This window comes from Curtobacterium sp. MCLR17_042, assembly GCF_003234695.1.
In the GTDB taxonomy this organism is placed as follows: domain Bacteria; phylum Actinomycetota; class Actinomycetes; order Actinomycetales; family Microbacteriaceae; genus Curtobacterium; species Curtobacterium flaccumfaciens.
On the sequence record NZ_QKTD01000007.1, the window covers coordinates 1 to 111,341 of the forward strand.

The window sequence follows — 111,341 nt, forward strand, 5'->3', positions numbered from 1 at the left end:
CGAGAGGGAAACGCCCGGTCACATTCCGAACCCGGAAGCTAAGCCTCTCAGCGCCGATGGTACTGCAAGGGGGACCTTGTGGGAGAGTAGGACGCCGCCGGACTTAACGTATGAAAGATGTGGCCATCGGCCCTCCATCGAGAATTCGCAGGGGAAACCCTCGTTCTCGGTCGGGGCCGGTGGCCATTTCTGTTTCTGCCGCCGTTCACTCGACGCCGGCTCCGGTTCGTGATGGACTGGAAGCCGACGTCGGGAAACTGACGCGGCACCCAACACAACGACACAGCGGACGAACGCCCGAGGCACTGCACCGGGCACGCGATGAGGAGCAACGGTGGCGAACGACGACGATCAGCGGCGGAACGACGGGGAGCGCGGAGATCGACCCCGACGGGACGGCGACCGGTTCCCCCGTCGCGACGGCGCTCCGCGTCGGGACGGCCAGAGCGATGGTCGTTGGTCGTCCGGTCCTCGTGAGTTCGAGCGGCGCGAAGGCGACCGTCGTGATCGTCCGCAGGGTGGAGACCGTCCGTTCCGAGACGGCGCACCCCGCCGGGACAGTGCTCCGCGTCGCGATGGCGATCGTCCGTTCCGGTCCGGCGACCGGAACGACCGTCCGTCGTGGCAGGGTGACCGCGGTGATTCCGGCCGGCCGCCGCGCGGCGATGGTCCGCGCGGTGCCGATCGTCCGCGGCGCGATGGCGATCGTCCGTTCCGTGGTGGCTCGGACCGCCCGGCTCGTGACGGTGATCGTCCGTTCCGTGGTGGGAGCTCGGACCGTCCGCGTCGTGACGGTGACCGTCCGTTCCAGGGTGGTTCAGATCGTCCGCGTCGTGATGGCGACCGGCCGTACCGTGGCGGATCGTCAGACCGTCCGGCTCGTGATGGCGATCGCCCGTACCGCGGTGGATCGTCCGACCGTCCCGCTCGTGATGGCGATCGCCCGTACCGTGGCGGGTCGTCGGACCGGCCGCGCCGTGACGGGGACCGACCCTTCCAGGGCGGCTCTGACCGTCCGCGTCGTGATGGGGACCGCCCGTACCGCGGGGGCTCCGACCGCCCTGCTCGCGACGGGGACCGCCCGTACCGCGGCGGATCCTCGGACCGTCCCGCTCGAGACGGAGACCGCCCGTACCGCGGTGGTTCGTCCGACCGCCCGTACCGCGGTGGTTCGTCCGACCGTCCGGCCCGTGGCGGTTCGTCCGACCGTCCGTTCCGCGGCGGTTCGTCGGACCGCCCGGCTCGCGACGGCGGTGAGGACCGTCGTCGTTTCGGTGACGGCAGCCGTCACGCCGGCGCCCGTTTCGGTGAGGCCGCGCGCGACGACTGGGAGGACCGCGACCCCTACGGCACCAAGTCGATCCGTCCGCGCCACGACGACCCGGAGATCCCCGAGGAGATCCAGGCGCGCGACCTCGACCCCGCCGCCCGGATGGAGTTGAAGACCCTCAGCAAGGACAACGCCGACTGGGTTGCCCGTCACCTCGTGGCCGCCGCACTCTTCGTCGACGACGACCCCGAGACGGCCAACCAGCACGCCCTGAGCGCTGCTCGTCGTGCCGGTCGTGTCGGTGTCGTCCGCGAGACGGCCGCGATCACCGCGTACCGCCTCGGCGACTTCGCCACCGCGCTCCGGGAGCTCCGCACCTACCGTCGGATCTCCGGTCGCAACGACCAGCTCCCGATGATGGTGGACTGCGAGCGTGGCCTGGGCCGTCCGGAGCGGGCACTCGAGCTCGGTCGTTCGGTCGAGCGCTCGGCCCTCGAGACCCCGGTGCAGGTCGAGCTCGCGATCGCCATGTCCGGCGCTCGTCTCGACCTCGGGAATCCCACAGCCGCCCTCGGCGAGCTGGAGATTCCACAGCTCGACCCGTCCACCGCGTACACGTGGTCCCCGGCGCTCTACAGTGCTTACGCGGCCACGCTCGAGGAGCTCGGTCGACAGGACGAGGCCGACGAGTGGTGGGCCCGTGTGGACCGCGCGGCAGCGGCCCTCGCCGAAATCGCGGACGACAACGCTTGGGAGACAGTTGATGTGGTCGAGGAAACGCTCGAAGTCGAAGAACACGGAGACGCCGGAGACGACGCCGCCGATGACCTCGGAGCCGACGACGTCGCGACCGACGAGCTCGACGGCGACGACGAATCCGCCGACGACATCGACGACGACCTCGATGACGAACCCGCCCTCGACGACCTCGACGACGACACCTCCGCAGCCGACGAGCCCGGCGAGATCGACGACGACAACCCCCGCGACGTCGACGGCTCCGCAGCCGGCTGAGCACTCGGCGGCCTTGACCGACGGCGTCGACGTGGTCCTCACCGACCTCGACGGCGTCGTCTACCGGGGGCGCAACGCCATCCCGCACGCGGTCGAAGCCCTGACCCGGGCATCGCTCACGGCGCGGGTCGGCTACATCACGAACAACGCATCGCGCCGGCCGATCGACGTCGCCGAGCACCTCGAGCGCTACGGGCTCGAGGTGTCCGAGGGCGACGTCGTCACCTCGTCACAGGCCGGCGTCCAGCTGCTCGCGACCCTGGTGCCGGCCGGAGCGACCGTCCTGGTCACCGGCGGGCTCGGGCTGTCCAGCATCGTCGAGGAAGCCGGGTTCACCGTCACCTCGAGTGCAGAGGACTCCCCGGCCGCCGTCATCCAGGGCTTCTCACCGGACCTCGGTTGGAAGGAACTGGCCGAGGCCTCCTTCGCCCTGGCCGACCCGGACGTGCCGTGGGTGGCCACGAACATGGACTGGTCGATCCCGGTCGAGCGGGGCATCGCGCCCGGCAACGGCACGCTCGTGTCCGCCGTGCACCAGGCGGTCGGCCGGATGCCCGTCGTCGCCGGCAAGCCCGAGCGGCCGATCTTCGACACGGCGGTCGAGCGCTTCGGCGGCGGTCGGACGCTGTTCATCGGGGACCGGTTGGACACCGACATCAAGGGCGCGAACGACGTCGGGATCCCGAGCGTGCTCGTGCTCACCGGCATCGACAAGGCGAAGCAGGTGCTCGCGGCCGACCAGCGCTCGCGTCCCACCTACGTGCTCGAAGACCTCCGAGGGCTGTCCCAGCCGTACCCGGAGACGGTGCGGCGCGAGGACGAGGACGGCACCCGGTACGTGACCGTCGGTACTGCGACGGTGGCGATGCGCGGGCACGTCGTCCGGGTGCTCGACGCCGGGACGGACATCGACCGGCTCCGTGCCGGCTCGACGCTCATCTGGGAGTCCGGGTTGGCCATCTACGGCCTCGACGTGGACCCGCAGCTGTACGGCGGCGAGTAGCGTGTCGGACGTGCCGAACCCCGAGCAGCCGTCCGCCGAACCCGAGCAGCAGGACGCCTTCGCCGCGCGCACCGCCGAGGCCGAGGCCCTGCCGCTCGCCGAGCGCGCCGACGCCTTCTCCGCCCTGCACGACGAGCTGCGGACGCGGCTCGAGAGCGGCGGCTCCGCGAGTGCCTGAGCCGGACGGAGCCGTGCACGACGCGACCCCGGTCCGCCTCGACGCCCTCCTCGCTGCACGCGGGCTCGCACGGTCGCGCACCGTCGCCAGCAAGCTGATCCAGGACGGCCGGGTGCTCGTGGGCGGCCGTGCCGTCCTGAAACCGTCGACGCCGACCGCATCCGACGCGGACATCGAGGTCGACGCCGCGGACGAGTGGGTCTCGCGCGCGGCCCGGAAGCTCGTCGGTGCACTCGACGCGTTCGACGTCGACCCTTCCGGTCGGGTCGTGCTCGACGTGGGCGCGAGTACCGGTGGGTTCACCCAGGTGCTGCTCGCACGCGGCGCCCGCCGTGTCATCGCGCTCGACGTGGGGCACGGACAGCTGCACCCGACCATCGCGCTCGACGAACGCGTCGCCGTGGTCGAGGGGACGAACGCGCGGAACCTCACGCGCGCCGACTACCTGGCGCTCGACGGCGCCGCCGCCGAGACGAGCCTGGTGGTGGGGGACCTGTCCTTCATCTCGCTCCGACTCGTGCTGCCGGCGCTGGCCGAAGCCGTCCCCGCGGACGAGTTCGTGCTCCTGGTGAAGCCCCAGTTCGAAGTGGGTCGTGGCGGTGTGCGTGAGGGCATCGTGCACGACGCCGGGCTCCGGAACGACGCGCTCATGAACGTGCTGTGGGCGGCGTGGGACCTGGGCCTCGGCACCAGTGGGCTCGCCGCGTCCCCGATCGTCGGGACACACGGCAACCACGAGTACCTGGCCCGCTTCCAGCGCGGTGTCGGGGGCAATCCGACAGAATGGAGAGTCCGGGCGACCGAACTCACGGAAGGGTCTTCATGAGTGACGAACGGCACATCCTGCTCGTGTCCCACACGGGTCGCCGTGACTCGATCGACGCTGCGGTCGAGGTCTGCGACCTCCTGCACGCGGCCGGTCTCACGCCCGTCATGCCCTTCGACGAGTACGCCGACATCCGTCGTGCCGAAGCGTCGGTCGGCAAGGTCGACATCCTCGGCGTCGATGTCCAGCCGAACCAGCTCGAGATCGTCATCGTGCTCGGTGGCGACGGCACGATCCTCCGCGCGGCGGAACTCGTGCGGAACACCGGCGCTCCGCTGATCGGGGTGAACCTCGGGCACGTCGGGTTCCTGGCCGAGAGCGAGCGCGACGGTCTGTCCGAGACGGTCGAGCGTGCGCTGTCCGGCGAGTACAACGTCGAGGAACGGGTCACCCTGCAGGTCGACGTGGTCGTGGGCAACCAGATCGTCTACTCGAGCTGGGCGCTGAACGAGGCCACGATCGAGAAGGCCTCCCGAGAACGGATGCTCGAGGTCGTGACCGAGGTCGACGGCCGCCCGCTGTCGTCCTTCGGCTGCGACGGCGTGGTCGTGTCGACCCCGACCGGCTCCACGGCGTACTCGTTCTCCGGCGGTGGCCCCATCGTGTGGCCGGACGTCGACGCGCTGCTCATGGTGCCGCTGAGTGCCCACGCCCTGTTCGCCCGTCCGATCGTCGTCGGGCCGGACTGCACGCTCGCGATCGAGGTCCTGCGGCGCACGAGCGGCGTCGGTGTCCTGTGGTGCGACGGCCGACGGACCCACGACCTGCCGCCGGGCGCCCGTGTCGAGGTCCGGCGTTCGCCCGATCCGGTGCGGGTCGCCCGCCTCAAGGACGCTCCGTTCACCGACCGCCTGGTCGCGAAGTTCCAGCTGCCCGTCGCCGGGTGGCGCGGTCCCCAGAGCGACGAGGACGACCGATGATCGAGGAGATCGCGATCCGCGACCTCGGTGTCATCGGTGAGACCACGCTCGAACTCGGGCCGGGCTTCACCGTCGTCACCGGGGAGACCGGCGCGGGCAAGACCATGATCGTCACCGCGCTCGGGCTGCTGCTCGGTGCGCGGGCCGATGCCGGCTCGGTGCGCCGCGGTGCGTCGAGCGCTGTCGTCGAAGGCCGCTGGCACGTCCCCGAGCAAGACGCCGTCGCCGAACGCGTCGAGGACGCCGGCGGCACCGTCGAGGACGGCGAACTCATCCTCACCCGCACGGTCTCCGCCGAGGGGCGCAGCCGCGCCACGGTGGGCGGTCGGAGTGCGCCCGTGGCGGTGCTCGGCGAGCTCGCCGACCAGCTCGTCACCGTGCACGGGCAGTCGGACCAGATCCGCCTCACCTCGGCCACGGCGCAGCGGGCGGCCCTCGACGGGTTCGGGGGAGCCTCGCTCGAGAAGGCCCTCGCCCGGTACGTCGCCGCGTACGACGCCTGGCAGCAGCACGCCGGTGACCTCGAGGTCCTGGTCCGCGACCGGGACGACCGGGTGGCCGAAGCCGAGCGGATCCGCGCGGCCTCCGACGAGATCGAGGCCGCCGACCCGCAGCCCGGCGAGGACGTCGAACTGGCCGAACGCGCCGAACGGTTGGGCAACCTCGAGGAGCTCCGGTTGTCCGCGGCCCTGGCGCACGAGGCGTTGTCCAGCGAGTCCCTCGACGGCGTCTCCGACGTCGTCGGCCTGGTCGAGTCCGCACGCCGTGCCGTGGAGCGCGTCGCGTCGTCGGACAGTGCCCTGCAGCCGGTGCTCGAGCAGCTCACGGAGCTCGGGATCCAGGCGGCCGAGGCCTCGGCGAGCATCTCGAGCTACCTCGGTTCCCTGGAACCCGAGGCCGGGCACGACCTCGAACTCATCAACGAACGCCGAGCCCTGCTGGCCGGCCTCACCCGCAAGTACGGCGAGACGGTGGACGACGTCATCGCCTACGGACAGCGCGCGAGCGATCGGCTGCTCGAACTCGACGGCGACGACGACCGGATCGCGGCGTTGCAGCAGTCGGTCGAGCAGGACGAGCAGGCGCTCGAGTCCGCCGCCGCCGCGCTCACGGCGGCGCGCGCCAAGGCGGCCACCGACCTGGCGAAGCGCGTGACCGCTGAGCTGAAGACCCTCGCGATGGGCGGTGCGACGCTGGTGGTCGAGGTCACCGACGCCGGCGAGTACCGCCGCCACGGCCGTGACCAGGTCACGATCCTGCTCCAGCCGCACTCCGGCACCGACCCCCGGCCGATCGGCAAGGGGGCGTCCGGCGGTGAGCTGTCGCGCGTGATGCTCGCGATCGAGGTCGTCATGGCCGGCAGCACCACGGTGCCGACGTTCGTCTTCGACGAGGTCGACGCCGGTGTCGGCGGGGCGGCGGCGATCGAGATCGGCCGACGGCTGGCGAAGCTCGCCGAGCGCACGCAGGTCATCGTCGTCACGCACCTGGCCCAGGTCGCGGCCTTCGCGAACAACCACCTCAACGTCGTGAAGGACGCCAGCGGTGCCGTCACGTCGTCGAGCGTGCGCCGGCTCGAGGGCGAGGACCGGCTGCAGGAGATGGCACGGCTGCTCTCCGGACTCGGTGACAGCGCCAGCGGGATCGAGCACGCCCGCGAGCTGCTCGACGTGGCCGGCCAGCGAGCCTGACGACCAAGCAGGCGGGTGCCGCCCGCCGACCCGGCCACGGCCCGAGGACCCGGCCACCCACCCGCGCAACGCCCACGGCGAACCGAGGTCGCGCCTCCCGGCAGTTCTGACGTACGATGGAATCCCGTGGCGGACACTCTCAGCGGCGGTACCAATTCTTCGAACTCGACCCCGAAGGTGACGAAGCAGATCTTCGTGACCGGCGGGGTCGTCTCGTCTCTCGGCAAGGGCCTGACGGCGGCCAGCCTCGGCAACCTGCTCACGGCTCGCGGCCTCAAGGTCGTCATGCAGAAGCTCGACCCGTACCTCAACGTGGACCCGGGCACCATGAACCCGTTCCAGCACGGCGAGGTCTTCGTGACCGACGACGGTGCGGAGACGGACCTCGACATCGGGCACTACGAGCGCTTCCTCGACATCAACCTGTCGCAGGCCGCGAACGTCACGACCGGTCAGGTGTACTCGACGGTGATCGCCAAGGAGCGTCGCGGCGAGTACCTCGGCGACACGGTGCAGGTCATCCCGCACATCACCGACGAGATCAAGCGCCGGATGCGCGAGCAGGCGCAGAACGACCCGCAGCCCGACGTCATCATCACCGAGGTCGGTGGCACCGTCGGCGACATCGAGTCGCAGCCGTTCATCGAGTCCGCCCGACAGGTGCGGCACGAGCTCGGCCGCAACAACGTGTTCTTCGTGCACGTCTCGCTGGTGCCGTTCATGAACGCCTCGGGTGAGCAGAAGACCAAGCCGACGCAGCACTCCGTCGCCGCTCTGCGCTCGATCGGCATCCAGCCCGACGCGCTCGTGCTGCGCAGCGACCGCCCGGTGTCGGAGTCGAACAAGCGCAAGATCGCGCTGATGTGCGACGTCGACGAGGACGCCGTGGTGAACGCCGTGGACGTCCCCTCGATCTACGACCTGCCGACGCTGCTGAACAACCAGGGCCTCGACCAGGTCATCGTCGAGGCGCTCAAGCTCGACGCCGGTCCGGTTGACTGGACCGCGTGGACCCCGGTGCTGAAGGCCGTGCACGAGCCGAAGAAGGCCGTCACGATCGCCCTGGTCGGCAAGTACATCGACCTGCCGGACGCCTACCTGTCCGTCACCGAGGCGCTGCGTGCCGGCGGCTTCGCGCACGACGCCAAGGTGACGCTGAAGTGGGTCGTGTCCGACGACTGCACCACGCCCGAGGGCGCGGCGAAGCAGCTCGGCGACGTCGACGGCATCTGCATCCCCGGTGGGTTCGGCGTGCGCGGCATCGAGGGCAAGCTCGGCGCGCTGAAGTTCGCGCGTGAGCAGGGCATCCCGACGCTCGGCCTGTGCCTCGGCCTGCAGTGCATGGTCATCGAGTACGCCCGCCACGAGGTCGGTCTGACCGACGCGTCGAGCACCGAGTTCGACCCGGAGACCTCCACCCCGGTCATCGCGACGATGGCGGAGCAGGTCGACATCATCGCCGGCGGCGACCTGGGCGGCACGATGCGCCTGGGCCTGTACCCGGCGTCGTTCACGCAAGGGTCGCTGGCGGCGGAGCTGTACGGAGCGCCCGAGGCCTCCGAGCGCCACCGTCACCGCTACGAGGTGAACAACAAGTACCGCGAGCAGATCGCGGACGCCGGCCTCGTCTTCTCGGGCACCTCGCCCGACGGCACGCTGGTGGAGTACGTCGAGCTCCCGCGCGACGTGCACCCGTTCTACATCGCCACCCAGGCGCACCCGGAGCTCCGCTCGCGTCCGACCGATGCGCACCCGCTGTTCGCGGGGCTCGTCGCGGCCGCGATCGAGCGCCACGAGGCGTCCAGCCTGTTCGACCCGCAGACCGAGGAGCAGGTCGCGTAAGCGCCGGGTCGCCACGATCGGACGGGAGGCGCGGTGCCAGCTGGCACCGCGCCTCCCGTCCGTCCGGGGCGCGTCCACGGCACCTGGTTCCGGACACGGAACCGCGGAACGACGCGGTGCTGTGTCCGGAACCTGGTTCCGACGGGGGCACCCGGCGCACGCGTGCTTGGATGGGGACGTGACAGACGCACCGATCGCTGACGAGTCCGCCTCCTTCGAGGTCACCGAATCCACCGTCGTGTACGAGGGCGCCGTCTGGGACGTGCGCCGCGACACCGTCGCGTACAACGGCGACTCGATGGTCCGCGAGTACATCGACCACACGGGTGCCGTCGCCGTGTACGCGGAGGACGACGAGGGCCGCGTCCTGGTCATCCAGCAGTACCGGCACCCGGTGCGGCTGCGCGACTGGGAGCTGCCCGCCGGCCTGCTCGACATGGAGGGCGAGGACCACCTGACGGCTGCGAAGCGCGAGCTGGGCGAGGAGGCCGACCTCGAGGCCGACACGTGGGAGCCCCTGGTCCGCTACAACACGTCCTCGGGTGGCAGTGACGAGTTCATCCAGATCTACCGGGCGCGCGGTGTGCGATCGACCGAGTCCGCGTTCGAGCGCGAGGCCGAAGAGGCCGACATCGTGACCCGTTGGGTCCCCCGGGCAGAGCTGCTCGAGGGGATCCTGGGCGGTCGGCTCAACAACTCGGCCCTCGTCGTCGCGACGCTCGCCGTCGAGGCCATCGAACAGCGCCGCAAGTGAGCGGGCTCGCGGGCGACGGTCTGCGCGAGCTGGTCGCCACCGGGACGTGGACGCACGAGCCGGAGGCCGCCGGGTTCGACGGCGACGTGTTCCGCGTCACCGCGGTCGAGGGCAGTGACGCCTGGCGGACGACCTCGTACGGGTTCGTGCACGACTCCGAGCACGCGCTGCTGCAGCCGACGGACGGGCCGTTGTCGGTCGAGGCGTCGTTCGTGCTCGACTACACCGAGCAGTTCGACCAGGCCGGGGTGTTCCTGCGCGTCGACGAACAGACCTGGATCAAGGCCGGCGTGGAGTTCTCGGACGGAGCGCCGCAGCTCGGCGCCGTGGTGACGCGTGGGTTCTCGGACTGGTCGGTGTCGCCCGTGCCGGAGTGGGCGGGCCGGGTGGTGACCGTCCGCGCGAGCCGCGATGGCGACGCCGTGACGATCCGGGCGTGGGCCGAGGGTGAGGAGCCCCGACTCGTCCGGGTCGCGTACCTCGACCCGGACGCCGTCGTGTCCGCTGGGCTGCTGTGCGCCGGGCCGACGCGGGCCGGGCTGACCGTGACGTTCACCGGGTTCCGCGTGGGCACGCCGGACGAGGCGTTGCACTGACGGCGGGTGGCCCCGCGCCGGTTAGCCTGCTGAGGTGATGCCCCTCGACCGTGCCGCGGAGACGTACCTGCGGCACGTCGCGATCGAGCGGGGACTCTCGCAGCACACGTTGTCGGCGTACCGGCGGGACCTCGCCGTGTTCACGTCGTGGTTGGCGGCCGCTCCGGTCGTCGAGTCGGACGGTGCGGACCGGGCCGGGGGATCCTCGGCGCTGCAGGACGTGGCACGGTTGGCGCGGGCGGACGTCTCGGGGTTTGTCGAGCACCTCGCCACGCGACCATCGGGACCGTTGGCGCCACGGTCGATCGCGCGGATGCTCAGTTCGGTCCGTTCGTTCACCGCCTTCGCCGCGGGAGAGGGCTGGTTGCCGCTCGACCCCGGCACCGCCGTCCGGCCGCCGAAGGCTCCGATGCGGCTCCCGAAGGCGATCCCCGTCGAGGACATGGAACGGCTGCTCGGGGCGGTGTCCGTCGACGCCGACGACCCCGTCCAGCTGCGGGACAAGGCCCTGCTCGAGCTGCTCTACGCCACCGGTGCGCGGATCTCCGAGGCGGTGGGGCTGTCGGTCGACGACGTGACGACGCTGTCGGACGGCGACGGCGAGCTCTCCGTCGTGAAGGTCACGGGCAAGGGCAACAAGCAGCGCATCGTGCCGCTCGGCAGCTTCGCCCGTGCAGCGATCGACGCGTACCTGGTGCGGGCACGGCCGGTGTTCGCGGCACGAGGGCCGTCGACGCCGGCACTGTTCCTCGGTGCCCGTGGAGCGCGGTTGTCGCGGCAGAGTGCCTGGCTCGTGATCCAGGCCGCCGCTGCTGCCGCCGACCTGGAGGCGCACGTGTCACCGCACACGTTCCGGCACTCGTTCGCGACGCACCTGCTCGAGGGCGGTGCCGATGTGCGCGTGGTGCAGGAGTTGCTCGGGCACGCGAGTGTCGCCACGACGCAGATCTACACGATGGTCACGGCAGACATGCTGCGCGACGTCTACCAGACGGCGCACCCTCGGGCGCGGCGGTAGGCGCCTGCGCGCTCAGAACAGGTCGAACTGGGCCGACGCGGCGATGACGGTGGTCGTCACCGCGACGACGAGGGCGCTCGCCGAAGCGCTCCGCGCCAGGACCGCCCAGGCACCGACGGCCCCGGGACGGACGATGCCGATGACCCCGCACGCCACGGCGAGCAGCCCCGCCAGGCCCCAGGGGTTCGCGACGACCGAGACCACGGCGAGCAGCACCGCGAGCACCGTGAACACGCAGAGCCGACGGTCGCCGGCGGTGCCCGATGCCCATGCGTCCGTCCGGATCGCCGCGGTCTGCACCGAGAACGACGGCCCCACCGGCGCGACGACGATCGGCGTGACCGGGTCAGCAGCAGCCGCGGGGACCCGTGTGGCCGCTCCCCAGGTGCGACCGTCCCACCACCGCAGACGACGGGCGTCCTGCGGGTCCGGGAACCAGCCTGCGGCCGGCAGCGTCACGGTTGCTCCTCGAGGTGCGGGGTGGATCGACGCTCCCGAGCCTAGGAGCGCGGTCGGCCCCGCCCCAGTCCCCAGCCGGGTGTCAGCACAAGGGGGGACCGGACCGGTGCACTACGGTCGGGGCGTGCCCTCGACGCTCGACGACTTCTGGACCGTGCGACGCAGCGAGCGTCCGAGCCTTCCGACGGAGGTGCCGGAGGCGTGGTCCTTCGGCGCGACCCCGGAGCAGGCGGACGCGCTCCTGCAGCTCGTGCTCGACGGGGTCAAGGTCGGCACGGCGTCGTCGCTCTGGGACTACGAGGCGACCGGTGACCCGCTGCCGACGGTCGACGAGGTGAGCATCGTGACCGACGGCTCGCGTGCGCCCCGTGCCGTCGTCGAGACGACGGCGGTCCGGGTGGTTCCGTTCGACCAGGTCGACGCGGACCACGCCCGGGCCGAGGGGGAAGGCGACCGGACGCTCGAACACTGGCGGACCGTGCACGAGGCGTTCTGGCGCGCACACTCGGAGAACCCGCGGGGGTTCGCGCCGGACATGCCGGTCGTGTGCGAGCGGTTCCGGCTGCTCTGGCCGAGCAGCTGAGATCGAGATCGAGACCGAGACCGATCCCGAGACCGAGACCGATCTCGAACCGAGCCCGATCCCGGGTCAGGCGGGGACCGGCTCCGCGTCGACCTCGGTGAACACGTCCTTCACGGCGGCGAGCAGCCGGGCGTTGAAGTCCACGCCGAGCTGGTTCGGCACGGTGACGAGCACGGTGTCGGCAGCCCGGACGGCCTGGTCGGCCGCGAGTTCCGCGACGAGCTGCTCGGGCTCACCGATGTAGGACCGGCCGAACCGGGCCAGCCCGCCGTCGAGGTGCCCGACCTGGTCCTGCCCCTCGACCTGCGCGCGGACGCCGAAGTAGTGGCGCGACTCGTCGTCGATGATCGGGATGATGCTCCGCGAGACCGAGACGCGCGGTTCGCGGTCCCAGCCCGACTCGGACCACACCCGGCGGAAGCGCTCGATCTGCTCGGCCTGCAGCTGGTCGAAGGGCACGCCGGTGTCCTCGGTCAGCAGGGTCGAGGACATCAGGTTCATGCCCTGCTCGGCGGTCCACTCAGCGGTGGCACGGGTGCCGGCACCCCACCAGATCCGGTCGCCGAGCGAGTCGGACAGCGGGGAGATCGGCAGGGACCCGACCGACCCGGTCATCTGCGGGTTGGCGTCGGCCATCGGCTCGCCGGCGATCGCGCGGCGGAACACGTTCGTGTGCGCACGGGCCATGTCGCCGCCGTTCTCGTCGGAGGCGTCGGGCACGTAGCCGAACTGCTGGTAGCCGGCGAGGGCGGTCTCGGGTGATCCCCGCGAGACACCGAGCTGCAGTCGGCCGCCGGAGATCAGGTCGGTGGCGGCAGCCTCTTCCGCCATGTAGAGCGGGTTCTCGTAACGCATGTCGATGACGCCGGTGCCGATCTCGATCCGGCTGGTCTTCGCGGCGATGGCGGAGAGCAGCGGGAACGGTGCGGCCTGCTGCGGTGCGAAGTGGTGGACGCGGAAGTAGGCGCCGTCGACGCCGGCTTCCTCGGCTGCGACCGCGAGGTCGATCGCCTGCACCAGGGCCTCCCGCCCGCTGCGCACCTTCGACCCCGGCACGTCACGCCAGTGTCCGAACGACAGGAACCCGATCTTCGTCATGTCCATGCGAACGCATCCGGAGGCGGGGCCATTCCGCCGCGACTACCGTGTCCGGGATGGATGACCCCCGCCCCGCGCTCGAGGCCGAACGCGTCCGCAACGTCCGGCTGCTCGCCGAGGTCGAGCGGAGCATGCGCGACGTCAGCGACGCCCGGCAGGATGCGAACTCCGACGACGAACACGACCCAGAGGGCGCGACCCTGGCCTGGGAACGCGGCTCGCTCGGTGCGGTCCGCGACGGTGCCCAGCTGCGGATCCGCCAAGTGGACGCAGCGCTCGTACGACTCGACGACGGCACCTACGGTCGCTGCACGGTCGGCGGCGAGCCGATCCCGGAGGCACGGCTGGCCGCCGTCCCGTGGGCGGCGACGTGCGTCGCGCACGCGTGAGGGGCACGCGATCGGTGCCGCCTGACGGCCTGGAGGCGCGGGCTGTCCCCGCCACGCGCCTCCCGGCATGCGCACCCCGCGTCCACCCCGTGCGCCGCTGATTCCCAGCCGCGCGCCCTACGTTTTCGGCATGGACGGCGACCCGAACGACCGACCCGGCGAAGCCCGGGCCGACGGCGCGCCGCGCCAGCGCTTCCAGTGGTTCCACCGCCTGCGCACCTGGATCCACGCGCGGCCGCACGTGCACCTGCTCTACAAGGTGCTGGTCGGTCTGGTGGGCGGGCTGGTCGTCATCATCGGGCTGATCCTGGTGCCGCTGCCGGGGCCGGGGTGGCTCGTGGTGTTCATCGGCCTGACGGTGCTGGCGAGCGAGTTCCACTTCTTCCACAAGATCATCACGTGGCTCAAGGCGCAGCTGCACCGCTTCTGGGACTGGGCCAAGCGGCACGGGCCGAAGCGTCTGCGCGATGCTGCGGACCGGGGCAAGGCCGACGTCGATGCTGCGCACACCGGTGCGGCGCGGACCGTCGGGGTGCGTGCGCGCGCTCGCGGGACGAACTCGGCGCGACCGGGCCACTAGTCGGGCCGCTGCGGTCGGGCGCTGGTGCGGTCGGCACTGTGCGGTGCTGTTCACCGCGTGCGAGGTTGATGGCTCCGTGCGGCGCTGCAGACCCGCACTGAGCGGTCAACCTCGCACCGAATGGGCATCGCCGCACCGTGCGAGCGCGTCCAACCGTGCCGGACGGTTCGCTACTCGGCCGCGACCCGGATCGAGCCGGTGGCGGTGCGCTCGATGACCTCGGCCGCGCGCTCCTCGACCTCGGCGGCGTCCTTCGACGACAGTTGCAGCACGAGGGCGACGACCGCGGCGAGCACGATGAAGCCGCCGTACCCGGCGATGACCGGGACGAGACCGACCGAGGGTTCGAGCAGGCCTCCGATGACCGAGGGCACCCCGAACGCCAGGTAGCTGACGACGTAGATCGTGGAGAGCAGTCCGGCACGGTGGGTCGGGGCGGCGGTGGCGAGCAGCATCCGCAGCGGCGCCTGGAACCCGGCACCGAAGCCGACACCGGCGATCGCGCTGCCGACGACCATGCCCGGCAGGGAGTGCGCGAACACGAACGACACGGTGACTATCGGGCCGAGCACGAGGGCCACGAGTCCGAGCAGGACCGCGCGACGGGTGTCCATCCGCTGGATCGCCAGGCCGGTCAGGGCACCGACGCCGGTGACCACGGCGATGAGCGCACCGGCGGCGAAGTGGTTCGTGATGCCGAACACCGTGCCGAGCGCCGAGGGCACGAGCGACAGGAACATGCCGCCGAGCGCCCAGCTGGCGACGAGCGACCCGGCGACGCCGCGGAACAGCCGGCGTGAGGACCGCGGCACGCTGATCGTCGGGCGCAGGGAGCGGAGCGCGCCGGGGCGACGCTGCACCTGCTCGGGGACGACGAACAGCGCGAGCACCAGGAGCACGAGGAGTGCGCCGAACAGCAGGTAGACGAGCTGCTCCGGCGCCGGACCCCACTGCACGAGCGCGCCGCTCGACATCGCGCCGGTGGCCAGGGCGATCGGCGGGATGACGCCGTTCAGCACGCCGGCCATGGTCGGGTGGCGTTCGAGGGAGTTGTCGATGAGGGCCGCGCCGAGGGCCCCGATGAGCAGCCCGACCGAGACACCCTGCACGATCCGGTCGACGATGAGCGCGACGACCCCGTCCGCCATCGCGAACAGGCCGAGCGACAGTGCGACGCCCAGGCCGCCGACGACCAGCACGGGCTTGCGACCGACGTGGTCGGACAGGCGACCCGCGACGAGCAGGCTCGCGAGCAGGCCGGCGACGTAGATGGCGAAGACCCCGGTGAGCATGAGCGGGGTGAGGTGCCACTCGGCTGCGTAGACCGGGTAGATCGGCGACGGCACGGCCGACGACGCGACCGAGACCAGGAGCATCGCCGCCAGGATCCAGAACCCGGCGACCGAACGAGCTGACTGGTGCATGCGCACCCCTTTCCATCTCCGTGCAGTACGACTGCATTCGTACCGCACTCGAACAGTACGACGCAAGTCGTACAGCAAGCCGAACGGTGGTAGCGTCCCGTCCATGCCCGCGCACGTCGATGCTCCTGAACGGCTGCCGCAGCCGTCCGTGGCCGAGATGGACCTCCCGGTCGTGATGGACGCCCTGAGCGACCCGATCCGGCTCGCGATCCTGCACCGCTACCTGGTCGACGCGGCCGGGGGTGAGCGCAGCTGCGGCTGGGTCGGCATCGACCGGCCCAAGTCCACGCTGACCCACCACTTCCGGGTCCTGCGCGAGGCCGGTCTGCTCGAGCAGCACCTGGAGGGCCTGACCCGCGTCAGCCGCGTCCGCGTCGAGGACGTGCAGCAGCGGTTCCCCGGGCTCCTCGACCTGGTGCTCGACTGGCAGGTCCCCGCGGCCCTGCTGCGCGAGGGGATCGCATCGTGAGCGCCGGCGGGAGCGCGGGCGTGGACACTGTGCACACGCTGCCGTCGATCGTCGCGGACCCCGCCGTCACCACGGCGCTCGCCGCGGACCTGACGGCCGCCGGCTTCACCGTCGACCGGCTCGACTCCCTGTGGGGTACCGAGGCTGCTGCGTCGCTGCACCGCGGATCGCGGGTCGCCGCGCTCCGTGCGCTCGCCGCCCGCGAGGCCACGCCGCTCGGCACCCTGGCGACACTGTTCGTGCTCGGCCTGCCGGTGACGCGGGCCGAGGCCGGTGTGGCGTTCCCGACCGCGGGGCTCGACGCCGTCATCGCCGCGGGCCTGCTGCGCAGCGACGGCGACAGTGCCGACGCGCTCGTGCACCCCACCGTCGACCTGCGTCCCTACGCCTTCGTCGACGACCTCGGCGCCGGCAGCTGGTGGATCGTCTCCGACCTCGGCGAGCTCGCCCTCGGGCACGCGATCAGCGAGGAACACGTGCTCGGCATCGGCGGCGCCACCACCACGCTGAGCGGCCTGCAGCTGCCCGTGCCGGTCGAGCGGGTGCTCGACCTCGGCACCGGCTGTGGCATCCAGGCCATGCACGCACGGCGGTTCGCCGACCACGTGGTCGCCACCGACATCTCCCGCCGTGCCCTCGACATCGCCCGGTTCAACGCCCAGTTGAACGGCATCGACGGCATCGACTTCCGGTTCGGCTCACTGTTCGAGCCGGTTGCGGGGGAGCGTTTCGACCGGATCGTCTCGAACCCGCCCTTCGTCATCACACCCCGTCGCGAGGGTGTCCCGTCCTACGAGTACCGCGACGGTGGCATGGTCGGCGACGCCCTGGTCGAGACGGTGCTCCGCGGCCTGTCCGACCACCTGGATCCCGGTGGGACCGCCCAGCTCCTCGGCAACTGGGAGTACCACTGGGGCGTCGACGGTCTGGACCGCGTGCGCGCCTGGTTCGCCGACACCGACCTCGACGTGTGGGTGATCGAGCGCGAGCGGCAGGACCCGACGTCCTACGCGGAGACCTGGATCCGCGACGGCGGGACGAAGCCCGGCACGGCCGAGTTCGACACCCTGATGGGCGCCTGGCTCGATGACTTCGCGGACCGTCGCGTCACCGGCGTCGGCTTCGGCTACGTCGTGGTGCGTCGACCCCTGCCTGGAGGCACGTCCGGCCTCCGCCGGTTCGAGCGGGTCCCCGAGACGCTCGGCTCCAACCCCGCGGGCCTCGGCGCGACGGTCGCCCGCGTCCTCGACGCGGCCGCCTGGCTCGCCGCGCACGACGATGCTGCGCTCGCCACCGCCCACCTGTCGGTGGCCGGTGACGTCACCGAGGAGCGGTTCTACTGGCCGGGCAACGACGACCCCACCGTGATGACCCTGGTGCAGGGTGGCGGGCTCGGGCGCCGGGTGGACGCGGACACCGCACTCGCGGCGTTCGTTGGTGCGTGCGACGGCGACCTGTCCGTCGCCGCGATCATCGGCGCGCTCGCGCAGATCACCGGCGTGGACGAGCAGGCGCTCGCCGCCGACCTGCTGCCGGCGGCGCGCGACCTGGTGCTCGACGGGCTGCTCGTCCCCGCTGCCTGACGATCAGGCGCGGTGGTCGCGCCAGCTGTGCTCGGGCGTGTAGCCGAGGAGTTCGCGGGCCTTCTCCGACGACAGCAGCGAGCTGACGCCGTCGATGTCCGCACGGCGCTCGATGTCCGGCACGAAGCGCTCGACGAGCTCGATGGTCGGGGTGTCCATGACCGTGTCGGGGCTCGCGATGACGAACGCCTCGAACCCGGTGAGGTCGGCCTCGAGTGCCCGGCGGACGGCCTGGGCCCCGTCGCGGGAGTCGATGTACGACCACAGGTTGAACGTCTTCGCCTCGGGGGTGGCGTCCCACGGGAACGCCGGGTAGTCGGTCTCGTCCATCACGTTCGAGAAGCGCAGGCCGATCATCTTCAGCTCCGGGTCCCAGCGCGTGAAGTGGCGGGCCATCTCCTCTTCCACCGCCTTGCCGAGCGAGTACGACGACTGCGGGCGGACGGCGAACTCCTCGTCGACCGGCAGGTAGGGCGGGTGGTGCTCGCCCATCGGGATGCCGAGCAGGGTCTCGCTCGACGCCCACACGACGTTCTTGATCTTCGCGGCACGGGCTGCGTGGAAGACGTTGATCGACGAGGTCACGTTGTTCGTGATGAGGGCCACGTCGGGGACCTGCCCCGGAGCCGGCACCGCCGCGAGGTGCACGACGGCGTCGACGTGGTCGTACCGGTCGTCGATGCCGAGCAGGGCGTTCAGGACCTGGCCGTGGTCGGTCAGGTCGATCCGCACGAACGGGACTCGCTCGGGCTTGTCGGGGGAGGGGGCGCGGTCGAGCAGGACCACGTCGTACCCGTGCGCATCGAGGTCGCGCACCACCGCTCGTCCGAGCTTGCCGCTGCCACCGGTCACCACTACACGCGTCATCGCGTCACTCCACATCGTCGTCGGAACACACCCTGGCGGGCATCGACCATCCTGCCCCGCCGCACCTGACGCGACCAGGCCCTGTCCGTACCCCGGAGCTGACACAATCCGTCATTGCAAATGTCAACGCTCATATGCCAGTGTGGGCATCGTGATTCGGCGAGGAACGATCGTTGCGGCGGTCGTGCTGTCATCGAGCCTTGCCGGCTGTTCGTCCGACCCGATGTGGGCACCGGCGGGTGAAGCCAGCGAGCGGACCATCGCGATCGTGGACGGCGGGATGACGCCATCCCTCGGGCGAACGGGTGCAGCACACACTTGGATCGCGCCGAACCTTCCGGACGAGTCGCCTGATGGCCATGCTGACCTGCTCGCGGCGGCACTTCTCGCCGAGTTCGGTGAGGGAACCCCATCACTTCTCGACGTACGAGTGGCGACGCCGAATCACCCCGCCGCTCCGGACTCAATCGCCCAAGGCGTGGAATGGGCCGTCGGCAGTGGAGCCGACATCGTGTTGATCGCTCTGAGCAGTCGCTTCGACTCGGCCGCGCTTCGGGCTGCCTTGCGGAACGCGGATCGCAACGACGTCCTCGTGGTGAGCAGCATGCGAAACGAATTGATCGGTGCGAGGTCCTTCCCTGCTGATCACGAATCCGTGCTCTCGGTGTCCAGTGTGGATCACTCCGGGGCACGGGCGTCGACGTCGCCACGTGACGGCGACGTCAGCGCACTCGGTGTTGACGTCGACCTCGGCTCTGGCGGTGAGGTCTCCGGGACGAGCATCGCAGCCGCATCGGCCGTCTCCGCGGTGATCCGTTGTGCCGGGTGGCCTGTGTCCCGCGATGACTTGCTCCGCGACGCGCAGCGTCGTGGCGTCAAAGACGACCGCGGCGTTCCAGTGCTGCGGTGTACCGAAAGGAAGAACCAATGAAGCTCTCCAAGTGGACACCGCCCGTCGGCGTGTTGGTGACGGCAGTGATGGTGTTCAGCCTTGTCGCGCCCGCGTCTGCCGAACCCGTGGACCGTGATCCTGATGCGGCGGCCGTCGACATCTCCGTGGTGACGGAAGGGAATCCTGCTGGTGAGGCGTCCGTCTCCACCCAGATCGAGTCGGAACTCGGGATGGACGGTGAGGCTGTCGTCGCGATCGACGGCAACGTGATCGACACGGTGAGCGTTGAGACTGCCCAAGAGGGGGATGCGCTCGAGGACACGTACTCGATCAGCGACCTCACGATCGTCGACGCCGAGAACTTCTCCGCGCTCCTCACCTCGGACTCGACAGGTGAGACGCACTTCATCGACACGGCAGCCACCGAAGCGCAGGTTCTGCCGCTGATCCTGGTGGTGCTTGCTCGTGTGGGTATCCAGATGGCCATCCGCCAGTTCTCGAAGGCCGCGATCCAGAGCGCCGCGAAGAAGTACGCGCTGTCCCTCACAACGTCGAAGTGGACTCATATCATGGCGCGGAAGCACAACTGGCGGTACGTGGGTGGTACGACACGTGCAAAGGTCGCAGACCTCATGAGCAAGGCTGTCGCGAACGGACGTTCAGCGAAGGCGCGTGACCACATCGACTACACGTGGCGATACAGCGGGCGGACGATCACCGTTCGGACGTCGACCGGCGGTCACATCAGCAATGGATGGGTGAAATGAGCGAGATAGCGAGCCTCGTCGACGGGGGAAGGATCGGTGATGCCGTCCGAGCCGCCCGAGGGCTCACCCCTCAGCGGGTCCGTGAACTCCTCTTTGCTTCTGGTGGGTTCATGCAGGACTCTGGCCCGTACGACGAGTTCTTCCGCCGCTGGTACGCCACGCTCGAGAGCCCGTACCTGCGGGCCGAAGCAGCGGATTGGTTCTGCCAGGCGTACCTGACCGAACTGGCCGACGTTCCTGGTGCGGAGCACTACGGAGCGGCCTTGTCGACGGATTCGAAGCGAGCGGTGCGTGACCACCTCGCGCGGGAGATGCGGGGCCGGAACATCTCAGATTGGTCGATGTCTCCGGAGGAACCCCTCTCGAAGACGCAGGTCCGCGCGTGGAGCACCGCGGCGGACGAACTCGCTGCCGTGCGCTTGCCCTGACCACTTCGCCGGCGGGAGGCTCGGTGCGGACGTGCGGTGCGCCTCCCGTCAGGCGGTGGGGGCGACCTGGGCGATCGCGAGGCGGGCGACGAGCTCGACGTGCTCGGCCATGTCGCGGGTGGGGTCGAAGAGCCACTGGATCTGCATGCCGTCGGACACCGCGAGCAGGACGCTGGTGAGCTCGTCGGGGTCGATGTCGGTACGCAGTCGACCGTCCTGCTGCATGGTCCGGAAGTCGGCGGACAGCACGCGGCGGCTGCGTTCGTAGCGCTCGCGGAAGTACTCGTGCGCCGGGTGCTCGGCGTCGGTGGCAGCGGCGGCGGACAGGTTGACGAACATCTGCACCAGGCCCGGGACCTCGGCGTTGTGCCGCACGATCGCGGCGAGCAGGGCTGCCGGGTCCGCGGCCTGCCAGTCGTGCGCGAGGTCGAGTTCGTCGCGGCGGCGGAGGATCTCGACCCAGAGCTCGTCCTTCGAGTCGAAGTAGTGCAGCAGGCCGGCCTGGGTCAGTTCCACGGCGTCGGCGATGTCCTTGATGCTCGTCCGCCGGAAGCCCTGCGACGCCACGAGGTCCAGCGCGACCGTGAGGATTTCCTCGCGCTTCGCGATGCCCTTTGCGTACGAACCCCGTCGTGCCATGGCCAGACTGTACCGCCCACAGGAGACCCAGAAAACCAAGCAACGGTTGGTTTTCGGTGGTACGGTGCAGGAGCTGCCAGCGCGGGCGGCGAACCCGGTGGATGGTGGGTGTGGGCGACGAGGCCCCGGCCGTCCAGGCGGCGCCCCGCGGCCCTGAACGAGAGGACCGACCACCGTGACCACCGTGAACGACGCGAGCACCGCCTCCAGTCCGTCGACGCCGCTGACCGAGCGCATCGATGCGCTCCTCGGCCAGCTGACCACCGACGAGAAGGTGCAGCTGCTCACCGGACGTGACTTCTGGACCACCTGGCCCATCGAGAAGATCGGGCTGCGCCGGATCCTGATGTCCGACGGCCCGTCGGGCGTGCGCGGCGAGGTGTGGGACGAGCGTGACCCGTCCCTGAACCTGCCGTCGGCGACCGCGCTGAGTGCGTCGTGGGACCGCGCGATCGCGAAGCGCTACGGTGCCGCCGCCGCGGTGGAGGCCCGCCGCAAGGGCGTCGACGTCGTGCTCGGCCCGACCATCAACCTGCACCGGTCCCCGCTCGGCGGCCGGCACTTCGAGGCGTTCAGCGAGGACCCGGTGCTCACCGGCGATCTGGCCGCGTCGTACGTCGACGGCGTGCAGGAGAACGGTGTCGCCGCCACCCCGAAGCACTACATCGCGAACGACTACGAGACCGACCGCTTCACCGCGTCGACCGAGGTGTCGGACCGCGCGCTGCGCGAGCTGTACCTGCTGGCGTTCGAGAAGGCCGTGACCGAGGCGCACGCCTGGGCGATCATGTCGTCGTACAACGCGATCAACGGCGTGACGGCGTCGGAGAGCGACCTGCTCGAGACCCCGCTCAACTCGGAGTGGGGCTTCGACGGCATCGTCGTGTCCGACTGGACCGGGGTGCGTTCCGTGGACTCGGCGAAGGCGTCGCAGGACGTCGCGATGCCCGGGCCGAACCCGTGGTGGAGCGAGGGCCCGCTGCTCGCCGCCGTGCAGTCCGGCGAGGTGCCGATGGCGGCGATCGACCGCAAGGTCCGCCGGATCCTGACCCTGGCCGCACGCGTCGGCGCGCTCGAGGGCTTCGAGCCCGTCGCCGCGTCGCCCGTGCACGTCGAGGACGGCATCGCGTTCGTGCGCGAGGCAGAGGCCGAGGGCACGGTCCTGGTCCGCAACTCCGGTGTCCTGCCGCTCGACGCCCCCGCCGTGTCGCGCATCGCGGTGATCGGGCACAACGCTGACCAGGCCCGCACGCAGGGCGGTGGCTCGGCTACGGTCGTGCCGTCGCAGGTCGTGTCGCCGCTGGACGGCATCCGCTCGGCGTTCCCGGGCGCGAGCGTGGACTACGCGATCGGCGCCGTCGTGCAGGAGGGCATCGCGGAGTTCCCGCTGTCCACCATCACGAACCCCGGCACCGGGGAGCCCGGAGCCCGGGTCGCCTTCGTCAAGGACGGCGAGGAGCTGTTCGTCGAGGACCGCCGCGCGACGGCACTGTTCTGGTTCGGCGGCGACGCCCCGACCCGCGAAGCCGACCGGCTCGACATCACCACCACCTACACGGCCGAGTCGACCGGGACCGTGCGGTTCGGCATCGGCGCGGCCGGACGGTCACGCATGTGGATCGACGGCGAGCTGCTGCTCGACGAGGACGTGCCGTTCGAGGGCGACCAGCTCGGTGCCGCGTTCCTGAACCCGCCGGCGCGGTCGGTGCCGGTCGAGGTGACCACCGGCCAGCAGGTCGCGATCCGCATCGAGTACGACATCGTGCAGGACGAGACGCTCGGCGGGGTGCTGGCGTACCAGTTCGGCACCGAGCCGTCGGACGACGACCCCGCCGTGCTGATCGAGGCCGCGGTGGACGCCGCCCGTGGTGCGGACGTCGCCGTCGTCGTGGTCGGGACGAACTCCAAGGTCGAGTCCGAGGGCTACGACCGATCCTCGCTGGCACTCCCCGGTCACCAGGACGACCTGGTGCGCGCGGTCGCCGCGGCGAACCCGAACACGGTCGTCGTCGTGAACGCCGGGTCGCCGGTCGAGATGCCGTGGCGGAACGACGTCGCCGCGGTGCTGCTGACCTGGTTCGGCGGGCAGGAGTACGGCAACGCCCTGGCCGATGTACTGACCGGGGCGCAGGAGCCCGGCGGCCGCCTGCCCACCACGTGGCCGGTCGCGATGGCCGACGTCCCGGTGCTCGACGTCACCCCGGTGGACGGGAAGGTCGCCTACGACGAGGGCGTCCACGTCGGTTACCGGGCCTGGCTCCGCGCCGGCACCGAGCCGGCGTACCCGTTCGGGCACGGCCTGGGCTACACCACGTGGTCGATCGAGGGCGTCTCCGCGACCCCGACCGTGCGCGAGGGCGACGCCGTCATCGTCACGGCGACCGTCGCGAACACGGGTGACCGCGCCGGCAAGCACGTCGTGCAGGTCTACGCGTCCCGTGCGGAGTCGGCGGTGGACCGCCCGGTGCGCTGGCTGGTCGGGTTCGCCCCGGTCCGGCTCGCGGCAGGCGCCTCGACGGAGGTCTCGATCGAGGTCCCGGCGCGTGCCTTCGCCCACTGGGACGGCTCGTGGCAGTACGAGTCGGGGACCTTCACGCTGCACGTCGGCGCCTCGGTCGTCGACGACGCCGGAACCACGTCCCTCGAACTGGAGTGACGAAGTCGTCCGGTTTCCGCGCAGCTCGCAACTCCATTCAGTAGCATCTATGTGCGCGAGTCGGCTGGTTACCGTCCGCGCACGCACCGACTACGGGGTCGCTGGGTGAGCGACTCGGTCTCCTGATCCGGCCGTTGTTGCCCTGGCCTCCCCGGTGCGTCCCAGAATGCGTCCCCGCGTCCGCGCGGGGACGCATTCGTCGTTCCGGCCCCGATGAGCACCGGTGAACCGGCGCGGCAACCAGGTTCCGGACACAACACCACGGGATCGCGCGGTGCTGTGTCCGGAACCTGGTTCCGTGGCTCGTTCCGGCCCCGATGCGCACCGGTGAACCGGTTGCCGCACTTCGTCCCGGTTCGGAAAAACGAGTGACACTTGGTCAACTTCATACGTCCCAGGTGCGCGGAACGGTGTGACAAACCGCTCGGTAGGTGGAACGATGGGTGCACCATCTCGTGCGGATCAGGGACGAGATGGTCATCCGGCCGGGCTCTCGGGCCTCACCAACCCGATCAGAGCCCTGCCGGATGCCCTTGACTCTCGATGGTGGTGCGGCGGCGGGGCCGCAGGTGGTCGGGCCCGCGGCGCCGGCGCTCTAGCCCGCGGCACCGGCCCTCAGGCCCGCAGCGCCGGGGCGATCTCCTCGGCCACGATGCGCAGGATCCGCTCGTGCGCCGCACGGTCGCCGTTCGCTGGCAGGGTGATGACCAGTTCGTCGGTGGCGGTGACCGCCGGGTCGGCGAGCAGGCTGTCGACGATGGCCGCCGGTTCGCCGGACACGACCTTGCTGAACCGGAACGGCGGGGTGCCCGAGAGCGGTCGACCCTCGTCGTCCATCCCGGAGGCGTACCCGGTCAGGAACTCCTCGTGCACGGCGCGGTCGTGGTCGTCGAGGAGCGGCACCACGATCCGGCCCACGGCGACCTTGGACTCGCGCTGCGGGTGCAACTCGGCGAACCGCTCGCGGTAGGCGGCGATCTGGTCGGCCTGCGCCTGGGCGAACGGGGCTCCGGTGTCCTCGGTGTTCAGGGTCGAGCAGTGCAGCAGGAGGCCCTTCTCGGCCGTGCGGACCGCCGTGCCCATGCTGCCGCCGCCCCACCACACGCGGTCGCGCAGGCCCGGGCTGAGCGGCTGCAGGGTCAGGTCGGCCCCGGCGGGGATGCTCTCGTAGCCCTTGCCGGCGCTGCCGAGGGGCTCGCCCTGCAGCACCTCGAGCAGCCGTGCGGCGCGGGCCTCGGCCTCGTCGCGGAAGCTACGGTCGACCGTGCCGAACACCGGGTCGAGGATCGGACCGTACCCGGCGATGCCCGTGCTGATGCCGAGCTGCACCCGGCCGCCGCTGAGCAGGTCGACGGTGCTGGCGTCCTCGGCCAGGCGCACGGGGTCCTCGTAGCGCATGCCGAGCACGGCGGTGCCGAACGCGATGGTGCTGGTGCGCTGCGCGGCTGCCGCGAAGAAGGTCATCGGGCTCGTCAGGTACGGCTCGAAGTGCCGTCCGCGCACCCAGCCCGTCCCGTAGCCGAGCGACTCGGCGGTCTCGAACAGGCGCAGGCCGTCCTCCAGGGCGCCGGCGGCGCCGTCGGTGCCGCCGTGGTTCGGGACGAAGGAGAGGAAGCCGAGTTTGCGCATGGCGCGAGTCTATGCGCACGTATCGAAGTGTGCCTGAGTCGGCGACGGGGCGGACGGGAGGCCCGTGGCGGCGCCGCCACGGGCCTCCCGTCCGGCACATGCGCACCTGGGAGGATGGGCGCATGACCGACGTCACCGCCCTGCCCCCGCTCGTCGCCGCGATCCCGGCGGCGGTGGACGGCGTCGTCGACCCCGACGAGGTCTACGAGGCCTTCGCGGCCTGGGCCGCCGAGGGCGGCCGACCGCTGTACCCGGCGCAGGACGAAGCCGTCATCGAGCTCGTCTCCGGCGCGAACGTCGTGCTGAGCACGCCGACCGGCACCGGGAAGTCGCTCGTCGCGGCCGGCGCGCACTTCGCTGCGCTCGCCGAGGGCAAGCGGAGCTACTACACGGCACCGATCAAGGCGCTGGTGTCCGAGAAGTTCTTCCAGCTCGTCGAGCTGTTCGGAGCACAGAACGTCGGCATGGTCACCGGCGACTCGAGCGTCAACGCCGACGCCCCGATCGTCTGCTGCACCGCCGAGATCCTGGCGAACCTGGCGCTGCGGCAGGGACCGGACGCGGACGTCGACGTCGTCGTGATGGACGAGTTCCACTTCTACGGCGACCCCGACCGAGGCTGGGCGTGGCAGGTGCCGCTGCTCGTGCTCGAGCGTGCGCAGTTCCTGCTCATGTCGGCGACCCTCGGCGACGTCACGACCATCGCCGACGACCTGTCCCGCCGGACCGGTCGGCCCACCGCCCGCGTGACCGGTGTCTCGCGACCCGTGCCGCTCGAGTACCAGTACGTGATGACGCCCGTGCAGGAGACGGTCGAGCGGCTCCTCGAGGAGGGCAAGGCGCCGATCTACATCGTGCACTTCGCCCAGGCCGCCGCACTCGAGCGGGCACAGTCGCTGATGTCGGCGAAGGTCGCCTCGCGGGAACGCCGTGACCAGATCGCCGACGCCATCGCCGGCTTCCGGTTCAGCGCCGGGTTCGGACAGACCCTGTCGCGCCTGATCCGGGCCGGCATCGGCGTGCACCACGCCGGCATGCTGCCGAAGTACCGACGACTCGTCGAGCAGCTCGCCCAGCGCGGCCTGCTGCCCGTCATCTGCGGCACCGACACCCTGGGCGTCGGGATCAACGTGCCGATCCGGTCCGTGCTGTTCACCGGGCTGACGAAGTTCGACGGCACGAAGATGCGCCAGCTGTCCGCGCGGGAGTTCCACCAGATCGCCGGCCGTGCCGGACGTGCCGGGTACGACACCGAGGGCGACGTCGTCGCCGAGGCACCCGAGCACGACATCGAGAACGCCCGCGCCGTCGCCAAGGCCGGCGACGACCCGAAGAAGAAGAACAAGATCAAGCGGAAGAAGGCGCCCGAGGGCTTCGTGTCCTGGGGGCAGGCGTCGTTTGAACGGCTGATCGCGGCCGAGCCGGAGCCGATGGTCTCGCGCATGCGGATCACGCACGCGATGGTGCTGTCCGTCGTCGCCCGCGGCGGGGACGCCTTCGCGGAGGTCCGGTCGCTGGTCTACGACAACCACGAACCGCGCTCGCGGCAGCTCGCGATGGCCCGGCGGGCACTCGTCATCGCCCGGACCCTCATCAACGCGCGGGTGATCGAGAAGGTCGACGGCGCCTACCGCCTCACCGTCGACATCGCGCCGAACTTCGCGCTCAACCAGCCGCTGTCACCGTTCGCGCTCGCCGCGTTCGAGTTGCTCGACCCGGAGTCGCCCACCTACGCACTGGACATGGTCTCGGTCGTCGAGGCCACCCTCGACGACCCGCGGGCGATCCTGTCACAGCAGCAGTTCAAGGAGCGCGGCGAGGCCGTCGCCCGGATGAAGCAGGAGGGGATCGAGTACGAGGAGCGGATGGAGCTGCTCGAAGAGGTCACCTGGCCGAAGCCGCTCGACGAGCTGCTGACCGCCGCGTACGAGGCCTACGCCGCCGAACAGCCCTGGGTGCTCGACTTCCAGCTGTCCCCGAAGGCCGTCGTCCGCGACATGTACGAACGCGCGATGACCTTCGGCGACTTCGTGCGCTTCTACCAGCTCACCCGCTCCGAGGGCCTCGTGCTCCGCTACCTGTCCGACGCGTACCGGACCATGCGCCAGACCATCACCGAGGAACAGCGGACCCAGGAGCTCGACGACCTGATCGAGTGGCTGGGCGAGGTCGTGCGGCAGACCGACTCCTCGCTCGTCGACGAGTGGGAGGCGCTGCTCAACGGCGACGTCCTGCTGGCGTCCGAGGAGCACGAGGAGATCGCGCCGCCGCAGCCCGCACGGCTCACCGGCAACCCGCGGGCGTTCCGGGTGCTCGTGCGCAACGCCCTGTTCCAGCGCGTACTGCTCGCCGCGGCCGACGACATCGACGGGCTCGGGGAACTCGACGCGACCGCGGGCTTCGACCGGGCCGCGTGGGACAACGTGCTCGAGGAGTACTACGAGGAGCACGACACCATCGGCACCGATGCCGACGCGCGCTCGATGCAGTACCTGGTGCTCGACGAGAGCGGCGCCACCGCATCACCCCGGGTCTGGAAGGCGCGGCAGATCTTCGCCGACCCCGAGGGCGACAAGGACTTCGGGTTCTCAGCGACGATCGACCTGGACGCCTCGGACGAGGTCGGCGAGGCCGTCGTGCGGGTCACCGAGATCGGGCGGTTCGACGGGTGGGCTGAAGTCGACGTCGACTGATCGGCGCTGGGGTTGTCGGACGTGTACCGTCTCCGGCACCACCCCCACCCGAGAGGACTGCGTCATGCGCATCGGATCCAGCATCGCCCTGATCGTCATCGGCGCGATCGTCGCCTTCGCGCTGAACATCCAGCTCGCCGGTATCGACCTCCGCCTGATCGGCTACATCCTGATGGCAGCCGGTGTCGTGCTGCTCATCATCAGCCTCGCCGTGGCCTTCGGCGGTCGCCGCACCACGACCACCACGCGCTCGGGCGTCGACCCGGCGTCGGGGGAGCAGATCACCCGCCAGGATCGGCGCGACGGGACCTACTGACCCGCGCGAAGGGTCAGAAGAGGGTCGCGGGCGGGGTCGCGTCGGGCAGCGCGGACGGCTCGGGCACCTCGGCGCCGGGCCAGCCGGGACCGTGCGGCACGTCGGTGCCGTTCTGGAACGCGGTGGCGGCGCCGCGGGCACGCACGTCGGCGGCCTCGTTCATCTCGTGACCGACGTGGCCGCGGACCCACTCGAACGTGACCTTGCGGCCCTGCAGTTCCGCGTCGAGTTCCTTGATGATCTCGACGTTGAGGACCGGCTTGCCGTCGGCCTTCCGCCAGCCCTTGCGCTTCCAGCCGGCGAGCCACTCGGTGCAGGCCTTGATGGCGTACTGGCTGTCGCACAGGATGTGCAGCGGCTCGCCGGTGTCCTTCGTGGCGCGGAGCAGCTGCAGGACGGCGGTGAGCTCGCCGATGTTGTTCGTCGCGCGGGGCCAGCCGCCGGCCGCCCACCGGTCGTCGTCGACGTACCAGGCCCAGCCGGCGGGGCCGGGGTTGCCGAGGGCTGAGCCGTCTGCGGCGGCGACGATCGTCACGATGGGACCTCCTGGTGGTGCCGAGTGCTCGCGAGTGCTGGTCAACCGTAACCGACCGTACGGACGGGCTCCGCGCGGCGGGGCGGCGACCGGATCAGCGCGCTGCGGGATCCAGGTTGAGATCGGGGTCCGTGATGAGCTGGTCGCCCGCGCCGGTCTGCAGCGACGGGTTCAGCCAGCGGAGTTGCGCGACGGTGATGCCCAAGCGTTCGGCGACCGTCACCTGCGCGTCGTCGCTCGACACCTGGTACGACACCGGCACACCGTGACGTTCGTGCACCCAACCGTTCGCCCCGGGCCGCGCTGCGCCCACGTCGACCTGCAGGTGCGGGTACGGGTCGGGGATCGTCCAGTGCAACGGAGCGACTGCGAGCACGGAGCCGATGCCGGTGCGTCCGGAATCGTCCCCGTCATCAGACGGCGCCGGCACGAGCGCGACGCTGTGCAGGAAGTCCGGAGTGGACCCAGCCTCGGACAGTCCGACCGAGTCCGGTGCACCGGTCTCCGGGTCCCAGATGACGACTCCGGCGCGGTACCCGCTGGCGTCGCCGGCACCGTCAGCGTCACCACCGCGGAACTCCAAGCTCATCCACTGCGGGTTCGTCGTGCGGTAGCCGGACAACTCGGCGTCGAAGGTGCCGGTCTCGTTCGCGACGACCCGCACGTGGATCCGGGTGTCACCGCTCGCCGAGACGACATCGGTCTCGGCGGCGACCGTGCCGGGCGCCAGGACCTGCGGCGTGCTGACCTGTTGTGCGGCGGGAGTCGGGTCGGCTCCCGGGCTCCGGCTCGTTCCGTCGAGTGATGCCTGTCGCGTCGGCACCGGGATCGCGTCGTCGCCGCCGGACGCCGTGCACCCGGCGAGCAGCAGCCCCACCAGCGCCGAGCCGAACACCGCGGTCGTCGCGGTCCGTGTTCGTCCCATCGTTCCCCCTCGTCGGCAGCGTAGCGGGGCCAGGGACGTCATCGAGTGCGGGGAGCGGACCGAGCCAGACTCGTTACACGGGGCCGAGGACTACCGTCCGCTGCAGGAGGAAACACCATGAGCGACAGCATCCCGAACGCCCCCGGCCCCGAGCCGTCGGACGACCGCGCACGCAACGACGCGCTCCGCGACGCTGCGCACAGCGACGACGTCGACGGGGTCAGCGGACGCGAGCAGCGAGCAGCGGACACGTCGTACAGCCCGTCGAGCGAGCGCGAGATGGACGCGTCCCAGACGAAGCAGCGCGACGACGCCGACCTGCGTGCGGACGGCATCGACCCGTCCAAGGTCATCGCGGCTCCCGGGACGGGCGGCGCGGACGATGCCGGCGACGTCGAGCCCGAACCGGGCGACCTGCACCTGCCGTGGCAGTCCGAGGAGGACCGCTGGGGCTGATCCGGCTAGCGGGTCGCAAGCTCCAGCGAGCGCACGAGTTCCTCGCCGTCGCGGACGTCCCAGAACGCCACGAGCTGCGGACCGAAGAATCCATCGAGTCCGGTGTTCGCGTAGATCTGCGTCTGCAGACCGCGGGTCACGCCAGCGAACGGACCGAACTGCTCCTGCCACTCGACCGTGCAGTGCTGTCGGTCCGCTGACCAGCGCGTCATGCGGTCCGATCGGCCGACCGGGACGTCACGGGTCCCACGCGCCGTGATGACCAGGGCGCGGCGGTCGGTCACGGCGTAGACCGTCGTCCGCTTCCGGTGGAGCTTCACGAGGAACCGGCCGAGCAGCATGTGGAGGCCGATCAAGAGGAAGATCGGGAAGATGACGAGCTCTGGCCCTGCTGCGCCGTCTCGGAGGACGCTGACGGTGCCGAAGCCGACGAATCCGCACCAGAGCAGCGAGAACGGGATGAGGAACCCGTCGCGGCCCGAGAGGAGCCTGGCCGGATCGCTCGTGCCGGCCCAGTACAGGTGCTCATCGGGGCGCAGGTGTTCACGGGCGGTCTGTTGAGGATCGATCACCCCTCGACAGTACGGCCCGCCACTCGCTGTTGCTGAACAGTGCGTACCCCACCCGGCTACGACACCGAGTCCGGGTGGGAGCCCGTCCGCTGCCCGGACTCGAGCGTCGCGATCGCTGCGAGCTCGTCGTCGGTCAGCACGAAGCCGTCGACGTCGAGGTTCGAGCGGATCCGGGACGGCGTGACCGACTTCGGCAGCACGACCACGCCCTGCTGCACGTTCCACCGCACGAGCACCTGCGCCACGCTCACACCGTGCGCGTCCGCGATGTCGGTCAGTACCGGCTCGTCGATCAGTCGCCCGCGGCCGAGCGGCGACCACGCTCCGGTCACGATGTCGTGCTGCTCGTGGAACGCGATGAGTTCGCGCTGTGGCAGCCACGGGTGCCGTTCGACCTGGTTCAGCGCCGGTACCTCGCCGGTCTCGTAGATGAGCCGCTGCAGGTGCGGCACCTGGAAGTTCGAGACACCGATGCTCCGCGCCCGCCCTGACTCACGCAGTTCCTCCAGCGCCCGCCAGGTCTCGACGTAGCGGTCGTTCGCGGCGGCCGGCCAGTGGATCAGGTAGAGGTCGACGGCGTCGAGCCCCAGCCGCTCGAGGCTGCCGTCGAAGGCCCGCAGGGTCGCGTCGCGCCCCTGGTGGTCGTTCCACACCTTGGTCGTCACGAAGACGTCGTCACGGTCCAGCCCGGAGGCCCGGATCGCCTTGCCGACGCCGGTCTCGTTGCCGTACATCTCGGCTGTGTCGACGTGCCGGTAGCCGGCGTCCAGCGCGAGGCCGACCGCCGTCTCTGCCTGGGTGTCGTCGACCTTGTAGACGCCGAAGCCGATCGCGGGGATCGAGCGGCCGTCGCGCAGGGGAATTGAGGTGACCATGCACCCATCCTGCCGGTGCCTGGCGGGCGTGCGCCGGGCCTCCAGGCCATCTGTGGAGAACGCGACCCGTACGCCGGGCGCACGTTCCTTCCCATACCGGCCGCGATGGCGAGTGGAAACGGGCGTACCTGGTCAGAACTTCCGACCAGGTACGCCCGTTTCGACCAGGTACGCCCGAAACCGCACGCCGCCCGCCCGCCGCCCGACTCCCGCCGCCGCCCGCCGCCCGCCGCTCAAGTCGGCAGGTGCACCGGCTCGGTGTCGGGGAGGGGGCTGGCGTCACGGCCGCGCAGGTCGGGCAGCCAGCTGCGCATCGCCAGGGGGAGCAGCACGCCCAGGCCGGCCATCACGGCGCCGACGGTGAAGCCGCCGACGGGGCCGCTGCCGTCGATCAGGAAGCCGGCGATCGCCGAACCGCCGGCGGCACCGATCAGCTGGCCGGTGCCCATCCAGCCGTAGGCCTCGGCGGTGTCGGAGAACTTGACGGTGGCGGAGACCGAACCGAACATCACCGCGAGGGCCGGCGCGATGCCCACACCCGCGATGACCAGGGCGAGGCAGAGCCACCAGAAGCCCGTGCCGCCGAGGGCCAGGGTGAGGCCGACGAAGACGACGGCCATGCGCGTCCACAGGGTGTTGCGGGAGATCGGGCGGTGGCCGAACGCCAGGCCGCCGGCGAGCGAACCGACCGCGAACACCGCGAGGACGATGCCGGCGTTCGGGCTGCCCTCGCCGAAGACGCTCGTGACGCTCGCCTCGACCGCGGCGCACGCCCCGATCAGGAGCAGACCGGTCAGGGTGGCGACGACGACCGCGGGGCGCTTCAGCACGACACCGAAGGCGCGCTTCGAACGGGGGATGCGGACGCGGCCGAGCTCGGGCGAGGCGATGAACCACGCGCCGCCGACGACCAGGAACACCATCGCGACGACGATCGCCTCGACCGTGCCGACCTGGGTGGCGACGAAGGTGGTGATGACCGGGCCGGCGACCCAGATGAGCTCCTGCGCGCTGGCGTCGAGCGAGAAGAGGGGTGTGAGCTGCGCCGACGTCACCATCTTCGGGTAGATGGTGCGCACCGCCGGCTGCACGGGCGGGACCGCCAGGCCGCCGAGGAACCCGACCACCACGTAGCCCCAGAGCGGCATGACCACGAACGCGATGACCACCATGCTGATGAGCGCGACGATGCTCGTCAGGATGAGGACGGGGCGCATGCCCCAGCTGCCCATCCACCGGCTCGTCAGCGGGCCGGCCAGTGCCTGCCCGATGCTCGTCGTCGCGAGCACCAGCCCGGCCGCGCCGTAGGAGTCGAACACGTGCTCGACGTGCAACAGGTAGGCCAGCGACAGCATGCCGAACGGGAACCGCGCGGTGAGCTGTGCGGCGATGACACGACCCACGCCAGGGGTCTTCAGGAGGGGCCCGTACGTACTCACGAGACGAGTGTACGGACCGGCCGGACGGGGGTGTCCCCCGTCCTGGGGAGGGGCGGTTCGCGACACGCCGACACGTCGATTCCACATCTGTGGATCGGGACTGTCCACGGGTGTGGGGAAGTGTCGGTGGTCGGCCGCAGACTGGCGGAAACTCGGGCCTCCCGGGAATCCACAGACTGTGGAGGGCGTTGTGGAGAACTACACGGCTGTAACACTTCCTCTTGTGGTCGGTGCTGCGGCTAGCCACTAGATGTAGTGTGGAGGCATCGCAGCGGCCCCTCCCGGACACGACTGCGGACAGACATCAGCACCACCTCCACAGCACAGCAGAAACCAGTAGGAACCAGGGGAGAACATGGCCGTCACCGTCTACACCAAGCCGTCCTGCGTCCAGTGCACCGCGACGTACCGGGCCCTCGACAACAAGGGCATCGAGTACGAAGTGCACGACGTCTCCACGGACGAAGCAGCGCTCGAGCACGTCAAGAGCCTGGGCTACATGCAGGCCCCCGTCGTCGTCACGGACGACGACCACTGGTCGGGCTTCCGCCCCGACAAGATCGCGACCCTCAGCGCCGAACTGGCGTAGTCGTCTCCCGTCCTGCGGACGGTCACCCCGGTCCCGTTCAGGAGGCCCGGCGATCGCCCGCAGGACACCCTCCGGTCCGCCTGTTCCGCACCTTCTCCAGAGGAGCGCACCATGAGCCGATTGGTCTACTTCTCGAGCGTGTCCGGGTACACCGCGCGCTTCGTCGAGAAGCTCGGCCGCGACGCGGACCGGATCCCGCTCTACCCGAGCGAACCGTTCCTGCACGTCGACGAGCCCTACGTCCTGGTCCTGCCCACCTACGGTGGCGGCAACGGCGAGGGTGCAGTCCCCAAGCAGGTCATCAAGTTCCTCAACGACGCCCACAACCGCTCGCTCATCCGCGGCGTGGTGGTGGGTGGCAACACGAACTTCGGCGAGGCGTACGGCCTCGCAGGGGACGTCATCGCGCAGAAGTGCAACGTCCCCCTTCTCTACAGATTCGAACTCTTCGGGACCCCTGACGACGTGTCGGCGGTCAACTCAGGATTGGATGCATTTTGGACGCAGCAGTTGCAGACGTCGATCTGACGTCGCCGCAGACGGGGATGGACTACCACTCCCTCAACGCGATGCTCAACCTCTACGACGCGGACGGGAACATCCAGTTCGACAAGGATCGTGAGGCCGCCAAGCAGTTCTTCCTGCAGCACGTCAACCAGAACACCGTCTTCTTCCACAACCTGAAGGAGCGGCTCGACTACCTGGTCGAGAACGAGTACTACGAAAAAGCCACGATCGACATGTACTCGCTGGACTTCATCCAGCGACTCAACGACCTGGCGTACTCGAAGAAGTTCCGGTTCCAGACGTTCCTCGGCGCGTTCAAGTACTACACGAGCTACACGCTCAAGACGTTCGACGGCAAGCGGTACCTGGAGCGCTTCGAGGACCGCGTCGTCATGACCGCCCTCGGCCTGGCCCAGGGCAACGAGCAGCTCGCCATCGACCTGGTCGAAGAGATCGTCGCCGGCCGCTTCCAGCCCGCGACCCCCACGTTCCTCAACACGGCGAAGGCACAGCGCGGCGAGCTCGTCTCCTGCTTCCTGCTCCGCATCGAGGACAACATGGAGTCGATCTCGCGCGGCATCAACTCCTCGCTGCAGCTCTCGAAGCGCGGCGGCGGCGTGGCCCTGCTCCTCTCCAACATCCGCGAGGCCGGCGCCCCGATCAAGCAGATCGAGAACCAGTCCTCGGGCATCATCCCCGTGATGAAGCTGCTGGAAGACTCCTTCTCCTACGCGAACCAGCTCGGTGCGCGTCAGGGTGCCGGCGCGGTCTACCTCAGCGCCCACCACCCGGACATCATGAAGTTCCTCGACACCAAGCGCGAGAACGCCGACGAGAAGATCCGCATCAAGACGCTGTCCCTCGGCGTCGTCGTGCCGGACATCACGTTCGAGCTCGCGAAGAACAACGAGGACATGTACCTGTTCTCGCCGTACGACGTCGAGAAGGTCTACGGCGTCCCCTTCGGCGACGTCCCGATCTCCGAGAACTACCGCGCGATGGTCGACGACTCGCGCATCAAGAAGACGAAGATCAAGGCGCGTGACTTCTTCACGACCATCGCCGAGATCCAGTTCGAGTCGGGCTACCCGTACATCGTGTTCGAGGACACGGTGAACAAGGCCAACCCGATCAAGGGTCGGATCAACATGTCCAACCTGTGCTCGGAGATCCTGCAGGTCAACACCCCGACGACCTTCAACGAGGACCTGTCCTACAAGGAGATCGGCAAGGACATCTCCTGCAACCTCGGCTCGCTGAACATCGCGCTGACGATGGACTCGCCCGACTTCGGCAAGACCATCGAGACCGCCATCCGCGGCCTGACCTCGGTCTCGCAGATGTCGCACATCACCTCGGTGCGTTCCGTCGAGGACGGCAACGACAAGTCGCACGCCATCGGCCTCGGCCAGATGAACCTGCATGGCTACCTCGCTCGTGAGCGCGTCTACTACGGCTCCGAAGAGGGCATCGACTTCACGAACATCTACTTCTACACGGTGCTGTTCCACGCCCTTCGTGCGTCGAACAAGATCGCGATCGAGACCGGCGAGACCTTCGACGGCTTCCGCGACTCGAAGTACGCGTCGGGTGAGTTCTTCGACAAGTACACCGACCAGACGTGGACCCCCGCGACCGCTCGTGTTGCCTCGCTGTTCGACAACGCGAACATCACGATCCCGACGCAGGACGACTGGAAGGCGCTGAAGGCGTCCGTCCAGGAGCACGGCATCTACAACCAGAACCTGCAGGCCGTCCCGCCCACCGGTTCGATCTCGTACATCAACCACTCGACGTCGTCGATCCACCCGATCGCGTCGAAGATCGAGATCCGCAAGGAAGGCAAGCTCGGCCGCGTCTACTACCCGGCGCCGTTCATGACGAACGACAACCTGGACTACTACCAGGACGCGTACGAGATCGGTGCCGAGAAGATCATCGACACGTACGCCGCGGCGACGCAGCACGTGGACCAGGGCCTGTCCCTGACGCTGTTCTTCAAGGACACCGCCACCACGCGTGACATCAACAAGGCGCAGATCTACGCATGGCGCAAGGGCATCAAGACGATCTACTACATCCGTCTCCGCCAGCTCGCGCTGGAGGGCACGGAGGTCGAGGGCTGCGTCAGCTGCATGCTGTAGAGCTGTCGCTCTGCTCCCTGGAGGCGCGGTGCCAACCCGCACCGCGCCTCCAGTCCGTCACTTAGTCACCATCTCTGTAAGGAACACACGTTGGTCGAGAAGCTGAAGCTCATTGATCGGGTCCAGGCCATCAACTGGAACCGCATCCAGGACGACAAGGACGTCGAGGTCTGGAACCGTCTCGTCAACAACTTCTGGCTGCCCGAGAAGGTGCCGCTGTCGAACGACGTGCAGTCGTGGAACACGCTGACGCCGGCCGAGCAGACCCTGACCATGCGTGTGTTCACCGGTCTGACCCTGCTCGACACCATCCAGGGCACCGTCGGCGCCGTGTCGCTCATCCCCGACGCGATCACCCCGCACGAGGAAGCCGTCTACACGAACATCGCGTTCATGGAGTCGGTGCACGCCAAGTCCTACTCGTCGATCTTCTCGACCCTCGCGTCGACGCGTGAGATCGACGAGGCCTTCCGCTGGTCCGAGGAGAACCCGAACCTGCAGAAGAAGGCGTCCATCGTGATGGACTACTACCAGGGCGACAACCCGCTGAAGCGCAAGGTCGCCTCGACGCTGCTCGAGTCGTTCCTGTTCTACTCGGGCTTCTACCTGCCGATGCACTGGTCGTCGCGCGCCAAGCTCACGAACACCGCCGACCTGATCCGCCTGATCATCCGTGACGAAGCCGTCCACGGGTACTACATCGGGTACAAGTACCAGAAGGGCCTCGAGACCCTCACGCAGGCCGAGCGCGACGAGCTCAAGGACTACACGTTCTCGCTGCTGTTCGAGATGTACGAGAACGAGGTGCAGTACACGCAGGACCTCTACGACGAGGTCGGTCTGACCGAGGACGTCAAGAAGTTCCTGCACTACAACGCCAACAAGGCGCTGATGAACCTGGGCTACGAGCCGATGTTCCCGAAGAACATCACGGACGTGAACCCGGCCATCCTCTCCGCCCTGTCGCCGAACGCGGACGAGAACCACGACTTCTTCTCGGGGTCCGGCTCGTCGTACGTCATCGGCAAGGCCGTGAACACTGAGGACGAGGACTGGGACTTCTGATCCTGGTCTGATTCTTGGGGACGCCCCGCTGGCTTCGGCTGGCGGGGCGTTCTCAGTTGACGGGCACCGTCGCCGGTGCGGCCGACTTGCGGTTGGGAACGCATCAAGATCACCTCGGTCAACTACCAACGAGTGAAGTAGCGCATGATCATCCAAGAGACCAACAGCAGCATCAGCAGCATCCTGCGGGACACCTTCCGGCCGATGCCTGACCAGGTCCGCCGCATGCTGGGACTCCTCGACAACGACGAGCACTTCGCGTGGAGGCTCTGGTGGTGTCCCGACGACGCCGACTGGATGTTCAACCCCGACAAGACTGAGGAGCAGTACGGAAACTCCTACCTGCAGGCCGGTGGCACCGCCGAGAAGATGAGCGTGGAGCTGCGCCGCCGCGAGGACGACGGTGAGTACCGCTTCTACATCGTCGGCCGTAACCACGACCTCACCGAACCGCTCACGGAGACCGTCGACGTGCAGGCGGCGCACGAGCCCCGGCATCCTGCCGAGCTGTTCACGGCCGACCAGGCTGCGCCGGTGTTCATGCACTACGTCGAACACCAGACGGTCCCCGACGGCTACACGCTCCGTCTCATCGACGACATGTAGAAGGTGGCGACGCCACCGTCGCGTGTCCGCGACCGTGTGCCGGACAGGAGGCGCGGTGCCAGCTGGCACCGCGCCTCCTGTCCGTTGCTGCTCACGCGACCACGTGCAGTCACGCAGCCAACCGCGTCCGGCCAGCCCTGGGCTGGGGATGGTGCTGGGTCGGAATCACCCGAGGGCGCCGCCCCAGAAGTCGTGACCGCCGAAGACGACCGTCACCGGGACGGCCTGCGCTCGGTCGGTCACGTACCGGTACACGCCTCCCGGACGTCCGAGCCACAGCACCTGCGCGGTCGATGCGGTCGTCGCCGCGGTACGAAGTTCCACCACGTACTGCCCGGAGGGGATCTGGAACTGCGCCGTCTGCTCGCTGTCGAGCAGCGTCGAGAACCGGGTCGAGAACGACGCACCGGTCGTCGCGTTCGTCACCGTGACGGTCGCGCCGCTCAGTTGCGCCGACGGGCTGCGGGACGCCGAGGCCGCGTAGACGATCAGGTCGTAGTCGCTGTGTGCGTAGTGCCGTGACAAGGTGACTCGGGACGCCGGGAGCGTTCCTCGCTGCTGGTACACCCGGGTCTTCCAGACGGCGGGCGACGCCGTTCCGCTGGCGTAGGCCTCGATGCGGTACTTCCCCGTGCTCAACCCGACGAACCGGTACTGGCCCGCGCTGTCCGAGGTCGTCCGGAACACCTGCGAGGTGTCCTCGTTCCAGGCGTACATCAGGCGACCGGCGGCGGGTCCCGTGGGGCCGACCACACCGCCCTGCACGGTTGCGCCGATCACGAGCGGCACGGTGACCGCGACTGTCGAGCCGCCGCGGACGGCGATGCCCGAGCGGAGTCCAGGGGCGTAGGTCTCGGTTCCGTGCGGCGGGAGTTGCCACGTCGTCACCGTGACGGTGTCCGGTGCGGGGATGCCGGTGAACGTCGCGGTGCCGTCATCGTCGGTGGTGGCGTTCCCGACGACGACGTCGGTGCCGATCGCTGCGAGTTCGACGTCCGCCAGCCCGATCGCGGTGCCGTCCGGCGTTGCGAGCTGCACGGTGATCGTTCCGGATCCGGCCGCAGTCGCTGGTGGCGCGAGGCCGATCAGCGCGCCTGCTGCCAGCGCAACGGCCAGGGTCATCCCCGTGAGCAGTCGCATCGCGTTCCCCGATCGTTGGCCAGCCGCGCGTTGCCAGGGACTGTACGCGCACGGCGGGCGGGCGGGCGGGCGGTGGGGCAGGCACATCGCAGCAGCGGTCACGCGGAAGCCGTCTCGGCTTCGACAGGCGTCACGAGGTCCGGGTCGCACCGATCGCCCAGACGCGGGGCGGTTCGGCACCGTTGACCGCATGGTCACCGATGATCCGCGCCTTGAACACCCACGGGTTGTGGCTGCCGGCGGTGCGAGCGTTCCGCCAGTGCCGGTCGAGGTTCTTCGTCGTGCTCACCCCGGACGCCGCGAGCGCGTCGAACAGGTGCGAGGTCGCCGTCGTCGCCAGGGTGGTCAGCGCGACCTGGGCCTGCGCGGTCGCGAGTTCGGCGCGGTCGTTGCGGCGCTCGTCCTCGGCTGTGTCGAGCCCGGCTCCCTCGTACGCACCCTGCAGGGCCGCGGCGGCCCGGTCGACGATGGCGGTGGCGGCGAACCCGGCCGCCGACACCTCGCCGACGACCTGCAGGATCTGCGGGTCCGCCGCGAACGTGTCGGCGTTGCCGTGGGAGAAGACGCGGGTGCGGTTGTGGACCTCGCGCGCGATCTCCCGTTCGGCTGCGAGGACGGACCCGGCAAGGACGCTCAACAGCACGCCCTGGTAGAACGCAGTCTGGTACTTGAACCGTTCGTCGAAGGGGATCACCGCGTCGGCCTGCACGACGGCGTCGTCGAAGGTGCTGGTGCCGGAGCCGGTGGTGCGCTGCCCGAACCCGTCCCAGTCGTCGGTGTGCGTGACCCCGGGCTGGTGCGCGTCGACGATCGCGATGACCCGCTCGCCGGTGTCCGTGCGCTCGGCGTAGGTGTCGATCCAGTCGGCGAAGATGCTGCCGGTCGAGTAGTACTTCTGCCCGGTGATCCGGAACGTCCCGTCCGGCTGCGGGGTCACCTTCGTGATCACGTCGCCGACCTGCACCGACCCGACCTCGGTCCACGAGTTGCCGGCGATCTCACCGCGGCCGAAGCGGTCCAGCCACCCCTCACGTTCCCCGGACCGGGCGACCAGCCGGTCCTCCACCAGTGCGAAGTGCCCGCGGAGCGCCTGGGGGATGTTGCTGTCAGCGGCGGCGAGTTCGGTCAGCAGGCGGAACAGCTGGGGCAGGGTCGCCCCGGCTCCGCCGTGGGCGACGGGAACGCGGACGGCGCCGAATCCTGCGGCGGCGAGTTCGCGGATCTCCTCGAACGGGAGGCGGTGGTCGCGTTCGCGCTCGGAGGCGCCGGCAGCGATGCGGTCGAAGATCGGACGGAAACGGGCGAGGAGCTCGTCGTCGGCGCCCTCGTCGATCGTGCTGTCGGCGGTCTGGTTGCTGATGGTCAAAAGGACTCCTTCGTGCTCTGGGTTGCTACCTGTCGCGTGGTGTGGCGCCGTCTGGTGTCGATTCGTCCGGTGTGGGCGGACAGCCCGACCAGATGTGCGCCATCGCGAGACTGTGGCATCGCCGAACGCCCGCGAGGAGGGTTGTGTCGATGTGTGTCGGAGGGTGACTTCCCATGACGCGTGACCGCGCTGCGACGAGGTGGGGGTTCGCAGCAGCGCCTTCGCGGTGCTGCGCGTGTACGACGGCCGCGGAGCCCGTCCGACGAAGAGGGGCATGCTCTTCCGAGAAGCCCGCGTATGCCGCGCTCACAGAAGCGCGCGTCAATGAGGGAGCACGCACCCGCCAGAGGACCGGCCACTGCCTGGCTGGGTGTGGGCGAGAGCCTCGGGTTCGGCGTCGTTCACTCCGTTGAGGTTCAGGCCGGCGGTGTCGTCCCTGCGCCCTCGGTGTCGTCTGCGCCGGCAATACCTGTTCCGGCCTGGTCGAGGTTCTCGTGGGGGTCGCCCATGTCCCCGGTTGCAGCGCCGGTGCGGGACAGCCCGAAGTGTTTGCGGACGGCGTTCACCTCGGCGGGGGACAGGGTACGTCCGGCTCCGAGGGACGGCGCGTCCTTGATCGCGTCCTTCGTGTACCCGACGTGCACGTCCGTGCCGTCGAACGTGGCGTCGTCGGCGGGGACGAGCGCCTGGTGTCGCCCGAGCAGGCCGGTTGCGACACAGACGTAGGCCGCACTGCCGTCCTCGTCGGAGGGGAACACCTGCACGACCTTGCCGACTGCTACGCCGTTGCGATCCCGGACAGTCGCACTCTCGACTTGGTGGATGACGCCCTTGGTGATCATGAACGTAGTCAACGCCCTCGAGTCTGACGCTTCGCAGACGCAGTCGTTCGACGCCGACGGAGCGCCGGGTCTTAACCCCGTACGCGACCATGGAGTCCATACCTGGTAGGGCGGCGGTTACCTCGACGAGGACACGCAGTCGCTCCAGAACGTGGGCTCTGCCACGACCGGCCAGCCCGAACGGCTCACGAGATGATTGTGCGAACGTCGCAAACACAGCGCGATCTGAGTGGAGTTCCCAGATGAAAGTACCTCGACGGAAAGCCGTCATCGTCCTCCCGTCTGTAGGAGCGGCACTGCTCGCGGTCGCCGTCCTCGCCGGCTGCAGCTCCGGGCTCGGGAAGACCCCGGAGCGGGCGAAGCAGTCGATCGTCACGTTCGTCGAGGGTTCGACGGACGTTGTCGGTGACGGTTGGGAACCGAACGACGGTCCACGGCTTGGGAAGTGCGGACTCGGCCTCGGGACGGGCGGCGTCCAGTACGTCTACGCCATGGTCCGCTCCGCGAGCGCTGACCCGAAGGCCGACGTCAAGGCGGTGGAACAGCACTGGAAGGAGCTCGGCGTCACGACCGAGCGGTACCAGACCGGCGGCGAGGACCCCATCCTCGGCGTCCGGGGCAGGGGTGGCCCGGTGAGCTCCTCCGACTTCCGCGCGGATCCCCGCGGGTACACGATCGACGGCAGCTCGCAGTGCGTTGCGGGGGACTTCGAGAAGATGAGCCTCGACAGTCAGGAGTGACGACCGCGACCTGACCACCGGAACCGAGCCGCGCCTCCAGTCCGGCCCGGGATCAGGGCGCCGCCTGCCGGACGCGACACGAAGGACGGCCCGCCCCGTTGTCGAGGCGAGCCCTCCTGTGCAGCCGAGCCGCTAGCGCGATACCGGCACGGCGACGCTGGCGAGCTCAGCACGCACGATGTCCGCCCCTGCGGACAGCGCACCGAGCTTGTCCAGCGCGGCACCCCGCGCCAGGGGCGCCATCCCGCAGTTGGAACTCGGGATGAGCTTGTCGGCATCGACGAACTCGAGCGCCCGACGCAGCACCTCCGCGACCTCCTCCGGCGTCTCCACGGTCTCGGTCGCGACGTCGATCGCCCCGAGCATGACCTTCTTGCCGCGGATCAGCTCGACGAGCTCGAGGGGAACGTGGGAGTGGATGCACTCGAGCGAGACGATGTCGATCGACGACTGCTGCAGCAGCGGGAAGGACTGCTCGTACTGCCGCCACTCCGCGCCGAGCGTCTCCTTCCACTTGTTGTTCGCTTCGATGCCGTAGCCGTAACAGATGTGCACGGCGGTCTCGACGCGCAGGCCCTCGGCTGCGCGCTCGAGCGCGGCCACGCCCCAGTCCTGCACCTCGTCGTGGAAGACCGTGAAGGCGGGCTCGTCGAACTGGATGATGTCGACGCCGGCGTCCTGCAATTCGCGTGCCTCTTGGTTGAGGATCGTGGCGAACTCCCACGCCAGCTTCTCGCGGCTCTTGTAGTGCTGGTCGGACAGGGTGTCGATCATCGTCATCGGGCCGGGGAGTGCCCACTTGATGGGGCGATCGGTCTGAGCCCTCAGGAACGCAGCGTCCTCAACGAAGACCGGCTTCCGACGGCTGACGGCACCGACGACGGTCGGGACGGCCGCGTCGTAGCGGTCGCGGATGCGGACGGTCTCCTTGCGCTCCAGGTCGACGCCGTCCAGGTGCTCGATGAACGTCGTGACGAAGTGCTGGCGGGTCTGCTCGCCGTCGCTGACGATGTCGATGCCGCGGCGCTCCTGCTCGTGCACGGCGGACCGGAGTGCGTCCTGCTTGCCCTCGGTCAGTGCTGCTCCTTGCAGCTCCCAGGGCGACCAGAGTCGCTCGGGCTCGGCGAGCCAGGACGGTTTCGGCAGGCTGCCGACGATCGAGGTGGGGAGGAGAGAACGCATGGGGGTGACGGTCCAGTCAGTCGAAGGGCAGAGGAAGTCAGCGCGCGAGGGCGGGATCAGCCAACCGGGCGAGGAGTGCGTGGTGCGGCCGCACCAGGTGCTCCTCGGTCCACCGGCCCTGCGTGATCCCGAGGCGGCTGCGCTCCTCGCGGTCGTACGTCACCGGGGTGGGCGTGAAGTCGGTGTGGTCGAGGGTGGGGCGGTAGGTGCTGCCGGCCTGGGTGTTCGCGGCGTAGACCTCCGGGCGGTAGATCTTCTGGAAGGTCTCCATGGTGGCGATCGTGCCGATGAGCTGGAGGTCCGTGTAGTCGCCGGTCAGGTCGCCGCGCGTGTAGAACGCGAGCGGGGCAGCCGCCCCGACGGGCTGGAAGTACCGGACCCGCATGCCCATCCGGCCGAAGTAGTCGTCGGTGAGCGAGGAGTGCTCGTGCTCGTACTCGGCGCCGAGCACCGGGTGGACGTACCCGGTCCGGCGGTAGGTCTGGCTCGTCGAGACGCTGATGCAGACGACAGGCTCGGCACTGAAGTTCGAGTGGAACGCGGAGGACTCCAGGAAACGCTGGAAGAGCGCCCCGTGCAGCTGGCCGAAGTCGGACGGCAGCGACGGCGACGACGGCAGCAGCACCGAGAAGTCGTAGTCGCGCAGGTACGACGAGAAGTTGTTGCCGAGGATCCCCTGGTGGCGCTCGCCGGTGTGCTCGTCGACGATCGTGACGTCGAGCATCTCGAGCAGCGGGAACTCGGCGTCCGAACCACCGTCGGAGAACTCCAGCGCCACCGAGACGATGTCGAGCTGCAGACGGTAGCGGTCGTGCGCCGCGGCCAGCTCGTTCGCTCGCCCGTCGATCATCGCCAGCGCAGCGCGGAGGTTCTGCTGACGGTGCTCGCCGCGCGCCAGGTTGGCGAAGTTCGTGGTCAGCCGGGAGTTGTCGGCGGGGGAGTAGTCCTCGTCGAACCGGGTCCGGGTGATGCTGAAGGTGAGGTCGTTCGCCATGGTCGGCAATCTGTTCGTCGAGCGCCCGCGGGCGCTGGGGAAGGGGTGCCTCGATCATGGCGGCATTCCCAGGCCATCAGGTAATACCGAGACGCTATGCACCGGTATAGCCTCGGCCTATGGCCCGTGTCTCGAACGACATCACCCTGCAGCAGCTCCGGTACTTCATCGAGGTCGCGACGGAGGGCTCGATCAGCGCAGCGGCCGACCTGCTCTACGTATCGCAGCCGACGATGTCCGCGGCGATGAAGGACCTCGAGACGCGGATCGGGCGCCCGCTGTTCACCCGCTCGGCCCGAGGAGTCGTGCTCACCGTCGACGGCGTCGAGTTCCTCGGATACGCCCGGCAGGTCGTCGAGCAGGTCTCCCTGCTCGAGCAGCGGTACGTCGGCGGCCAGCGGTCGCGTCGGCTACTCGGGGTGTCCGCCCAGCACTACTCGTTCGCGGTGGAGGCCTTCGTCCGCATGGTCGAAGCAGCGGCTGCGGACGAGTACGAGTTCTCGCTGCGTGAGACACGCACCTGGGACATCATCGAGGACGTCCGCACGCTGCGCAGCGAGGTGGGCATCCTCTACCGCAACGACTTCAACAAGCAGGTGCTCGGCAAGCTGCTGCGGGACGCCGGCGTCGTGTTCACACCGCTGTTCGTCGCGCAGCCCCACATCTTCGTGGCCAAGCGGAACCCGCTCGCGTCACGGGAGCGTGCGACCCTCGAGGACCTCGCGGACCTGCCTCGGCTCACGTTCGACCAGGGTGCGAACAACTCCTTCTACCTGGCCGAGGAGATCCTGTCGACGATGTCGAGCAAGCGGGAGATCCGGGTGTCGGACCGGGCGACGATCTTCAACCTCATGATCGGCCTCGGCGGGTACACGATCTCGACCGGGCTGATCAGCGACGACCTCGACCCCGAGATCGTCGCGATCCCCCTCGACGTCGACGAGCGCATCGAGATCGGCTGGATCGCGCACGCTTCGGTTCCCCTCACCGTGCAGGCGCAGGCGTACCTGGACGAGTTGCGTGCGGTGGTCACCAGCTACGGCGTGGAGCCGCTCGGGTAGGCAGGCGTCGGTCCGGCGGTTCTCGCGATCGGCCTGGAGGCCCGACACGCGTCCGTCAGGAGGCTGCGGTCTCGATCATCGCCCTCACGTGCGGTGCGCTCCACCGCAGGAGCGCGTCAGCAGGTGGATCCTCGAGGTCCTCACCCCAGATCGCGACGGCGGCGCCCGACATCGGAGCCGCGAGCAGCGAACCGGAGTCGCCGTCCCACGCCCGGAGTGACCAGTTCTCGCGGAGGTCCGCGACCGTGTACTCGCTGTCGGCCGGGTCGAGGTCCGTCGGCACCTCGTAGAGGTAGTACGAGTTGTAGTTGAGCAGGTCGATCCCGGCCTGCTGCAGGTCGACCGCACTGGCCCGCCGTGCTCGGCGTTCGCGCCGCTCGGCTGCGTCCTCGGTGTCGCCGTCGAAGCTCCAGTACGTGACGTGGATGCGCGGATCCAGTCGCCCGACGGCGACCCGGTCGATCCCGTCGTTCCAGGCCCAGACCTCGCGGTTGCCGACCGTGGCCGCCATCGCGTTCATCCAGGCGACGCGTTGGGCGGCGGTGACGTCGTCGCCCCATTCGTCGCCGCCGATGTGCACGGTTCGGCTGGAGGGGAAGGTCCGCTGCACCTCTGCGTACAGCTTCTTCGCCAGCGCGAGACTCTCGGGCGCCGACGTGTCGAGTTCGTTCTCGCCCGAACGGATGCGGTCGACCCACTTCGTGCCGTGTTCCGCCTCGAGCAGGGCGAAGGCGGCGGCCATGTGTCCGGGAGTGTCGATCTCCGGCACGATCGCGACGCCTCGCTTCGCCCCGTAGGCGGCGATCGAGCGTGCCTGCGCGGCGCTCAGGAACGGGCGATGGGTCACGCGGCTCGTGTACACGCCGTGGTCGAGATCAGCGTTGGCGAGGGTCTGGCCGAGCACCGTGCTCTCGATCCCGACGTTCTGGTCATCGGTGAGGTGCAGGTGCAGGAAGCGGCCGCCGTCGTCGGCGAGGAGGTCGATGTACCGCTTGATCAACGCCACGGGGTAGTAGGCGCGAGCGACGTCGAGCATCACGCCAGTCTCCGGACGCGCGCGCTTCGTCGGCTTGGTGGTGACGGTCGCGGTCGACGTGCGGCACTGCTTCGCCGAGTACGCGCCGGCGCAGGCGAGGACGGAGTACTTGCCGGCTGCGGCGCGGGAAGGTGTCCCGCGCACTGCGGTGACCGAGGTGCTCGAACCAGCGGCGAGTGCCTTCACCGCGACCCGGCCGAGCGTGTACTTCTTCGTGCCGGCGGACAGGTATAGCCACACGGAAGAAGCCGGCTTCCGCACCGAGGCGGTGTTCTTGACCTTCAGGGTGGTGCGCACGGCGGTGCCGGTGGTGGACGGGGTGACCTTCGTGACCGTCACCGCCGAGGCCGCGGTGTCCGCTGATCCTGCCGTTGCACGGATGCCGACCAGAGCTGCTGCCGACACCGCGATCGCCAGACCGACCGCGAGCGTGCGTCTGGCAGACGATCCGGGACCCACGTTCCCCCGCTGACGCACCACGATGTTCTCCCCCTCGAACACCCCGTTGCCCTCGTTGGATCAGGATGCGCGCACGATCGTATCCGCACCGCGTCGAACGCACATCGCCCAGCGACGTGCAGCGGGGCTCCTCAGCGGACCTCCGCACTCGCCCACAGCGCACGCACAAGACTCCGGGCGCGGCGAAGAAGCGGCTGCAGGCTGAGGGCAGCCCCGACGACCAGCGTGCCGGCCTGTGCGAGGAGGAACGCCACGAGCGCCACCGGGATGAACGCGGTGACGATCCAGGCGGCGGCGAACCCCACGAGCATCACCGCGAGGGCCCGCACCGCGGTGGAGTTCCGCGAACCGCGAAGGGCCAGCAGCCCGGCGGCTGCGAAGGCCAACGGGACGAGCGCCTGCAGGACGACCGCGATGGGGAGCCACAGCTGGCTGCTGGTCGCCGGCGACAGGGCGGCCACGAATACGACGGTGGCGACCGCGAAGACGAGGTGCACGGCGCCGCGAGCGAGCGCAGCACCGGCAGCGGCCACGACTCCTGCTGACACCGAGATCGCAGCGACCATCAACACTGGCCCTGCTGCGATCAGATGCGTTCCGATGAAGCCGAGCAGGTTGTCGACCGCCAGCAGCGAGGCGCCGGCGGTGGCGACCATCAAGGCGGCGGCGGCAGCTCTGCGCACGGAGGGCCAGGTGCCTGACGCCCTCACCGCTCGTCTCCACTGAGCGGCCGCACCGTGTCGCCGACCGCGCGGTACGCGGTGGCGCACCGCCGCTTGAGCCGTGGGCCCATCGGTGACAGTGCCGCAATCCATCGTTCCTCATCTGCGATCCCGAGGATGCGGCTCCGGCCGAGGTCGTCGATCGCCGCGTGCACCTCGGCAGTGACCCCGGGGAAGAGCTCGCTGTACTGATCCGCCGATGTGCTGCGCTGCTTCGGATGCTGCACGTACCGCTGGCCCTCGCTCGAGACGAACAGCACGCAGGTCGTCATGTAGTCCTGCTCGGGAGTGAGGGGCACGGGCACTCCGACGTCGTTCGCAACGCGGGGTGTTGCCTTCGGAGGCTTCACGGCCGAGACAGTGGCGGGAGCTCCGATGACGTACCAGTGCTCACCCCTGGTCACGGCTCGCCCGGCACCGAACGTGCCGTCCCAGTCCGCGAGGGTCTGCGGCACCGACACCGCATGCGCGTAGACACGGATGAAGGTTGGTGAGTCCCCGTCGAGACAGTCGAAGCCACGCATGCTGTCCCAGAATGCGAGGTCGTCATGTAGTGCATCTGCCCGCACGCACGGCACTGTTGCGCGGAGCTCATCGGCGATCATCTGCATCGAAGCCACGCCGAGTGCGGGTGCGGGTGTCTGCGTCGGTGACTCAGCCCGTCGCGTCCGATCGTCGGGGCCTGACGAGCACGCGGACAGAGCGGCCGCGGCGACGCAGATCGAGGCAACGGCCTCGATGCTGCGTCGCCGCGTTCGTTGGGGCATCACTGCCACTGCACGCCGGCCCAACCGGTGCCCGTGAGGCCCTTCATCTTCTTGGTGGCGGCCACGTTGCCCCAGGGGACGAACTTCGAGCGCCCGGTCCCGCAGTTCAGGGTCGTCCAGGTCGGAGCGTGCCGCGAGTTGAACGACTTCCCCCAGATGCAGGGATTCGAATTGCCCTGGTGCTTGTACCACTTGTACTGCACCTGGGTCGAAGCCTTCGAGCCGATGACGCTGCAGCCGTTGAGTGACTGGGTCATCTTGGCGACGACGGCGAACGCTCGGTCCTTGCAGTTCCCCGAACGGGTGGACCGCCCGTCGTCGGCGATGACGACCTCCCCGGTGGGATCGAAGCTCTCGTCCACGACGACGTTTGTCGGCAGCTCGACCGGCGTCGTGGTCTGAGCGTGGGCGGGTGCAGCGATCAAGAGTCCCGCCGCAACTGCGACGGTCGTGACTGCGGATGCGACCGAAAGGGTCTTCTTCATGTGTTTCCTCCCCAATTCGTCACCGTGATCACGGTGGACTCGCCAGAATGCTGCATATCAATACGAAGCACTACCTTGCAGGTGCGATCCTCAAAGGACGCGCTCGGCGCGCTCCCGACGTGACCGGAAGGCGGCCTGGAGGCGCGCGGCGGCGCCGCCACGTGCCTCCAGGCCGCCGTGTGGTGTCGACGGAAACCGGCCCGGTCGCAGGATCGGCCTGCGCCCTTGGCGGGAAGCGCTGCGCTCGCCGCTCCGCTGTTGCGGTGCTTGCTTAGGGCGTACGCGCAGCGAGATCGCCGTAGGCCGCCGCGTACCAGCCGACGGTGCCGTCTCCGGCGGTCGGGCCGATCGTGATCGCCGCCCTCGACGTGACCACGTACAGGTCCTCGTCGTGTCCGCAGTGGACGGAGCGTGACGTGAGTCGCTTTCCCGTCTCCGACCCGTTCGCACCGATGCGTCCGGCCCACACGGCCATCTGCACGGTTTCGTCACCCTGGCAGGTGATCGAGACGCGGATCCGCGCACGGTCTCCGGCTCCGTCGGTGCCGAGGGAGAGTCGGCTGGATGAATCGTTGGTGCCTGCACCGCTGCCGAGTCCGCCAGGTTGTCCGGCCCATCGGTCCTGCACGCGCTGCATCCAGTCGGAGTGGGCCTTGTCGTTCTCCTCCGGCGTCGGGTGATCAGAACAGGCCGTGAGTGACACGAGGGCCACGACGGAGACGCCGATGACCAGTGTGCTGCGTCGGAGGCCGCGGCGGGCGTGGGGGAACGGAGTGCGCATGTCGTGGCAAGTGTTCCCTACGGCGGCGGCCTGCTGCATCCTCCCGTTCGTGGGCCTCCGGCGAACCGGAACCGCTTCCCTGGCGGGCCTCCCGTTCAGCTCGGCGAGTCGGGTGACGTCACCGTCGCAGACCCCTGGGTCGTCAGCCCGTGCTCCGTCTTCTCCCAGTAGTGCGGCCGGGTCAGGAGCTGCCAGAGCGCCTTGTAGGCGGCGATGGAGTGCAGCGTCCAGTACACGGGGTTCAGGAGCGACCAGAGGATCAGGTGGAAGGTCCCGCGCTTGAACGGGCCCATCATCGACAGGTAGATCATGATCGCGTTGCCGACCAGGAAGTTGAACAGGCACAGCCACAGCACCCACACCGGGAACAGTGCGTCCACGGTCTCCCGCGGCAGGAAGAACGTGACGGCGGTGAGCGCGTAGAACGGCAACACGCAGAGGAACGTCGCCGGGGTGCCCGCGATGAGCAGGACGAACGCCGCGAACCGGACGATTCCGATCTCACGGACGAGTGCGAGCGGCCGACGGGCGTGGACCAAGCTGGTCTGCATGTAGCCCTTGATCCAGCGGGACCGCTGCCGGATGAAGTTCGGCACCGAGGTGTTGGCCTCCTCCATGGTGGTGGAGTTGATGACGCCCACGCGGTACCCGACGGCGCTCGCCCGGATGCCGAGGTCGGCGTCCTCGGTCACGTTGTAGGGGTCCCAGCCGCCGAGCTCGATGAGCGATGCCGTGCGGAAGTGGTTCGACGTGCCGCCCAGGGGGATCGGCAGTGACGCGTGGTCCAGACCGGCCAGCATGTAGTCGAACCAGTAGGAGTACTCCAGCGTGAACATACGGGTGAGGACGTTCTCGCGGGCGTTGAAGTAGTTCAGTGCCGCCTGCACGCACACCGTGGCCTCGCCACCGCGCTCGAACGCGATCAGTGCCTTCTTCAGCTGGTCGGGGTCTGGTGTGTCCTCGGCGTCGTAGATCACGAGGTACTCGCCGGTCGCGACGTAGAGTCCGACGTTGCACGCACGTGGCTTTGTCTGCGGGTGCCCCTTCGGCACGGTGATGACGCGGAAGTGCGGTGGTGGGTTCGCCGCGGCGATCGCGTCCCGTGTCTCCTGGTCCTCTTCCTCGGTCAGGATGATGACCTCGAGCTTGTGCACGGGGTAGTCCAGGCCGCCGAGGTTGTCGATCAGCTGGGCGACGATGTTCGCTTCGCGGAACACGGGCACGAGGACGGTGTAGCCGGGGAGGTCGGCGTCGTCCAGGGCAGAGACCTCGGTGTCGGTGATCCGTTCGACGACGTCGTAGCGGGCTCCCTGCGTGGCGACGACGAACTTGAAGCCCGTCCCGGCGAGGAACACGAGGCTGGCTGCGATCAGCGCTGCGATCGCGGTCTGGACCGGCCAGATGATCCCGCACGCCACGGCGATCACGGCGAGGACGATGCCCGAGGCCTTCTGCGACCGCGAGAAGACGACGCGGGCGGAGAGCGTCGGGTTCCGGTCATGGAGTTCGTTCGCAGCGGCATCGGCCACGGCACCGTGGAACTGGCTCAGCACGGCACGGCGGAGGGTCCAGCTGTCGACCGAGACGAACGTGACCGGAGCCCCGAGCTCCTCGGACAACGCATCCCCGAGTGCGGCGTCGTCGGCCCGGCCGGAGGTGAGGACGAGGATGCTGCCGTCCTGCAGCACGCGGACCGGCATCCAGTCCTCGGCGAGGTACCGCTGCCCGGATCCGGGGCGCTGCAACGCCGGGTCGATCCCGGAGGCCTCGAGCTCGGTGAGTTCATCGGGTCGGGACGTGGCTGTGTGCCGGCCGAGCCCGGAGAGGTGTGGGGTCGTCACTCGTCACCACCACCCGAGGGAGTCACCGATGGCGGCCATCCACTCCAGCGTGATCGGCCGGTTGAACGCAGCCGCCCACGCGATCACGATCTGCGCCGCACCCACGGCGGCGATCAGGCCGCTCGCCCGGGTGGTCCGGGCGGCGGGGACCACGGCGATGCCCATCATCGTCATGATGAGGAACACGTTGCCCGCGGAGTTCACCGGGATGAGACCACCCACGTAGCCGATGATCAGCGCCCCGAAGACGAACACCGAGATCAGGACCGAACCGGGCCGACGACTCAGCAGCGCCAGGGCGCAACCGCTCGCGACGGGAGCGAGGATGAGCAGCCCGTTGAGCGTCGTGACGAGCTCCGGGACGAGACCCCAGAGCGCAGGGTCGTAGTGGACGGCGTTCTGGAACACCAGCAACGGGTTCCGTCCGAACAGTGCCTCGAGGAACATCACCGCACCGAAGACCGCGATGGTCGGGAACAGCACGATGAGCACGTTCGACCATCTCGCGCCCGACTCGCTCCGCCGGGCGACGGAGAGCAGCGGGGCCGTGATGGCCGCCGCGACCACGAGGACGAGCCCCGAAGCGTCCGCCAACGCCGCGAGCATGAAGAGGATCCCCGACTCGAAGCCCGCCTTGGTGTTCCGGCTGGAGACGAAGCGGACCATGTTGATCGCGCCGATCCCGAACAGCGCGATGCCGAGGAGCGCCTCGAAGTTGCCTGTGGCGGTGTACGCGAAGAGCGGGTTCGCGCCGATCGCGATGAGGAAGACCGTGCTCTTCCACCACGGGAAGCGTCGTTGGACCATGGCCTCGAGCAGCTGCTGCAGCAGGATCCCGGCGACCAGTGCCCCGGCGACCGCGAGTCCGGCGGCGCCGCCGGGGATGAGCCGCACGAGGATCGTGCCCAGCGGCGGGTACAGCTCGCTGAGCCACGAGACGTCTGCGCGGTCCCAGCTCAGTGTCGCGACGTGGTCCACGACGGAGCGGTTGACGGTGACGTCGGCCACGGTGGGGTCGGCGCTGACGGCTGCGAGAACCAGGAACGGGACGGCGAACGCGAGCCGGAGCAGCCATCGTGCGCCCGCGCGGCTCGGGAACGGTTCCAGCCGTGTGCGCGTGTGGCCGTCCGCGCGCGCGGCTTCCAGCTCGCGACGCAGGGCGCCTGCACGTTCTGCTTCCAACAAGACCACGGGGGCCACCTCACAGCAAGGCCGACTCGGTCTTGGTTGACATCGATTTCCGGCCCGACAGTGATGCCGTGCACCCCGCAGCAGTGCGGATGCGAACGCATCCTCTCACCCCCGGCCGTCTTCCGGGTGACGGCGACGATCCCCGCTGCTATGTTTGCGCGCACAACAAATCCCGGACGACGATGTCGGAGGACGCGCGATGACGCACGCACCAGAGCACCGCTTCGGCGAGACGACCCTGACGGTCGTCGATGCCGAAGGCAATCCCATCCCCGATGCCGACATCACCGTCGAGCAGACCCGCCATGCCTTCGCCTTCGGCAACATCGGCTTCGACTTCATCGAACTGGCCAACGGCGAAGCGGCCGGCGAAGCGACCGGCGAAGCCAACGCCGAAGCGCAGGACGAAGCAGGCACCGAGCACCTCGCCGACCTCTACACCGACGTCTTCAACACCGCGACGCTCCCGTTCTACTGGGGCCGCTTCGAGCCCGAGCGCGGAGCCCCGGACACCGCCAGACTCCTGACGACAGCGCAGTGGTTCCGCGACCGGGGCATCGCCCTCAAGGGCCACCCGCTCGTCTGGCACACCGTGCAGCCCGATTGGCTGCTCGGGCTCCCGCTGGACGAGGTCGAGCGGCTCCAGCGCGAGCGCATCCGCCGCGAGGTGTCCGCCTTCGCCGGCACGATCGACACCTGGGACGCCATCAACGAGGTCGTCATCATGCCGGTGTTCGACAACGGCGACAACGCGATGACCCCGCTCGCCCGGGCCAAGGGTCGCATCCCGATGATCCGGATGGCCTTCGAGGAGGCCCGCGCCGCCAATCCACACGCCACCCTGCTGCTCAACGACTTCGACCTGTCGAGCGCGTACGAGTGCCTGATCGAGGGCGTCCTCGAAGCCGGTGTGCAGATCGACGCCATCGGGCTGCAGACCCACATGCACCAGGGCTACTGGGGTGAAGACACGATGCTCGCGATGGTCGACCGGTTCGCCCGCTACGGCCTGCCGCTGCACCTGACCGAGACCTCGCTCGTCTCCGGTGACCTCATGCCCGCGCACATCGTCGACCTCAACGACCACCAGGTCGCTTCGTGGCCGTCGACGCCCGAGGGCGAGGCGCGCCAGGCCGACGACATCGAACGGCACTACCGGAGCCTGGTCGGCCACCCTTCCGTCGAGGCGATCACCTACTGGGGCATCACCGACGCCGGCGCCTGGCTCGGCGCCCCGATCGGACTCGTCCGCGCCGACGGCACCCCGAAGCCGTCCTACGACGCGCTCCGCCGCCTGGTCAAGGAGGAGTGGTGGCTCGGCCCGACGGTGCTCCGCACCGACGACCGCGGTCGGGTGCAGGTCCGCGGCTTCCGCGGCGACTACCGCGTCGATGTGCGCGGCACGTCCGCCCCGTTCACCGTCACCGACGTGCCCACGCAGGTGCAGATCGTCGCGTGACCACCCGACGGACTGGAGGCCCGGTGCGGCCCCGCCCCGCGCCTCCAGTCCGTCAGTGGCGGACCTGGCTGTGGGGGTGCTCATGGCTCTGATCGGGGTGGTGCGCTTTGCTGGGCGAGACCAGCGGACCGTCCGCGGCGCCGTGAGGGGTGGACTTGATGCGTATGAGCAGACCGCACGGACGGCTCCTGCTCGTGCAACGCTCGGTCCTCGTGACCGCCGTGCTGGCGTCGGGGCTCGCACTGGTGGCCGGGTGCAGTTCGCCCCGGTTGCCGCCGTCGTCCGCAACCGCCGTCGAGGTGACGAAGGTGTACCTGGCTGCGGCGAAGGCGCAGCGGTGTGACGTGACGAAGGCGTTGACGCTCGACAGCACGTGGGCGTGGTGCCGGAACCCGACGCTGCGGAAGTACACCGTCGCGGACAAGGCGGAATCGGTGCCGTTCAACCCTGGCCACAAGACGGAGTCCTGCGTCGACACCACGGTGACGAGTCGAGCGTCGGAGGAATCGGAGCCGATGAACGGGACGCGCACGTGGAGCTTCTGCTTCACGAAGACGGCGTCCGGATGGCGCCTCACGGACCAGGGGCAGGGCTAGGGCGTCCGCCGCTCCCGAGGCGGCCGGAAGGGCCAGGTGTCAGCGTGCGTGTGCGGCACCGCGACGACCTGGACGGCATCCCGGTAGACGATCCGACCCGGGGAGCTGGTCACGAGTTGCATCCACGCGATCTCGTGGCGGTCGAGGAGTTCCAGGTACGGGCCGACCATCTCGAGCAGTGCGAGGGCGTCCGCGCTGAACCAGGCCCGTGCCCCGGGGTTGCGGGTCTCGTCGTAGCAATCGGGCTGCACTGTGGTCGGGTCGGCGTACATCGCGGTCGCGCGCGTGTTCGCTTCCCGGAGCCATCCCGTCTCGGCGGCGCTCAGTCTGCCGTCCCGCTGCAGGCCGTTGGTGAGGGCGAAGACCCCCGGGAACCGCCCGCGGCGGTTGGGGACGGCGCTCTGGTACCGGACGAAGTCGCTCACCGCCGCACGTACCGGTGCTCCGGCCGCCCCGCGGCCCCGTACCGCAACTGCATCGCCACGGTCCCGTCCGCCGTGAGCTGCGCCAGGTACCGCTGCGCCGTCGCCCGCGAGACCCCGATCGCCGCAGCCACCTCGGCGGCAGATCGTTCCTCACCGGCGACGAGTTGCTCGAGCACCAGCGCCGCCGTGGCTGCCCGGGACGGCGACGCCCCACCGCTGTCCCCGGCGTGCAGGATCCGGAACGCCCGCTCGACGGCCTCTTGATCGAGGGTCGACCGCTCGTCGAGCACGTTCCGCGACCGCGCGTACGCCTGCAGCCGCTCGGCCAGCACCCCGGCCGTGAACGGCTTGATCAGGTAGGCGAGTGCCCCGCTCCGCATCGCCCGCCGCACGGTGCCCGAGTCCGAAGCAGCGCTCAACACGAAGGCGTCGGTGTCGATCGACCGCAGCAGCTCGAGCCCGCTGCCGTCGGGCAGGTACACGTCGACGAGCACCAGGTCCACGGTCCCGCTCGACAGCGCGGAGCGGGCGGCCGCGAGCGTCCCGACGGGTTCGAGTGCTCGGAACCCGGGTACCTCGTCGACCTGCCGCCGGTGCAGGTCGGCGACGTGGAAGTCGTCGTCGACCACCAGCACGGTGAACACGGAACTCACGACACCACTCCTTCCAGTCGGGCGCAGAAGACCGCGCCGTGGTCGGCACCGCGGGGGGAGGCGAGCCACACGTCGCCACCGTGCCGCCGGGCGATCTCCCGCGACAACGGCAGCCCGATCCCGAGCCCGTGCACCTGCGAGACGTCCTCCGACGCAGGAGCAGCCGCCGGCCCGCGCACGAACAGCGAGTCCGCGGCATCGTCCGGCACCCCCGGCCCGGAGTCCATCACCGACAGGTGCAGGGTCGCGCCGTCGTCGAGCACCTCGACCTCCACCCACGGGGATCCGCCGTCCCTCGACTGTTCGTCCCCGCCGGTGAGGGCCGCCGACACCGCGTTGTCGACCAGGTTGCCGAGCACGGTCGTCACGTCGCCCGGCTCGGTGATCGTCCCCTGTACGAGCGTCTCCGCCCCGATCCGCAGCAGCACGCCCCGCTCGGCGGCCTCGACGCCCTTCGCCCCGAGGAACGCCTGCAGGTACGGCTCGGTCAACCGGTCGGCGTGCTGCACCGGGTAGCGCAGCGGCCCCCGCTCCTGCACGTCCGCCAGGTACGCGCGCGCCCGGGCGGTCTCGCCGATGTCGAGCAGCCCCGAGATCGCGTGCAGCCGGTTCGCGAACTCGTGGCGCTGCGCGCGGAGCGCTGTGCTCATCGCCCCGACGGCGTCGAGTCGCCGGGTCAGCGCCTCGACGTCGGTGCGGTCGCGCAGGACGGCGACCCGGCCCAAGTCGCGTCCGTCGCGGAACACCGTGCGGACGTCGACGAGCAGTACCCGGTGCCCGGCGACGATCGTGGCGCTCGCCGGAGCCGCGGTGGTCACGTCCAGCATCGACCCGAGCGGCGCGGGCAGGTCGAGCGATGCCACCGGACGGCCGACCGGATCGGCCAGTCCGAGCAGTCGCACGGCTTCGGGGTTGCAGACGGTGACGACCCCCGACGGCCCGATCGCGATGACGCCTTCACCGACACCGCCGAGCACGGCCTGCTGGTTCTGCACGAGCGTCACGAGCTCCTCCGGCTGCAGCCCGAGCGTCAGCCGCACCAGCCTGCGTCGGATCAGCACCGAAGCGATCACCGCGAGCAGGACCGCCGCCAGTCCGGCACCGATCACCGGCATGCTGTCCTCGACCAGGGTGTCGTAGACGCGTGCCCGGTTGAACCCGACGCTCACCTCGCCGACGACGACGGACTGCCGGGAGGCCCGGCTCGTCTCCGCCCCGCCGGCCGCGGGCGCGGAGACGGGTACCTTCGCCCGCGCCGACTCACCGAGCGTGCCGCGCGCCCAGGACACGGTCTCGCGGCCCGCGAGTGCGGCGTCGGGGGAGGTGCTCACCATCTCGCCGATCCGGTCGGTGTCGGGGTGGGCCAGCCGGATGCCCCGGTCGTCGGTGACCACGACGAAGAGTGCCCCGGTCCGGCGCTGGGCTGCGAGTGCCGCCCGTTGGACGGGCCCGTCGGCGAGGGCCGCGGGGTCGAGGTCGGTGCCGTCGACGCTGAGCCGGGCGACCGCTGCCCGGACGTCGGACTGCGCGGCGACGCTCTGTGCGATCGCGAGTGCGGTCCCCTCGGCAGCGCGCTCGAGCCGGGTGACCTCGATCCGGACGAACACGGCACTGGTCAGGGCGACGACGGCGACCACCACGGCGAGCTGCAGCACGAGCACCTCGGTGGCGAAGCGGAGCCTGGGGCGCCGTGAACGGTCGTCGGTCACGACCCCAGCGTACGGAGGGCGACCCGACCTGCCTGCGCACAATGCGCAGAAAGCGGTCAACGCGCGATGGTGCGCCAATGTGCAGAAGCGCGCCGCGCCTCCAGGCCGACCCGTAGCGTGCCCGGACTGCCAGACACGGACGAAGGAGTCCTGATGCTCGTCATCCTCGGGTACGCGATGGTCTTGACCTTCATGGTCCTGATCATGACCAAGCGCATGTCGCCCATGCTCGCGCTGATCATCGTGCCGACCGTGTTCGGACTGTTCGCGGGGGCGGGTCTGGGACTCGGCGACATGGTGACCGAGGCGATCGGCACGCTGGCGCCGACGGCCGCGCTCCTGATGTTCGCGATCATGTACTTCGGGCTGATGATCGACGTGGGCCTGTTCGACCCGCTCGTCCGGTTCATCCTGCGGGTGACCGGCAATGACCCGGCGAAGATCGTGCTCGGCACGGCTCTGCTGGCCGGTGCGGTGTCGCTCGACGGGGACGGCTCGACGACGTTCATCGTGGTCACGGCGGCGATGCTGCCGATCTACCTGAAGCTCGGCATGAGCCCGGTCGTGATGACGTGCGTGGCCGGGCTGACGAACGGCACGCTCAACATCGTGCCGTGGGGCGGTCCCACCGCCCGTGCCGCCGCCGCGCTGAAGATCGACCCGACGGACATCTTCGTGCCCCTCGTGCCGTCGCTCGTGGTCGGGCTGCTGCTGTGCTTCACGTTCGCGTGGACGATGGGCCTGCGGGAGCGCAAGCGCCTCGGGCTGATCGAGTTCACCGAGGCCTCGCGGGGTGCGCGGGTGCCGGAGCGGGCGAACGCCCGGGCCGGTTCACGGGTGCTCGCGGCGGTGGGTGGGACCGGCGGCGGGATGTTCACGAGCCCCACGGTCGCGCTCGGACTGCGCGGCGGGAAGGCCGACGGTCGGCGTGCGGACGGCGATGGCGTGGACGGCGCGGGTTCGGGGGACGAGGGCGGCACGGGGACCGGCACCATGGCCGAGACGATGCTCGACCCGAACCGTCCGACCCTGCGGCCGAAGCGGATCTGGTTCAACCTGGCGCTGACCGTCGCGGTGATGGTGGCGCTCGTGCTGGGGCTCCTGCCGCTGCACTTCGTGTTCATGATCGGCACGGCGATCGCCCTGCTCGTGAACTTCCCGCAGCTCAAGCAGCAGACCGCGCAGATCGTCGCGCACGCCCCGAGCATCGTCGGTGTCGTGTCGATGGTGTTCGCCGCCGGGGTGCTGATCGGGGTGCTCGACGGCACCGGGATGGTCGCGGCGATGGCCGACTGGCTCGTCGCGGTGATCCCGGACTCGATGGGTCCGTACCTGGCGGGCATCACCGGTGTGCTGAGCATGCCGCTGACGTTCTTCATGAGCAACGACGCGTTCTACTTCGGGATCCTGCCGGTGCTGTCCGAGAGCGCCGCGGCGTACGGGATCACGCCGGCCGAGATGGCGCGGGCCTCGGTCGTCGGGCAGCCGGTGCACATGCAGAGCCCGCTCGTCCCCGCGATCCTGCTGCTGGTGTCGCTGGCCAACGTGAACCTCGGCGACCACCACCGGAAGGTGCTGTGGCGGGCGGCCGTGGTCGCGATGGCGATGCTCGTGGTGGCGATCGTGGTGCGGGTCATCCCGTTCGGGTGAACCGACCGCCGGTACCGGCCCGGCGCGCGCCGGACCGGTGCGCGCCTGACCGGACGGTGCCGGCTCAGGCGGCGTCGAGCTCCCGCGTCAGGGCCGCGACGAAGTCGTCGATGTCCTGCTCCGAGGTGTCGTACGCGCACATCCACCGCACCTCGTTGCGGCTGGCGTCCCAGTCGTAGAACCGGAAGTGCTTCCGCAGCCGGTCGGCCACCCCGGCGGGCAGGGTCGCGAAGACGCCGTTCGCCTGGGTCTGCTGGCTGAAGCCGACGCCCCGGATGCTGCCGTCGGCGATACCGGCCTCCAGTGCACCGCGCAGTCGGGCGGCCATGGCGTTGGCGTGGCCGGCGGAGCGCAGGTACAGGTCGTCGCTGAGCAGGGCGATGAGCTGGGCGGAGACGAACCGCATCTTCGACGAGAGCTGCATGTTCATCTTGCGCAGGTAGTGCAACCCCTCGGAGGCCGAGGGGTTCAGCACGACGATCGCCTCGCCGTAGAGCATGCCGTTCTTCGTGCCGCCGAAGCTCAGCACGTCGACACCGGCATCGGTGGTGAAGTCGCGCAGGGGCACCCCGAGGGACGCCGCGGCGTTGGAGATGCGGGCGCCGTCCATGTGCAGCTTCATGCCGAGGGAGTGGACGTGGTCGGCGATCGTCCGGACCTCGTCCACCGTGTAGGCGGTGCCGAGCTCCGTGGTCTGCGTGATCGACACGACGAGCGGCTGGGCGCGGTGCTCGTCGCCCCAGCCCCAGGCCTCGCGGTCGATGAGCTCGGGAGTCAGCTTGCCGTCGGGCGCCTCGACCGGCAGGAGCTTGATGCCGGCGACGCGCTCGGGCGCCCCGGCTTCGTCGGTGTGGATGTGCGCGGTCGCGGTGCACACGACCGCTCCCCACCGCGGCAGCATCGACTGCAGGCCGACGACGTTCGCGCCGGTGCCGTTGAACACCGGGAACGCCTCGGCCTGCGCTCCGAAGTGATCCCGGACCACCTCGTTGAGACGTGCCGTGTAGACGTCCTCGCCGTAGGCGATCTGGTGGCCGTCGTTGGCCGCGGCGATGGCGGCGAGGATCTCGGGGTGGACGCCGGCGTAGTTGTCCGAGGCGAAGCCCCGCAGGTCCAGGTCGTGCAGTCGGAGGGTCACTCGTTCATCCTAGGTTCGAGGGATCAGCCGCCGTGAGCGGGATGCGGGCGCCGTTGACGTCGGGCGGTGGGGTGTCCCAGAGCCGGACGACCTCGGTGCCGAGCCGCTCCTCGAGGCCGGACAGTGCACCGACGACGAACGCCGCGGCCGCGGCGGTCTCCGGTGCCTCCTTCCGGAACCCCTGTGCCACGGCCCGAACCCAGGCGTCGGACGCGGCCTTCGCGGCCGCGTAGTTCGCGGCGCCGGCGGTGGGGGAGTCGACCGCGGTGGACGACACGAACGCGAGCCGCCCGGCAGGGGACGCCACCAGGTCGTCGTGGAAGACCCGGGTCGTGTTCCGCAGGGTCCGGAAGGCGCGGTCGAAGAAGTCCCAGTCCGCGTCGGACTGGCCGACGATGCTGCCACCGCCGCGCCACCCGCCGACCAGGTGGACCAGCCCGTCGACGCGGCCGGCGTCCGCGTGCACGTCGTCGGCCAACGCGGTGACCGCACCGAGGGCCGACAGGTCGCACGTGCGCGTCGTGACGCCCGGGACGGACGCGCGCAGGGCCTCCAGGGCGTCGGGTCTGGTGCCGACCGCGACGACGGCCGCACCGGCGGCGGTGAGTGCACGCGCGACGGCCGCGCCGCTGGCACTGGTCGCACCGGCGATCAGCACCAGGCGACCGGCCACCGAGCCGTCGGTCACGCGGCGGCCTCGCCGACGAGCTCGGCGTCCGTGGTGCCGGTGATGCCAGCCGTGGACGCGATGACGGTCGCCATCTTCTTGTCGAGGGCCTCGTAGAACATCGACAGCGGGAACTCGTCGTCGAGCACCGCATCGGTGTAGCCGCGCGGCGGTCCGGCGAGCGTCTCGTCGGGCAGGCCACGCGCCCACTTCGACGCCGGGTGCGGCGTGAGCGTGCGGGTCAGCATCTCGTACGCGGCGAGCCAGTGCGCCGACTTCGGCCGGTCGATCGAGCGCCGGTAGAGCTCGTTGATCTCGTCGCTCAGGGCGATGATCACGTCCGGCACCTCGGGCCAGTCGATCGTGAGCTGCGTGTCCGTCCAGTGCAGGACGCCGTGCTGGTGCATCCAGGCGAACAGCAGCTGGCCGCCCAGTCCGTCGTAGTTGCGGACGCGGCTGCCGGTGATCGCGAAGCGGAAGATGCGGTCGAAGACGACCGCGTACTGCACCAGGCGCGCGTGGTCGCGGATGGCGCGCTGCGCATCCTGGAGGCCCGTGTCGGGTCCGGCGGACAGCTCGCGTTCCAGACGCACGGACTCGCGGAACGCGGTCAGGTCGCAGCGGAGCTCCTCGAGTGAGTAGAGGAAGAACGGCATCCGCTGCTTGATCATGAACGGGTCGAAGGGCAGGTCCCCGCGCATGTGCGAGCGGTCGTGGATGATGTCCCACATCACGAAGACCCGCTCGGTCAGCTGCTGGTCGTCGAGCATCGCAGCGGCCTCGGCCGGCAGCTCGAGCTTGGTGACGTCGGCGGCGGCACGGACGACCCGGCGGTAGCGGGCGGCCTCGCGGTCCTGGAAGATCGCGCCCCACGTGAAGGCGGGGATCGAGCGCATCGCGACGGTCTCGGGGAACAGCACCGCCGAGTTCGTGTCGTAGCCCGGGGTGAAGTCGACGAAGCGCAGCGCGACGAACAACGCGTTGCCGTGGTCGCCGGCCTCGAGCTCGGCGATGAACTCCGGCCAGATGACCTCGACCAGGACCGCCTCGACGAACCGCGAGGTGCTGCCGTTCTGGGTGACCATCGGGAACACGACCAGGTGGCCGAGTCCGTCGACGCGGTGCTGCTGCGGCTGGAACGCGGTGAGGGAATCGAGGAAGTCGGGGACCCCGAAGCCCTGCTCCTGCCATCGTGCGAAGTCGAGCTGCAGCACCTGCAGGAACGCGGCGTCGTGCGGGAAGTGCGGTGCCAGCTCGGCGACGGCCGGCACGATCACCGCGACGTGGTCGGCGGCAGCGGTGTGGTCGGACGGTTCGGGGACGGAGCCGTCCCGCGTCTGCAGGGCCTGCAGGGCGACGACTGCACGCTTGAGCCGGAGCCAGGCGGGGTGGGCGGCGACCTCGCGCACGGACAGGTGGTCCTCGACGACCTCGGGCTCTCCGACGATGGCGTCCTGCGAGATCTTCTGGGCGAACTGGGACATGTCGAACCTCCCGTCTTCGGGGTCGCCCGCGGATCTGCGGACGAGTGGTGCGCGTTACCGGATCGTCTCGAGCCTAGGGAAGTTCGGGGGACGCAAAGTTGCCCATCTGCGGTGGAATCGTGCGTCGTCACGGCGCTCGCGCGGGGATCCGACTGCTGCGCGCACGGTTCGTGCGGCCATGGCGCGGTCCGGTGTCGCGACCTCTTTGCGTCCACTGTCCGACATACGCCGGAGGCGTCGGACGGACACGCACCCACGGGCCTCCGGATGCATGGGCGGTCGGAACTGTCGTCGTGCGGTCGGACTACGCGAAGACCTGGTTGAGGACGAGCGCGGCGCCGATCGCTGCGACGCAGACCAGGAACGCAACCGGTGCTGCCCTGCTCTTCGGGTGCACCATGCCAGCAAAGCCCGAGGCACTCAGGCCAGCTGCTCCCGTTGCGACCGAGAGCGGCCATCCATTGACGACGAGCACGACACAAGCGACGCCGAGCAAGACCGCGCACGCTGCGAGAACCCTGCTGAGCCCGCGGCGGAGACGAGCCGGCGTTGCTCGCTCCGGAACGGTCAACGGTAGATCGCCATACACGTTCGGCCACGTACTTCGCCGTTGTTCCGGAAGTCGACGCACATGCTCCCCGGACGCAACGTGTGCTTCTTGACGCTGGGGATGTTGAAGACGGCTTGTCCGCAGCCTGAACGCACCGACGTCGTCTCCTGCGCGTACTGCCGCCCGTTGACGTCCTTGAAGCGGTAGACGCCGCTCCAGTTGCAGAACATCCCCGGGATGACCGCAGCGAGGCCGTAGCACTCGACCGCGGTCGTCGACCCCGTGACCCGCAGCCCCGAACCTCGAACGGACATGTTGAGGAAGCATCCCGCTGGTACGACGATCGTCACGCCTCGGTAGCTCCAGCGGAAGGACGCAACTGGTGACGTCGCGAACCCTCCGTTGACCGTGGTGCCCCCGCCGGCCTGATTCGAGTCGTAGGCGTGCGAAAGGTCAGCCAGTTTCCGTGCCTGTTCGTGCAGGTCCACGTCGGCGACTGGCTCCGCGACGTTCGGTGCCGCCGTTGCTGGCGAGGCAAGAGCTGCCACGAAGAGCAAGCACGCTCCGAGCGCTACCGAAGATCGTCCAATGAGATTGCGGGACAACGTCATCTCCCCATGTCAGTCCCGGCCCGTGCCGAGGATCTCACGCTACTGATCTTCCAGCACGTAGAACAAGCAATGTGTATTTCGGCGGAACGAGGGCTGGGTCAGTAGAGTCGAGATGTGGAACATCAGCGGCGGGCGATTGGGCGCGTGGGGCAGAGCGGGGCCCGGGCGATCCCGTTCGCCAGCATGGCGCTCGGGGCCTCGATGCTGAGCGCTCCGAACGAGGCGTCGTGGGATCCGGGGGCGTTCCTGCTCGTCGGTGGCGCCGTCTGCGCCCTGCCGCTCTTGCCCGGTCGGCGTCGGCGCAGGGGCGCCTCAAGGGCCGAAATCTCCACGTCGGACTGGGTGGTGCTGTCGATCGGTCTCGGGGCAGGGCTGCTCGTCGGCCTCCTCTTCTTCGACGGCTCGGCTGCCTTCGCCGCGCTCTTCCCGATCCCGTTCGTGGCGATCCACGCCGCCGTGAGTCGCTCCGACGGAAGCTTGCGAGCCCGGTTGATCGTGCTCGCGGTGACGGCGGCGTTGGTCGTCGCGATCCTCGTCACGGGTGATGGTCTGCAGCGCGGCTTCGTCGACCTCGTCCAGGGGGCGGTGGTCGCCGGCGTCCTGTTGACGCTCGCGTTGGTCCTCGGGAGCGCTGTGCGGAGACAGCGGGCCTGAAGCTGCTGCGGTGCACTCCAGCGCTGCGGGCCGCGTGATCGGTACGGTGGTCGCCATGGCCCGATTCACGCCCCCAGCCGCTGACGCGATGCGCGCCCGGCTCCTGCTCGCCGCGCGGGATGAGTTCGCCGCGGTCGGACTGGCCGCCGGCAGGGTCGAACGGATCGGTGCCGCAGCGTCGAGCAACAAGGCGCAGGTCTTCCACTACTTCGGCAGCAAGGAGGGGCTGTTCGACGCTCTCGTCGCGGAGACCGTGACCGAGACGTTCGCCGAGGCCCCGCTCGACACCGCCGACCTCGCCGCCTGGGCCGGCCGGGTGCACGACTCGTACGTCCGTCGCCCCTGGGCCCAGCGGCTCGCGACCTGGCACCGGCTCGAGCGCCCCGACGTCCCGCTCGAGTCCGTCGCGACGAGCTACGCAGACGCGGTGGCCGAGGTCGAGCACGCGCAACGCGCCGGGGTCCTGCCGCGGGCGTTCCGTCCGGCGGTGCTCCTCGGGCTCGTCCTGCACACCGCGGCGTTCTGGAGCGCGACCGCTGCGGAGTACGAGCCGCTGGTGCAGGCCGTGACGCCGCCGCGGCGTCGCCAGGTCGTGGTCGACGCGGTCACGGCGCTGCTCGGCGGGAAGTCCTGACCGAGGGGTCCGCAGGGATCAGCGTGAGCGGTCGCGGGCCGAACGTGCGGGACGGAGCCGCACCGGGCCTCCTGGCCGTCCCTCAGTCGGCTGCGCCGGCGGCGACCCGCAGCGTCCGCTCCGCGTCGTCGAGGTAGTCGGCGAGCAGCGCCGAGGCGGCGTCCTGGTCGCCACCGCGCAACGCGGACACAATCGCGTCGTTGCGTTCGACGAAGTCGGCGTGGAACGAGGCCGGGTCGTCGGTGGTCAGGAAGGCGAGCCGCATCTCGGCGAGCAGGCCGTCCATCAGGGCGTGGATCCGCTCGCTCGGCACCGCCCGCACGAGCTCGGCGTGGAACCGGATGTCGGCGGTCCCGACCGCGCCCCAGTCGCCCGCGGACGCGGCTGCCCGGGCGTCGCTGACCGCTGCGGCGGCCTCGGCGAGTGCCGGTGCGTCGGGGGTGCAGGCACGGACGGCTGCCTCTTCGAGCACCCGCCGAGCCGCGTAGAGATCGGTGACGTCGGCGGCGGAGAGCCGGCGGACGAACACCCCGCGGTTGAACACGTGCTCGACCAGACGGTCGCGGGCGAGCAGCCGGAAGGCCTCGCGCAGGGTGTTCCGCGAGACCCCGAGCTGGTCGCTCAACCGCTCCTCGGACAGCTGCGCCCCGGGGGAGAACCCACCCGACGCGATCATGGTGCGCAACCGCGTGGCCGTGGAGTCAGCGCCGCCGACGGTTCGGGTCATGGCACCGATCCTGGCACGGGTGGCGTTTGTGAAGGGCGTGTTACAGAGCGGAACCGGCTCTTGCGATTGTTGAACAATGCGGTCCAGACTGTCCCGCATGTTCGTCCTCATCGGCGTCGCCGTCGTCATCGTCGGCTTCGCGTTGCGCATCAACGCGCTCCTCGTCGTCACGGTCGCGGGCATCGTGACCGCGGCCATCGGCGGGATCGGTCCCGTCGGCATCCTCGACGCGTTCGGCAACGGGTTCGCCTCGAGCCGGTCCGTCACGACCTTCGCGCTCGTCCTGCCCGTCATCGGTCTGATCGAGCGCTACGGCCTGCAGGACCAGGCGAAGCGCCTGATCGCGAAGCTCGACAAGCTCACGACGGGCCGTCTGCTCGCCGGGTACCTGGTGATCCGGCAGGTCACCGCGGCGGTCGGCCTGACGAGCATCGGTGGCCCGGCGCAGACCGTGCGCCCGCTGGTCTACCCGATGGCCGAGGGTGCGGCGACCAAGAAGTACGGGCGCATCGACGACCGCATGCGCGAGAAGATCAAGGGCTACTCCGCGTCGTCCGACACCGTCGGCGTGTTCTTCGGCGAGGACGTCTTCGTCGCGGTCGGCTCGATCCTGCTCATCACGACGTTCGTCGACTCGACCTACGGGCTGTCGCTCGAACCGATCGACCTGGCCCTGTGGGCGATCCCGACGGGCATCGCGGCGCTCATCGTCCACGGCGGACGCCTGCTGCTGTTCGACCGCCGACTCGACAAGATGGCGGCGGACGCCCGTGCCGACGCCCCGACCCTGGGGGCAGCAGCGTGATCACCAGCGAATGGCTCTACTGGCTCATCGGCGCGTTCTTCATCGCCGTCGCCGTCCTGATCGTCACCGACACCGCGCACGCGAAGCGCTTGGGCAACGCGGCGTTCTGGGGCATCCTCGGCCTGTCGTTCTTCTACGGCACCTTCGTCGCCGCCGGCACCGTGCCGGCCTGGACGCTCGGGATCGCCGTCCTCGTGATGGTCGCGCTCGCTGGACTCGGCTTCACCGGGACGACGAGCCGCACCCGGGTCGCGAGCATCCCCGGCGCCGGCACGGGTGCCGAGACCGGCCCCGCCGAGCCCACCGGCGTGACGCAGAAGATCACGGACGCCGGCAGCGGCAGCACGAGTGTGCTCGCCACCACCAGCCCGGACGAGCGCGCCGCCTTCGCGACGAAGTACGGCAACCGGCTCTTCATCCCGGCCCTCGTGGTGCCGGTGGTCGCCGTGCTGGTCGCGACGCTCGGCCCGCTCGTCTCGTTCGGCGGCGAACCGCTCCTCGCCGAGGGCAGTGCGACACTGACCGGTCTGGGCATCGGTTCGGTGCTCGCCGTCGTCGTGGCCGTGTTCGTCCTGCGCCCGCCGAGGATCGCCACCCCGATCCGCGAGGGCGGTCGCCTGCTGCAGGCGATCGGCTGGGCGGCGCTGCTGCCGCAGATGCTCTCGACGCTCGGCATCGTCTTCACCCAGGCGGGGGTCGGTGACGCCGTCGGCACCATCATCAAGTCGGTCCTACCCGACGGCTCGCTGCTCGCCGCCGTGGTCATCTACTGCCTCGGCATGGCCCTGTTCACGATCATCATGGGCAACGCCTTCGCCGCGTTCCCGATCATGACGGCCGCGATCGGCTGGCCCGTCCTGGTGCAGGGCTTCGACGGCAACCCCGCCGCGATCTTCGCGATCGGCATGCTCGCTGGCTTCTGCGGCACGCTCGTCACCCCGATGGCCGCGAACTTCAACCTGGTGCCGGCTGCGCTGCTCGAGATGCGGGACAAGTACGGCCCGATCAAGGCGCAGATCCCCACCGCCGCCATCCTGCTCGTCGTCAACATGGGAGTCATGTACCTTGTCGCATTCTGATGCCGCCCCGATCGACCTGACCCGGGCTGCCTGGGCCGACCGCTTCGCGGCCGTCGCTGCGGACAACACGACCCGCGAGTACCCGTACGCCGCGCACCACGCGACGTCCGGACCGGACGACCGGGCCCTGCCCGTCGAGCTCCACCCCGCCTTCGCCACGTCGTACGACTGGCACTCGTCGGTGCACATGCACTGGCTCGCGGCGCGCCTGGTCGCGCACGGCCTGCCCACCGACCTGGAGGCCCGGCTCACCTCGATCCTGCAGGCGCACCTCACGACGGATCACCTCGCGACCGAGGCCGCTTACCTGCGCGAGACGCCGCACTACGAGCGCCCCTACGGCTGGGCCTGGCTCGCCCGGCTCGCCGCCGAGGTGTCGGCATCCGAGGCGCCCGCTGTCCGGGCACTGGCACCGGGGTTCGCACCCGTCGTCGACGTCCTCGAAGACCTGGTCGTCCGGTGGATCGACGGCGCCGCGCACCCCGTCCGGCACGGCGTGCACTCGAACTCCGCGTTCGGGCTGCTGCTCGTGCTCAAGGCCGCCCGGTCGCTCGACCGTCCGGCCCTGGCGGCAGCGGTCGAGGGCGCTGCAAAGGACTGGTTCGGCGCGGACGCCGGGTGGCCGTTCGCCTGGGAGCGGAGCGGACACGACTTCCTGTCCGCGGGCCTCGCCGAAGCCGACCTGATGCGTGCGGTGCTGCCCGCCCAGGAGTTCGCGACGTGGGCCCGTGGCTTCTTCGCCGCGGTGCAGCCGGGCGACGAAGTCCTGCGGTCGACGGTGGTCCGTGACGAGAACGACCCGCAGCAGGTGCACCTGTTCGGGCTCGACCTGTCGCGGGCGGGGTCGGCCCGGCGCGTCGCGGACGCACTCCGCGCCGGCGGTCCGGACGGCTCCGGCACCGGCATCGCCGACCTGCTCGACGACGCGGCCGACCGGCTGCTGGCCTCGGGGCTCGCGGCGAGCGTGGGCGAGGAGTACTACTCCACCCACTGGCTGGCGAGCTTCGCCTGGGACGCCATGGAGGCCCGGGAGCACGCCGCTCGCTGACCGTCGTCGGGAGCGCTGATCGTCTGCGGACACGTCGAGGATCCGGAGGTACCTTCGGGGCCATGAGCGATCCGAAGGACGACGAGACCCTCGACGACTTCCGCGAGGCGCAGGAGACCGACTACGAGCCGGAGCCGACCGTGCTCGACCCCGACGACCTGCCGGTGGTCGACGACGCGGACGACGAACTGCTCCCCGACGACGACCGACCGGTGCCGCTCGACACCGACGACGACACGATCTGAGCGATCGCGCCGTCGTCGTGCCGCGGCACCGGCGCTGACGCCGGCGTCGGCGTCGGCGTCAGCTTCGGTGTCGGAGTCCGCTCAGTCGAGCGGGAGGGTCCGCGCGAAGGTGCGGGTGACCGGCGTCGCGGCGAGGAATGGTGCCATCGCCGGAGCGCCCTCTGGCGTCGCACGCCAGGCCACGTAGGTGTCGTGGTCCTCGGCGGTCGTCCACGACTCGACGACGACCATGCGCGCCGGGTCCTCGTCGTCGACCAGGACCTCGAGCGACTCCAGGCCGTGGAACGACGCGGTCTGTTCGAGCGTCTCGCGGATCGCACCCTGGAGTGCGTCTTCGGGGGCGTCGCTCTGGAACTGGACCTCGAGCAGGACGGTCATCGACATGGGGAACCTTTCGTCAGCGGTGTCCAAGCCAACCCCTGACCCCCTGCGCTTGTTCCGGGTCGGTCAGCCGAGGATGCGGAACCGGAGCGGATCGCCCGGACGGAGCTGCGCAGCGAGGTCGATCGACGACGGTGTCAGGACCGCGACGACCGGGTAGCCGCCGGTCACCGGGTGGTCGGCGAGGAACAGCACGGGGAAGCCCTCGGGTGGCACCTGCAGTGACCCGGTCTCGACGCCCTCGCTCGGCAGCTCGCTTGCCACGGAGCGGGCGAGCGGCGTCGCGGCCGTGGTGCGGACCCCCACGCGGTCGCTGTCCGCACTGACGGAGAAGTCCTGGCCGGTCAGGGTCGTGCGCCACTCCGGGGTGAACCAGTCGTCGCGCGGTCCGGGCACCACGTCGAGCACGACCGACTCGTCGGGCCACCGCGGCTCGGGCTGCGGCACCGCGTCGACGATCGGCCACGACACCCGGGCATCACCGACGGGCAGGACGTCACCGGCCGACAACGGCGGCGGACCGAGGCGCGCGAGGGAGTCCCACGAGCGGCTGCCGAGCACCGGGTCGACCGCGAAGCCCCCGAGGACCGCGACGTAGGCGCGCAGGCCCACGGTCGCGGTGCCGATCCGGAGCGTGTCGCCCGGGGCCAGCAGCAGCACCTCGTGCGAGGCGGCACCGCGGACCGATCCGTCCGCCCGCTCGACCTCGACGGGGCAGGCCGCGCCGGTGGTGGCCGCGACCACGTACGCGTCGGCGCGGAGCGTGACGGAGCCGAGCAGGGCCTCCAGGACGGCCGCGTCGGGACGGTTGCCGACCAGCCGGTTGGCGAGTGCCGCGGAGCCGCGATCGGCTGCTCCGGCCGCGCCGAGGCCCATGTCGCTGAAGCCCGGGCGCCCGAGGTCCTGGGTGGTCGCGCCGTAGCCGACCTGCACGACGGTCAGCGCGGTCATGCGGCACCCGCCACGACGAACCGGACGAGCGTGCCGGCGGGGGCGAGTGCCGGAGGCGTGCGCTCGAGGGACCACATCGGCACCTCGGTGCGGCCGATGAGCTGCCAGCCGCCGGGCGATGTCCGCGGGTAGACGGCGCTGAACTCGCCGGCCAACGCCACGGCCCCGCTCGGGACGGCCGTGCGGGCGGTGCTGCGGCGGGGCAGGTCGAGCGGTCGATCGCTGCCGGTGAGGTAGCTGAAGCCGGGGGCGAAGCCGCAGAACGCGCTCGTCCAGAGCTGCCCGGTGTGCCACGCCACGAGCTCGTCGTGCCGCATGCCGGTCAGTTCGGTGACGGTGTCGAGGTCCTCGCCGTCGTAGGCGACGGGGATGACGAGCGGCTCGGTGTCGTGCGCTTCGAGCGCTGCGCTGACCGGGCTGACCTGCGTGAGTTCCGTGCGGAGCCGCCCGGCGTCCGTCGCGGTCGGGTCGAACCGGAGCAGCAGTGTCCGGGCGCCGGAGACGACCTCGGTCAGCCCCGGCAGGGTGGCCTGTGCGAGTCCGGCGCGGAAGGCGACGACGTCGGCGAGGGACCCGAACGTGGCGAGGAGTGCGGTGCCGCCAGCGGAGCGGACCTCCGGGCCAGTCACGGCGCGAACGGCGCGATCGTCACGCCGTGCTCGGTCAGCAGCGCTCGGATGGCACGGGCCATCGCGACCGCGTCCGGGGAGTCGCCGTGCACGCAGACCGAGTCGGCACGCACGGCGATCTCGGACCCGTCGACGGCGGTCGCGACCCCGTCGGTGACCATGCGGAGCACCCGGGCTGCGACCTCGTCCGCGTCGTGCAGCACCGACCCCGGCTGCTTCCGTGACACCAGCGAGCCGTCGGGTTCGTAGGCACGGTCGGCGAAGGACTCGCTCACCGCGCGGAGCCCGTGCCGCTCGGCCGCCAGCAGCAGCTCCGACCCGGGCAGCGCGAGCACGGCGAGCGACGGGTCGACGTCGGCCACGGCACGGACGACGGCCTCGGCCTGCACCGGGTCGGCGCAGGCGGTGTTGTACAGGGCGCCGTGCGGCTTGACGTAGGTGACGGCCGTGCCGGCGACGTGCGCGGTGGCGGCCATCGCGCCGAGCTGGTGGACGACGTCGGCGTACAGCTCGTCGGGGGTGACGTGCACGGGCCGGCGGCCGAAGCCGATCAGGTCGCGGTAGGCCACGTGCGCACCGATCGCCACACCACGATCGGCGGCGGCGCGGGCGGTGGCGAGCATGATCGTCGGGTCGCCCGCGTGGAACCCGCAGGCGACGTTGGCGCTCGAGACGACGTCGAGCATCGCGTCGTCGTCGCCCATGGCCCAGGCGCCGAAGCCCTCGCCCAGGTCGCTGTTCAGGTCGATCGTCGTCACGGGTGCTCCCTGTCGTCGCGGGTTGTTGAACAATCTACCGATCACCCCGGTCCCTGTCATCCGCTTCCCCCGGTCGGACGGCGGTTTCCGAGGTGCGCCACGTACTGTCCGAGTCCTCAGTACCACCGGCGGCAGTGCTGCCGGATCGATCTCTGCACTGGAGCAGCTCATGACCGACAGTGACAACACGCACGACGCCCCGAAGAACGACTCGGAGGGCACCGAGAAGCCGGGCGGCCTCGGCGACGACAACACCATCCCGAACAACCCCGACGGCCTGGCCGCGGGGCACACGGGCGACGACTCGCACTTCAACCCGGAAGAGGACGGCGAGCACTAGCGGCTCCGTTCCGGCCTGCGGGTCGATGCAGAACGACACCGTCGTTGTCCCCCGACAACGGCGGTGTCGTTCTGCGTCTGCACGCATCCGCATGCGTCCGCCCGCATCCGTCCGCCCCCGACGAAACAATCAGCGCAAAACCTTCCGGCACGAGGTTTCCGGTGCTACAGTCCCGATCACCTAGCAGCACTAGGGATTCAGCGGGCACCGAAGCCCCCTGTGACTCAAGGAGGAGTCATGTCGACACCGACGTCGAAGGAAGAACCCACACGGGGCATCGCCGGGACCGCGTCCCCAGCGGTCACCGCAGCCGCCGGCGCCACCGCCACCGACGCCGCGGCGTCCCGAGCGTTCTCGGTCGAGGGCATCACGCAGTCCGTCAGCACCGTCCGGGTGGGCCGCGGCTACCTCTGGGGCCTCAGCTTCGCCCAGTTCGGCCTGTTCGTCGCCCTGCTCACCCCGGTCTTCGTGAGCATGTCGATCAAGGCGACGGAGCTGAACCCGACGAGCCCCGAGACCGTCGTCGGCTCGGTCCTGCCGTTCGGAGCGCTCGGCGCCCTGTTCGCCAACCCCCTGTTCGGCGCGCTCTCCGACCGCACCCGCACGCGGTGGGGCCGTCGCCGTCCCTGGATGGTCGGCGGTGTCGTCGTCTTCGTCGGTTCCCTCGCCTGGCTCGCGTTCTCGCCCGACGTGCTGCAGCTCACCCTGGCCTGGGTGCTGGCGCAGGTCTCCGCCAACGCCGTCCTGTCCACGCTGACAGCGAGCTTCGCCGACAACGTGCCGGAGTTCCAGCGCGGCAAGGCCTCGAGCGTCATCGCCCTGGCACAGAACATCGCGATCCTGGCCGGGCTCTACCTGGCCGTGTACCTGGTCGGCAACCTGCCGGTCCTGTTCATCGCACCGGGCGTCCTGGCGATCGTCGCGGTCCTCGTGTACTCGTTCGTCGCCCGTGACGACCTGCCGACGACGCCCGTCAAGCCCTTCAGCTGGATCAACCTGATCAGCTCGTTCTGGACGAACCCGATCAAGCACCGCGACTTCGGGCTCGCCTGGTGGGGCCGCTTCCTCATCACCTTCGGCACGTTCATGTTCACGACGTACCGCCTGCTGTACATGCAGGACCGCATCGGGCTCCCGCAGGGCGAAGCGGTCGGGGTCGTCGCGTTCGGCGTGCTCCTGTACACGATCGCCCTGCTCGTCAGTGCGGCCGTCTCCGGCTGGGTGTCCGACCGGATCCAGCGTCGCAAGGTCTTCGTCTGGGGTTCGACGGCCATGACCGCCGTCGGCCTGGTGATCCTGGCCCACGTCGACAGCGTCGGCGGGTTCTACTTCGCCGAGATCGTCCTCGGTTTCGCCTTCGGCATCTACGCCGCCATCGACACCGCCCTGGTCGTCGACGTGCTGCCTGACCCGGAGCGCCCCGGCAAGGACCTCGGCGTCATCAACATCGCGAACGCCCTGCCGCAGTCACTCGCCCCCGCCGTCGGTCTGTTCCTGCTCGGCATCGGTGGCGGCCAGAACTACACGCTCATGCTCTGGGGCGCCGGCGTCGCCGTCATCCTCGGCGCCCTGGTGATCCTGCCCATCAAGTCGGTCCGCTGACCGACGCGACCGCCTGGAGGCGCGACCCGCGTCCGCGACGCACGCCGCGCCTCCAGGCGGTCACCTGCACCGCACGTGGCCGCTTCAGCGGGCGCCGTGCTGACGCAGTGCGACGACGACCTCGTCGAGGAAGTCGTCGACCTGCCCCTGGTCGTACCCCTCGCGGAACTTCGTCGGCTGGAACCGGACCGCTGCGACCTGCTCCGGTGTGAGCGGGTCGACGGGGCGTCGCTGCTCGTACCCGGCCAGGGTGGTCTGGATCCGGTCGAGGAACGCGTCGACCTCGCTCTGGTCGTACCCCTCGCGGAACTTCGTCGGCCGGAACCGCTTGTCCGCCACCTCTCGTGCGAGCATGTCCTCCCCCTTCTGCTGGCGCCTCTCATGGCCCTGCCATGGTGTCACGGGCGGGTTGCCGGGGGTCAGAGCTGCGGTGAGCGCCTGCCGAACAGCGCGTCGAGGAACCGCGAGAACCGCGACTCCGGCTCGTGGGGCGTCTCGATCGAGCGGGTCGGTGAGCGGAACGCCAGGTCGTGCAGCATGTTCCGCTTCGACCCGTCCCAGTTCGCGAACAGGTAGGTCCCGCCGATGAAGGACATGCTCCGGACCGGCGTGCGCTTCCACGAGTCGGCAGCCACGTAGTACCCCGCGTGGCCGGCGCGGATGTGCTGGATCACGGTGTCCACGTCGATGACACCGGTCGGTGTCACGACGGCGGTGATGCCCGTGCGGTCGCGGGCGACGTACTCGATGAGGTGTTCGGTCACGATGGAACTCTTCGTCACGGTGGTGAGACGCCACGGCAGGGAGCGTGGCGAAGGGGATTCGGAACCGCCGTTGCTTCCGTTTCCAGAGTACGTCCGCCGCGGGCCTGCCGTCCCCGATGTCCGCCGTTCGCAGGCGGATGAGCGTTCAGCGGATGGGGGTCCGGTCGGCCCAGTCCACGATGCGTTCGATCGTGTCGTCGAAGTCCCGCGTGCGGGGTCGGTTGAGGAACGCGTGACGGCTGTCCGGCAGGACGTGTCGTTCGACCTCGACGTCCGCGGCCGCGAGCTCGTCCGCGAAGCGCTCGCCCGAGGCGCGCATCACGTCCCGCTCGGCGTCGATCAGCAGGGTGCGGGGGAACCCGCCGAGGTCGTCGGACGCCGGGTAGACCGCAGCGGGGCGGCCGCCTGCATAGGCCCGGTTGCTCAGGTCGAGCAACAGCGGCGCGTGCGTGAGCCGCCGGTGGCCTCGGACGAGTCGCCGGACCGCCGGGTCACGCGGGAGTCGGGCGTGGAAGAACCCGTAGGTCAGCACGAGGCCGACCAGCGGCGGGGTGGTCGCGACCGCGGAGGCCGCCAGGCACGCACCGGCGCTCGCCCCACCGAGCAGCAGGCCGGCGGACGGTGCCTCGTCGTGCAGATGGCGGAGCACGGCGACGATCTCGTCCCGCGCGTGCGGTGCCCGTCGTCGCCCTCGCGCTCCACCCCGGTCGAGCCACGGCAGCCCGGGCAGCGGTCCGAGGCGGTAGTCGACGGTCACGACCGGCAGCCCGCGCTCGGCGAGCACCCGTGCGACGGCGTCGGACTCCGGCAGGTCGAGGTCGCCCCGGAAGAACCCGCCGCCGTGCACCCAGACCAGGGTCGGGGGTCCCACGCTGGCGCTCTGGTTCAACGGTCGGTACCGCCGGACGGGGACCGGTCCGTGTGGGCCGTCGATCCGTTCATCGGCGACCTCGATCGTGTCCTGGTGCTTCCCCCGCATGGGAGCAGTGTCGCAGGACGCGGGCGGGAGCCGGGCTCGCGGCGCTTGAACAGGCATGCTTCCGGAGCCCCGGGAGGGACACGGCCCGGTAACGATGCGGGCGACCGCTCGGCCGGGCAGGCAGCGTGGAGGCATGCGCCTGACGAGAGCCGCCCTGATCCTGACCACTGCGACCCTGGCCGCGCTGCTGACGGGGTGTTCCGGCGATGACGGAGCGGACGGCGGTGCGGCGACCCCGACCGTGACCGAGACCGTCACTGCCCCGCCCTCCGACGCCGCGAGCGCGTCGACCCCGACGCCGACGCCGACGCCCACCCCCACCCCGACGTGTGGCCCGTCGAGCGGTGCCGCGGCTGCGGCCGATGGCATCGCGGCCCTGCCGCTGCCCGCCGGACTCGAGGATGCGAAGTGGGACGCCGCGAACGCCGACTACTCCGGCTACGACGCCTGTGCGCCGTTGTCCTGGTCCGTGGTCGCACCCGAGTTCGGGACGGCAGGATCCCCGTACGCGATCCTGCTGTTCCACGAAGGCCGGTACCTCGGCACGGCCACTGCCCAGCAGTACGCCTTCGAGCCGACCGTCGAACGACAGAGCGACTCGGCCGTCACGGTGACCTACCGGTTCGCCAAGGCTGGCGAGCCGAACGCAGCGCCCTCCGGCCGCACCACGGCCACCTTCACCTGGAACGACGAGACCGGCCGCGTCGAGATGACGGGGGACACCCCGCCCGCTCAGTGACGGTCGGTTGGCACCGAGTCCGGGCCGAGCTCCCGCTGCAGCGTGCGGAGGACCCGTACGAGGGTGTCGAGCTTGTCCGGTCCGGCCTCGAACCCACGTCCGAGGGCAGACCGCGGCTGCACGACCACGTCGTCACCGTCGGTCGTGGTGATCCAGACGCCGAAGTCGGCACGCTGGCCGCGGGACTCCCTCGTCGCGATGGAGAACCGTCGGATGCGCGCCCACGGCAGGTCGAACACCGGCGCGTCCCGTGACGGTGCCCACGCGTGCAGGCCGAACTCGTCGACGGTCCAGACCTCGGGGCGGGGCTTCGGGAAGTCGTCGGAGGTACGCAGGCCGGACGTCAGCACGGGCAGGTGGAACCGAGGTGCCCGGCCCGCTCCGATGCGCGCGAGCGTCCGGCGGTCACCTCGCCCGGCGGACAGCGTCGACACGGCCAGCAGCACCCCGATCCCGGCGACCACGATCGGCCACAGCACGAACGACCCCTGCGTCCGGGCGTTGTCGATGCCGCGCAGGAACTCCGGGAACGCGAACTCGGCGACGAGCGCGGCGAGCCCCACCGCCGTGGTGACGACCGCCGCGAGCAGCACCGGCCCCCGCTTCGGCATCTCCCCGTCGCGCAGCCGCTGCACCCACCGTTCCCCCGAGTACTCCACCGTGCCATCCTGCCCGTCGCGGCCACCGATCGTCCGCGAGCGCGACATGCTGTTCCCATGCAGTCCGTCCGTGCCGCCGCACCCGGTGTCGCCCTCGCCGTGGCGATCGGCATCGTCGCCACCCTCGTCGGCCGGGTCGTCCCGGTCGTCGGTGGTCCCGTCCCCGCCGTCCTGATCGGTGCCGTCGTGGGGTGGCTCGTCCGGCGCCGCACCGGTGGCACACTCGCCGCGCTGGCTCCCGGCGTGAAGTTCTCGTCCAGCCGGGTCCTGCAGTTCGCCGTGGTCCTGCTCGGCGCGCAGCTGTCCATCGGCGAGGTCCTGCGCATCGGCGGTGAGACCCTGCCGGTGATGCTCGCGACGCTCGTCGTCTGCCTGGTGGCCGCGTGGGGGATCGGCCGGCTGCTCCGGGTCTCGGGCGCACTCCGCACCCTGATCGGCGTCGGGACCGGCATCTGCGGCGCCTCGGCGATCGCCGCCGTGACACCCGTCATCGGTGCGGTCAGTGCGGACGTCGCTTACGCGATGTCGACGATCTTCCTCTGCAACATCGCGGCCGTCTTCGCCTTCCCGCTGCTCGGGCACGCCCTGGGCCTCAGCCAGCACGCCTTCGGCGTCTTCGCGGGCACCGCCGTGAACGACACGTCGTCCGTCGTCGCCACCGCGACCGTATACGGCCGCCAGGCGACCGACACCGCGGTCGTCGTGAAGCTGGTGCGCACCCTGATGATCATCCCGATCGTCATCGGGCTGGCCGGACTGGAGGCCCGCCGCGCCTCCCGCGAGCAGCTCACCCCCGCCTCGGGGCCGGGTCGCGGGTTCCGTGTGTTCCGGCTGGTGCCGTGGTTCCTGATCGGGTTCCTCGTGGTGGTGCTGCTCCGGACGGTCGGGGTCCTGCCCGCGTCCGTGGCGCCGGGGTTCGCGACCGCCGCCTCGTTCCTCATCACGGTGGCGCTCGCCGCGATCGGCTGCTCGACGGACTTCGCCGCGCTCCGCCGAGCCGGGTTCCGGCCGATGCTGCTCGGCATCGCGCTCTGGGTCCTGGTGGCGGGGACGAGCCTGGGCATGCAGGCGGCCTTCGGGCTGCTGTAGGGGTTGCCGGCACCGGACCTATCGTTTATCGTTGCATCGAAATTCGATGGTATCGATGATCGACAGGGGAAGCAGCCATGACCACGCCCGTCTACGAACCGCCCCGCGGGCGGAACTCCTACCTGGCCTACGTCGTCTCGTGCGCGATCGGCATCGCGATCGTCGTGTGGCGGTACGTCGACCTGCTCGTCCACTCGATCGCCTCGGGCACCGTGGCCGTGCCGGTCCGGATCCGTGAGACCAGTGCCGTCCCGCAGCCTCCGGGCGGTGCGACCGTGACGTCCGACCAGCTCGTGCTCCGAGCACCGATCGCCGACGTGCCGGGTGGTGCGATCGGGTACATCCGCGTCGGCGACGCCCTGGAGGTCCTGCTCGTCAGCGCCCTCATCGCCCTGGTCGCGGCGGTGGCCTGGAAGATCTCACGCGGCGGGCTCTTCGACCGCTCGACCACCCGGATCCTCGACTGGCTCGCCGGCGCGGTGCTGGCCGCCGGGTTCCTGCCGTCGTTCGTCCGCCGGATGGGGTGGAACTGGGTCGTGTCCGGGCTCGGATGGGACGGGTACCTGCCCACGCCGGTGGTCGACCACCAGTTCCTGCCCGTGTACCTCGGCCTGCTCGTCGTCGTCTGCTTCCGGTTCGCGCTCACCGCCTCGCAGCGGATGGTGCGGGACCAGGCCGGGCTGGTCTGATGCCCCCGGAACAGGAGGACGGCCACGCGGTCGTCTGCCACCTCGACGACCTGCTGGCCGAGCGGGGGATGACCCTGACCGAGCTCGCCGACCGCGTCGGCGTGACCGTCGTCAACCTCTCGGTGCTCAAGAACAACCGGGCCCGCGCCATCCGGTTCTCCACCCTCACCCGACTGTGCGAGGTGCTCGGCTGCCAGCCGGGCGACGTCTTCTCGGTGCGCACGGACTGACGATCCCCGCCCGGGCCTCACGTGATCCGGGAGTCGATCACCGCCCGGTCACCGCGGTACCGCGAGAACCCGTACTCGACGGGTGTCCCGTCGGCCAGGCACATCAGCCGTTCGATGTGGAAGATCGCCTGGCCGGGATCGATGTCGAGCAGGTCGGCCGTCCACTGGTCGGCGTTCACGGTGCTCAGGAGCAACCGTCGTGCCTCCGGCCGCGCGCCGGCCTTCCTGACGAGCACGTCCGGCACGTACTCGGTCAGCGGTTCGGCGACCAGGTCGGGGAACCGCTCGTGCGGGACCCAGCTCGTCCGGACCCGGCTCGGTTCGCCGTCGAACGAGATGAGGCTCTCGACGAAGAAGGCGCTGCTGCCGGTCATCTGCAGGTTGCGCCGGACGGTCTCCGGCGCGGTCACCTGCTGCACGCACAGGTGCACGATGCTGAGCCGGGGCGACTCGAACACGCTGCCGCCGGCCGTCTCGCCGTAGATCGTGACCTCGTCGGACGTGCGGGCCAGGCTCACCGAGGCGACGGGCCGCACACCGAACGTGCCCGATCGCGGCGCACGGGTCAGCAGCCGCTGTTCCTTGAGCAACGCGAGGGCAGCCCGCAGGACGTTCCGCGTCGTGCCGTACAGGTCGAGCAGCTCCCACTCGTAGGGCAGCGGCCCGGTGAACCGCCCCGCGACGATGTCGGCCCGGATCAGGTCGGACACCTGGCGGGCCGCGTCGGAGCGTCGGTTGAACCCGATCCAGTGACCCGGTGCCGACGGTGTCGTCCCGACCCCCATGTCGGTCCAGGCAGCGGACGGGGCGAACCCCTCCGGCACGGTCCCGGTCACGAGGTCACCCCCACCGTCGACAGGTCGCCGGTCCAACCGGCCCACCGCAGGAACTCCCGGGCCAGCCGCACCGGGTAGTCGGGCGCCTGGATGTCGAGCGAGACGAACACGCGCCGGTAGAACGTCGGCCCGCCGAGCAGGTCCACGGCGATGCCGAGGTCGACGTCCGGTCGCAGGTCGCCCGCGTCCATCGCCCGCTGCAGCATCGCGTTCACCCGCAGCCGCCGGTCCAGGTGCCACTCGGCGACGGCCTCGGCGACCCGCGGCTCGTGCGACGCGGTCTCCACGATGAGCGGGAGCGCCCGACCGACCGGCGTCGCGACGAGGGCGTGCACCCATCCCCGGGTGAGCCCGAGGACACCCTCGGCGATCGGGGCGTCCTGCACCGTCGGGATGTGCTCCTCCATCAACCGGATCACGGTCTCGGTGAGCAGGACCTCCTTGCTCGACCACCGCCGGTAGATCGTCGCCGCACCCACGCCGGCCGCGTCGGCGACGGCCCGGATCGTGAACGCGCGAGGGTCGCCCTCGGCCAGGATCTCGACGCACGCGGTGTACACGGACTCGCCGACGGCAGCGCTCCGCGGCCGGCCCCGGACCGGCGCCTCGATGCGCGTCGTGGTGCTCATGCCGCGTCCCAGTGCTCGAGCACCTGGTCCATGGGCCAGACCTCGCCGATCTTGGCGGCGATGTCGAACAGGTTGGCCTCGTGCACGCTCGGCAACCGGTCGCCGACGGCTTCGCGCACGACGATCGGGACGAACCCGTGCTGCATGGCGTCCGTGGCCGTCGCGCGGATGCACCCGCTCGTCGACAGCCCCGCGATGAAGAGCGTGTCGACGCCGCGGGCGACGAGGTCGGCGGCCAGCGACGTGCCGAAGAACGCGCTCGGGTACTGCTTGGGCACCAGGGTGTCGCCGTCGAGCGGTTCGAGCCCGTCGACGAACGCTCCGGTGGACGCGCCGGGCAAGTACGCGGCGAGTGCCGGCACCTTGCGGAAGAACACGCCGGCGTTGGACCCGTCGGCGGAGAGCGCCATCGTCGTGATCGCCACGTGCACCCCGGCGGCGCGGGCAGCGGTGGTGAGCTCCCGCATCCGCTCGACGGGTTCCTCGACGCCGGCGTAGAGCCCGCAGTCGGGGTCGACGTAGGCGCGGACCGGATCGACCACGACGAGCGCAGCGCGTCGTCCTGGGCGGAGCGTGCCGGTGAAGCCGGCTGCCGCGTAGTCCTGGTGGTCGTCGGTCATGGCGTCCTGCTTCCGTCGTGGGTGGTCGTTGCCAGGGTGGGGACGGTCACGTGGACGCCCCCGGCTCGGGGATCGGCCCCGACCTGTCGGGCCGGAGTGGCGCCTCCCGGTCGGGAGGCCCGAACGGACCGAACGCGACGATGAGCGCCCCCAGGGCCGCGCAGCCGGCGAACGTCAGCGCCGCGGCGCGGACGCCGTCGACGAACACCTGGACGTCGCCGGACGGCAGGCTGAGCAGGCTGCCGTCGTAGGCCGCAGCCGCCTGTGCCGCGGACAGGCCGCCCGTCGCGATCGCGAGGCCGAGCGCCGTCGAGAACAGGAAACCGGCGTTCTGCAGGGCCGAACGGATGGCGTTCGCGATGCCGCGGCGGTGCTCCGGGACGCGGGTCATCAGTGCCGACGTGCTCGGCGTCATGAACACGCCCGTGCCGACCCCGACGGCGCCGAGGCCGGTGGCGGTGACGGCGTAGGCGTCGCCGTCGGCGAGGGACACCGCGAGCACCGCGGCGCCGAGCGCGATGAGGAGCATGCCGATGGTCGACAGCGTCCGCGCGGCGACCCGGCGGGCGAGGAACCCGGCGCTCACCGCCGCGACCGTCGTGCCGATCGGCGTGGGCAGCACCCAGAGGGCGGCGTCGACGGCGTCCTTGCCGTCGACCGCCTGGAACGACAGGGAAGCCAGCAGGACCAGTGCGTAGCTGGACAGGGCGCACAGCCCGGCGGCGGAGAACAGGGTGATGGTGGTGCGGTCGCGGAAGATCGCCGGGTCGACCAGGGGGTGCGTGACCCGGCGTTGGGTCCACACGAACACACCGCCGAGCACGACCGCGCCGGCGGTCATCGCGACGACGGGCACGGCCGACCAGCCGACCGAGCCGCCGGTCGAGACCGCACCGACGAGCAGTCCGACGGCGGCGACGGACAGGACCGACCCCGGTACGTCGAGGCGCTCGCCGGAACGGGGACGCGTGCTGTGCGGGATCAGCCGGAGCGACCAGATGAGTCCGGCCAGTGAGATCGGCACACCGGCGAGGAAGATCCAGCGCCACCCGAACGACTCGGCGACCAGGCCGCCCACGACCGGACCGATGACCTGCCCCACCGCGGCGACGGTCGCGTTCAGACCGAGGCCGAGCGACAGGATCGACTCCGGGAAGACATCGGTGAGCAGCGCGGTCGTGTTGGTGACGATCGCCGCCGCGCCCACACCCTGCACGAGTCGGGCGCCGAGCAGCACCGCCGCGTCCGGGGCGAAGCCGCACGCGAGTGAGGCGAGCAGGAAGACGAGGATCCCGGCGATGTAGAGGCGGCGACGACCGACGAGGTCGGCGATGCGCCCGAAGACCAGGATGAGGGTGGTCGTGGTGAGCATGTAGCTGAGGAGCACCCAGCTGGACTGCACGGCGCTGGCGTCGAGGTCACGGCTGACGTCGGGGAGCGCGATGAGGAGTGCGCTCGAGGAGATGAAGACGAGGACGACGCTGAGGCTCGACGCGCAGAGCACCTGCCAGGCGCGTCGCCGGGCGGCGCCCTCGTCGACGGTGCGGCTACCGATCGCTCGGCCCTCGCACGGCGGACGACGACGGCACCCTGCGGTGGTGCGTCGTGGTCCGCTGGAAGGCGGCCGCTGCGGACAGTACCAGGCGGTCGTCCCACGGCCGCGCGACGAGCTGCACGCCGACGGGCAGACCGTCCGGCGCGGTGCCCGCCGGCATCATCAGCGCGGGGAACCCCACGTAGTCGAACAGCCGGGTGTTCCGGGGGATGACGTCGTGCAGGTTGAAGCGCTCGCCGTCGACCGACATCGTCAGGTCGTCGAGTCGCGGGGCGGTGGCGCCGATCCCGGGGGTGAGCACCACGTCGACGCCGGCCTCGTCCATCCGGGTGACCATCGCGGCCTGCACGAGCGGGCGGCGGCGGAGTGCCCGGAGGTAGTCGGCAGCGGTCGGCAGGAACGACACGTCGAACCGGGCGCGGGTCCCGGCGTCGAACAGGTCGGCCGTGCCGGCGTTGGCCTCCTGGTTCGCGGCGAGCTCACCGTAGAACACCGTCCAGCACTCCGAGTCGATCGACTCCAGGTCGTCGAACTCGATCGGTACGAGGGTCGCACCGAGCTCGCGGAACCGCTCGACCGCCGCGGCGTGTGCATCGAGCACCGCACGGTCGACGCGTTCGGTGAACCAGCCGAGCGGGACCCCGATCCGGAGCCCCTCGACCCGTTCCGGCGCGGCCTCGATGAGCGGGACGGTGGGGAACGTCGTCGGGTCCTGGCCGTCGGAGCCTGCGATGACCCGCAGGACGAGCGCGAGGTCCTCCGCGGAGCGTGCCATCGGTCCGACGTGGTCGAGGGTCCACGACAGGCTCGCGACCCCGGTGCGCGGCACGAGCCCGTACGTCGGCTTGATCCCGGTGGTCCCGCAGAGGGCGGACGGCACGCGGATCGACCCGCCGGTGTCCGACCCGAGCGCGAGCGGGACGATCCGGGCGGCGAGTGCGGAACCCGACCCCGTCGAGGAGCCACCCGTCCAGCGCTCGGGGTCCCAGGGGTTCCGCACGGCGCCGTACCGGGCGTTGTGCGGCCCGCCGCAGGCGAACTCGGTGGTGGCCGCGGTGAACACCGGGATCGCGCCGGCGGAGCGGAGCCGGGCCACGACGGTGGCGTCGGCCGGGGCCACACGGTCACCGGTCTGGAGTGAGCCGCTCGTGACGATCGTCCCTTCGACGTCGATGATGTCCTTCACGGCGAACGGGATCCCCTCGAGCGGCCGGGCGTCGTCGTCCGCCCAGCGGCGGGTGGACTCGGCGGCGGCTTCCTCGGCCCCCTGCACCAGGCGCAGGACGGCATCGGACCAGACGTCGTCGCTCGTCCAGTGCGGGGCGAGTGCGGCGAGGACCTCGGACGGGGTCGTGGTGCCGGACCGGTACGCGGCGAGGAGCTCGACGACCGAGGCGGCGGCGGGGTCGGTGGCCGCCCGGGACGCCGCCAGGTCGTCGTCCGGCCCGGCAGCGGTCGGTGCCGGGGCCCCGTCGACCGCTGCGTCGAGGAGCCGGCCGAACAGCTGCGCGCTGTGGGCCGGTTCCGCGGGCAGCGCCGACGGGGCGGCGGGCAACGGGTTCGCACGGCTCGCGGCCAGCGCGCGGTCGAGCTGCGGTGCGATGGTGCCGCGGACCAGGGCGGCGACGTCCGTCACGCGGGGACCGCCGCCGCTGCGTGGGCGTCGGCGAGGTACCGGAACACCCCGGGCTGCCGGTCACGTCCGAGCGGGAAGTCCCGGCGGGCTGCCGTGACCTCGCCGACGTCGATGGTGGCCCGGATGATCGGCCCCGCCTGGTGGGCGGGGGCCGAGACGACCAGGTCACCCCGTGGTGAGACGACCGAGGACCGACCGAAGTAGCTGACGGTCTTGCCGTCGACGGTCTCTTCGCCGCCGCGGTTCGGGGCGAGGACCCACGTCTGGGTCTCGAGCGCGCGGACCTGCAGCTCCTGGGTGAACAGGGTCTCGCGGAAGCCCATCGAGGACACGAGCACGAGCATCACCTCGGCGCCGGCGGCCCGTGACGCGAGCCAGTACTCCGGGAAGCTCCGGTCGTAGCAGATGAGCATGCCGAAGCGGGTGCCGAGCGCGTCGAACACGACCGGTCCGGAACCGGCTTCGAAGTAGTGCTTCTCGTCGACGTCGGAGATCGCGTTCGTCGGGATCGAGGTCTTCCGGTACGACGCCACACGGTCGCCGTGCACGTCGGTGCCCGGCACGAGCGTGCCGTCGGCGTCGATGAGCACCGCGCTGTTGTACTGGGCCCCACCGGCGTCCTCGTAGAGACCGAAGGCGACGGCGGTGCCCAGACGCTTCGCCGCACTCGCGAAGCGGGCGGTCGCCGGACCGGGGACGGGCTGTGCCCAGGACTTCCGGCTGTCGTTGACCACACCGCAGAAGTAGGGCGTGGTGCAGAGCTCGGGGAAGACGACGAGGTCGGCGCCGACGGCGGCTTCCTCGAACAGGGCGATGAGCTCGTCGAGGGCGACGTCGTGGTCGGCGGGGACCTCGCCGGCCTGGACGACCGCGACCTCGATGACCGGACGGCTCGCTGCGGCGCTCATGCGGTGACCGCGCTCGGAGCAGCGGAAGCGACGCCCTCGCGGGTGCGCATCAGCGGCTGGATGCGGGTGCCGAAGTCGTCCATCCCCTGCAGGAAGTCGTCGAACACCAGCATGATGCCCTTCGTGCCCTCGACCCCGGCGGCCTCGTCGAGCATCGCCGCGACGTGCTCGTAGGAGCCGACGAGCGTGCCCATGTTCATGTTCACGGCGCCCTCGGGCAGCGAGATCCGCTTCGCCGTGTTGCCCTCCTCGCCCTCGGCGTCGGTGAGTGCCTGGCCGGTCATCCAGGCGATCGCCTCGACGTCGACCCCGTCGCTGTACCGCTCCCACTTCGCCTGGGCGGCCTCGTCGGTCTCGTCGGCGATGACCATGAAGAGCACGTAGGAGCCGACGTCGCGGCCGGTCTTCTCGCGGGCCTCGAGCAGCGCCTGGTTCTGCTCGGCGTAGGCGGTCGGGGTGTTCACGCCGACGCCCATCGAGAAGTTGTAGTCCGAGTACTCCGCGGCGAACGCCATGCCCTGCGACGACTGGCCGGCCGAGACGATCGGGATGTGCGACGTCGGCCGCGGGAGCATCCGGCAGTCGTCCATCTGGAAGTACTCGCCGTGGAAGTCGCTCCGGCCGGTCTCCCACAGCTCCTTCATCACCTGCATGTACTCGGTCTGGTAGGCGTAGCGGCGCTTGAAGTGCACCTCGTCGCCCGGCCAGAGGCCCATCTGGTCGTACTCCGCCTTCTGCCACCCGGCGACCAGGTTCAGCCCGAAGCGGCCGTGCGAGATCGAGTCGACCGTCGCCGCCATGCGTGCCGCGATCGCCGGCGGGATGGTCAGGACGGCGGTCGTCGCGAACAGGCGGATCCGCTCGGTGCGGGCAGCGAGACCGGCCATCAGGGTGAAGGACTCGAGGTTCTCGTCCCAGAAGCCGCTCGGGCCGCCGAAGCCGCGCAGCTTGATCATCGAGAGGGCGAAGTCGAAGCCGTACGACTCGGCCTTCTGCACGATCTCGAGGTTGAGGTCGAACGACGGCTTGTACTGGGGCGAGGTGGTGGAGATGAGCCAGCCGTTGCTGCCGATCGGGATGAAGACTCCGATGTCCATGGGGGACTCGCTTTCTGTGGTGGGTGTCGAGGGAGGGGCGAACGGGGGAGCGGGGTCAGGAACGCTTCGCGGCGGCCTTGGCGGCGGTCGCGACGGAGTGCCGCCGGATGGTCTGCGACACGGCGACGGCGACGATGAGGGCGCCGCCGTAGAACAGCTGCTGCACGAAGTTGTCGGCGCCGAGCATCTGCAGGCCGACGACTCCGGAGAACAGGAAGTACACGGCGATGAAGGTGCCGATCGCGTTGAAGCGCCCCGGGACGATCGCGGTCGCGCCGAGGTAGCAGGCGGCGAACGCGGGGAGCAGGAACGACTGTCCGCTCGACGGGTCGGCGCCACCGAGGGTGCCGGCGTACACGACTCCGGCGACCGCGGCGGTGAGCCCGGCGCCGACGAACGCGCCGACCCGCAGCCGTCGCACGTTCAGCCCGGAGAGTTCGGCGACGGTGCGGCCGGTGCCGACGAACAGCAGTCGCCGGCCGACCGGGGTGGCGCTCAGCACGACCAGGACGACGACGGTGGCGATCAGGCCGTAGACGAACGCGAGCGGCAGGCCCGCCAGGCCCCGCCACCCGACGGTGGCCTGCACGAGCGCCGGGTCGATGCCCGTCACCGACGACGACGCGCTCATCCACTGGATGATCCCGATCATGAACGTCGACGTGCCGAGGGTGACGATGAACGAGTCGATGCGGAACCCGACGGTGAGCAGGCCGTTGACCAGACCCACGACGACGCCGATGACCAGGCCGGCGGCGATCGCGGGCACGAGCGGGACGTCCATCTTCGCGTTGAGCACGGCGATGGTCATGGCGGAGAGCGACATCGTCGAGGCGCCGGAGAGGTCGAACTCGCCCGCGGTGAGCGGGAACAGGAACCCGAGCGCCAGGATGAGCAACACCGACTGGGACCCGAGGATGTTCTGCAGGTTGCCGAGGGTCGGGTAGGTGTCGGGCAGCGCGATGCTGAACGCGATGACGATGACGAGCCAGGCGCCGAGCAGCGCGTACCGCTCGGTGTGCCCCCACGAGAAGCGCGGGCGGGTCGGACGGACGATCGAGGTCTCGAGGACGGGGTCGGCGGTGGTGGACATCAGGCGTTCTCCTTGACTGCGGAGGAGGCATCGGGGGAGGAGGGCACGGCGGGGGCCGCCGGGGCGTCGTCGTCGACGAGGCTCGCCACGACGGCAGCCGCGATGACGTCGCGGTCGATCCGGTCGTCGGTCAGCACGTCGTGCACGCGGCCGTGGGCGAGGACGACGACGCGGTCGCACACCTGCGCGAGCTGGTCGTAGTCGGTGGAGGCGCAGACGATCGTGACGCCCTGCTCCGCACTCCGGCGGAGCATCGAGAAGATCGCGGCGCGGGCCCCGACGTCGATACCCTGGGTCGGTTCCTGCAGCAGCACGAGCCTCGGGTCGTCCTGCATCCACTTGGCCAGGACGGCCTTCTGCTGGTTGCCGCCGGACAGTGTCCCGAACAGGGCGGCCGGGTCGGCGGGCCGGACGTCGTAGTCGCGGACGAGTCCCGCGACGTGGGCGCGTTCCCGCGCTGGCGACAGGCCGAGCAGCCCGCGGAGCTTCCCGAGGACGGGGAGCGTGACGTTCTGCTCGACGGACAGGGTGAGCGCTCCGCCCTCGCGCTTGCGGTCCGCGGGGACGTACACGACGCCGCGGGCGATCGAGGAGCCGGGCGTCACCCGTGCCAGGTCGACCGGCGCGGGCGTCGCCCCGTCGCGCCGCACGGCGAGCGAGCCGGTCGCGGGCCGTGCGCCGTACAGGCCGGGCAGCACGTCCTCGACACCGGAACCGGCGAGCCCGGTGATGCCGACGACCTCGCCGTCCGCGACGTCGAAGGACAGACCGTCGACGACACCGACCCGGAGGTCCCGCACCGTCACGACGGCGTCGCCGGTGGTCGCCGGGCGCGGAGTCCTGGCGGCGGGACCGTCCAGTCCGCGTCCGACGATGAGGGAGACGAGCTCGTCCGCCGTCGTCGTGGCGGTGTCCCGGTGCGCCTGGACCCGGCCGGCCCGCAGGACGGTGACCCGGTCGGCGTGCTGGAGGACCTCGGACATGTCGTGCGACACCAGCAGTGCCGAGGTGCGGCCGTCCGCGACGAGGTCCTTCACGACGCGGAACAGCAGGTCGGCGTCCTCCTTCGGCAGGAAGACCGTCGGCTCGTCGAGCACGATGAGCGCCCGGTCGTCGCCCAGCTCGGCGACTGCCCGCAGGATCGCGACGAGGGCCTTCTGGGTGTCGGTGAGTTCGTCGATCCGTGCTCGTGGGTCGATGTCCACCCCGTACCGCGCGAACAGCTCGGCCGCGGCACGGTGCTCGGCGCCCCAGCGGACGAAGGGTCCGCGCCCGGCCACCACGGTCGCGAGCCGGAGGTTCTCGGTCACGCCGAGCGACGGCACGAGTGCGAGGTCCTGGTGGACGAAGCTGATCCCGACGCGGCGGAAGTACCCGGGAGGCACCGGCAGGGGCAGCCGGGCGCCTCGGACCTCGATCGTCGCGCCCGGTTCCGGCGCGTACGTGCCGGACAGGATCTTGATGAGGGTCGACTTGCCGGAGCCGTTCTCGCCGAGCAGTGCGTGCACCTGACCCGGCAGGACCTCGAGGTCGACGTCGTCGAGCGCGGTCAGCCCGCCGAAGCGCTTCGTGAGCCCGCTGATCCGCAGGACCGGCGCGGTGTCCGCGACGGACGCGGGGTCCGCACCGGACGCGGTGTCCGCACCGGACCCGACGACCGCAGCCGACGACGCGGAGCCGAGCCGTGCCTCCCGGGTGGCGGTCACTCGGCCGCGCCCCAGATCGCTTCGTACCCGGTCTTGTACGCGTCGCCGTAGCCCTTGCTCGGCGCCGGCGGCGTGCCGGTCTCGTCGACGTTGTCCTTCGTGAAGACCTTCAGCGGGGTCTTCTCGTCGCCGTCCTCGATGATCGGCGTGCCGGTCAGGACACGGCCGGCCTGGTCGAGCGTCGCGTAGGCGAGCCACTCCATGTTCTCGCCGATGTCCATCGTGAGGACGCTGCCCTCCTGCAGGATCTTCAGCACCGCGGGGGTGCCGTTGTACGAGGAGGTGAAGACCTGGCCGGTCTTGCCTGCAGCGGTCACGCCGGCCTCGACGTACAGCGTCATCGAGTCGTAGACCGGCAGGACGTAGTCGAGGTTCGGGTCGGACTGCACGGCGGACTGCACGGTCGACGAGATCTTCGTCGCCCAGTCGGCGACGGGGATGTTCGTCACCTTCACCTTGCAGCCGTCGCACTGCGCCTCGAACTCGTCCTGCATCGCCTTGACGATGCCGTCGGACGGTGGCACCTCGGACGACGTGATGATGAGGACGTCGCCCTGGCCCTTGGTCTCCTTGATGGCCCAGTCGGCGTTGAGCTTCGCGGCTTCGTGGAACGGGGCGGTCACCTGCGCGGCGACGAGGTCCTGCAGCTGGTCCGGCAGTGCCTGCCCGGTCTGGTAGGTGTGACTGATCAGCACGGGGATCCCCGCTGCCTTCGCACGCTTCAGTGCCGGGACGATCAGTTCGCCGTTGACGCCCTGCGCCAGCACGATGATGTCGGCTCCGCGGCTGATCGCCTGGTCGATGCCGGCGGAGTGCTCGGTGGGCGTGCCCTGGTTCGTGTACTCGATCCACTTCGCGCCGTACTGCTCGGCGACCTTCTCGCCGGCCTCGTCGACCGCGGTGATGAAGGGGACGGCGGACGAGTTCGGGATGTTGAAGATCGTCTTGCCGGCGATCCCCGACATGTCGAAGCGAGCGCCCTCGAAGGTGAACTCGGGGTCGACGCTGGCGGCCTTGATCTGGCTCGTGGCGTGCTCGACACCGGCGGTGTCGTCACCGGAACTCGTCGACGCGGTCGAGGTGGCGGAGCAGGCGGACAGCAACAGCACGCCGGCGAGTGCGGCGGCGAGGAGCGCGGGACGCGACGGACGCGTTCGGGACGGTGCGGGGGACGACATCGGTCGGGGACCTCCTGGACGGGTGGAGCAGGGAAGGTGCGGGGACGGGGAGCCGGAGCGGGGACGGGGGAGCTGCGGCGGGTACGACGAAGGCCCCGCGGAGCGGGGCAGGACGTGCAGGGAGCCGGACCGGGCGGCGGCGGGGCGGCGGATCGCCGGTGACGCCGGCCGCTGCAGTGGGGCTGATGCGAATGTAACGGCCGCGGGGCACCGGCAGGCGGTCGCCCGGTAACGGTCCTGTTAGGCGTTTGTTTCGCTGGTGTTAGGCCACCTGCGACGCCCGACGCCGAGGGGCGTCCGCCCCGCCGATCCGGGGCGGACGACTGCGCCACCGACCCGCGAGGAGGGGCGGATCCGGGCGGTGACGGGCCGGCGACGGCGGGGCGAAACACGCCGGACCCATCCGAGGCGACTTCCGGAAACGGCGCTCTCACAATTCGGCGCGGTCAGCGAGGACCGTGCCTGGCGGAATGGCCGGGAGACCCGGAGGCGCAGCCCCGCTGACCGGGACATTCGGGTGCCACGGGGCAGGGCCAGCTGGCGTAACCCACCCGATACGGACGCGGCACGGCGGCGAAACGAACGAGCGGTGGACTGCACCAACGACCCGCTGCACGAACCACACGCTCCAAGAACACCCCCGCACCCACCACCCGCCCACCGACAGGAGCACCCCGATGATCACCACCGTCGTCGCCGGCAACCCCAAGCCGGCCTCACGGACGCTCGACGCCGCAACGGTCGTGCTCGAACGGCTCACCGGCCGCGCCCCCGACCACGTCGTCGACGTCATCGACCTCGGTGCCGGCCTGCTCGGCTGGGGTGACGCCGCCGTGTCGGACGCCGTCCGGACCGTCGCCGGTTCGGACCTCGTCGTCGTCGCGTCGCCGACGTTCAAGGCGACCTACACCGGCGTGCTCAAGCTGTTCCTCGACCAGTTCGGCACCGGCGACGGACTCGCCGGCGTCGTCGCGGTGCCGCTCATGCTCGGCGCCGGCCCGGCCCATGCCCTCGCCCCCGAGGTCTTCCTCAAGCCGGTGCTGGTCGAACTCGGCGCGACCGTCGTCGCACCCGCCCTGTACCTCAACGACAAGCAGTACTCGGACCCCGCATCGACCGACGTGTGGCTCGCCCGCTGGCAGGACGTCGTCCTCGGTGCGGCCGCCGTCCACCAGGAAGGAACCGCGTCATGATCAGCCCCTACTCCACCGAGGCCCCGGACCTGTCCGCGCTCAAGCAGGCGTTCTCCGGGTTCCCGTGCGGCGTCGCCGCGCTCTCCGCCGTCGTGGACGGCGAACCGACCGTGCTCGTGGCCTCCTCGTTCACGGTCGGCGTCTCGCAGGACCCGCCGCTCGTGATGTTCGCGGTGCAGCACACGTCGACCACGTGGCCGGTGCTCCGGGACGCCGGCACGATCGGTGTCTCGATCCTCGGTGAGGGGCACGCGCAGGTCACCCGGCAGCTCGCCTCGCGTGACAAGTCGATCCGCTTCGTCGGTGTCGACACGACGGTCGCCGAGACGGGTGCGGTGTTCCTGCAGGGGGCCCCGATCTGGCTGGAGTGCTCGGTCGAGCACACCTACCCGGCCGGCGACCACGACATCGTGGTGCTCCGGGTGCTCGGGCTCATGTCCGACTTCGCGCACAACCCGCTGGTCTGGCACCGGTCCGCCTTCGCGACCCTGACCGCCTGACCGGCGCCGGGCAACGGACTGGAGGCCCGCCCCGCGTGAGCAGATCTGCTCACGTGGGGCGGGCCTCCAGTCCGAACCCGCCGGGCCTGCCGGGCTTGCCGGGTCTGCCGGGCCTGCCGGCGTCAGCCGCGCAGCGCCTCCGACAGCTTCACGCGACTGCCGGTGCGGAGCAGTGCGTTCTCGTAGACGCGGGCACCGATGACCACGACCGCGACCACCGAAGCGGCGACGATGACGAGCGACAGGATCGGCTCCCACCACTCGGCCGTCCCCAGGAAGATCCGCATCGGCATGCCGATCGGGGCACTGAACGGCACGTACGACATGATGCCGAGGATCGTCGGGTTGTCGTACGCGACGATGATCAGGAAGTACGGGATCATCACGAGCATCATCACCGGCGTGGTGACGCTGCCGACGTCCTCTTGACGTGACACCAGCACGGCCGCCGCGGCGAACAGCGACGCGAGGAGCACGAACCCGATCGCGAAGAAGCCGATGAACCACAGGATGCTCGGGCCGAGCATCGCGAACATGTTGTCCTGGCCGGTCACCGCCAACGTGACGATGGCGGCGACGGCCACCGCGACGATCTGGGCGAAGGCCATGATGCTGTTGCCGAGGACCTTGCCGGCGAGCAGCGCCCTGGCCGGGATCGCGGACATCAGGATCTCGACCACCCGCGTCGACTTCTCCTCGACGACGCTCTGCGCGATCGACTGGCCGAACGTCACCGCCGACGCGAAGTACACGACGCCGAACGCGATGGCGATGAGGTAGACCAGGCCGCCCGGCAGCGCGTCCGGGTCGAGCAGCTCGATGCGCGGGGTGACGCTCAACGCCGAGACGACCTCGGACGGGGCCTCGTCGAGCCCGACGACCTTGTAGCCGAGCGGGTCGTCCGACGGCACGATCGCCGCGTCGACGTCGCCCTTCGTCACGAGCCGTTCGGCGTCGTCGACCGATGCCGACTGCGTGACGTCGAGCCCGCTCGTGGTCGGCAGCGAGACGCCGTCGACGACCGCGACCGGGGTGGTGTCGTCGGCGGTGGCCTTGCTCACGATCCCGCCGACGACGATCGATGCGACGACCATGCCGATCAGGATGAGCGCCGAGACCACGAAGGCCTTGCTGCGGATGCGTGCCTGGATCTCACGTGCGGAGACGAGCCGCACGGCCTGCACGAAGGAGTTGTTCATCGGACGACCTCCCGGAAGACCTCGCTGAGCCGCGGCACCCGCGGCGAGAACGACCCGACGGTGCCGTGCTGGACGGCACGCTGCAGGACGCGCTGGGCGGTGGCGGCGTCGGCCTCGAAGACCGCGTACCCGCCGTCGAACTCCCGCACGGCCACACCCGGCTCGTCGCGGAGCCAGGCGACGTCCCCGTCGACCAGCAGCTCCCACGCGGCGGGCCCGGCCTGCTTGCGGAGCTCCTCCTGCGGACCGGCGGCGCGGATCGTGCCACCGGCGATGACGACGACGTCGTCGCAGAGCCGCTCGACCACGTCGAGCTGGTGGCTCGAGAACAGCACCGGGACGCCCCGGGCCGCGGTCTCGCGCAGGACGCCGAGCACGGTGTCGACGGCCATCGGGTCGAGGCCTGAGAACGGCTCGTCGAGCACGAGCACCTCGGGGTCGTGTGCCAGCGCCGCCGCGATCTGCACGCGCTGCTGGTTGCCGAGCGAGAGCTTCTCGACGGGGTCGCCGGCGTGTGCGGTGAGTTCGAGGCGTTCGAGCAGCTCGCCGGTGCGGGTCGTCGCGGCGCGCTTGTCGACGCCGTGCAGCCGGGCCAGGTAGGTGATCTGCTCGGCCACCGGCATCTTCGGGTACAGGCCACGTTCCTCGGGCATGTAGCCGAAGCGGCGGCGGTCGACAGGACGGACCGCAGTGCCGTCGATCGAGACCGAGCCGGCGTCGGCCTGGAGCACGCCGAGCATGATGCGCATGGTGGTGGTCTTGCCGGCACCGTTGCCGCCGACGAAGCCGGTGAGGCGGCCGCTGCCGACCGTGAACCCCACGTCGTCGAGCACCCGGCGGTCGCCGAAGTGCTTGGTCACCCCTTCGATGGTGAGCATGTCGTTCCCCTTCGTCGCGACGCTGGTCGTCGCTGCGTCCGACGCTATTGGCCGGGAGGCACGCCCCGCCTCCGCCGCCAGGCGGGACTTGGGTGGGTGGTCGGCTCCACCGCGTGGGGGAGGAGCGCGCGTCGGCCCGGTGGGCCGGGTGAGCGCTGGGTGCGGGTCGGCACGGTGCGGCCTTGTTCGGCTCGTGCGGGTTTGGTTGCACGGTGCGTCGTTCTGGCGGCGCACGGTGCGGTCAACGCCGCACGGGTTGAACGAAGGCGCACGGTGCGGGCGTGGGGTGCGGTGGTGGGCACGGTGCGGGCTTGTTGGGCTGGTGCGGGTTTGGTTGCTCGGTGCGTCGTTCTGGCGGGGCACGGTGCGGTCAACGCTGCACGGGTTGAGCGAAGGCGCACGGTGCGGCCATGTCTGCGAACTCGGCACCGTGCGCGCTTGTTCGGCTCGTGCGGGTTCGGCCCGGCTCGGTCAGCCGGCGACGCCGTGCTCGAACGCCCAGACGACGGCCTGGATCCGGTCGCGCAGTGCGAGTTTCTGCAGCACGTTCGACACGTGGGTCTTCACGGTGGCGTCCCCGACGTAGAGCTCGGCGGCGATCTCCGCGTTGCTCAGGCCTCGGGCGAGGAGCCGCAGCACCTCGGTCTCCCGCTCGGTGAGCCCGGCGGCGGCGAGTGCGTCGTCGCCCGTCGTGGCAGTCGTGTCGGTCGTCGCCGTCGTCGCGGGGGTGGTCGCCGAGGCCTGCGCGGCAGCCGACGCCGTCGCCCGGCTGATCACCCGGCGCGTGACGTCCGGCGCGAGCAGGGCGTCCCCGGCGGCGACGGTCCGCACGGCGTCGATCAGCCGCTCGGGGGAGGCGTTCTTCAGCAGGAACCCGCTCGCTCCCGCCTCGAGCGCCTGGAACAGCGCGTCGTCGCTGTCGAACGTGGTGAGGATGAGCACCGCCGGCGGGTCCGGCAGCGCCGCGATCCGCCGCGCGGCCTCGAGCCCGTCGACGCCCGGCATCTGCACGTCGAGGCACACCACGTCCGGACGGAGCTGCTGCACGGCCTCGACCGCCCCGGCGCCGTCCGCGGCTTCGCCCACGACCCGGAACCCGGGCTCGGACTCCAGGATCACGCGGAACCCGGCGCGGACGAGTTCCTGGTCGTCGGCCAGCACGATGGTCAGGTCGTCGGCAGCCATGCCCGCACCAGGTAGCCTCCCCGGGCTCGTGGCCCGATCTCGATCCGTCCGTCCACCGCGGCGACGCGTTCCCGCATCCCGACGTGTCCGAGCCCGCTGCCGGAGGTGCTCCGGGCAGCACGGGCACCGAGCCCGTCGTCCGTGACCTCCACCTCGACGCCGTCGTCCAGGTACCGCAGCCGGACGTCGGCGCGGGCGGTCGGGCCGGCGTGCTTGAGGATGTTCGTCACCGCTTCCTGCACGATCCGGTACGCCACCGCGGCCACCGTCGGCGGCACCGGTCGCTCGTCACCCACGACGACGTACTCGGCGGGGTGGCCCGCCACCCGGGCGGACTCGGCCAGTTCGGCGATCCGCGTGATGCCCTCGGTGCTCGGGCCGTCGCCGTGCGGTGTCCCGAGGCCGACCGCGTCGTCGTCGGAGCGCAGGGTGCCGAGCATCCGCCGGAGTTCCTCCACCGCGGTGCGGGCACTCTCCTCGACCACCCCGAGCGAGGCGGTGGCCTGCGCGGGGTCGCGGTCGATCACGCGCCGTGCAGCACCCGCCTGCACCCCCATCAGCGAGACGTGGTGGGCGACCACGTCGTGCAGCTCGCGAGCGATCCGTACCCGTTCGATCGTGACGGCCTGTGCCGCGGACCGCTCCCGCTCGGCGGCGAGTTCGGCGGTGCGTTCGGCGAGCTGGTGCCGTGCGACTGCGGAGACCCAGGCGCGGTTGCCGGCGTACCAGGCGGCGCCGAAGTAGATCACGTTGATGACGATGTTGAGCAGCGAGATCGCGACGTAGGGCGCCACGGGGGAGTCCGTGTCGTTCGGCAGAGCGTTCGGCGACGCCCACCCGAACGAGATCGCGACGAACAGCCACGCGAACATGCCGCCGATGACGACCCAGCGCACTGCTTCGGCTCGAACCCGGTCGGAGCACCAGGCGCCCACCGTGTACAGCGCGATGAAGAGCGTGAAGTTGACGAGGAAGACCTCGGGCACCTGGAGCAGCTGCGTCGCGGCGAACGCCACCGCCGACACCAGGGCCACCGACATCGGGAACCGTCGGCGGAACGCGATCGGGGCGGCGTTCGCGACGATCATCAGCGCGGAGACCCACCAGGCGGCCTGGTCGTCGCCGTAGGTACCGGCCGACCCGTACAGGAACGTCGTGACCGCGAGCCCACCGGCCAGCACAACTGCGAGCACCGTGTCCTGCCGGTACTCGTGCCGCCCCACCGGCAGTCGCGACCACTCCGCCGTCGTCCCCATGCAGGAAACGCTACTGGGTGCGCTCGACCAGGAGTAGCCTCCCGCCAACGAGCAGGGGAGACGCCATGCAGTTCCTCGTCAACGTCATCGACGACGGCCAGGCCGCCGCCGTCGGCAACACGTACTCCGCGACCGACGCCGAAGCCGCCGCGGTCGATGCCTTCAACCAACGGATGGCCGATGCGATCGTGTTCGCCGCCGGGGTCTCCGCACCGGCCGACGCCACCGTGGTCGACGCCCGCGAGGGCGCGGCGGACACCACACCCGGGCACGCCGCGCCCGGGCACGCCACGACCGGGCCTGCGACGAGCGTCGACGAGTACGTCGCCGGGTTCTGGGTCATGGACCTCCCGGATGCCGAGACGGCTGCCCGGGTGGCGCACCAGGCGTCGCAGGCGTGCAACCGGAAGATCGAGCTCCGCCCGCTGCTCTGACGGCACGGACCCCACCCGGCCGACGGACCACCGCGGGGACGGCGCTCGCCGCGGTCACGCCTGCCCCGACCACGAACGTCGCGACGAACCCGATCGCACCGACGAGCGCTCCGGCACCCGCGGCGCCGACGGCCTGCCCGAGCACGAGTGCGACGAACAGCATCGACGTGCCCGCCGACGACCGCTCGGCATCGATCTCGGTCGTCCACGCGATCAGTGCCCCGGTCGCCGCCGTGTAGCCCCAGCCGAACACGGCACACGCCAGCAGTGCCGCGACCGTCGCTTGCGGCAAAGCCCCCAGCACCACGACGGCGACGGCGACCGAACCCGCCGTGACCGACCAGAGGGTCCGGGAGCGCAGTCCGTTCGTCCAACGAGCGGTGACCACGACGGCCGCTCCGCCGATCCCGAGCGCGATCCAGGCCGACACCGAGACGACGACCGACGCACCGGCCTCCACCAGCGCCGAACGTCCGTAGGTCCAGACGACGGCAGACCCCGCCCCGAACAGCAGCGCCAGCACGAGCACCCCTCGGTGCGCCGCGAACCACGGGGTGCCGGGCAGCGGTGACCGGGACGCGGCAGTCCCGCCGCGGGAGACCACGAGCAGCAGCACTCCGACCACCAGGGCGAACACCCCGGACGCCGCCCAGGCCGTCCGCCAGTCGGGCAGCAGCACGAGGGCGAGCACCCCGGCGCCCACGAGCCCGGGGCCGGTGCCGGCGTTCACGATCGCCTGCGCTCGACCGAGCAGCGCCGACGGCACCTGCTCGGCGACGATCCGCACGAGGGCGGGGGACGCGAGTCCGGCACCTGCCGACGCGACCACGGCGCTGATGCCGAACGCCAGAGAGCCGCCGGCCGTCGCCATGGCGATCGCACCGATCCCGGCCACCAGGGTCGCGACCGTGACGAGCACGCGGGGCATCCGTGCGGCGAGCAGGAAGCCGGCGACCGCACCGACGCAGTACAGCGCCGAGGCACCCGACGAGACCCACCCGGCGGCGTCGGACCGGAGCCCCAGGTCGCGCTGCACGTCGGGCAGGAACAGTCCGTACGCCAGGCGCACCAGGCCGTAGGTGGCGGCGATCAGGCCGAGTCCGCTCACCAGGAGCAGTCGATGTCGTAACGAAAACGATCGTTTCACTTTTCAGAGCCTAGGGTGCTCTCATGGTGATGCGTCCAGGGACCGAGCAACGGCTGCTCGACGCCGCCGAGGAGCTCTTCTTCTCACAGGGCATCGCCGCCACCCCGATCGACGCCGTCCTCGAACGGGCCGGGGTCTCGACGGCCACCCTGTACCGCGGCTACGCGAGCAAGGAGTCCCTGGTCGCCGCGGCCCTCACCCGTCGTCACGAGGACTGGATCGCCACCTGGGACCGTGCGGTCGCCGCCGAACGGGACGACCTGGGCCGACTCCTGGCGGTGTTCGACGCCCTCGACGACTACCGCTCGACGCCCACGGGCTCCCGCTGGTGCGCCTTCCTCGGCACCGCCGCCGAGTACGCCGACGCCCCCGCCGAGGTCCGGGAGGTCCTGGACCTCGAGACCACCACCCTGCGCCGGCGGCTCGTGGCACGGGCGGTGCCGGTGGTCGGTCCCGGTGCCGAGGTCCTCGCCGACCAGCTGCTGCTCATCGTCTCCGGTTACCTTGCGATGCGGTTGCGCGACCCCGCGCTCGACACGACGACGGCACGGTCCGTCGCCGCGTCCCTCATCCGGGAACACACCCCAGACGGAACGGCGCCCACCACATGACCCGATCGCGTGCTGCCACGATCACCCGCCGTTCCCTGCTGATCGGTGGCACGGGCGTCGTCGCCGCGGGAGCCGTGGCCGAGGGGATCAACCTCGGCCTGCTGCCCGGACGCTCGACCCTGTACCGGGTCCTCGGTCTGGACGGCGCCGACGGCACGGTCCCCGACGTCGAGGCGGTCCCCACCGCCTCCGGCACCTTCGTCTCGACCGCTCGGAACGGCCGCACCGTCGGGTGGACGATCGCGGCCCCGGCATCCGACACCCCCTTGCCTGTGGCGATTGCCCTGCACGGCTACGGCGACGACCACACCTCGTTCTTCGGGCGGAGCCTGGGCTACGACCGGTTCCTCGCGGCGCACGTCGCCGACGGAGGAGCACCGTTCGCGATCGCCTCGATCGACGGCGGCAACCGCTACTGGCACCGGCGTGCCGACGGGGACGACCCCGCCGCGATGGTCGTCGACGAGTTCCTGCCCCTGATCGCCCGCCGCGGCTTCGCCACGGACCGCCTCGCCCTGACCGGCTACTCGATGGGTGGCTTCGGGGCCCTCCGGCTCGGTGGAGTCCTCGGCGCCTCGCGCGTCCGGGCCGTCTCGGCCATCAGCCCCGCGCTCTGGAAGTCGGCCGCCGACACCGCTCGCGGCGCCTTCGACGACGCTGCGGACTTCCGCGCGAACACTGTCCTCGGGCGGCAGCGCGCCCTGGACGGTGTCGCCGTCCGCGTCGACTGCGGCAACGGTGACGGGTTCGCGCCGGCGGTGCACGCCTACGTCGACGGCTTCGACACGCCTCCGGCCGGGGGCTTCGAACCCGGCGCCCACACGCACGGCTACTGGCGCCGCCTGGCGCCCCAGCAGCTCGCCTTCCTCGGCCGCCACCTCGGTCACTGAGCCGACGAGCGCCCCGACCAGCGCGCCCGGGACGCGCGTCGAGGCGGACGGGAGGCCCGTGGCGGCCCCGCACCGCGCCTCCAGGCCGTCGGCCGGTCACCGCAACGGCCCGTGCCGCGTGACCAGGAGCGCTCAGGCGCGCTCAGACGCGACCGCGGTTGCGGCGCCGGATCTCCTTCGGAGCCCGCCCGGCCATGAAGGACCGTGCAGGATCGACGAGGAAGCCCTGCCGGAGCGCCTCGCGACCGACGAGCATCCGGAAGCCCATCTGGTCACGGTTGCTCAAGGTGACCTCGGACTCGACGACCTGCCCGGCCAACGCGATCCGCGTGCGGACGACGATGCGCTCCTGGGCGTGTCCGGTCGAGCTGCGGACGATGCGCCGGTCGTGCACGTCGCACTCGATGGTGGAGGCGTCGGCATCGGTGTCCTGCCAGGGGTGCAGCGAGAACCGGACCCGCTCGCCGGGCAGTTCCTCGAGGTCGAAGGCGTGCAACGCGGAGCTCCGGGCGCCGGTGTCCAGCTTCACCTTGATCCACGGCACGCCGAGGTCCGGCAGTCCCGCCCACTCCCGCCACCCGGCGACGACGAGCCCGCTGTCGGAGGACTTCGGAGCTCGGGCCATGTGCCCATCCTGTCGCATGCTCCGTGGCCACGTCCGCATGCTTTGATGGAGCGTCGCCGTCGATCCGACCCAGCGGAGAACCCCTCGATGAAACTCGCCATCCTGTCGCGTGCGCCCCAGGCGTACTCGACCCAGCGCCTCCGCGCAGCGGCACTCGACCGCGGCCACGAGGTCAAGGTGCTCAACACCCTGCGCTTCGCGATCGACCTGTCCGGCGACGACCCGGACCTGCTCTACCGCGGCAAGCTGCTGAGCGACTACGACGCCGTGCTGCCGCGCATCGGCAACTCGATCACCTACTACGGCACCGCCGTCGTGCGGCAGTTCGAGCAGATGGACGTCTACACGCCGAACACGGCGAACGGCATCACGAACTCGCGCGACAAGCTCCGGGCGAACCAGATCCTGTCGCGGCACGACATCGGCATGCCGGCGACGACCTTCGTGGCCGGCCGCAACGACGTGCGCGGGGCGATCGAACGGGTCGGTGGCGCGCCCGTCGTCATCAAGCTCCTCGAGGGCACGCAGGGCATCGGCGTGATCCTGGCACCCGAGGCGAAGGTGGCCGAGTCGATCGTCGAGACCCTGCACTCCACGAAGCAGAACGTCCTGATCCAGCGGTTCATCGCCGAGAGCCGCGGCCGTGACATCCGGGCCCTCGTCGTCGGTGACCGGGTCGTGGCGGCGATGCGTCGGACCGCCTCGGGCGACGAGTTCCGCTCCAACGTGCACCGCGGCGGCACCGTCGAGAAGGTCACGCTCTCGCCCGAGTACGAGGCGGTGGCCGTGCGCTCGGCGCAGATCATGGGCCTCAAGGTCGCCGGCGTCGACATGCTCGAGGGCAACGACGGCCCCCTCGTGATGGAGGTCAACTCCTCGCCAGGACTCGAGGGCGTCGAGCGCGCCACCGGCCTCGACATCGCCGGGGCGATCGTCGACTTCATCGCGAACCAGGTCGCGTTCCCCGAGATCGACGTCCGCCAGCGGCTGTCCGTCTCGACCGGCTACGGCGTCGCCGAGCTCCTCGTGCACACGAACGCCGACCTGGTCGGCAAGACGATCAAGGAGTCCGGGCTCTGGGACCGCGACATCACGGTCCTCACGCTGCACCGCGGCTCGAACGTCATCCCGAACCCGCGCAGTGGCGTCGCCCTCGAGCCGGGGGACCGCCTGCTCTGCTTCGGCAAGCTCGAGGAGATGCGGTCGATGATCCCGGAGCGTCGCAAGCGGCGCGCGAAGGTGCGGAAGCTGCCGAAGGACATCTGATCCGGAGCCGTCCAGCGCATCCGGATCGCGCACACAGGCCAGATGCGGAAGTATGTGTCGGTGACGATCATGACGGAACGGCCGGTCGACCAGGCATCGAGCAGTGAACCGGAGCAGCCCGGCAACGCCACGGCGAAGCACCGGAACGTCTCACTGCTCTCCGTGGCGACCACCACGGCGGAGCGTGTGACGACCTCGGCCGACATCGAGGCCAAGCTCCGCGGGGTCCTCCGTCGACTCCGTCTGCCGATGGGGCTGCTCGAGCGCGTCGCCGGGGTCATCGAGCGTCGCAACTGGGGCGAGGGCCAGACCTTCCAGGACGCCGCGATCGATGCCGGCCGCCGTGCCATGGCCGAAGCCGGGGTCCGTCCGGACGAGATCGGGCTGCTCATCAACACCTCGGTGACCCGTCCGCACCTCGAGCCGTCGGTGGCCGTCCGCCTGCACCACGGTCTCGGGCTGCCGTCGTCCGCCATCAACTTCGACATCGCGAACGCCTGCCTGGGGTTCGTCAACGCCATGAGCGTCGCCGCGGGCATGATCGACTCCGGGCAGATCAAGTACGCGCTCGTCGTCGACGGCGAGGACGCCGACCAGGTGCAGCTCAACACCATCGACCGCCTGAACCAGGGCGGCCGGAACCGCAAGGACTTCATGAGCGAGTTCGCCAGCCTGACCCTCGGGTCCGGTGCCGCGGCGGCCGTGCTCGGCCCGGCGGACCTGCACCCCGAAGGACACCGGATCGTCGGCGGCGTCACCCGCGCGGCGACCCAGTGGTACGACCTGTGCGTCGGCAGCGTCGACGGCATGTTCACGGACGCGAAGATGCTGCTCAAGGGCGGCATGGAGCTCGTCGTCGCCGCCTGGACCGAGGCCCGCGCCCACTTCGACTGGGCCGACATGGACCGCTACGTGCTGCACCAGGTCTCCGACGTGCACACCAACGCCTTCGTCGAGGCGATCGGCATCCCGCGCGACAAGGTCCCCACCACCTACCAGCGCTTCGGCAACGTCGGCCCCGCGTCGATCCCGATCACCCTCGCCGACGAGGTCGCTTCCGGCGGCATCCGGCGCGGTGACCGCGTGTTCCTGGGTGGCGTCGGTTCCGGCATCAACACGGCGATGATGGAACTCCACTGGTGAGGTCCCGGCTGCCCCGCGTCGCCGCGAGCACGGCTCCGGCGACGCAGCCGCCCTCCCTGCCCGGCCTCGACCCGGCCTGGTCGCGTCTGGTCACGGTCCCCGCGTGGTCCGGAGAGCGGACGGGGCCCACGCCGCCGGTTCCGGAGCGACGCGCCAGCGGCGGGCCGGCCGTGCCGGTGGGGAGAGGAACGGATCGCGCCGCGCGCACCTGGCACCTCCTCGACACGGCCGGGTCCCTGGCCGCGCTCGGCGTGGAACCGGTCGGCACGATCCTCTGCGTGCACGGCAACCCGACCTGGTCGTACCTGTGGCGGTCGGTGCTCCGCACCTCGCTCGAGGTCGCCCGGGCCGGCGGCCCGGCCTGGCGAGTGGTCGCCGTCGACCAGCTCGACATGGGCTTCTCGGAGCGCACCGGCGTCGAGCGGGGACTGGCGCAGCGCGTCGCGGACCTCGGAGCCCTGACCGACGAACTCGGGCTGACCGGACCGGTCGTCACCCTCGGCCACGACTGGGGCGGTGTCGTGTCGCTCGGTTGGGCGGTCGACCACCCGGACGTCCTGGCCGCCGCGATGACGTGCAACACGGCCGTGCACCAGCCCGACGACGCCCCGATCCCCGCACCGTTGCGGCTCGCCCTCGGTCCGGGGATGCTCGGCCGCGCGACGGTCGTGACCCCGGCATTCCTCGAGACCACCCTCGCCATCGCGCACCCGAAGCTCGAGCGGGCCGTCGCCGACGGCTACCGGGCGCCCTACCGCGGTGCCGCCCGACGCGGTGGCATCGGCGGGTTCGTCGCGGACATCCCCGTCGACGCCCGGCATCGGAGCGCACCCGAACTCGACCGCATCGCCGCCGGGGTCGCCGCGCTCGACGTGCCGGTGCTCCTGCTCTGGGGTCCGCGCGACCCGGTGTTCCTCGAGCGCTACCTGGACGACCTGACCGAACGCGTGCCGCACGCCGACGTCCACCGGTTCGAGGGCGCCGGCCACCTGCTGCCGGACGACGCCGACGTGGCGGGCGCGGTGTTCGACTGGCTCGGTGACCGCCTGCCGGACGGCCGCGGTCCTGCCCAGGCTTCCACGGGCCTCCAGGCCGACACCGTGGACCCGGGCCAGCCCGCTCCGGCGACCCCGCCGCTCTGGGCACGGCTCGACGAGCTGCGCGAGCGCGACGAACCCGCGCTGGTCGAGATGGCCGCCGCCGGTGGCCCCCGCACCATCACGTGGCGGCTGCTCGCCCGACGGGTGGACGAGATCGCCGCCGGACTCGACGACCTGGGTGTCCGCAGCGGCGACCGTGTCTCGCTCCTGGTGACCCCCGGCGCCGACCTGACCGCCGTCCTGTACGCCTGCGTGCGGATCGGCGCGGTCGTCGTCGTCGCGGACGCCGGTCTCGGACTCGGCGGCCTGACCCGCGCGGTCCGCGGAGCCCGACCCGACTGGATCATCGGCGCGCTGCCCGGGCTCGGTGCCGCGCGTGCCCTCGGCTGGCCGGGGCGACGCATCGCGACGCTCTCGCTGCCCGCACCGGCACGGAAGGCACTGCGGGTGGAGCACACGCTCGTCGACGTCGCCCGACGTGGTGCCCGCCGTCTCGCCCACGGCACCGCGCTGCCGGCGGCCCCGTCGTCGGACGCTCCCGCCGCCGTGCTCTTCACCTCGGGGTCGACCGGCCCGGCGAAGGGCGTCGTGTACACGCACGGGCAGCTCAGCGCCGTCCGGGACGCCCTTGCCACCCAGTACGACGTCGGGGTCGGCACCGGGCTCGTCGCCGGGTTCGCACCGTTCGCGCTGCTCGGTCCGGCCCTCGGCGCCCGGTCGGTCGCGCCCGACATGGACGTCACCGCGCCGCGCACCCTGACGGCGAAGGCGGTCGCGGCCGCGGTCGCCGCGGCCGACGCCACCGTGGTGTTCCTGTCGCCGGCGGCCCTGGCGAACGTCGTCGGGACCGCGTCGGAGCTCACCGACGCCGACCGCCAGGCACTGAAGGGCGTGCGGCTGTTCCTGTCGGCCGGGGCTCCCGTCTCGGCTGCGCTGCTCACCGCGGCGACCGAGCTGATGCCGAACGCCAGCGCCCACACCCCCTACGGCATGACCGAGGGGCTGCTCATGACCGACGTCGACCTCGACGAGGTCCGTGCCGCCGGGCGATCCGACGACGAGGGGATCTGCGTCGGGGTGCCGGCAGCGAACGTCCGCGTCCGCATCGCACCGCTCGACGGTTCCGGTCGCTCGACCGGTGCGCTGACGGACGAGCCCGGGGTCACCGGCGAGATCGTCGTCGCGGCACCGCACGTGCGCGACCACTACGACCGGCTCTGGCGCACCGACCGGGTCTCGCGCCTCGGCGTCGACGACCCGCGCGGGCACCGCACCGGGGACGTCGGGCACCTGGACGCCGCGGGACGGATCTGGGTCGAGGGCCGGCTGCAGCACGTGCTGGTGACTCCGGACGGGGTCGTCACGCCGGTGGGGCCGGAGCAGCGGATCGAGGGCGTCGACGGCGTCGGACGCGCCGGCGTCGCGGGCATCGGGCCGGTCGGCACCCAGCAGGTGGTGGCCGTCGTCGAGACCGACCCCGCCGTGCGCCGGTCGGGTCTGGCGTCGCCGCAGCTCGCCGCCGCGGTCCGTGCCGCCGCCGGGGTGCCACTCGCCGCGGTGCTCGTCGTGCCCGTGCTGCCGACCGACATCCGGCACAACTCCAAGGTCGACCGCACCCGACTGTCCCGCTGGGCCGGCTCGGTGCTGTCCGGCGGCCGGATGGTCCGCCCGTGATCGGCGCGTTCGGCGCGTTCGGCGCGTTCTCACGCGGTCACCGACACCTCACGGGCCGTCGGGGGCGTGAGGTGTCGGTGAGCACGAATCTCCGACGCGCCACGGTTCGAGACCGCGGACGGATGGTCCGCCCGTGAAGGTCCTGGTCACCGGGGCCAGCGGGTTCCTCGGGCAGGCCACCGCCGCAGCTGTTCGGGACGCCGGGCACGAGGTCCGGACGTTCCAGCGCCGTCCTTCGGGAGTGCGCGGGGTGCATGACGTCGCCGGGACGATGACCGACGCCGCCGCGATCGCCCGCGCGGTCGACGGGGTCGAAGCCGTGGTGCACCTGGCCGCGAAGGTGTCGCTCGCCGGGGACCCGGCCGACTTCGCCCGGGTCAACATCGAGGGCACCCGCTCACTGCTGGCGGCCGCCCGTGCAGCCGGGGTCGGGCGCTTCGTCTTCGTGTCGTCACCGTCGGTCGCGCACACCGGTTCGTCGCTCGTCGGGGCCGACGCCGGTCCGGCCGAGCCGTCTCGCGCTCGTGGCGACTACGCCCGCACCAAGGCCGCGGCGGAGCTGCTGGCACTCGACGCCGACGCCCCGGACTTCGCCGTCGTGGCGGTCCGGCCGCACCTGGTGTGGGGTCCGGGTGACACGCAGCTCGTCGGACGGATCGTCGAGCGTGCTCGGGCCGGACGGCTCCCGCTGCTCGACTCCGGCGCCGCGCTCATCGACACGCTCTACGTCGACAACGCCGCGACGGCCATGGTCGCGGCGTTCGAACGCGTCACGGACGACGGCGTCCACGGCAACGCGTACGTCGTCACGAACGGTGAGCCCCGCCCGGTCGCCGACCTGCTCGCCGGCATCTGCACGGCGTCGGGCGTCCGACCGCCGCAGTGGCACGTGCCGGCCGCGGTCGCGCGGGCCGCGGGCTCCGTGGTCGAGGCCGTCTGGCGCGTCCGACCGGGGGAGGACGAACCGCCGATGACCCGGTTCCTGGCCGAACAGCTCTCGACGGCGCACTGGTTCGACCAGCGACGGACCCGGAGCGACCTGCGGTGGATCCCGTCGGTGTCGATCGACGAGGGGCTCGAACGGCTGCGCGCCGCGGCTCAGGCCTCGTCGGCCGCCACGTAGACCCAGGCCGTCCAGCCCGAGGCCAGCGTGACCCGGATGCGCTGGTAGTCGGCGACCTCGTAGCCGTCGACCGCGCGGAGCTGCCACTCGTACCCGAGCGTCAGGGCCACACCCTCGACGACATCGCCGGCAGAGCCGCGGCGGAGGATCGGGTGCCGGTCGGAGCCGCTCGTCCGGATGACGTCCGGGTCGGTGATCGTCACCCAGTCGAGCCGCCAGCCGGGCAGGGAGTCCGGGGCGGTCGGGACGTGGTCCCCGAACAGCGACTCCTGCACGAGCGGCTGCTGGAGCGTGCCGTACGAGAAGACCCGGTGCGTCTCGCCGGGGCGCGGCGTCGGGCGCTTTCCGGGACGCGGAGTGATCGCCGGGGTCGAGGTCCAGACGAGTGCACCGGCCAGTCCGGTCAGGCCGAGGTGCAGCAGCCCGATGATGCCGAGGGCGCCGCCCCAGTAGATCCCGGAGTCGTCGCCGAGGCAGCGGGACTGCGGCCAGATCTCGGAATCGGAGAGGCACCCGTACCGGTTCGTGATCCCGACCACCAGCCCGATGACGCCGACGACGAGACAGACGAGCGCGAACGCGCCGAGACCGATGACCCAGCGCTGGCCGGGGGAGAGACGCTTCACGTCGCGAGGCTAGCGGACGGGCAGTGGACTCCGGGACCACCCGGGTGGGCCGACCGGGTCGGGTGGGGCGGGCCTCCAGGCCGGGACCGTGTGCACGACGTCAGCCGGTGAAGCGGGTCCAGAGCTCGGCGACGATCGGCCAGACGTCGCCGGCGCGGTCGGCGGAGCCGACGGCGACCAGGACGACGGGGACCAGGGTGACCGCCATGCTCACCAGGACGGCGAGCACGACGGCGGTCGTCGCGGTCGCGGTGTGCCGGCGGGTCAGGGCGAGCAGGAGCAGGCCGAGCACCACGACCGCACCGAGCAGGGCGATCAGGGTGACGCGGACGAACGGGAACGGCACGAGACCGGCGGTCGTTGCGGTGACCCCGCCGAGGAACCCGACCAGCGGCAGGAAGCCGCCGACCGCGACGGCGAGGACGAGGAAGACCCCGATGCCGCCGGCGATCCAGACGCCGCGGGGTCGGGGGCGCCGGGCACGGGACCGGCGCCCTCCGGACCAGGCGGTGGTCACGGCTGGTCCCGGTGACGGGGAGCCACTGCGGCATCCGCTGCCGCATCGGCGGCGACGGCTGCGTCGTCGGCCGCGTCCGCCGCGGCATCGGCAGCGTCGGCGGCCCGGTCGCGGGTCGTGCCGGCCGCGTCGACGACGACGTCACGGACCTGCTCGGCGGCGTCCTTCGCGGACGATGCCGCATCGGCCGCCTGCTCCGATGCCCGGGCCAGGGACTCCGAGGCGGAGTCATGCACACGCTCGCCCGTCTCGGCGGCGGCGTCGACGGCACGCTTCGTCGTGTCGGCGGTGGCGTCGGCAGCCTGCTTCGTCGCGTCCGCCGTGGCCGACGCTGCCTGCTTCGTCGCGTCCGCCGTGGCCGACGCTGCCTGCTTCGTCGCGTCCGCCGTGGCCGTCGCGGCGCGCTTGGTCGCGTCCGCGGTGGTCTCGGCGGCCCGCTTGACGGCGTCGCCGGTCGACTCGGCCGCCTGCTTCACGGCATCGGTCGCCTGCTCGGCGGCGCGGCCGAGCAGGGACTGCTCGTCGTCGAACGGTCCGTGCACGTCGAGGACGCGCACGTCGACCGAGGTGCGGAGGTCGGACAGCTGTCGGGTGGCTGCGGTGACCTGCTGCCGGACCTCGGCGGCGACGTCCAGCACCGGGTGTGGGTAGCTGACGACGACGGCGACCTGCACGGCGAGCACACCGTCCTCTTCGTCGACCTGCACGCCGGCGGTGCCCGCCGAGCGGCCGAGCTGCTTCCGCAGCTGGTCGGCGGCACGGGCGGCGATCCCGCCGAGGTGGTGCACGCCGGGCACGCCGAGCGCGGTCTCCGCCGCGGTGCGCGCGACGATCGTCGCGGTGCTCGCGTCGTCGGGCAGCGGCTCCGTCAGTGCTGCGGGCAGGGTCACCTCGGTGACCTGCGTGTTCGCATGGGGGTCGTGCTGCATGGTTCCTCCTCGTTCGGGATCTGCGCGGGGACGCATCGGGGCACCCGTTCGACGGGTGCCCCGATGCGGTCGTGCGACCTACTTCTTGAAGACGTCCTTGACGTCCTCGCCGGTCTGCTTCGCGCTCGCAGCGGTCTGGTCCTTCTTGCCTTCGGCGACCTTGGCGTCGTCGTTGGTCAGGTTGCCGACGGCTTCCTTCGCCTTGCCGGCGAGGTCCTGAGCGGCGTTCTTGATCTTGTCGTCGAGTCCCATGACGGGTCCTTTCGTGAGTGGGCGTGCGCCCGGTGGTGTGGTGGTGGGCCGGGAGGCCCGGGGTGCGTCCGGCTGACGGGTGTCAGTGGACGCGGGTCGACTTCGCGAGCGCGGAGCGGGTACCGCCGGTCAGGTGCACGAGCACCGGGACCGGACGGCCGAGGGTGCGGTCGAGGACCGCGACGGCTCGGTCGACGGCGTCGAGCACGCTGACGGCGTCCCCGCCGCGGCGGACCGCGACACGGATCCGGGCGGCGCGCTGCCGGCGGACGAGGTAGGTGTCGACCCGGGAGCCGACCACGTCGCGGACACCCGCGAGTTCGTGCTCGAGGACGTCCCGGACGAGTGCGACGTTGACGGTGACCGCATCGTCGCCCGAGTGCTCCCGGACGGCGACGGACGTGCCGCCACCACCGCGGGTGAACACCCACACGAGGGACAGGACGATCACGAGGGCCGCGGCCCCGGCGACGATCCACAGCGTGGACGCGGGGACGTCGAGGCTGCGGGGGAGGTCGACGTACGGCTTGACGGCGTCCTGGACGGCGGGCAGCACACCCGCGCCCATCGCGATCCCGACGACGACGGCGACGAGGCCGAGGACGAACAGGATGATCCGGTTGAGGGTCCGGTTGCTCTTGGTCATGCGAGGGTTCCCTTCTCCTCGACCCGGACACGGACGCGTCGGCCGAAGCGCTCGTCGAGACCGCTCAGACGCTCCACGACGGCGGCGCGGACGCTCGCCTCGTCGACCGGCACGCCGGTGACGGGGACGATGCGGACCTCGGTGGAACGGCCACGGGCGGTGGCGGAGGCGTTCCCCTCGGGGACACCGGCCGCCATGCCTGCAGCGTTCGCCGCGGTGGAGGCGACGATGCGGGCGTCGATGACGACCGCACCGCGCTCGTGCTCGACGACCGATCGGTGCTGGCGACCGGGCTTGAGCGCCAGGACGACCAGCACGACACCGAGGACGACGAGCACACCCGCGATGACCTCGACGATGGTGACGAACGCGGCGTCCGGACGGAGCGCCGTGTCGACCACGGTCTGGGGGTCGGCGACCAGCGGCGGGCGTCCGATGGCGCTGAGCACCGCCTCGGTGCCGATCCAGGCGGCCACCAGGGCGAGCACCACGAGTGCCACCGCCACTGCTGTGGAGCGGGAGCGGTGCACGCTCCGACGACGGATGCGTCGTTCGACGGAACCGTTGCTCATGATGGCCTCCTAGCGGGCACGGGACTCGTGCTCGCGCACGATCCCGGTGAGTTCGATGTGGGCACTTCCGACGCGGCGCCCGGTCAGGTCGCTCACGCGGCCCTTGACCTGGTCCGCGATCCGGATCGACCCGGAGACGATGTCGTCGCTCGCGGCGATCGGCCCGGTGATGTCGAGCGACAGTGCTCCCGACGCGTCGCCGAGTCCGACGCGCACCCGCTTGGCGGGGGCGCCGAGCCCTTCGGCTGCGACGGCCCGCGCCAGCGAGGTGAGCGCGCGTGCGGTGATCTCGACGCGGCCCGGGACGTCCGGGCCGGCGTTCACCGGGAGCTCCGGCGTCCGGTCAGCACGTCGGTCAGGGCACCGCGGTCGATGCGCCCGGTGGCGAGTGCGGCCACGAGGGCCCCGATCGCACCGAAGACGATGACGAGCACGAAGCCCCAGAACCCGAACTGCAGTGCCACGACGGCGAGGACTGCGCCGATGAGGGCGCCGATCAGCGTGTTGCTCATGCGACTCGGGCTTCCTTCTTCTCGTCCTCGTTGTCGTCGTCGTCACCCGGGATGTAGACGTCCTGGACGGTCACGTTGACCTCGGCGACCTCCATGCCGACGATCTGCTCGAGGGCACGGGCGACACCGGCACGGACGCCGTCGGCGACCTGCTGGAGCGACACCGGGTACTCGGCGACGATCACGATGTCCGCGGCGACCTGCTTCTCGCCGACCTCGACCTTGACGCCCTGACCGAAGTCACGCTGGCCGATGGCGTCGCGGATGGCGCCGATGGCACGGGCCGCGCCGTTGCCGAGGGAGTGCACGCCGTTGACCTCGCGGGCGGCGATTCCGGCGACCTTCGACACGACGGTGTCGTCGATGACGGTCTTGCCGGTGACGCCGCTGGTGCCGGCGTGCGAGGTGGCACGGGTCGCCGTGGTGGCCGGGGTGGGGGTGATGGTGTCAGCCATGTTCGTTCCTTCCGTTGACCCGCCGGGCGTTCCCAGCGGTTGCTGTTCACGGATGAGACGGGCTGTGGAAGAGATTCGTCACACACGACTTCTCGGATTCGGGTGATGTCCAGGGATCCCCGGAAAACCGGGGATGTGGGTGTACCCCCGGGGGTGTCCGGTCCGGCCGTTCAGCCGTTTCCGGCCGCGCCGTTGCGCTCTGCAGCGGCCCGCATGGCACGCACACAGGCCATCGGGGACTCGCCGCGCTCCTCGCGGAAGAGCTGCTGCAGCCGCCGGGGGAGCACCCCTGCGGCGGCCGCGATGCCGTCGAGCGTGAGCGGGTCGTCGAGGTGCTGTTCGATGTAGGACACCGCACGACGGACACGCCACGACGCCTTGCCGGCCTCCGGCTGCGCAGCCAGCGACGCGCGTTTCGTCACGGCGGGGTCCTCGCCGAACCGGTCGCGGTAGGTCTCGGCGAACCGGCCCGGGTTGGTGAAGCCCCAGCGGCGGGCGATCG

Annotated in this window: 117 protein-coding genes, 1 rRNA gene and 2 pseudogenes (1 of these 120 running past the window's edge); 53 read left to right on the forward strand and 67 right to left on the reverse strand. The window is 70.8% G+C overall.

Annotated elements, in window-relative coordinates; all coding sequences use genetic code 11:
- From rrf to DEJ02_RS08590, 11 genes are all read left to right on the forward strand, one after another.
- Positions 1-103 (forward strand): 5S ribosomal RNA (gene rrf, locus DEJ02_RS08540); the annotation flags it as partial.
- 1,329 nt (positions 104-1,432) lie between these two features.
- Positions 1,433-2,284, forward strand: a complete 852-nt coding sequence (locus tag DEJ02_RS18450) for a hypothetical protein (protein ID WP_110864218.1) — start codon at positions 1,433-1,435, stop codon at positions 2,282-2,284.
- 13 nt (positions 2,285-2,297) lie between these two features.
- Entirely contained in the window at positions 2,298-3,287 is a 990-nt protein-coding gene (locus DEJ02_RS08555) for an HAD-IIA family hydrolase (RefSeq protein ID WP_111032681.1), read from the forward strand.
- A 10-nt stretch (positions 3,288-3,297) separates the two neighbouring features.
- A complete protein-coding gene (locus DEJ02_RS18455) occupies positions 3,298-3,465 on the forward strand; it encodes a hypothetical protein (protein ID WP_164941184.1) in 168 nt (55 codons plus the stop codon).
- Positions 3,458-4,291: a TlyA family RNA methyltransferase gene (locus DEJ02_RS08560; RefSeq protein ID WP_111032682.1), complete on the forward strand. Its 834-nt coding sequence runs from the start codon at positions 3,458-3,460 to the stop codon at positions 4,289-4,291. The genes DEJ02_RS18455 and DEJ02_RS08560 overlap by 8 nt, the downstream gene beginning before the upstream one ends.
- On the forward strand, positions 4,288-5,211 hold the full coding sequence (locus DEJ02_RS08565; protein WP_071245131.1) for an NAD kinase: 924 nt from the start codon (positions 4,288-4,290) through the stop codon (positions 5,209-5,211). The genes DEJ02_RS08560 and DEJ02_RS08565 overlap by 4 nt, the downstream gene beginning before the upstream one ends.
- Positions 5,208-6,902: a DNA repair protein RecN gene (gene recN, locus DEJ02_RS08570; protein WP_111032683.1), complete on the forward strand. Its 1,695-nt coding sequence runs from the start codon at positions 5,208-5,210 to the stop codon at positions 6,900-6,902. Before DEJ02_RS08565 ends, recN begins: the two co-directional genes overlap by 4 nt.
- Before the next feature lie 126 nt (positions 6,903-7,028).
- Positions 7,029-8,744: a CTP synthase gene (locus DEJ02_RS08575; protein ID WP_111032684.1), complete on the forward strand. Its 1,716-nt coding sequence runs from the start codon at positions 7,029-7,031 to the stop codon at positions 8,742-8,744.
- A gap of 178 nt (positions 8,745-8,922) precedes the next feature.
- Positions 8,923-9,498, forward strand: coding sequence for an NUDIX hydrolase (locus DEJ02_RS08580; RefSeq protein WP_111024878.1), 576 nt, complete (start codon positions 8,923-8,925; stop codon positions 9,496-9,498).
- Entirely contained in the window at positions 9,495-10,094 is a 600-nt protein-coding gene (locus DEJ02_RS08585) for a DUF1349 domain-containing protein (protein WP_111032685.1), read from the forward strand. The genes DEJ02_RS08580 and DEJ02_RS08585 overlap by 4 nt, the downstream gene beginning before the upstream one ends.
- Before the next feature lie 37 nt (positions 10,095-10,131).
- Positions 10,132-11,112 (forward strand): site-specific tyrosine recombinase XerD, encoded by a 981-nt coding sequence (locus tag DEJ02_RS08590; RefSeq protein WP_111032686.1) that lies wholly within the window; start codon positions 10,132-10,134, stop codon positions 11,110-11,112.
- Positions 11,113-11,124: 12 nt separating this feature from the next.
- On the opposite strand, the gene DEJ02_RS08595 is transcribed toward DEJ02_RS08590, so the two are convergent.
- Positions 11,125-11,571 carry a DUF2510 domain-containing protein gene (locus tag DEJ02_RS08595; RefSeq protein WP_111032687.1) on the reverse strand — a complete coding sequence of 149 codons (447 nt, stop codon included), beginning with the start codon at positions 11,569-11,571 and terminating at the stop codon, positions 11,125-11,127.
- A 124-nt stretch (positions 11,572-11,695) separates the two neighbouring features.
- Here DEJ02_RS08595 and DEJ02_RS08600 point away from each other — a divergent pair, with 124 nt between their 5' ends.
- A complete protein-coding gene (locus DEJ02_RS08600) occupies positions 11,696-12,154 on the forward strand; it encodes an ASCH domain-containing protein (RefSeq protein ID WP_220038374.1) in 459 nt (152 codons plus the stop codon).
- Positions 12,155-12,220: 66 nt separating this feature from the next.
- On the opposite strand, the gene DEJ02_RS08605 is transcribed toward DEJ02_RS08600, so the two are convergent.
- Positions 12,221-13,258, reverse strand: coding sequence for an LLM class flavin-dependent oxidoreductase (locus tag DEJ02_RS08605; protein ID WP_111032689.1), 1,038 nt, complete (start codon positions 13,256-13,258; stop codon positions 12,221-12,223).
- A gap of 50 nt (positions 13,259-13,308) precedes the next feature.
- On the opposite strand from DEJ02_RS08605, the gene DEJ02_RS08610 reads away from it, so the two are divergent.
- Positions 13,309-13,641: a TraR/DksA C4-type zinc finger protein gene (locus DEJ02_RS08610; protein ID WP_111032690.1), complete on the forward strand. Its 333-nt coding sequence runs from the start codon at positions 13,309-13,311 to the stop codon at positions 13,639-13,641.
- Between the two features lie 130 nt (positions 13,642-13,771).
- Positions 13,772-14,221 (forward strand): TIGR02611 family protein, encoded by a 450-nt coding sequence (locus DEJ02_RS08615; RefSeq protein ID WP_071405873.1) that lies wholly within the window; start codon positions 13,772-13,774, stop codon positions 14,219-14,221.
- Between the two features lie 170 nt (positions 14,222-14,391).
- Here DEJ02_RS08615 and DEJ02_RS08620 read toward each other — a convergent pair whose 3' ends face one another.
- A complete protein-coding gene (locus DEJ02_RS08620) occupies positions 14,392-15,645 on the reverse strand; it encodes an MFS transporter (protein WP_111032691.1) in 1,254 nt (417 codons plus the stop codon).
- 103 nt (positions 15,646-15,748) lie between these two features.
- On the opposite strand from DEJ02_RS08620, the gene DEJ02_RS08625 reads away from it, so the two are divergent.
- Positions 15,749-16,114, forward strand: coding sequence for a helix-turn-helix transcriptional regulator (locus tag DEJ02_RS08625; protein WP_071245119.1), 366 nt, complete (start codon positions 15,749-15,751; stop codon positions 16,112-16,114).
- Between the two features lie 20 nt (positions 16,115-16,134).
- Positions 16,135-17,697, forward strand: a complete 1,563-nt coding sequence (locus DEJ02_RS08630) for a methyltransferase (protein WP_258378698.1) — start codon at positions 16,135-16,137, stop codon at positions 17,695-17,697.
- A 3-nt stretch (positions 17,698-17,700) separates the two neighbouring features.
- Here the strand turns inward: DEJ02_RS08630 and DEJ02_RS08635 are convergent, their stop codons facing one another.
- Entirely contained in the window at positions 17,701-18,564 is an 864-nt protein-coding gene (locus DEJ02_RS08635; RefSeq protein WP_111032798.1) for an NAD(P)-dependent oxidoreductase, read from the reverse strand.
- A gap of 142 nt (positions 18,565-18,706) precedes the next feature.
- Between DEJ02_RS08635 and DEJ02_RS18295 the strand changes: the two genes are divergently transcribed.
- The 3 genes from DEJ02_RS18295 (at position 18,707) to DEJ02_RS08645 (ending at position 20,651) form a co-directional block, all read left to right on the forward strand.
- A complete protein-coding gene (locus DEJ02_RS18295; RefSeq protein ID WP_146249252.1) occupies positions 18,707-19,495 on the forward strand; it encodes a S8 family serine peptidase in 789 nt (262 codons plus the stop codon).
- Positions 19,492-20,223, forward strand: a complete 732-nt coding sequence (locus DEJ02_RS08640; protein ID WP_111032692.1) for an SAR2788 family putative toxin — start codon at positions 19,492-19,494, stop codon at positions 20,221-20,223. The genes DEJ02_RS18295 and DEJ02_RS08640 overlap by 4 nt, the downstream gene beginning before the upstream one ends.
- Positions 20,224-20,333: 110 nt before the next feature.
- Positions 20,334-20,651 (forward strand): hypothetical protein, encoded by a 318-nt coding sequence (locus tag DEJ02_RS08645; protein WP_146237681.1) that lies wholly within the window; start codon positions 20,334-20,336, stop codon positions 20,649-20,651.
- A 48-nt stretch (positions 20,652-20,699) separates the two neighbouring features.
- Here DEJ02_RS08645 and DEJ02_RS08650 read toward each other — a convergent pair whose 3' ends face one another.
- Positions 20,700-21,290, reverse strand: a complete 591-nt coding sequence (locus tag DEJ02_RS08650; RefSeq protein ID WP_110864205.1) for a TetR/AcrR family transcriptional regulator — start codon at positions 21,288-21,290, stop codon at positions 20,700-20,702.
- A gap of 175 nt (positions 21,291-21,465) precedes the next feature.
- Here DEJ02_RS08650 and DEJ02_RS08655 point away from each other — a divergent pair, with 175 nt between their 5' ends.
- On the forward strand, positions 21,466-23,946 hold the full coding sequence (locus DEJ02_RS08655; protein ID WP_111032693.1) for a glycoside hydrolase family 3 protein: 2,481 nt from the start codon (positions 21,466-21,468) through the stop codon (positions 23,944-23,946).
- 615 nt (positions 23,947-24,561) lie between these two features.
- On the opposite strand, the gene DEJ02_RS08660 is transcribed toward DEJ02_RS08655, so the two are convergent.
- A complete protein-coding gene (locus tag DEJ02_RS08660; protein WP_111032694.1) occupies positions 24,562-25,575 on the reverse strand; it encodes an LLM class flavin-dependent oxidoreductase in 1,014 nt (337 codons plus the stop codon).
- 122 nt (positions 25,576-25,697) lie between these two features.
- On the opposite strand from DEJ02_RS08660, the gene DEJ02_RS08665 reads away from it, so the two are divergent.
- Together DEJ02_RS08665 and DEJ02_RS08670 are read left to right on the forward strand one after the other, a co-directional pair.
- The gene (locus DEJ02_RS08665) at positions 25,698-28,268 is read left to right on the forward strand and encodes an RNA helicase (RefSeq protein WP_111032695.1); all 2,571 of its coding nucleotides are present in this window, start codon (positions 25,698-25,700) and stop codon (positions 28,266-28,268) included.
- 64 nt (positions 28,269-28,332) lie between these two features.
- The gene (locus DEJ02_RS08670) at positions 28,333-28,584 is read left to right on the forward strand and encodes a DUF6458 family protein (RefSeq protein WP_027465939.1); all 252 of its coding nucleotides are present in this window, start codon (positions 28,333-28,335) and stop codon (positions 28,582-28,584) included.
- 13 nt (positions 28,585-28,597) lie between these two features.
- Here DEJ02_RS08670 and DEJ02_RS08675 read toward each other — a convergent pair whose 3' ends face one another.
- Both DEJ02_RS08675 and DEJ02_RS08680 read right to left on the reverse strand, forming a co-directional pair.
- Positions 28,598-29,119, reverse strand: a complete 522-nt coding sequence (locus DEJ02_RS08675; RefSeq protein ID WP_027465941.1) for a ribonuclease H — start codon at positions 29,117-29,119, stop codon at positions 28,598-28,600.
- 94 nt (positions 29,120-29,213) lie between these two features.
- Positions 29,214-30,044: a hypothetical protein gene (locus tag DEJ02_RS08680; protein ID WP_146249253.1), complete on the reverse strand. Its 831-nt coding sequence runs from the start codon at positions 30,042-30,044 to the stop codon at positions 29,214-29,216.
- A gap of 117 nt (positions 30,045-30,161) precedes the next feature.
- Between DEJ02_RS08680 and DEJ02_RS08685 the strand changes: the two genes are divergently transcribed.
- A complete protein-coding gene (locus DEJ02_RS08685; protein WP_111032697.1) occupies positions 30,162-30,500 on the forward strand; it encodes a hypothetical protein in 339 nt (112 codons plus the stop codon).
- 5 nt (positions 30,501-30,505) lie between these two features.
- Here the strand turns inward: DEJ02_RS08685 and DEJ02_RS08690 are convergent, their stop codons facing one another.
- The 3 genes from DEJ02_RS08690 to DEJ02_RS08700 all read right to left on the reverse strand — a co-directional run bounded on the left by DEJ02_RS08690 (position 30,506) and on the right by DEJ02_RS08700 (position 33,386).
- Positions 30,506-31,072, reverse strand: a complete 567-nt coding sequence (locus DEJ02_RS08690) for a hypothetical protein (RefSeq protein WP_111032698.1) — start codon at positions 31,070-31,072, stop codon at positions 30,506-30,508.
- Between the two features lie 56 nt (positions 31,073-31,128).
- Positions 31,129-31,947, reverse strand: coding sequence for an aldo/keto reductase (locus DEJ02_RS08695; protein WP_111032699.1), 819 nt, complete (start codon positions 31,945-31,947; stop codon positions 31,129-31,131).
- A gap of 233 nt (positions 31,948-32,180) precedes the next feature.
- A complete protein-coding gene (locus tag DEJ02_RS08700) occupies positions 32,181-33,386 on the reverse strand; it encodes an MFS transporter (protein WP_071405882.1) in 1,206 nt (401 codons plus the stop codon).
- 355 nt (positions 33,387-33,741) lie between these two features.
- On the opposite strand from DEJ02_RS08700, the gene nrdH reads away from it, so the two are divergent.
- The 5 genes from nrdH to DEJ02_RS08725 all read left to right on the forward strand — a co-directional run bounded on the left by nrdH (position 33,742) and on the right by DEJ02_RS08725 (position 38,297).
- A complete protein-coding gene (nrdH, locus tag DEJ02_RS08705; RefSeq protein ID WP_017886897.1) occupies positions 33,742-33,975 on the forward strand; it encodes a glutaredoxin-like protein NrdH in 234 nt (77 codons plus the stop codon).
- A 111-nt stretch (positions 33,976-34,086) separates the two neighbouring features.
- Positions 34,087-34,503, forward strand: coding sequence for a class Ib ribonucleoside-diphosphate reductase assembly flavoprotein NrdI (nrdI, locus tag DEJ02_RS08710; RefSeq protein ID WP_027465945.1), 417 nt, complete (start codon positions 34,087-34,089; stop codon positions 34,501-34,503).
- A 17-nt stretch (positions 34,504-34,520) separates the two neighbouring features.
- Positions 34,521-36,626 carry a class 1b ribonucleoside-diphosphate reductase subunit alpha gene (gene nrdE / locus DEJ02_RS08715; RefSeq protein WP_110864196.1) on the forward strand — a complete coding sequence of 702 codons (2,106 nt, stop codon included), beginning with the start codon at positions 34,521-34,523 and terminating at the stop codon, positions 36,624-36,626.
- Positions 36,627-36,716: 90 nt separating this feature from the next.
- Positions 36,717-37,691 (forward strand): class 1b ribonucleoside-diphosphate reductase subunit beta, encoded by a 975-nt coding sequence (gene nrdF / locus DEJ02_RS08720; RefSeq protein WP_017886894.1) that lies wholly within the window; start codon positions 36,717-36,719, stop codon positions 37,689-37,691.
- Between the two features lie 144 nt (positions 37,692-37,835).
- A complete protein-coding gene (locus tag DEJ02_RS08725) occupies positions 37,836-38,297 on the forward strand; it encodes a hypothetical protein (protein WP_111032700.1) in 462 nt (153 codons plus the stop codon).
- Between the two features lie 165 nt (positions 38,298-38,462).
- Here the strand turns inward: DEJ02_RS08725 and DEJ02_RS08730 are convergent, their stop codons facing one another.
- The 3 genes from DEJ02_RS08730 to DEJ02_RS08740 all read right to left on the reverse strand — a co-directional run bounded on the left by DEJ02_RS08730 (position 38,463) and on the right by DEJ02_RS08740 (position 41,645).
- Positions 38,463-39,335 carry a carboxypeptidase-like regulatory domain-containing protein gene (locus DEJ02_RS08730; protein ID WP_181440308.1) on the reverse strand — a complete coding sequence of 291 codons (873 nt, stop codon included), beginning with the start codon at positions 39,333-39,335 and terminating at the stop codon, positions 38,463-38,465.
- Between the two features lie 232 nt (positions 39,336-39,567).
- Positions 39,568-40,803: an acyl-CoA dehydrogenase family protein gene (locus DEJ02_RS08735; protein ID WP_111032702.1), complete on the reverse strand. Its 1,236-nt coding sequence runs from the start codon at positions 40,801-40,803 to the stop codon at positions 39,568-39,570.
- A gap of 416 nt (positions 40,804-41,219) precedes the next feature.
- Positions 41,220-41,645, reverse strand: a complete 426-nt coding sequence (locus DEJ02_RS08740; protein WP_111032703.1) for a hypothetical protein — start codon at positions 41,643-41,645, stop codon at positions 41,220-41,222.
- Positions 41,646-41,887: 242 nt separating this feature from the next.
- On the opposite strand from DEJ02_RS08740, the gene DEJ02_RS08745 reads away from it, so the two are divergent.
- Positions 41,888-42,385, forward strand: a complete 498-nt coding sequence (locus tag DEJ02_RS08745) for a hypothetical protein (protein WP_111032704.1) — start codon at positions 41,888-41,890, stop codon at positions 42,383-42,385.
- 132 nt (positions 42,386-42,517) lie between these two features.
- Here the strand turns inward: DEJ02_RS08745 and DEJ02_RS08750 are convergent, their stop codons facing one another.
- Entirely contained in the window at positions 42,518-43,567 is a 1,050-nt protein-coding gene (locus tag DEJ02_RS08750) for a methionine synthase (RefSeq protein WP_111032705.1), read from the reverse strand.
- Between the two features lie 37 nt (positions 43,568-43,604).
- Positions 43,605-44,561: a putative oxygenase MesX gene (locus DEJ02_RS08755; RefSeq protein ID WP_111032706.1), complete on the reverse strand. Its 957-nt coding sequence runs from the start codon at positions 44,559-44,561 to the stop codon at positions 43,605-43,607.
- Between the two features lie 119 nt (positions 44,562-44,680).
- Here DEJ02_RS08755 and DEJ02_RS08760 point away from each other — a divergent pair, with 119 nt between their 5' ends.
- Positions 44,681-45,622, forward strand: a complete 942-nt coding sequence (locus DEJ02_RS08760; RefSeq protein ID WP_017886883.1) for a LysR family transcriptional regulator — start codon at positions 44,681-44,683, stop codon at positions 45,620-45,622.
- A gap of 55 nt (positions 45,623-45,677) precedes the next feature.
- Here the strand turns inward: DEJ02_RS08760 and DEJ02_RS08765 are convergent, their stop codons facing one another.
- The 7 genes from DEJ02_RS08765 to DEJ02_RS08795 form a co-directional block, all read right to left on the reverse strand.
- Positions 45,678-47,063, reverse strand: coding sequence for a family 20 glycosylhydrolase (locus DEJ02_RS08765; protein WP_146249255.1), 1,386 nt, complete (start codon positions 47,061-47,063; stop codon positions 45,678-45,680).
- 185 nt (positions 47,064-47,248) lie between these two features.
- Complete coding sequence (locus DEJ02_RS08770) at positions 47,249-47,800, reverse strand: hypothetical protein (protein WP_146249256.1); 552 nt, start codon at positions 47,798-47,800, stop codon at positions 47,249-47,251.
- A gap of 23 nt (positions 47,801-47,823) precedes the next feature.
- Positions 47,824-48,450, reverse strand: coding sequence for a hypothetical protein (locus DEJ02_RS08775; protein WP_111032709.1), 627 nt, complete (start codon positions 48,448-48,450; stop codon positions 47,824-47,826).
- Positions 48,451-48,605: 155 nt separating this feature from the next.
- Positions 48,606-49,091 carry a hypothetical protein gene (locus tag DEJ02_RS08780; protein WP_111032710.1) on the reverse strand — a complete coding sequence of 162 codons (486 nt, stop codon included), beginning with the start codon at positions 49,089-49,091 and terminating at the stop codon, positions 48,606-48,608.
- 271 nt (positions 49,092-49,362) lie between these two features.
- Entirely contained in the window at positions 49,363-49,872 is a 510-nt protein-coding gene (locus DEJ02_RS08785; protein WP_111032711.1) for a hypothetical protein, read from the reverse strand.
- Between the two features lie 95 nt (positions 49,873-49,967).
- Complete coding sequence (locus DEJ02_RS08790) at positions 49,968-51,713, reverse strand: glycosyltransferase (RefSeq protein ID WP_111032712.1); 1,746 nt, start codon at positions 51,711-51,713, stop codon at positions 49,968-49,970.
- Positions 51,714-51,716: 3 nt separating this feature from the next.
- Positions 51,717-52,904 carry a hypothetical protein gene (locus DEJ02_RS08795; protein WP_111032799.1) on the reverse strand — a complete coding sequence of 396 codons (1,188 nt, stop codon included), beginning with the start codon at positions 52,902-52,904 and terminating at the stop codon, positions 51,717-51,719.
- A gap of 199 nt (positions 52,905-53,103) precedes the next feature.
- Here DEJ02_RS08795 and DEJ02_RS08800 point away from each other — a divergent pair, with 199 nt between their 5' ends.
- A complete protein-coding gene (locus tag DEJ02_RS08800) occupies positions 53,104-54,363 on the forward strand; it encodes an endo-1,4-beta-xylanase (protein WP_111032713.1) in 1,260 nt (419 codons plus the stop codon).
- Between the two features lie 52 nt (positions 54,364-54,415).
- On the opposite strand, the gene DEJ02_RS18300 is transcribed toward DEJ02_RS08800, so the two are convergent.
- The 4 genes from DEJ02_RS18300 to DEJ02_RS08820 are packed head-to-tail and all read right to left on the reverse strand — an operon-like array spanning position 54,416 to position 57,746.
- On the reverse strand, positions 54,416-54,913 hold the full coding sequence (locus tag DEJ02_RS18300; protein WP_146249257.1) for a hypothetical protein: 498 nt from the start codon (positions 54,911-54,913) through the stop codon (positions 54,416-54,418).
- 42 nt (positions 54,914-54,955) lie between these two features.
- A complete protein-coding gene (locus tag DEJ02_RS08810) occupies positions 54,956-55,384 on the reverse strand; it encodes a hypothetical protein (protein ID WP_111032715.1) in 429 nt (142 codons plus the stop codon).
- On the reverse strand, positions 55,381-56,037 hold the full coding sequence (locus tag DEJ02_RS08815) for a response regulator (protein WP_111032716.1): 657 nt from the start codon (positions 56,035-56,037) through the stop codon (positions 55,381-55,383). The genes DEJ02_RS08810 and DEJ02_RS08815 overlap by 4 nt, the downstream gene beginning before the upstream one ends.
- On the reverse strand, positions 56,034-57,746 hold the full coding sequence (locus tag DEJ02_RS08820) for a sensor histidine kinase (RefSeq protein ID WP_111032717.1): 1,713 nt from the start codon (positions 57,744-57,746) through the stop codon (positions 56,034-56,036). The genes DEJ02_RS08815 and DEJ02_RS08820 overlap by 4 nt, the downstream gene beginning before the upstream one ends.
- A gap of 153 nt (positions 57,747-57,899) precedes the next feature.
- On the opposite strand from DEJ02_RS08820, the gene DEJ02_RS08825 reads away from it, so the two are divergent.
- Positions 57,900-59,396, forward strand: coding sequence for a CitMHS family transporter (locus DEJ02_RS08825; RefSeq protein WP_111032718.1), 1,497 nt, complete (start codon positions 57,900-57,902; stop codon positions 59,394-59,396).
- A gap of 64 nt (positions 59,397-59,460) precedes the next feature.
- Here DEJ02_RS08825 and DEJ02_RS08830 read toward each other — a convergent pair whose 3' ends face one another.
- From DEJ02_RS08830 to DEJ02_RS18305, 4 genes are all read right to left on the reverse strand, one after another.
- Positions 59,461-60,534 (reverse strand): low specificity L-threonine aldolase, encoded by a 1,074-nt coding sequence (locus DEJ02_RS08830; protein WP_111032719.1) that lies wholly within the window; start codon positions 60,532-60,534, stop codon positions 59,461-59,463.
- Positions 60,535-60,538: 4 nt separating this feature from the next.
- A complete protein-coding gene (locus DEJ02_RS08835) occupies positions 60,539-61,222 on the reverse strand; it encodes an SDR family NAD(P)-dependent oxidoreductase (RefSeq protein WP_111032720.1) in 684 nt (227 codons plus the stop codon).
- On the reverse strand, positions 61,219-62,685 hold the full coding sequence (locus tag DEJ02_RS08840) for a DUF6421 family protein (RefSeq protein WP_111032721.1): 1,467 nt from the start codon (positions 62,683-62,685) through the stop codon (positions 61,219-61,221). The genes DEJ02_RS08835 and DEJ02_RS08840 overlap by 4 nt, the downstream gene beginning before the upstream one ends.
- 567 nt (positions 62,686-63,252) lie before the next feature.
- On the reverse strand, positions 63,253-63,792 hold the full coding sequence (locus tag DEJ02_RS18305; protein ID WP_146249258.1) for a hypothetical protein: 540 nt from the start codon (positions 63,790-63,792) through the stop codon (positions 63,253-63,255).
- Between the two features lie 198 nt (positions 63,793-63,990).
- Here DEJ02_RS18305 and DEJ02_RS08850 point away from each other — a divergent pair, with 198 nt between their 5' ends.
- Positions 63,991-64,500, forward strand: coding sequence for a hypothetical protein (locus tag DEJ02_RS08850; protein ID WP_146249259.1), 510 nt, complete (start codon positions 63,991-63,993; stop codon positions 64,498-64,500).
- 55 nt (positions 64,501-64,555) lie between these two features.
- Positions 64,556-65,134, forward strand: coding sequence for a TetR family transcriptional regulator (locus tag DEJ02_RS08855; protein ID WP_111032724.1), 579 nt, complete (start codon positions 64,556-64,558; stop codon positions 65,132-65,134).
- An 82-nt stretch (positions 65,135-65,216) separates the two neighbouring features.
- On the opposite strand, the gene DEJ02_RS08860 is transcribed toward DEJ02_RS08855, so the two are convergent.
- On the reverse strand, positions 65,217-65,861 hold the full coding sequence (locus tag DEJ02_RS08860; protein WP_181440309.1) for a GntR family transcriptional regulator: 645 nt from the start codon (positions 65,859-65,861) through the stop codon (positions 65,217-65,219).
- 97 nt (positions 65,862-65,958) lie between these two features.
- Between DEJ02_RS08860 and DEJ02_RS08865 the strand changes: the two genes are divergently transcribed.
- The 4 genes from DEJ02_RS08865 (at position 65,959) to DEJ02_RS08880 (ending at position 69,038) form a co-directional block, all read left to right on the forward strand.
- A complete protein-coding gene (locus DEJ02_RS08865; protein WP_027465970.1) occupies positions 65,959-66,666 on the forward strand; it encodes a DUF969 domain-containing protein in 708 nt (235 codons plus the stop codon).
- Positions 66,663-67,745, forward strand: coding sequence for a DUF979 domain-containing protein (locus DEJ02_RS08870; RefSeq protein ID WP_111032726.1), 1,083 nt, complete (start codon positions 66,663-66,665; stop codon positions 67,743-67,745). The genes DEJ02_RS08865 and DEJ02_RS08870 overlap by 4 nt, the downstream gene beginning before the upstream one ends.
- A complete protein-coding gene (locus DEJ02_RS08875) occupies positions 67,732-68,793 on the forward strand; it encodes a DUF2891 domain-containing protein (RefSeq protein WP_258378699.1) in 1,062 nt (353 codons plus the stop codon). Before DEJ02_RS08870 ends, DEJ02_RS08875 begins: the two co-directional genes overlap by 14 nt.
- Positions 68,794-68,855: 62 nt before the next feature.
- Positions 68,856-69,038 (forward strand): hypothetical protein, encoded by a 183-nt coding sequence (locus DEJ02_RS08880; RefSeq protein ID WP_027465973.1) that lies wholly within the window; start codon positions 68,856-68,858, stop codon positions 69,036-69,038.
- Positions 69,039-69,119: 81 nt separating this feature from the next.
- Here DEJ02_RS08880 and DEJ02_RS08885 read toward each other — a convergent pair whose 3' ends face one another.
- The 4 genes from DEJ02_RS08885 to DEJ02_RS08900 form a co-directional block, all read right to left on the reverse strand.
- Positions 69,120-69,422: a putative quinol monooxygenase gene (locus tag DEJ02_RS08885; protein ID WP_111024724.1), complete on the reverse strand. Its 303-nt coding sequence runs from the start codon at positions 69,420-69,422 to the stop codon at positions 69,120-69,122.
- A gap of 63 nt (positions 69,423-69,485) precedes the next feature.
- On the reverse strand, positions 69,486-70,370 hold the full coding sequence (locus tag DEJ02_RS08890; protein WP_111032727.1) for a biotin-dependent carboxyltransferase family protein: 885 nt from the start codon (positions 70,368-70,370) through the stop codon (positions 69,486-69,488).
- Positions 70,367-70,999, reverse strand: a complete 633-nt coding sequence (locus tag DEJ02_RS08895) for an allophanate hydrolase subunit 1 (protein ID WP_111032728.1) — start codon at positions 70,997-70,999, stop codon at positions 70,367-70,369. The genes DEJ02_RS08890 and DEJ02_RS08895 overlap by 4 nt, the downstream gene beginning before the upstream one ends.
- Positions 70,996-71,757 (reverse strand): LamB/YcsF family protein, encoded by a 762-nt coding sequence (locus tag DEJ02_RS08900; protein WP_111032729.1) that lies wholly within the window; start codon positions 71,755-71,757, stop codon positions 70,996-70,998. The genes DEJ02_RS08895 and DEJ02_RS08900 overlap by 4 nt, the downstream gene beginning before the upstream one ends.
- Before the next feature lie 169 nt (positions 71,758-71,926).
- On the opposite strand from DEJ02_RS08900, the gene DEJ02_RS18460 reads away from it, so the two are divergent.
- Together DEJ02_RS18460 and DEJ02_RS08905 are read left to right on the forward strand one after the other, a co-directional pair.
- Entirely contained in the window at positions 71,927-72,097 is a 171-nt protein-coding gene (locus tag DEJ02_RS18460) for a hypothetical protein (RefSeq protein WP_164941189.1), read from the forward strand.
- A gap of 237 nt (positions 72,098-72,334) precedes the next feature.
- Complete coding sequence (locus DEJ02_RS08905; RefSeq protein WP_111032730.1) at positions 72,335-73,699, forward strand: MFS transporter; 1,365 nt, start codon at positions 72,335-72,337, stop codon at positions 73,697-73,699.
- A 99-nt stretch (positions 73,700-73,798) separates the two neighbouring features.
- Here the strand turns inward: DEJ02_RS08905 and DEJ02_RS18660 are convergent.
- The 4 genes and pseudogenes from DEJ02_RS18660 to DEJ02_RS08920 all read right to left on the reverse strand — a co-directional run.
- Positions 73,799-73,948: pseudogene (locus DEJ02_RS18660) on the reverse strand (DivIVA domain-containing protein); the annotation flags it as partial.
- A pseudogene (locus DEJ02_RS18665) lies at positions 73,946-74,053 on the reverse strand (DivIVA domain-containing protein); the annotation flags it as partial. The pseudogenes DEJ02_RS18665 and DEJ02_RS18660, both read right to left, overlap by 3 nt.
- 65 nt (positions 74,054-74,118) lie before the next feature.
- Positions 74,119-74,463 (reverse strand): hypothetical protein, encoded by a 345-nt coding sequence (locus DEJ02_RS08915; protein WP_071405928.1) that lies wholly within the window; start codon positions 74,461-74,463, stop codon positions 74,119-74,121.
- A 145-nt stretch (positions 74,464-74,608) separates the two neighbouring features.
- Positions 74,609-75,442 carry an alpha/beta hydrolase gene (locus DEJ02_RS08920; RefSeq protein WP_258378700.1) on the reverse strand — a complete coding sequence of 278 codons (834 nt, stop codon included), beginning with the start codon at positions 75,440-75,442 and terminating at the stop codon, positions 74,609-74,611.
- A 133-nt stretch (positions 75,443-75,575) separates the two neighbouring features.
- Between DEJ02_RS08920 and DEJ02_RS08925 the strand changes: the two genes are divergently transcribed.
- Positions 75,576-76,181, forward strand: a complete 606-nt coding sequence (locus DEJ02_RS08925) for an LppP/LprE family lipoprotein (protein WP_181440310.1) — start codon at positions 75,576-75,578, stop codon at positions 76,179-76,181.
- Here DEJ02_RS08925 and DEJ02_RS08930 read toward each other — a convergent pair.
- Entirely contained in the window at positions 76,175-76,888 is a 714-nt protein-coding gene (locus tag DEJ02_RS08930; RefSeq protein WP_111032733.1) for a hypothetical protein, read from the reverse strand. The two genes, DEJ02_RS08925 and DEJ02_RS08930, sit on opposite strands and share 7 nt — an antisense overlap.
- Before the next feature lie 9 nt (positions 76,889-76,897).
- Between DEJ02_RS08930 and DEJ02_RS08935 the strand changes: the two genes are divergently transcribed.
- From DEJ02_RS08935 to DEJ02_RS08945, 3 genes are all read left to right on the forward strand, one after another.
- Complete coding sequence (locus DEJ02_RS08935; RefSeq protein ID WP_111032734.1) at positions 76,898-77,929, forward strand: YeiH family protein; 1,032 nt, start codon at positions 76,898-76,900, stop codon at positions 77,927-77,929.
- Positions 77,930-78,006: 77 nt separating this feature from the next.
- Entirely contained in the window at positions 78,007-78,618 is a 612-nt protein-coding gene (locus DEJ02_RS08940) for a hypothetical protein (RefSeq protein ID WP_111032735.1), read from the forward strand.
- Positions 78,618-78,848, forward strand: a complete 231-nt coding sequence (locus DEJ02_RS08945; protein WP_071245067.1) for a helix-turn-helix transcriptional regulator — start codon at positions 78,618-78,620, stop codon at positions 78,846-78,848. The genes DEJ02_RS08940 and DEJ02_RS08945 overlap by 1 nt, the downstream gene beginning before the upstream one ends.
- 17 nt (positions 78,849-78,865) lie before the next feature.
- Here DEJ02_RS08945 and DEJ02_RS08950 read toward each other — a convergent pair whose 3' ends face one another.
- Genes DEJ02_RS08950 through DEJ02_RS08995 form a run of 10 tightly spaced genes read right to left on the reverse strand, consistent with a single transcriptional unit; the run spans position 78,866 to position 90,106 of the window.
- Complete coding sequence (locus DEJ02_RS08950) at positions 78,866-79,684, reverse strand: GntR family transcriptional regulator (RefSeq protein WP_071405936.1); 819 nt, start codon at positions 79,682-79,684, stop codon at positions 78,866-78,868.
- Positions 79,681-80,313, reverse strand: coding sequence for a TetR-like C-terminal domain-containing protein (locus DEJ02_RS08955; protein ID WP_111032736.1), 633 nt, complete (start codon positions 80,311-80,313; stop codon positions 79,681-79,683). Before DEJ02_RS08955 ends, DEJ02_RS08950 begins: the two co-directional genes overlap by 4 nt.
- The gene (locus DEJ02_RS08960; RefSeq protein ID WP_111032737.1) at positions 80,310-80,933 is read right to left on the reverse strand and encodes an isochorismatase family protein; all 624 of its coding nucleotides are present in this window, start codon (positions 80,931-80,933) and stop codon (positions 80,310-80,312) included. The genes DEJ02_RS08955 and DEJ02_RS08960 overlap by 4 nt, the downstream gene beginning before the upstream one ends.
- Positions 80,934-80,979: 46 nt before the next feature.
- The gene (locus DEJ02_RS08965) at positions 80,980-82,437 is read right to left on the reverse strand and encodes an MFS transporter (protein ID WP_181440311.1); all 1,458 of its coding nucleotides are present in this window, start codon (positions 82,435-82,437) and stop codon (positions 80,980-80,982) included.
- 43 nt (positions 82,438-82,480) lie between these two features.
- Positions 82,481-84,124, reverse strand: coding sequence for an amidase (locus DEJ02_RS08970; protein ID WP_111032739.1), 1,644 nt, complete (start codon positions 84,122-84,124; stop codon positions 82,481-82,483).
- Positions 84,121-85,032, reverse strand: coding sequence for a carbon-nitrogen hydrolase family protein (locus DEJ02_RS08975; RefSeq protein WP_111032740.1), 912 nt, complete (start codon positions 85,030-85,032; stop codon positions 84,121-84,123). The genes DEJ02_RS08970 and DEJ02_RS08975 overlap by 4 nt, the downstream gene beginning before the upstream one ends.
- Positions 85,029-86,129 carry a pyrimidine utilization protein A gene (gene rutA, locus DEJ02_RS08980; RefSeq protein WP_111032741.1) on the reverse strand — a complete coding sequence of 367 codons (1,101 nt, stop codon included), beginning with the start codon at positions 86,127-86,129 and terminating at the stop codon, positions 85,029-85,031. Before rutA ends, DEJ02_RS08975 begins: the two co-directional genes overlap by 4 nt.
- A 55-nt stretch (positions 86,130-86,184) precedes the next feature.
- Complete coding sequence (locus tag DEJ02_RS08985) at positions 86,185-87,222, reverse strand: ABC transporter permease (protein ID WP_111032742.1); 1,038 nt, start codon at positions 87,220-87,222, stop codon at positions 86,185-86,187.
- Entirely contained in the window at positions 87,222-88,928 is a 1,707-nt protein-coding gene (locus DEJ02_RS08990; RefSeq protein ID WP_111032743.1) for a sugar ABC transporter ATP-binding protein, read from the reverse strand. The genes DEJ02_RS08985 and DEJ02_RS08990 overlap by 1 nt, the downstream gene beginning before the upstream one ends.
- Positions 88,925-90,106, reverse strand: a complete 1,182-nt coding sequence (locus tag DEJ02_RS08995) for a sugar ABC transporter substrate-binding protein (protein ID WP_111032744.1) — start codon at positions 90,104-90,106, stop codon at positions 88,925-88,927. Before DEJ02_RS08995 ends, DEJ02_RS08990 begins: the two co-directional genes overlap by 4 nt.
- Before the next feature lie 677 nt (positions 90,107-90,783).
- On the opposite strand from DEJ02_RS08995, the gene DEJ02_RS09000 reads away from it, so the two are divergent.
- Positions 90,784-91,299, forward strand: a complete 516-nt coding sequence (locus DEJ02_RS09000) for an NADPH-dependent FMN reductase (protein WP_071405946.1) — start codon at positions 90,784-90,786, stop codon at positions 91,297-91,299.
- Positions 91,296-91,799, forward strand: a complete 504-nt coding sequence (locus tag DEJ02_RS09005) for a flavin reductase family protein (protein ID WP_071405947.1) — start codon at positions 91,296-91,298, stop codon at positions 91,797-91,799. The genes DEJ02_RS09000 and DEJ02_RS09005 overlap by 4 nt, the downstream gene beginning before the upstream one ends.
- A 122-nt stretch (positions 91,800-91,921) precedes the next feature.
- Here DEJ02_RS09005 and DEJ02_RS09010 read toward each other — a convergent pair whose 3' ends face one another.
- From DEJ02_RS09010 to DEJ02_RS09025, 4 genes are all read right to left on the reverse strand, one after another.
- The gene (locus DEJ02_RS09010; RefSeq protein ID WP_111030589.1) at positions 91,922-92,998 is read right to left on the reverse strand and encodes an ABC transporter permease; all 1,077 of its coding nucleotides are present in this window, start codon (positions 92,996-92,998) and stop codon (positions 91,922-91,924) included.
- Entirely contained in the window at positions 92,995-93,876 is an 882-nt protein-coding gene (locus DEJ02_RS09015) for an ABC transporter ATP-binding protein (protein ID WP_111032745.1), read from the reverse strand. The genes DEJ02_RS09010 and DEJ02_RS09015 overlap by 4 nt, the downstream gene beginning before the upstream one ends.
- A gap of 471 nt (positions 93,877-94,347) precedes the next feature.
- Positions 94,348-95,061, reverse strand: a complete 714-nt coding sequence (locus DEJ02_RS09020) for a response regulator transcription factor (RefSeq protein ID WP_111032746.1) — start codon at positions 95,059-95,061, stop codon at positions 94,348-94,350.
- Positions 95,043-96,317 carry a sensor histidine kinase gene (locus DEJ02_RS09025; protein ID WP_111032747.1) on the reverse strand — a complete coding sequence of 425 codons (1,275 nt, stop codon included), beginning with the start codon at positions 96,315-96,317 and terminating at the stop codon, positions 95,043-95,045. Before DEJ02_RS09025 ends, DEJ02_RS09020 begins: the two co-directional genes overlap by 19 nt.
- Positions 96,318-96,382: 65 nt before the next feature.
- Here DEJ02_RS09025 and DEJ02_RS09030 point away from each other — a divergent pair, with 65 nt between their 5' ends.
- Positions 96,383-96,751: a YciI family protein gene (locus DEJ02_RS09030; RefSeq protein WP_111032748.1), complete on the forward strand. Its 369-nt coding sequence runs from the start codon at positions 96,383-96,385 to the stop codon at positions 96,749-96,751.
- Here the strand turns inward: DEJ02_RS09030 and DEJ02_RS09035 are convergent.
- The gene (locus DEJ02_RS09035; RefSeq protein ID WP_220038375.1) at positions 96,657-97,859 is read right to left on the reverse strand and encodes an MFS transporter; all 1,203 of its coding nucleotides are present in this window, start codon (positions 97,857-97,859) and stop codon (positions 96,657-96,659) included. The two genes, DEJ02_RS09030 and DEJ02_RS09035, sit on opposite strands and share 95 nt — an antisense overlap.
- A gap of 62 nt (positions 97,860-97,921) precedes the next feature.
- Here DEJ02_RS09035 and DEJ02_RS09040 point away from each other — a divergent pair, with 62 nt between their 5' ends.
- Positions 97,922-98,509: a TetR/AcrR family transcriptional regulator gene (locus DEJ02_RS09040; RefSeq protein WP_111032750.1), complete on the forward strand. Its 588-nt coding sequence runs from the start codon at positions 97,922-97,924 to the stop codon at positions 98,507-98,509.
- Positions 98,506-99,399 carry an alpha/beta hydrolase family protein gene (locus DEJ02_RS09045; RefSeq protein WP_111032751.1) on the forward strand — a complete coding sequence of 298 codons (894 nt, stop codon included), beginning with the start codon at positions 98,506-98,508 and terminating at the stop codon, positions 99,397-99,399. Before DEJ02_RS09040 ends, DEJ02_RS09045 begins: the two co-directional genes overlap by 4 nt.
- Positions 99,400-99,541: 142 nt before the next feature.
- Here the strand turns inward: DEJ02_RS09045 and DEJ02_RS09050 are convergent, their stop codons facing one another.
- The gene (locus tag DEJ02_RS09050) at positions 99,542-100,024 is read right to left on the reverse strand and encodes a RimK/LysX family protein (protein ID WP_111032752.1); all 483 of its coding nucleotides are present in this window, start codon (positions 100,022-100,024) and stop codon (positions 99,542-99,544) included.
- 87 nt (positions 100,025-100,111) lie between these two features.
- On the opposite strand from DEJ02_RS09050, the gene DEJ02_RS09055 reads away from it, so the two are divergent.
- From DEJ02_RS09055 to DEJ02_RS09070, 4 genes are all read left to right on the forward strand, one after another.
- Positions 100,112-101,290 carry a RimK family alpha-L-glutamate ligase gene (locus tag DEJ02_RS09055; protein WP_111032801.1) on the forward strand — a complete coding sequence of 393 codons (1,179 nt, stop codon included), beginning with the start codon at positions 100,112-100,114 and terminating at the stop codon, positions 101,288-101,290.
- A gap of 69 nt (positions 101,291-101,359) precedes the next feature.
- Complete coding sequence (locus tag DEJ02_RS09060; RefSeq protein ID WP_042537701.1) at positions 101,360-102,433, forward strand: 3-oxoacyl-ACP synthase III; 1,074 nt, start codon at positions 101,360-101,362, stop codon at positions 102,431-102,433.
- An 8-nt stretch (positions 102,434-102,441) separates the two neighbouring features.
- Positions 102,442-105,207: an alpha/beta fold hydrolase gene (locus DEJ02_RS09065; RefSeq protein WP_111032802.1), complete on the forward strand. Its 2,766-nt coding sequence runs from the start codon at positions 102,442-102,444 to the stop codon at positions 105,205-105,207.
- A 133-nt stretch (positions 105,208-105,340) separates the two neighbouring features.
- Positions 105,341-106,330 (forward strand): NAD(P)-dependent oxidoreductase, encoded by a 990-nt coding sequence (locus DEJ02_RS09070; protein WP_111032753.1) that lies wholly within the window; start codon positions 105,341-105,343, stop codon positions 106,328-106,330.
- Here DEJ02_RS09070 and DEJ02_RS18670 read toward each other — a convergent pair.
- The 10 genes from DEJ02_RS18670 to DEJ02_RS09120 form a co-directional block, all read right to left on the reverse strand.
- Positions 106,306-106,956 carry a gamma-glutamylcyclotransferase family protein gene (locus DEJ02_RS18670; protein ID WP_258378701.1) on the reverse strand — a complete coding sequence of 217 codons (651 nt, stop codon included), beginning with the start codon at positions 106,954-106,956 and terminating at the stop codon, positions 106,306-106,308. The two genes, DEJ02_RS09070 and DEJ02_RS18670, sit on opposite strands and share 25 nt — an antisense overlap.
- A gap of 100 nt (positions 106,957-107,056) precedes the next feature.
- Positions 107,057-107,473, reverse strand: a complete 417-nt coding sequence (locus DEJ02_RS09080; RefSeq protein WP_111032754.1) for an MFS transporter permease — start codon at positions 107,471-107,473, stop codon at positions 107,057-107,059.
- Positions 107,470-108,402 (reverse strand): Asp23/Gls24 family envelope stress response protein, encoded by a 933-nt coding sequence (locus DEJ02_RS09085; RefSeq protein ID WP_181440312.1) that lies wholly within the window; start codon positions 108,400-108,402, stop codon positions 107,470-107,472. The genes DEJ02_RS09080 and DEJ02_RS09085 overlap by 4 nt, the downstream gene beginning before the upstream one ends.
- A 78-nt stretch (positions 108,403-108,480) precedes the next feature.
- Positions 108,481-108,654: a CsbD family protein gene (locus DEJ02_RS09090; RefSeq protein WP_017885408.1), complete on the reverse strand. Its 174-nt coding sequence runs from the start codon at positions 108,652-108,654 to the stop codon at positions 108,481-108,483.
- 82 nt (positions 108,655-108,736) lie between these two features.
- A complete protein-coding gene (locus DEJ02_RS09095) occupies positions 108,737-109,300 on the reverse strand; it encodes a hypothetical protein (protein ID WP_111032756.1) in 564 nt (187 codons plus the stop codon).
- Positions 109,297-109,872 carry a DUF6286 domain-containing protein gene (locus tag DEJ02_RS09100; protein ID WP_027465998.1) on the reverse strand — a complete coding sequence of 192 codons (576 nt, stop codon included), beginning with the start codon at positions 109,870-109,872 and terminating at the stop codon, positions 109,297-109,299. Before DEJ02_RS09100 ends, DEJ02_RS09095 begins: the two co-directional genes overlap by 4 nt.
- 9 nt (positions 109,873-109,881) lie before the next feature.
- Complete coding sequence (locus tag DEJ02_RS09105; protein WP_017885411.1) at positions 109,882-110,196, reverse strand: hypothetical protein; 315 nt, start codon at positions 110,194-110,196, stop codon at positions 109,882-109,884.
- The gene (locus DEJ02_RS09110; RefSeq protein WP_017885412.1) at positions 110,193-110,384 is read right to left on the reverse strand and encodes a DUF2273 domain-containing protein; all 192 of its coding nucleotides are present in this window, start codon (positions 110,382-110,384) and stop codon (positions 110,193-110,195) included. Before DEJ02_RS09110 ends, DEJ02_RS09105 begins: the two co-directional genes overlap by 4 nt.
- The gene (locus tag DEJ02_RS09115) at positions 110,381-110,839 is read right to left on the reverse strand and encodes an Asp23/Gls24 family envelope stress response protein (RefSeq protein WP_111024451.1); all 459 of its coding nucleotides are present in this window, start codon (positions 110,837-110,839) and stop codon (positions 110,381-110,383) included. Before DEJ02_RS09115 ends, DEJ02_RS09110 begins: the two co-directional genes overlap by 4 nt.
- 170 nt (positions 110,840-111,009) lie before the next feature.
- Positions 111,010-111,341 carry the end of an AraC family transcriptional regulator gene (locus tag DEJ02_RS09120; protein ID WP_111032757.1) on the reverse strand. 889 nt of this gene lie beyond the right edge of the window, so 332 of the gene's 1,221 nt are visible here — the last part of the coding sequence; its start codon lies off the right edge, out of view; its stop codon occupies positions 111,010-111,012.

Coding starts and splice junctions, on each gene's coding strand:
- DEJ02_RS18460 (WP_164941189.1), top strand. CDS start 71,927: ATGACCGACAGTGACAACACGCACGACGCCCCGAAGAACGACTCGGAG.
- DEJ02_RS09015 (WP_111032745.1), bottom strand. CDS start 93,876: ATGCTCACCATCGAAGGGGTGACCAAGCACTTCGGCGACCGCCGGGTG.
- DEJ02_RS08885 (WP_111024724.1), bottom strand. CDS start 69,422: ATGTCGATGACCGTCCTGCTCGAGGTCCAGTTCCAGAGCGACGCCCCC.
- DEJ02_RS08825 (WP_111032718.1), top strand. CDS start 57,900: ATGCTCGTCATCCTCGGGTACGCGATGGTCTTGACCTTCATGGTCCTG.
- DEJ02_RS09110 (WP_017885412.1), bottom strand. CDS start 110,384: ATGAGCAACACGCTGATCGGCGCCCTCATCGGCGCAGTCCTCGCCGTC.
- DEJ02_RS08960 (WP_111032737.1), bottom strand. CDS start 80,933: ATGACCGACGACCACCAGGACTACGCGGCAGCCGGCTTCACCGGCACG.
- DEJ02_RS08930 (WP_111032733.1), bottom strand. CDS start 76,888: ATGTCGCGCTCGCGGACGATCGGTGGCCGCGACGGGCAGGATGGCACG.
- DEJ02_RS08840 (WP_111032721.1), bottom strand. CDS start 62,685: ATGTCCCAGTTCGCCCAGAAGATCTCGCAGGACGCCATCGTCGGAGAG.
- DEJ02_RS09055 (WP_111032801.1), top strand. CDS start 100,112: ATGAAACTCGCCATCCTGTCGCGTGCGCCCCAGGCGTACTCGACCCAG.
- DEJ02_RS08760 (WP_017886883.1), top strand. CDS start 44,681: ATGGCCCGTGTCTCGAACGACATCACCCTGCAGCAGCTCCGGTACTTC.
- nrdE (WP_110864196.1), top strand. CDS start 34,521: ATGGACTACCACTCCCTCAACGCGATGCTCAACCTCTACGACGCGGAC.
- DEJ02_RS08940 (WP_111032735.1), top strand. CDS start 78,007: ATGACCACGCCCGTCTACGAACCGCCCCGCGGGCGGAACTCCTACCTG.
- DEJ02_RS09100 (WP_027465998.1), bottom strand. CDS start 109,872: ATGAGCAACGGTTCCGTCGAACGACGCATCCGTCGTCGGAGCGTGCAC.
- DEJ02_RS09045 (WP_111032751.1), top strand. CDS start 98,506: ATGACCCGATCGCGTGCTGCCACGATCACCCGCCGTTCCCTGCTGATC.
- DEJ02_RS08865 (WP_027465970.1), top strand. CDS start 65,959: ATGTTCGTCCTCATCGGCGTCGCCGTCGTCATCGTCGGCTTCGCGTTG.
- DEJ02_RS08740 (WP_111032703.1), bottom strand. CDS start 41,645: ATGATCACCAAGGGCGTCATCCACCAAGTCGAGAGTGCGACTGTCCGG.
- DEJ02_RS08750 (WP_111032705.1), bottom strand. CDS start 43,567: ATGCGTTCTCTCCTCCCCACCTCGATCGTCGGCAGCCTGCCGAAACCG.
- DEJ02_RS09010 (WP_111030589.1), bottom strand. CDS start 92,998: ATGAACAACTCCTTCGTGCAGGCCGTGCGGCTCGTCTCCGCACGTGAG.
- recN (WP_111032683.1), top strand. CDS start 5,208: ATGATCGAGGAGATCGCGATCCGCGACCTCGGTGTCATCGGTGAGACC.
- DEJ02_RS08745 (WP_111032704.1), top strand. CDS start 41,888: ATGAAAGTACCTCGACGGAAAGCCGTCATCGTCCTCCCGTCTGTAGGA.
- DEJ02_RS08935 (WP_111032734.1), top strand. CDS start 76,898: ATGCAGTCCGTCCGTGCCGCCGCACCCGGTGTCGCCCTCGCCGTGGCG.
- DEJ02_RS08945 (WP_071245067.1), top strand. CDS start 78,618: ATGCCCCCGGAACAGGAGGACGGCCACGCGGTCGTCTGCCACCTCGAC.
- DEJ02_RS09030 (WP_111032748.1), top strand. CDS start 96,383: ATGCAGTTCCTCGTCAACGTCATCGACGACGGCCAGGCCGCCGCCGTC.
- DEJ02_RS09095 (WP_111032756.1), bottom strand. CDS start 109,300: ATGACCAAGAGCAACCGGACCCTCAACCGGATCATCCTGTTCGTCCTC.
- DEJ02_RS18450 (WP_110864218.1), top strand. CDS start 1,433: ATGGAGTTGAAGACCCTCAGCAAGGACAACGCCGACTGGGTTGCCCGT.
- DEJ02_RS08995 (WP_111032744.1), bottom strand. CDS start 90,106: ATGTCGTCCCCCGCACCGTCCCGAACGCGTCCGTCGCGTCCCGCGCTC.
- DEJ02_RS08975 (WP_111032740.1), bottom strand. CDS start 85,032: ATGAGCGCCGCAGCGAGCCGTCCGGTCATCGAGGTCGCGGTCGTCCAG.
- DEJ02_RS08905 (WP_111032730.1), top strand. CDS start 72,335: ATGTCGACACCGACGTCGAAGGAAGAACCCACACGGGGCATCGCCGGG.
- nrdI (WP_027465945.1), top strand. CDS start 34,087: ATGAGCCGATTGGTCTACTTCTCGAGCGTGTCCGGGTACACCGCGCGC.
- DEJ02_RS08590 (WP_111032686.1), top strand. CDS start 10,132: ATGCCCCTCGACCGTGCCGCGGAGACGTACCTGCGGCACGTCGCGATC.
- DEJ02_RS09005 (WP_071405947.1), top strand. CDS start 91,296: ATGATCAGCCCCTACTCCACCGAGGCCCCGGACCTGTCCGCGCTCAAG.
- DEJ02_RS08695 (WP_111032699.1), bottom strand. CDS start 31,947: ATGGTCACCTCAATTCCCCTGCGCGACGGCCGCTCGATCCCCGCGATC.
- DEJ02_RS08650 (WP_110864205.1), bottom strand. CDS start 21,290: ATGGCACGACGGGGTTCGTACGCAAAGGGCATCGCGAAGCGCGAGGAA.
- DEJ02_RS08685 (WP_111032697.1), top strand. CDS start 30,162: ATGAGCGACAGCATCCCGAACGCCCCCGGCCCCGAGCCGTCGGACGAC.
- DEJ02_RS08670 (WP_027465939.1), top strand. CDS start 28,333: ATGCGCATCGGATCCAGCATCGCCCTGATCGTCATCGGCGCGATCGTC.
- DEJ02_RS08605 (WP_111032689.1), bottom strand. CDS start 13,258: ATGGACATGACGAAGATCGGGTTCCTGTCGTTCGGACACTGGCGTGAC.
- DEJ02_RS08920 (WP_258378700.1), bottom strand. CDS start 75,442: ATGCGGGGGAAGCACCAGGACACGATCGAGGTCGCCGATGAACGGATC.
- DEJ02_RS09050 (WP_111032752.1), bottom strand. CDS start 100,024: ATGGCCCGAGCTCCGAAGTCCTCCGACAGCGGGCTCGTCGTCGCCGGG.
- DEJ02_RS08625 (WP_071245119.1), top strand. CDS start 15,749: ATGCCCGCGCACGTCGATGCTCCTGAACGGCTGCCGCAGCCGTCCGTG.
- nrdH (WP_017886897.1), top strand. CDS start 33,742: ATGGCCGTCACCGTCTACACCAAGCCGTCCTGCGTCCAGTGCACCGCG.
- DEJ02_RS09115 (WP_111024451.1), bottom strand. CDS start 110,839: ATGGCTGACACCATCACCCCCACCCCGGCCACCACGGCGACCCGTGCC.
- DEJ02_RS09025 (WP_111032747.1), bottom strand. CDS start 96,317: ATGGGGACGACGGCGGAGTGGTCGCGACTGCCGGTGGGGCGGCACGAG.
- rutA (WP_111032741.1), bottom strand. CDS start 86,129: ATGGACATCGGAGTCTTCATCCCGATCGGCAGCAACGGCTGGCTCATC.
- DEJ02_RS08565 (WP_071245131.1), top strand. CDS start 4,288: ATGAGTGACGAACGGCACATCCTGCTCGTGTCCCACACGGGTCGCCGT.
- DEJ02_RS08725 (WP_111032700.1), top strand. CDS start 37,836: ATGATCATCCAAGAGACCAACAGCAGCATCAGCAGCATCCTGCGGGAC.
- DEJ02_RS08620 (WP_111032691.1), bottom strand. CDS start 15,645: ATGCACCAGTCAGCTCGTTCGGTCGCCGGGTTCTGGATCCTGGCGGCG.
- DEJ02_RS08635 (WP_111032798.1), bottom strand. CDS start 18,564: ATGACGCGTGTAGTGGTGACCGGTGGCAGCGGCAAGCTCGGACGAGCG.
- DEJ02_RS08955 (WP_111032736.1), bottom strand. CDS start 80,313: ATGAGCACCACGACGCGCATCGAGGCGCCGGTCCGGGGCCGGCCGCGG.
- DEJ02_RS08785 (WP_111032711.1), bottom strand. CDS start 49,872: ATGCGCACTCCGTTCCCCCACGCCCGCCGCGGCCTCCGACGCAGCACA.
- DEJ02_RS09000 (WP_071405946.1), top strand. CDS start 90,784: ATGATCACCACCGTCGTCGCCGGCAACCCCAAGCCGGCCTCACGGACG.
- DEJ02_RS08855 (WP_111032724.1), top strand. CDS start 64,556: ATGGCCCGATTCACGCCCCCAGCCGCTGACGCGATGCGCGCCCGGCTC.
- DEJ02_RS08660 (WP_111032694.1), bottom strand. CDS start 25,575: ATGCGCAAACTCGGCTTCCTCTCCTTCGTCCCGAACCACGGCGGCACC.
- DEJ02_RS08925 (WP_181440310.1), top strand. CDS start 75,576: ATGCGCCTGACGAGAGCCGCCCTGATCCTGACCACTGCGACCCTGGCC.
- DEJ02_RS09085 (WP_181440312.1), bottom strand. CDS start 108,402: ATGCAGCACGACCCCCATGCGAACACGCAGGTCACCGAGGTGACCCTG.
- DEJ02_RS08775 (WP_111032709.1), bottom strand. CDS start 48,450: ATGCAGATGATCGCCGATGAGCTCCGCGCAACAGTGCCGTGCGTGCGG.
- DEJ02_RS08800 (WP_111032713.1), top strand. CDS start 53,104: ATGACGCACGCACCAGAGCACCGCTTCGGCGAGACGACCCTGACGGTC.
- DEJ02_RS08890 (WP_111032727.1), bottom strand. CDS start 70,370: ATGACCGCGCTGACCGTCGTGCAGGTCGGCTACGGCGCGACCACCCAG.
- DEJ02_RS08780 (WP_111032710.1), bottom strand. CDS start 49,091: ATGAAGAAGACCCTTTCGGTCGCATCCGCAGTCACGACCGTCGCAGTT.
- DEJ02_RS08645 (WP_146237681.1), top strand. CDS start 20,334: ATGCAGGACTCTGGCCCGTACGACGAGTTCTTCCGCCGCTGGTACGCC.
- DEJ02_RS09090 (WP_017885408.1), bottom strand. CDS start 108,654: ATGGGACTCGACGACAAGATCAAGAACGCCGCTCAGGACCTCGCCGGC.
- DEJ02_RS08680 (WP_146249253.1), bottom strand. CDS start 30,044: ATGGGACGAACACGGACCGCGACGACCGCGGTGTTCGGCTCGGCGCTG.
- DEJ02_RS08615 (WP_071405873.1), top strand. CDS start 13,772: ATGGACGGCGACCCGAACGACCGACCCGGCGAAGCCCGGGCCGACGGC.
- DEJ02_RS08860 (WP_181440309.1), bottom strand. CDS start 65,861: ATGACCCGAACCGTCGGCGGCGCTGACTCCACGGCCACGCGGTTGCGC.
- DEJ02_RS08985 (WP_111032742.1), bottom strand. CDS start 87,222: ATGTCCACCACCGCCGACCCCGTCCTCGAGACCTCGATCGTCCGTCCG.
- DEJ02_RS08880 (WP_027465973.1), top strand. CDS start 68,856: ATGAGCGATCCGAAGGACGACGAGACCCTCGACGACTTCCGCGAGGCG.
- DEJ02_RS09020 (WP_111032746.1), bottom strand. CDS start 95,061: ATGGCTGCCGACGACCTGACCATCGTGCTGGCCGACGACCAGGAACTC.
- DEJ02_RS08610 (WP_111032690.1), top strand. CDS start 13,309: ATGGATGACCCCCGCCCCGCGCTCGAGGCCGAACGCGTCCGCAACGTC.
- DEJ02_RS08755 (WP_111032706.1), bottom strand. CDS start 44,561: ATGGCGAACGACCTCACCTTCAGCATCACCCGGACCCGGTTCGACGAG.
- DEJ02_RS09060 (WP_042537701.1), top strand. CDS start 101,360: ATGACGGAACGGCCGGTCGACCAGGCATCGAGCAGTGAACCGGAGCAG.
- DEJ02_RS08665 (WP_111032695.1), top strand. CDS start 25,698: ATGACCGACGTCACCGCCCTGCCCCCGCTCGTCGCCGCGATCCCGGCG.
- DEJ02_RS08640 (WP_111032692.1), top strand. CDS start 19,492: ATGAAGCTCTCCAAGTGGACACCGCCCGTCGGCGTGTTGGTGACGGCA.
- DEJ02_RS09040 (WP_111032750.1), top strand. CDS start 97,922: ATGGTGATGCGTCCAGGGACCGAGCAACGGCTGCTCGACGCCGCCGAG.